Genomic DNA, 112949 nt, shown 5'->3' with positions numbered 1-112949 from the left:
CTCCCCGTACTCGACGACATCGGCCGTGCCCGTGAGCACGGTGAGCTGGTCGGCGGCTTCAAGTCGGTCGCCGAGTCGCTCGAGATGGTCGCCGCCAAGATGGGGCTCCAGCAGTTCGGCAAGGAGGGCGAGCCCTTCGACCCGACGATCCACGAGGCCCTGATGCACTCGTACGCGCCGGACGTCACCGAGACGACCTGCGTGTCGATCCTGCAGCCGGGCTACCGGATCGGCGAGCGCACCATCCGCCCCGCGCGGGTGGCCGTGGCCGAGCCGCAGCCAGGGGCCCAGCCGGCCAAGGGCGAGTCCGCCAAGGGTGGGGAATCGGCTGCGGCCGACGACAAGGAGAGCGGTGGCCCGGACGAGGGCTGACGTCAGTCGAGAGGAGGGACGTCGAGGATGAGCACGAAGGACTTCATCGAGAAGGACTACTACAAGGTCCTCGGCGTCCCCAAGGACGCCACCGACGCCGAGATCAAGAAGGCGTACCGCAAGCTCGCCCGTGAGAACCACCCCGACGCCAACAAGGGCAACCTCAAGGCGGAGGAGCGCTTCAAGGAGATCTCCGAGGCGAACGACGTCCTCGGTGACCCCAAGAAGCGCAAGGAGTACGACGAGGCGCGCGCCCTGTTCGGCAACGGCGGATTCCGTCCGGGGCCGGGCGGGCCGGGCGGCGGCAACTTCAACTTCGACCTGGGCGACCTCTTCGGAGGCGGCGCCCAGGGCGGTGGTACGGCGGGAGGAGCCGGCGGGTTCGGCGGCGGACTCGGGGACGTCTTCGGCGGCCTGTTCAACCGGGGCGGCGCGGGCACCGGCACGCGCACGCAGCCGCGCCGCGGCCAGGACATCGAGTCCGAGGTCACCCTCAGCTTCACCGAGGCGGTCGACGGGGCGACGGTGCCGCTGCGCATGTCGTCGCAGGCGCCCTGCAAGGCCTGTTCCGGCACCGGCGACAAGAACGGCACTCCGCGCGTGTGCCCGACCTGTGTCGGCACGGGCCAGGTCTCGCGCGGCGGCGGTGGCGGCTTCTCGCTCACCGACCCGTGCGTGGACTGCAAGGGCCGCGGCCTGATCGCGGAGACGCCCTGCGAGGTCTGCAAGGGCTCGGGCCGTGCGAAGTCCTCCCGGACGATGCAGGTCCGCATCCCGGCCGGCGTCTCGGACAACCAGCGCATCCGGCTGCGCGGCAAGGGCGCACCGGGCGAGCGGGGCGGCCCCGCGGGCGACCTGTACGTGGTCGTGCACGTGGACTCCCATCCGGTCTTCGGCCGCAAGGGCGACAACCTCACGGTCACGGTCCCGGTCAGTTACCCGGAGGCCGCGCTCGGCGGCGAGGTCAAGGTCCCCACGCTCGGCGGGCCTCCGGTCACGCTCAAGCTGCCCCCGGGCACGCCGAACGGGCGGACGATGCGGGCCCGCGGCAAGGGCGCTGTCCGCAAGGACGGCACCCGTGGCGATCTGCTCGTCACGGTGGAAGTCTCGGTCCCCACGGATCTGACCGACGCCGCGAAGGACGCCCTGGAGGCGTACCGGAAGGCGACTGCGGAGACCGATCCGCGGGCAGAACTGTTCCAGGCCGCGAAGGGAGCATGAGCATATGGACGGCCGTCGACGACAGAGTTCCTTTGTTGGCAGGGCCTACGAGCTGACCGACGAGACTCCGGTCTACGTCATCTCGGTGGCCGCCCAGCTCAGCGGGCTGCATCCGCAGACCCTGCGCCAGTACGACCGTCTCGGCCTGGTCTCCCCGGACCGCACGGCGGGCCGCGGCCGGCGCTACTCGGCCCGCGACATCGAACTGCTCCGCCAGGTGCAGCAGTTGTCGCAGGACGAGGGCATCAACCTCGCGGGCATCAAGCGCATCATCGAACTGGAGAACCAGGTCGCGGCGCTTCAGGCCCGGGTGGCGGAACTGTCCTCGGCGGTGGAGGGCGCGGCAGCGGCGATGCAGCAGCGCGAGGCCGCCGTCCATGCCTCGTACCGACGGGACCTGGTCCCGTACCAGGAGGTCCAGCAGGCGAGCGCGCTGGTGGTGTGGCGTCCCAAGCGGTCGTCCGAATAGCCCGGACAAGCGGGTGTGAAGCTGGTGTGGAAGGGGCCGGGAGGCGAGAACCTCCCGGCCCCTTTCGCGTGCGCAAGGGGCCCTCACGTGCGCGCACAGGCCGGGTCGTGGCTGGTGAAGACCGCGCGGAGGTCATGTGTTCGAACAGTGAGTTTGCTCACCGGGCGGCCCGGTGCGGGAGTGAGGCGGAGGCCGAGCCTCATGCGGCTACTGGGGTTACCCGAGGTACGCGCGGGTTCATCTCCGGAACACACGGACCCGATCACGAGTCGTTACGGATTCACCTCTTGACGCTGTGTATCCGGCGGAGTTGGCTTCCAGCCACCTCGGCCGCAACGACGCGGTCACTTCAGGGAGGTAGGGAAAGTGAATCCGCGTACGAAGCGCGCCGTCCTCGTCGGCATGGCGTCCGCCATGGCTGTGGCCCTCACCGGGTGCTCGAGCAGCTGGATCGAGCCGGACAACGACGCCGCGGGCAAGGCGTCCGCCCGGCAGAACCAGGACCTGAAGATCGGCGTCCTCATGCCGGAGAAGGAGACCGCAAGATACGAGAAGTTCGACTATCCGCACATCAAGAAGGAAGTCGAGGACCTGACCAGCGGCAAGGGCCGGGTCCTGTACGCCAACGCGGAACAGAACGCGAAACGCCAGGAGAGACAGGTCGACCAGATGATCGCCGACCGGGTCGACGTACTGATCCTGGACGCGGTCAACTCGAAGTCCATCGCGGGATCGGTCAAGAGGGCCAAGGACGCGGGCATCCCCGTCATCGCCTACGACCGCCTGGCCGAGGGCCCCGTCGACGGCTATGTGTCGTTCGACAGCGACCAGGTCGGCCATGTGCAGGGCATGGCGCTCCTCAAGGCGCTCGGTACCAAGGCGTCCAAGAACAGCCGGATCGTCATGATGAACGGCTCGGTCACCGACCCGAACGCCGCGCTCTACAAGGACGGCGCCCTGGCCGAGCTCAAGGACCAGGTGACGATCTCGAAGTCGTACGACACGGTCGACTGGAAGCCGGAGAACGCGCGGGCGAACATGGCGGCCGCCATCCAGGCCGTCGGCGCGCAGAACATCGCCGGTGTCTACTCCGCGAACGACGGCATGGCGGGCGGGGTCATCGCCGCCCTCAAAGCCGCGGGCGTCACCGACCTCCCGCCGGTGACCGGCCAGGACGCCGAACTCGCCGCCGTGCAGCGCATCGTGACGGGCGAGCAGTACATGACGGTCTACAAGCCGTACCCCGAGGAGGCGTCCACCGCCGCGCAGATGGCCGTCCTCATCGCGCAGCAGCGTGACATCGAGTTCAACGCGCTCACGAAGGACCGCGTCGACAGCCCGACCACCCCGGATGTCCCCTCGCTCCTCGTCCAGGTCGTCCCGCTGACGCGGAGCAGCATCAAGTCGACGGTGGTCAAGGACGGGATCTACAAGGTCGGGGACATCTGCACGGCGAAGTACGCGGCCGCGTGTGCGGCGGCCGGCTTGACGAAGTAGGGGCACTTCGGGCTGACCGGCACCCCGTCGTGTGCGGCGTCGGGGCGAGAGCGTGAACTTCGGCGGGGTGTTGGAACGCCCCTACCTCGCTGCTGAGCGGCAGGCAGCGAGGTAGGGATTCCGTGGCTTCCGGTCTGTTCGCGCTGTGCCAGAACGTGTTCTGGGTGTCATCCCAGGTGCCGCGTGCGCAGGATCGAGACTGCGTCAGTAACCGCTCTACCGACAGTTGGTGCCCGTCCCCTGACACAACCAGAATCGCTCGCCGTTCAATCAATCCCCCTGATGACGCTCTATGGCTTTCCGACGCGAGCGAAGATGTGCGAAGCGACGGATCGTTCCAGATCCACGGCTCGAGCAAGACCGGCGTGCCCAGTGCGCAGCTCCACCGGGGAAGATGAGCAGGGCACATCCAGCCGTCGCCAGACGGTGCACTCAGCGACGAGGCTGATTCTTTCTTGATCTCGGGGGCGATATTGCACCGCGAGAGCATGGACGTCCGAACGATCAGGTAGGTGACGCGGCGGAGGTACGCACTCTCGATGAAGTGCTTGAGCGGATGCTGCTGTTCGACAGCACGGTCGCCTTCATACCTGTCACCGTAGATCGTGTGCGCGGTGTGCCGCCTTCACCTTGCCGCCCCCTGCTGGTGGTCAGTGGTCCTGACTCAGGATTTCGGACTGCCCTATGAGATAGCCGAGTTGGGCGCGGCTTTCGCTGCCCAGCGTCGCCGCGAGTTTGGCGATGTGGACGCGGACCGTGCGGATGTTCATGCCGAGGCGCTCCGCGATGACGGCGTCTGTGTGGCCCTCGATGAGGAGTGCGGCGATGGTGCGCTGGCGGGAGGAGATGCCGTCCTTCGCCGGGGGCTGCTGGGCGGCTACGGGGAACATGGGTGTGGCCAGCCGCCACAGACGTTCGAAGGTCGTCACGAGGTAGGAGATGAGGGCGGGGTGGCGTATCTCCAGGGCCACGGTGCGGTCCGTGTTCGCCGGGATGAACGCGACGGTCCGGTCGAGCAGGACGAGGCGCTCGGTGACCTCGTCGAGGGTGCGGACCTCCACGTCACCCCGCAGCTGCTCGTAGTGGGCGATCGCGGCTGTGGAGTGGCGTGCGGTGTGCTGGTAGAGGGTGCGCATCCGGCAGCCGCGGGAGACGAGTTCCTGTTCCTGGCGAAGGACGGAGGCCAGCAGTGTGGGAGGGCGCTGGCCCGGCTGGATGGTCAGCAGTTCTCGCGAGGAGACGGCCATGGCGTCGCTGATGGCGTTGTTGATCCGCTGAAATCCCATGAGGACCGAGAGCACGGGGGTGCCGTGTACGGCCGCGCGCTGGGCGTCGAGCTCCATGAGCGGGGCGAACGTGTCGGCGAGTTTCGACTCGCGGCGGCGCTGGCCCGCGATCTCGTCCTCGATGGCACCCAGCAGGCCCGGCAGGGCAACCGCAGGGGAGACGGGACACAGCCACTGCGAGTCCTTCGGATCCGCGCGCAGGAGCCCGAAGTCGAGGAGGCACGGGACGGAGGCGGCGTCCTCCTCCTTGACGCGGCCCTCGCGCAGCGCCTGCGAGTACAGCGCCGTCCCGGCGGCACACAACTCCTCGGCTCCGTGTGTGTGGGCGTCGGCAGTCACGTGTGGCTCTCCTCGCTGGACATTCAGTGATCCTGGTCGAGGATGCCTGACTGGGCAATGAGGAAGCCGAGTTGCGCTCGGCTGCCGCTGCCGAGAGCCGCGGCCAGCTTGGCGATGTGCGCGCGGCAGGTGCGCACGTTCATGCCCAGGCGCCGGGCGATCGCCTCGTCCACGTGGCCTTCGATGAGCAGTTTGGCGATCGACCGCTGGACTCCGGTGATGCCGTCGGTCGGGGGTGCGTAGGGGGTCTCCTCCAGGAGCGGGACCGCGCGGCGCCACAGTTGCTCGAAGACTTTGGCCAGGTATTCGACGAGGCCCGGATGCCGGAGTTCCAGGGCGACCGGGTTCTCCCCCGGGACCGGTATGAACGCGACGGTCCGGTCGAAGATCATCAGCCGCTCTATGAGTTCTTCGAGGGTGCGTATCTCCACGTTGCCCTTGGCCATGTGCTCGGCGTACACGAGCGTTCCCTGACTGTGCCGGGCCGTGTGCTGGTAGAGCGTGCGCATGGTGATGCCGCGCGCGATGACCGCCTGGCCCCGCTCGAGTGCCTCCGTCAGGGAGTGCTCGCTGCGGCCGCCGCCGGGCTGGACCGTGAGTATCTCGGACTGGCACTCGGCGATGGCGAGTTCGATCGCCGAATTGATCCTTTTGATTCCTTCGAGCACGGTGACGGCGTGCGTGGTGGGCAGGTCCTGCGCACTGATGGCCATGAATGGCTCGAAGTAATCGGTCAGTTCGACCGCCAGGCTTCTCCGTTCCTGGATTTCGCGCTCGATGGGGTGCAGGCGCTGCGCCAGGGCCGCGGCAGGAGGAACCGGGCGGAGCCAGGTGGCGTCATCCGGGTCTGGGTGGAGAAGGGCGAAATCCATCAGGCAGGGAGCGGCTGTCACTTCGCTTCGGGCGATACGCCCGGAGCGCAGAGCGCTGGCGTACAGACGCCTGCCCTCGTCGCACAGTTCAGTCGTGGCATGAGGATGTGTCCGATGTGCGTTACTTGTGGCCATAGCTCCACCCCCCAGGGTCCTGAACGTGCAGGAACATGATGCATCGCTCCTGTGGTGTTTGGATGGCCGAATGAGCCATCGTCTAGTGAGTCGGGGGAGAGAAGCCATGGAAGTGAGGACGAAGCCCACTATGTGCAAGAGAATGCTTCGCTCGGTGATGGCTGTTGCCTTCTCCGCCGGTCTGGCTTTCGGTGTCTTCGGCACCCAGGACCTCTCCTGGAGTGGCACACCCACCACTCACGCGACTGCCGGCCAGAGCATCGCGCCTCCGGATCTTTCCTGGAGTGTCGCTCCACTGGACGCGGACGTATGAGCACTCCCCCCGACGACAGAACATTCCGCCGCGAGATGGCGACCGCCTACCGCTCCGGGTGGCATTTCATCGACCTCGCCACGGCGATTCCCCATCGCGGCGATTCGTTGATGGTCACCCTGTTCGGAGAGCCGATCGTCGTCGTGCGGGACGAGTTCGACGACGAGGAGATCCGGGCCTACCGGTGTCTTCGACGTCCTCGGGGTGCCCCGCAGCCCGTGCGGTGTGCCATCAGATACGGAATGGTCTTCGTCAACCTCGACCAGCGTGACCACCAGCTGGACGAGGAGGCGGGACCGGAAGTTCCGCGTCGCACCACCTCAGCCACCCCCCGCAGTGCCTGACGCGATTCCCCCGGCGTTGTAAATCGCGCAGGCGCTTCCCCCCTGCAGCGGCGCCACCGTGGACCTGAACACGGTGGCGCCGCTGCGGTTTTGTGCCGGGTGAGGCACTGGTGGGCCGGCGTCACCCGTCACCCGTCACCCGTTCCCCGTAGCCCGCGTCAGCGTGATCTCGATGGCCACCCGGTCCGGATTGGGCGCGGGCACGCGCTCGTAGCGCTCCGCGTACCGGCGTACTGCCTCCTCGATGCGGTCCGGCTCCGTGCGGACCACCGCGACGCCCTCCAGCGTCGCCCAGCGTCGGCCGTCGACCTGGCAGACCGCCGCCCGCGCCCCGCCCGCCGCCGTCGCCGCGAGCACGTGTGACACCTTCGCGCTCGACTTGTTCGCGATCACCCGCGCCAGGCCCGCCTCGGGGTCGTACGTGACGCCGACCGGCACCACGTGCGGGGTGCCGTCGGGGCGCAGGGTCGTCAGCGTGCACAGGTGCCGTTCCCGCCAGAAGCTGAGGAAGGCCGGATCGGGGTTCAGGGGGTCGTTGCGCTTGGCCATGCTCCGGAAGATATCCCCGTTCCAGGACATATCCCGCCTGGGGGTACTGGTCCACAGCCTTGAGTGGAAGCGACTCAACTTTGTGTATGCTGTCAGGGTCAGTGTGTGGAGAGGTAGACGCAAGGAGGAGAGTGGGCACGTGGACGCCGAGCTGACGAACCGGAGCCGGGACGCGATCAACGCGGCCACCAGCAGGGCCGTGTCCGCAGGACACGCGGATCTGACCCCGGCGCATCTGCTTCTGGCGCTTCTCGAGGGCCAGGAAAACGAGAACATCACGGACCTGCTGACGGCCGTCGAGGCCGATCAGGCCGCCGTGCGGTCCGGGGCCGAGCGGGTCCTCGGCGCGCTGCCCAGCGTGACCGGCTCGACCGTCGCGCCGCCCGCGCCCAACAGGGACCTGCTGGCGGTCATCGCCGACGCGGCGCAGCGCGCCAAGGAGCTCGGGGACGAGTACCTCTCCACCGAGCATCTGCTCATCGGCATCGCCGCGAAGGGCGGCGCTGTCGCTGACGTACTGACGGAGCAGGGGGCGAGCGCCAAGAAGCTCCTCGCCGCCTTCGAGAAGAGCAGGGGAGGGCGCCGGGTGACCACACCCGACCCCGAGGGCCAGTACAAGGCCCTGGAGAAGTTCGGCACCGATTTCACCGCCGCCGCGCGCGAGGGCAAGCTCGACCCCGTCATCGGGCGCGATCAGGAGATCCGGCGCGTGGTGCAGGTGCTGTCCCGCCGCACGAAGAACAACCCCGTCCTGATCGGTGAGCCCGGCGTCGGCAAGACCGCCGTCGTCGAGGGGCTCGCCCAGCGCATCGTGAAGGGGGACGTGCCGGAGTCGCTCAAGGACAAGCGGCTCGTCTCGCTCGACCTGGGCGCGATGGTCGCCGGCGCGAAGTACCGCGGCGAGTTCGAGGAGCGCCTCAAGACCGTCCTCTCCGAGATCAAGGAGAGCGACGGGCAGGTCATCACGTTCATCGACGAGCTGCACACCGTCGTCGGGGCCGGCGCGGGCGGCGACTCGTCCATGGACGCGGGCAACATGCTGAAGCCGATGCTCGCGCGCGGCGAGCTGCGCATGGTCGGCGCGACCACGCTCGACGAGTACCGCGAGCGGATCGAGAAGGACCCGGCCCTGGAGCGCCGCTTCCAGCAGGTGCTGGTCGCCGAGCCGACCGTCGAGGACTCGATCGCGATCCTGCGCGGCCTCAAGGGGCGGTACGAGGCCCACCACAAGGTCCAGATCGCGGACAGCGCGCTCGTCGCCGCCGCGTCGCTCTCCGACCGCTACATCACCTCCCGCTTCCTGCCGGACAAGGCCATCGACCTCGTGGACGAGGCCGCGTCCCGGCTGCGCATGGAGATCGACTCGTCGCCCGTCGAGATCGACGAGCTCCAGCGCGCCGTCGACCGGCTGAAGATGGAGGAGCTCGCGCTCTCCAAGGAGACGGATCCGGCCAGCAAGCAGCGCCTGGAGAAGCTGCGGCGCGACCTCGCCGACAAGGAGGAGGAGCTGCGCGGCCTCACCGCCCGCTGGGAGAAGGAGAAGCAGTCCCTCAACCGCGTCGGTGAGCTGAAGGAGAAGCTCGACGAGCTGCGCGGCCAGGCCGAACGCGCCCAGCGCGACGGCGACTTCGACACCGCCTCCAAGCTCCTCTACGGCGAGATCCCCACCCTGGAAAGGGACTTGGAGGCCGCCTCGGAGGAAGAGGAGGAGGCGTCCAAGGCCGACCTGATGGTCAAGGACGAGGTCGGCCCCGACGACATCGCGGATGTGGTGGCGGCCTGGACCGGCATTCCGGCCGGGCGGCTCCTGGAGGGCGAGACGCAGAAGCTGCTGCGGATGGAGGACGAGCTCGGCAAGCGCCTGATCGGGCAGGGCGAGGCCGTACGCGCGGTGTCCGACGCCGTGCGCCGCACGCGCGCCGGGATCGCCGACCCCGACCGGCCGACCGGCTCCTTCCTGTTCCTGGGCCCGACCGGCGTCGGCAAGACCGAGCTGGCCAAGGCGCTCGCCGACTTCCTGTTCGACGACGAACGGGCCATGATCCGCATCGACATGAGCGAGTACGGCGAGAAGCACTCCGTGGCGCGTCTCGTGGGCGCCCCTCCCGGCTACGTCGGGTACGAGGAGGGCGGCCAGCTCACGGAGGCGGTGCGCAGGCGCCCGTACAGCGTCGTCCTGCTCGACGAGGTGGAGAAGGCGCACCCGGAGGTCTTCGACGTCCTGCTCCAGGTGCTCGACGACGGCCGCCTCACGGACGGCCAGGGCCGCACGGTCGACTTCCGCAACACGATCCTCGTGCTCACCTCGAACCTCGGCAGTCAGTTCTTGAGCGGACACAGCCTCGTGGAGCCGACGACGAGCGAGGAGGAGAAGAAGCAGCAGGTCCTGGAGGTCGTACGGGCGTCCTTCAAGCCCGAGTTCCTCAACCGGCTCGACGACCTCGTCGTCTTCTCCGCGCTGAACAAGGAGGAGCTGGAGCGGATCGCGAAGCTCCAGATCGGCCGGCTCGCCAAGCGGCTCGCCGAGCGGCGGCTCACGCTCGACGTGTCCGACGCGGCGCTGGCCTGGCTCGCCGACGAGGGCAACGACCCCGCGTACGGCGCGCGGCCGCTGCGCCGCCTCGTGCAGACGGCGATCGGCGACCGGCTCGCGAAGGAGATCCTCTCCGGCGAGGTCACCGACGGCGACACGGTCCGCGTGGACGCCTTCGGCGACGGCCTGATCGTGGGCCGGGCCACCGGAAAGACGCTGTAACGCAAGGCGAACGCCGGCCCCGGACCGGTCCGGGGCCGGAACTCGGCCGATCCAACCGGTCGGGGGTTGTCACTTCCCGCCCGGCATGGGGGAGGATGGCGGAATCCGTACGAAGGGACCAAGCACGTGAGCATCGACCCGTCCTCGATTCCGAACTTCGGGGGACAGCCCGAGCAGCCGCAGGGCTCAGGACCGGCGGGCCCCGTCGTCCCCGATCAGGACCTCGTCAAGCAGCTCCTGGAGCAGATGGAGCTCAAGTACGTCCTCGACGAAGAGGGTGACCTCGCGGCTCCTTGGGAGGAGTTCCGCACGTACTTCATGTTCCGCGGCGAGGACGACCAGCAGGTCTTCTCGGTGCGGACGTTCTACGACCGCCCGCACGACCTCGAGACCAAGCCGGCGCTCCTCGAGACCATCGACGACTGGAACCGCCGCACGCTGTGGCCCAAGGTCTACAGCCACACCCACGACGACGGCACGGTCCGCCTCATCGGTGAGGCGCAGATGCTCATCGGCACGGGCGTCAGCCTGGAGCACTTCGTGTCGTCGACGGTCAGCTGGGTGCGCGCCGCCATCGAGTTCGACCGCTGGCTGGTCGAACAGCTCGGCCTGGAGCAGGCCGTGGACTCGGCCGCCGACGACGAGAAGCCGTCCGACGACGAGTAGGCAGTTTCCGTAACTGCCTACAGGGGCCTGTGCGCGAACGCGACCAGATACGTCCCGTACGTAAGTGAGAGCCCGGCCAGGGCGCCCACCACCAGGAGGGCGCTGAGCGGCCGGGCTCTCGCCGTTCGCGCCAGCGCCAGGGCCAGCGGCAGCAGCAGCGGGAACGCGGGCAGCAGGAAGCGCGGCTTGGACGGGAAGAAGCCGGAGCCGCCGAGCGCGATGAGCAGGAGTACGCCGCTGTAGACGACGAGCGGCAGCGGGGCCGTCCGCTCGGCGATGAGCAGCGCGAACAGCAGGACGGCGATGGCGACGAGCACGAAGGTCATGGGGTAGACCAAGGGGTCGCCCTTGAGCAGCAGATGCCGTACGACGCGCAGCGCGCCGACGCCGTAGTCGAAGCGCGAGCCCCAGTCCCGCTGCACGGCGAAGTAGCCGCCCAGCGGATCGCCCCTTTGGAAGCCGACCCACAGGACGTATCCGGTCCAGCCGAGCGGGGCGAGCGCGGCGCCTGTCCACAGCCTGTGGGAAACGTTTCTGCCGCGCTTGGTGATCACCTCGTACGCGGCCGTCACGAGCACCGCTGCGGCGACCGCGAACCCGTTGGGGCGGGAGATGCCGGCCAGCGAGGCGAGCGTGCCCGCCCAGATCCACCGCCCGGTCAGGACCGCGTACAGGGACCAGGCGGCGAAGGCGGTGAGCAGCGGCTCGGTGTACGCCATCGTGAGGATCACGGAGTGCGGCAGCAGCCCCCACAGCAGGACGAGGAGGACGGCGACGGGCCGGGAGTGCAGACGCACCCCGATCGCGTAGATCCCGGCCGCGGCGGCCAGGGACGCGGTCCAGGCGATGAGCATCCCCGTGGCGCCGCCGCTGAGCGGGAGCAGGGTCCCCAGTGCGCGGACCAGACCGGGGTAGAGCGGGAAGAACGCGAGGTCGTTGAAGATGATGCCGGGTCGGTAGGGGACGGAGCGGCCGTAGCCGTCCGCGGCGATCCTGAGGTACCAGAGCGAGTCCCAGGACCTGCCGAGCAGGACGCCTGTGCTCTTGCCGGTCAGCGAGGCGGTCACGGCCATCACGACGACTCCGGTGAGCCGGGCCGCCGCGAAGAGGCCGAGTGCGGTGAGCAGGGGGGCGGCGGCCCTGAGCCGGGCCGGGCCGGAACGTGGTCCGGGGCCGGGCTCCGCGACGGGGACGGTGGCGGGGGCCGGGGCGAGTTGCTGCTGGGTCACATCTCCGCACCCTGCTGGCACCTCGCGGGGCGCGCGAGCCGGGAGGGTCCGCACGGGTGCGGATGAGGGACGGTCGGCGCGGCTGCGTGACAACGGGGCGCGGGGAGGGTCCGTGCCGGTCCGTCAGGAACGCGTCCGGGCGGCGCGGAAGCCGGGTGCGGGGCCGAGATGGGGACCCGCACCTCTGGAGCACATCCCGGAGCACATCCCGGAACGCATCCCGGAACGCATCAATTCCCCCACGAGGCACGCCAGTTGAGCACCTGTCCAAGGGTGCGCCGCGGCACCGGATGCCGTCTCCCCCGGCCATGAATCGAACAATTCAAGCCTTGATGGCCACCGGAGCCCCTTTCGGCGCGGCTGACCACGGGCCACTATGGGAAGGAGGTGGGTCTGCGCCGCGGGGCCGCGAGCGGGAGCCGACAGGGGGAAGTTTGACGTGAGGACTTCTACGACTGACATCGAGACCGGTCTTGTCGATCTCAGCCGTTGGGGCCTTCAGGAGGCCATGGCACTGAGGGACCCACTGGTGACGGAGGCGCAGAACGCTCTGCTCGACCATCTGACGGAGGACGCCGTCGGGCAGGTCGTGGGCGGCGGCACCGAGAATCCGTACCTCAGCTCGGGACGGCGCGGCGGCACGGCCCCCCAGGAACCGCGGCACGAACACGGGCCGCCCGGACCCCGCGCCCGGATCCCCGCCGCCGCCCGGCCCGACGCGCCCGACGTACCCGCCCTGCCGTGCTGACGCGGCACCACGTGCCGGTTGCCGATCTGGAGGCCATCGCGACCGGGCGCATCACCGCGCCCACCGGGACCCGTATCGCGGCGGCCGAACGCAGCCGCCGCATGCTCATGCTGCGGGCCCTGGCCGCCGCCGAGCGCGAGGCGGGCGAGGGCGCGGGACCGCTGCCCCCGCTGGCGCACGCCTTCGACCTGCTGGCCCGCGCGGAGGCTCACCGGCCAGAAGCCGTGGCGAGTGTGCTCGGGCACCCGCCGGTCGGGGTCTGGGCGGTCCGCCTGCTCGGACGGCTGCGGGGCGGCGCCGGGTCCCGGCCCGGCGAGCCCCCCTTGTGGCGTGAGGCGGGCTACGCGCACGCGCTCGCCGCGGCGGCCGCGCTGCGGGCGGGACTTGCCGCACGCGTCCGCGTACCCGCGTCGGCGGGCAAGGTGGTCCTGCCGACGGTCGGGTACGCCGTCCTGGACGACGCCTTCGGTGACCACGACGTCGCCACGCTGGAGACGGACGGCCGCGGCGCAGCCCGTGTCACGCTGGGCCCGCACACTGTCGAACTGCCCGCCGCACTGCACCTGCCCGCCCCGGGCTGGCACCCGGCGCGCCTGCTGAGCTGGACCCCGCGCGAGCCGGGAACGGGTGTCCTGCTGGACGATGCCGACCCCTACCGCGACTTCCGGTCCCCCTGGCCGCCCCCGGCCCCGCTCACCGACGCGGAGTCGGACACCTGGCAGCGGCATCTGCACGACGCGGCACAACTGCTCGGGGCCCGGCACCCGGACGCGGCCCGCGCGGTGCCGCTCGTCCTGAACTCGCTCGTGCCGCTGCCGGGCATGCCCCGCTTCCGCTCCTCCAGCGCCTCCTACGCCGAGGCGTTCGGCAGCGTCCTCGTCTCGCTGCCGCGCGACGCCGTCGACTTCGCGGTCACCCTCGTCCACGAGTCGCGGCACTCCGTGCTCAACGGCCTCAGCCACCAGATCCAGCTCGTCGACCGGGCCGCGGGCGGACCCCGGGCGGACACGCTGCTCTACGCACCCTGGCGCACCGACCCGCGCCCCCCGTGGGGCCTGCTGCACGGCACGTACGCGTTCACCGGAGTCGCCGACTTCTGGCGCAGCGAACGGCACGCCCTGACCGGCCCCAAGGCCGCTCTCGCGCACTTCGAGTTCGCCGTGTGGCGCGACGCGGTGGCCATCGCCCTGCGCACGCTGGACGCCCAGCCCGGACTCACCCCGTGGGGCCGGGCCTTCGTCGACGGGATGGCGCGCCAGACCGCCCCGTGGGCCGACGACGACGTACCGGCCGAGGCCCTCGCCGCGGCGCGGACGGAGCTGGCCGATCTGCGGGCCACGTGGTGCAGCCACAACCTCGCGCCCGACCCGGCCGCCACCCGGCTGCTCGCCGACCACCGGCGTGGCGGCGGCCCGGCCGAAGAGGCGACCGCCCCGCCGTCCCGGCTGCGCACGGACCCGCCGCCGCGCCTGCCCGAACTCCGTTGTGAGCTACGGCGGTTGCATCTCGCCGACGCAGGAACGTTCACCCCGGACACCCGCTCACGGCTCTCCGGGGTCGAACGGTCCCCGGACCTGCTCGAAGCGGACATGTGCCTCCTGCGCGGCGGGCCGGCGGACGCGGCGCGGGCCGTCGACCGCTACCGCGCCGTCCTGGCCGCCGCCCCCGGGACCCGCCCGGCCTGGGTCGGCCTCGGTCTCGCCCTGGAGGCGTCCAGCGAGGGCGCCCCCGCCACGGCCCTGCTGCACCGCCCCGAGCTGGTGCGGGCACTCGCCCTGGACGAGCGGGCCCGCGGCACACAGGCGCCCGATCCGCTGGAGCTGGCCCGCTGGACCGCGCGGATCCCCGGGCTCACCCCGCGGCCCGCGACGGACGTGCCACAGCACTGACCCCGCCCCGGTCAGATCCGGGACGGGGTCATGCCGATACCAACGGCGTCACATCCACGACGTCACATCGACGGCGTCACATCAGCAGCGGGTCGATGTCGCAGTTCGCGGGCTTGCCGTCCGCGGCCGCGGTGGTCGCCGGGTGGTCCTCGCCCAGTGTGCGCCGGTAGCGCTCGGCCGTGTCGGCGTACAGCGCCTCCGCCTCGTCGTCCCGCTGCAGCTGCCGCAGCCCGAGCGAGAGGTTGAGGGCCGTGGCGAGGGTGATCGGGTGGTCCTCGCCGAGGAGGGTGCGGCACTGTCCGAGCGAAGTCGTGGCGAGCTCCACCGACGCCTGCATCTCGCCCAGCTCGAACAGGTCGGCGACGAGATTCGAGGTGCAGGCCAGGGTGTTGGGGTGCCCTTCGCCGAGCAGCTCGGTCAGCTGCTCCCGCGCGGGCACGTTGCTCGCGCGGGCCTCCTCGGTCCGCCCGGCCAGGCGCAGGCAGATCGCGTGGTTGATGCGCGCCGCAACGGTGTGCGGATGCCGTGCGCCGAGCAACGCCTCGAATCCCTCGTACCCCTCCTGCGCGAGTGCGAGCGCCTGGTCGAGGTCGCCGCTGTTCGCCACGTCGAGTGCGTGCGAGACCAGTGCGTTGACCGTCTGCGGGTACAGGTCGCCGTAGCGGGCGCGGAACATGGTGAGGGCCCGGCCGGAGAGGTCGAGGGCCAGTTCGTGTTCACCGGCGTGCCGCTCGGTCACCGACAGGATCCGGGCTGCGGACATCGTGTTCGGGTGGGTGTCGCCGAGGGTGTTGCGGAAGCGCTCCTCGACGTCCCGTGCCTGGTCGCGGGCCGCCAGGTACTCGCCGCCCTCCTGGAGGTCGAACGTCACCGACGCCATGGTCCCCAAGGTCGACGCCGCGTTCTCGCCGAGCTCCTCGGCCTTGCGGCTGTGTGTCATGCGGTCGAGTTCGAGAGCCGCCCGGAAGTGTCCGATGCACCGCAGGTTCAGCGCGTGCCGGTGGGCGGTGACGAGGGTGGCCGGGTCGTTGGGCCCGAAGAGGCGCACGCAGGTTTCGTAGGCTTGCTTGTCGAGTTCGAGCGCGGCCTGGAAGTCGCCGCGCAGCCGCAGGTCCCAGGCGAGCATGCTGGTGATGTCGATCGTCGACTCGTGCTCGGGGCCGAGCACCTCGGTCATGCCGGCCAGGGTGCGCTGGTCGAGCTCGTACGCCTCCGAGTAGCGGCCCAGGATGCGCAGCGCGTTCGTGTAGAGCTTGGCCGCGTTGAGCACGTGCTCCGCGGTGTCCCCGTCGGCCTCGCGCCAGGTGGTGTACGCCTCCCTGGCCAGGTCGAGGGAGCCCTGGTGGTCGCCCCAGGAGAACAGGTACTGGATCTCGTTCAGGACGAGCTGGCGTACCCAGGGGTCCTTCGACTCGACGGCCCTGCTGTTGAGGACGTGCGGCAGCAGGTCGCCGTACTGCTTCCACTGGTGGGACGCCGTGGGCTCGTCGGGGTCGTACTTGGCGAGCAGCCGGTGGGCGCCGCCGCGCATCTGCGACTTCAGCGGCTCCGACATCTGGGTGATGAGGACGCGCTGGACCAGTCGGTGCAGCTGGATGGTGTTGGTGTTGTGGTTGATGCGCGCCAGGGCGTACCGGTTGATCTCGCGGATGGCGCGGCCGAGCCGGATCGGGTCACTGAGTGCCGCGTTGAGCTCGGGGGGTACGGGGGCGTCGCGGACGCCGGTGAGCAGGCGCCGGGAGATCGGCTCGGGCGCGAAGAAGGCGCATACCTGGAGGAGTTGGAGGGCCGCCGGGTGGTTCTTGCGCAGCCGGTCGAGGGAGACGTTCCAGGCCGCGGCGACGGACAGCGGGTAGTCCACCGGCGGGTCGCTGAGCATCAGCTCGTTGGCCTGCTCCTCGAACATGCGCAGGTACTCGTCCGCGGGCATGCCCGTCTCGGCCAGCCATACGGCGGCCTGCTCGATGCCCAGCGGAAGGTCGCCCAGGGTCTCGGCGAGCCGGTCCGCGGTCGCGTCGTCCAGGTTCAGCGCTCTCGTCTGGAGCAGCGACCGGCTTTCCTCGCGGGTGAACACGTCGACCTCCAGGGGCCGCGCCGAGGACGACCACTGCGCGTTCCGTGAGGTGACGAGGATGCGGCCGGGTCCGTTGGTCGGGAAGAACTCCCTTACGGACTCGGGGTCTTCGGCGTTGTCGAAGATGAGGAGCCAGTTCTTGAACGGTTCGCCGACGCGCAGGGCCTCGATGACGGCCGGCACCGCGGTGTTCGCCTCGCCGCTGCCGACGCTCAGCCCGAGCCGGCTCGCCAGGTTGACGAGGGCCTGCCGGATCTGCTGCGTCTGTTCGGCGGGAATCCACCACACGACCTGGTACTCGTGCAGATGCCGGTACACGTACTCGACGGCGAGCTGGGACTTCCCGACACCGCCCATGCCCTGGAGCGCCTCGGGCAGCACCGCCGTGGTCCCTTCCTGGAGCCTGCGGTGCAGGTCCTCCAGGAGCTGGACGCGGCCGGTGAAGGCACGGTTTCGGGGAGGGACGTTGCCCCAGACGGGGGGCGGCTTCTGCAGCGCGTCACCCCTTGACCCGGCCTGGGTGGACTGCAAGCCGCTCACTTCTTCGACCCTTTCTTCGTTGCCGGTGTCCGGCGGGACGGCGGTGGGCTCGGCCCCACCGGCTAACTGACTGGGGTTGCCGGAGGGTGTGGCCACCGGAGGTGGAGGTTCGTCGAGGCGTGCCTCAAGCTCCCTGGCGGCGGTGGCGTGCGGTCCTGCCATGGCCGCGAAAGCGGGCAGAATAGACGAAATCCATGGCCGCAAACCTTCCATGGAGACACTTCCCGCGCGATGCGGCTCGCGCAGAAGGGCGACGCCTTCCCCGTACGCCGGTACGGCGACCGCCAAATGGTCCAAGGCGAGCAGCAGCGCGCGGGCCGTCTCACCGCGCGTCCCGTCGGAGAGCAGCTCCCGCCGTACCCCCTCGCCGAATTCGAGCTCGACGCCCGGCCCGGCGCTCTCGCCCGGCTCCGCCTGCGTACGTTGCAGCAGCCCGCTGAGGAGCAGCTCCGCCACGTGCCAGTTCCGCGCGCCGGGGATCAGCCCTTCCTGGAGCAGGCGCAGCACGTCGAGGTTGAGCGGGACGGCCGCGGAGAGGCGGGCCAGGTGGTAGGCGGTGGGGGAGAGCTGGGCCCGCACGGTCTTGACCTGGACGTCGGCGGGCGGCGCGGCTGCGGGCCTGGGCGCGACGGCGCTCCCGTCCCCGGGCGTCCGGTCCAGGACGCGCACCGTGTAACCGCCGGTGGTGTCGTGGGCGAGGAAGCGGGCGAGGCCGCCGAGCCCTTCGGGGGTCAGCGTCACCACCGGCAGCCGCACCCCGTCACCGGCGTCGGCTCCGTCGGCTTCGGCGGTGGGCATGACCAGGCCCACGGGCTCGGCCTTCCAGGTGCTGTTGGGGGACGCGGGCCGCGGACTGGTCAGCAGCAGGCTGCTGGTCTGCGTGCCCGCCCTCGCCCAGACGTGCTCCGGCAGCACGTGCACGATCGCGACGGGCATCGTGCGGGCCCATCGGGCGAGCCGGCGCCGGGCGCTGCCGTCGCCCCAGTGGTCGGCGTGCAGATCGGTGAGGACGAGGACCAGATGCCGGCCCTCGGTGTCGCTGACGGGCTCGCCGCCGTCCTCCTGCCAGCGCACGGTCCGCACGTCGCGGAAGGCGCCCGAGCAGTGCAGGGTCTCGGCGAGGCGCTGCGCGGTGTGCGACCACAGCCGCATCGAGTCGCCCGAGTCCACCAGGAGCGTCACGGTCAGCCAGCGTTCCCGGCCCGGCTCCAGCTGGGGCAGCCACATGCCGGTCTCGGCGTGCAGTTCGGCGGTCGCCTCCTCGTTGAGGAAGACCTGGCTCCGGGAGGCGATGCGCCGCTTCAGCGGCTTCAGCGCCTTCTCGATCTCCCGCGAGCGGTCGAGGGCGGAGCCGTTCCCGAGGCTCATGAGGAGCGAGTCCACGTGCCCGCCGGGATCCGGGACCTGCGCCGGCGGCCCGTTCACGGGCGCGGGCCGCTCTACGGGTTCCTCCGTGCGCTGCAGCTCGGGGGCGTCCACGTCCTCGGGGCGTGGGCGCTCAGCTTCCGCGCTTTCCGGGGCTGCCGCGGTTTCTGGGGTCTCGGGCGCTTCCGGCGCTTCGGGCAGCTCGACCGGCCGGCCGGGCCGTGGCCTGCCGCGCTGGGCGTCCTTCAGCCGCAGCCAGCGCTGCGCGGCGAGCCACAGGACCTCACCCGCCTCGTACCAATGCGGCTGCGGGGACGCCTCGGCCAGCGATGCGGCACCCGGCCCGATACCGTCACCCGCCACGCCGCCGTGGGAGGGCGACCGGTTCATCCAGTGCCGACCTCGTCGAGCCGTCGCCACAGCGCGTGCAACAGCGTGCTCATGGACCCCTGGTCGGGGCCCGCGGGCGTGGTGCGCAGGAACTCCGAGTTGAGGAGCTGGTCCGCGGCGAGCGAGCCGCCGGTCCGCGCGTGGTTGAGGAAGTCACGGATCATCGCCGTGCGCCCCTCGTCGGCCTGCGAGAGCTGCGCCGCCAGCATGGCGGCGAGCTGGCCCGCGTCGGGCGCGGGGAGGTCGAGATAGAGGCAGCGGCGCAGCAGGGCGGGCGGCAGGGTGCGCTCGCCGTTGCTCGTGATCACGACGACGGGGAACGCGGCGCAGCGCACCCATCCGTGGTGGATGACCGCCGTGCCGTCCGGGTCGTCCGTGTGGACCTCTGCGGCGGGGAGCCTGGAGCGCACGCGGGCCAGCTCGGGGATGCGGAACTCGCCCTCTTCGAAGACGCTCAGCAGATCGCCCGCGAGGTCCATGTCGGACTTGTCGAACTCGTCGATGAGCAGGACGCGCGGGGTCTCGCGAGGCAGCAACGCCGTTCCCAGCGGGCCCAGTTGGACGTAGTCCCCGAGGTTGTTCAGGCCGTCCGGGTCGGGTCCCGGATCGCCGGCGGCGCCGGGTTCGGAGCCGCGCAGGGCGCCGCGGGTGGCCGCTTCCTGCACTCTGCCGATGGCGTCGTAGGCGTAGAGGCCCTCTTTGAGGGTGCTGCGGCTGGTGATCGACCAGCGAAGGACGCGGCCGAGGGAGAGTTCACGGCTGATGCAGTGGGCGAGGCTCGACTTCCCGATGCCGGGAGGGCCCGCGACGATCAGTGGCCTGCGCAGGAAGAGCGCGGCGTTGACCAGGTCGAGTTCCTGCTCCGACGCGGTTCGCACGACGGGTCCGTCCGGCGGGCCGAGGCGGCGGGTGAACTCGTCCTCGTCGCCGGGCGGTGGACCGGCGATCAGGGGTGCGCCGGTGAAGCGGCGCCAGGGTGGGGGCGGGGGTAACCGGCGGGACACGGGCTCTTTGCCGCGGGGCCTCGCCGTGCCTCGGTAGATGCGCCATGCGCCGGGATCGGCCGCGGCGCCGTCGGCCTGTGCCGGAACGTGCGGATCCCTGTCGGCCATCGACCGTTCCCCCTCACCCTGGTTCGTGCCCGGTCGGTGCACGTCCGTACTTCCCAACCGCCCCGGCCCGAACACCTGGTTGGACCGCACCTCTTCAACCCGCTGATTCCGGTACTTCGGGAAGGCGGCTCGGATCGTCCCACAGCACAGCGATACGAGAGTCGATGGAACCCTCGCGCCCATCGTCGCGTGTTCCGGGAGAGAAGCGCAAGCGCGTGACCGTCTCCAACAAGTCGTCCCAGGCACCCGTTTCGGCGACCCTGTGGAGTTCCGCGTGCTCGCTGTCGCCGAGGGGTCCCTGGTGAGCCCAGAGCAGCACGGGCAGGCCCGCCTGGAGGCCGAGCGTCAGCTCGCTGAGCCCGTGTTCCTCGTCCGGGGACGACCCCAGAGTCATCAGCACAATGGCCTGATTGTGCTTCAACTTGGCGTAGAGCGCCTGCTGTTGGGATCCGGCGCCGGTTTCGCACCGGTGTACGCGCCCCGCGCCCCCGCTCCTCAGTACCTCCCAGCGCGCGTTCCACACCCGGTGGACCTGGCGCGCTTCCATCCGCTCCAGACTGCGTACGACGACCTTGTAGTCCATGCCCAGCGGAGGGCGGTACGGGGCCGACCGGCCGAGGCCGGGCTGCCGCGACCCGAAGGGGGTCGGCCGGGTCCAGTCCTCCACCGGAGTGTTCGCCATCGCGAGGGAGAGGATGAACTCCACGACGATGCCGCCGTCGTGGTGGCGCAGCCGCTCTTCCTCCCGGTCGACGAGGGTGGCGACCCAGTCGGGCACCTCCGTCAGGCGCAGCTCCCGGTCGTCCCGCTGACGCGGCTCCCAGGCGTTGCCGGTGTTCGTCCAGCAGGTGAGTGCGACACGGTCGGGTGACTCGGTCAACGGCTGGAGCCGGATCACCAGGAAGGCTTCCCGTCCGTAGTCTCTTCGCCAGCTCCCGGTGGTCGTGCGGACGGCGGCGAGCATGCGCTGCCCCTCGGGTCCCGCGTCGGCGAGGGAGCGGACGTGGCGGCTGAGCCAGACCCTGAGCGGGTCGCCGCGCTCCGGGCCCATCAGATACGCCAGTTCGTGCAGGAAGCGCACGCTCCTCGGTATCCCGTCCGGGGGAACGTTGCACTGCTCCAGGAGCTCGTACGCCTCGCGTGCTGTGCGGGTCGTCCTCGGCAGCGGTCCGAAGCCGTCCCCCGCCACGTGGTGGAACAGCTCGGCGAGATCCGGGACGGTGTCCCGGTCGAGCCCGCTCAGCAGCGGGTCGAGCGCGGCCCGCTGCGAGGGGTCGCCGGCCGGCGGCAGCGGCGACTCCACGAGGGCGGACGCCTGCAGCGAGGCCAGATCGTCGTCCGCCAGGTATCGGACGGCCTCCACCAGCCGCAGCCATCCCTGGGGCACAGTGCCGAACACCCGCACCATTTCGACGATGTGCGGCTTCTTGTCGCCGAACTCGCCTACGGACAGGCGCTGTCCGAGCCGGTGGAGCGCCCGGTCCACGCACATGCTGCGGCTGCGCCGGTCCTCCATGACGGACACCCGCATCAGCGCCTCCACGAGCTGCTCTTCGCTCGCGGGAAGGACCGGGTACGGGGACGGGCGCTCAGGCATGGCCGTCGCGGCGGTGCTGCCATCGGGTGGCACCCGCCGGATGTATGTCCGCAGTTGGTCGAGCCACTTCCACGTGTCCCCCTCACGCGCCCCGTGGCAGCGGTCGTACTGTCGCTGCCCGAGCCAGCAAGGGTATGCCGAAGAGCCGCGCGTGGGTACGGTCACAACCGTCCCATTTGGATCACGCGCGCATCGCGTCACCGCCCGGGAAGCGGGGACCCGACCGGCCTCAGGACGGTGTGTCCTCAGGCTTGGCAGGCCGCGGAGATCTGGTCGGCCAGACCTGTTGGTCAGCAGAGAAGGCCTGTTGGTGCTTCGACCGACACCTCGGCCCATACGGTCTTGCCCACCGGCCACCGAGGCGCTGACCCCCAGCGCACGGGCAGGACGTCCACCAGGAGCAGTCCTCGCCCGGACTCGCCCTCGGGTGACGGCGAGGCCGCGGCGGTGAGCGGCCGCTTCGCGGAGGCGGCGTCCGCGACCTCGACATGCCGGGAGGCCTGCTGAGCCGCGCGCTGGCCGGCTGGCGTGCGGCCCGGGATGTCACGGGCTGCCGGCGTCTGAGATGCCCTTCGCGAGATTGCCCAGGATGTCGAGGAGTTGGCGTCCGAAGGCGGTCGGTGCGATCAGCACGCCGAAGACCAGCACGATGGTCACGGTGAGCCATTGGTCGGATCTGCTGCGGGCCTGCACAGTACGACGGATGCGCAGGTAGATGATCACGGCCAGCAGGACCGCCACGTTGAGTGTCAGGATCATTGGATCGATCAACTCCCCTCTGGTCAGGACAGCGCGGTCGAGCGACGCGGTGGCGGGATGCGGTCGAGCAGGTCCCACAGAGGGCGTGAGCCTGCGGCCCACTCGCCGAGTGTGTTGCGGTCGACGAGGTGGATGCGGTGCTGCCTGCCCCAGGGGACGGCCTTGGAGGAGAAGCGTCCGTTGGTGAGCACGACCGCGATGTCCGCCCCGTGGATCTGCCGGGCGGTGCCGTTGACCTGTTGCAGCACCCCTACACCGACGGCAGAACCACGGTCTCCGTCACGCCGGTGCTTGCACTGGATCGCCCAGACGCGGCCGGCGGGATCGACGGCGCGTACATCGCAGGCGTTGTCGCCGGCGCCACCGAGCTGCTCGGCCGTGCAACCGTCCCGGCGCATCAAGTCCCGTACGGCGAACTCGAATGCGCGGTGATCCAGAGCGTCGATCTCGGCGATACGCAGTCGCAGAGCCCGAGCCCGTACGCGCGCCCACTCCGCCCGCTGCCTCACCTGCTGAAACCACCAACCGGCCACAACGGCAGCGATCACACCCGCGAGGGCGAGCACCCACCAGTGGACGAGCAGCCACCGCACAGCGGCGACCGCCAGGCTGACCGCCACGACGGCGGCCACGACAGCAGCCACCAACAGGGCGATGTGCTGGTCCTGTTGCTGGCCCTGCTTCCTGGATCGGCGTGCGGGACGGCGTCGGGCGGGACGACGGCGGGAGGTGCGACGCGGCCTCATGATGGAAATCCCCCTTTGGCCGGATGCCTCGGCGTTCCGTGCGCAAGTCATATGACAGCACGGGATGCTGACGCGGCGTAAGGAGGCGATTACTTGCGGCGATAGGGTTTCGGTCAGCGGGAACCACTGATCGGCCCACCTGCCGGACAGTCACCTGCATGTTCGGCGGCGGAACCGATCAGCTTTCAGCCGATTGGATGCGAAGCGGGCCTCAGGCCAGCTTCTTGAGGCGGGCGACCGCCTCTTCGAGTACCGGGATCTGCTTGCAGAACGCGAAGCGTACGAAGGGGGCGCCCGCGTCGCGGTGGTCGTAGAAGACCGCGTTCGGGATGGCGACGACGCCCGCGCGTTCGGGCAGTGCGCGGCAGAACGCGAAGCCGTCGCTCTCGCCGAGCGGGCGGATGTCGGTGGTGACGAAGTACGTGCCCGCGGGCCGGAACACCCCGAAACCGGCCGCCGCGAGGCCGTCCGCGAGGAGGTCGCGCTTGGCGCTCATGTCGGCGCGGAAGGCGTCGTAGTACGAGTCGGGCAGCGCGAGCGCCTCGGCGATCGCGTACTGGAAGGGGCCGGACGCGACATAGGTGAGGAACTGCTTGGCCGAGCGGACCGCGGTGACCAGCTCGGGGGACGCGGTCACCCAGCCGACCTTCCAGCCCGTGAACGAGAAAGTCTTGCCGGCGGACCCGATCGTCACCGTGCGCTCGCGCATGCCGGGGAGCGTGGCGAGCGGGATGTGCGCGGCGTCGCCGAACGTCAGGTGCTCGTACACCTCGTCCGTGATCACCAGGAGGTCGCGTTCGACGGCGAGGGCCGCGATCGCGGTGAGTTCCTCGCGGGTGAGGACGGTGCCGGTCGGGTTGTGCGGGGTGTTGATCAGCAGGAGGCGGGTGCGGTCGGTGACCGCGGCGCGCAGCTCGTCCAGGTCGAGGCGGAAGGCGCCGGCGTCGGGGCGCAGGGTGACGGGGACCCGGGTGCCGCCCGCCAGCGCGATGCTGGCCGCGTACGAGTCGTAGTACGGCTCCAGCGCGATGACCTCGTCGCCGGGTTCCACCAGGGCCAGCAGCGAGGCGGCGATGGCCTCGGTGGCGCCGGCCGTGACGAGGACCTCGCGGTCCGGGTCGAAGGCCAGGCCGTAGCGGCGCTCCTGGTGGGCGGCGATCGCGGTGCGCAGTTCGGGGACGCCGGGGCCCGGCGGGTACTGGTTGCCGCGGCCGTCGCGCAGCGCCCGTACGGCCGCCTCGCGGATCTCCTCGGGGCCGTCCGTGTCGGGGAAGCCCTGGCCGAGGTTGATCGAGCCGGTCGTCGTGGCCAGCGCGGACATCTCCGCGAAGATCGTGGTCCCGAACTCGGCGAGACGGCGGTTGAGCAGGGGGCGCGCGCTGGATGTCATGGCCGCCATCCTGCGCCGAACCTCCGGAGTTCCTCAACTTGCGTTCGGGGATTGGGCACGTGGGCCGGTACCCCACGCACCCCCTCTATGACCAAGGGGTGGGGTGTCGTCGCCTGTCGTTGTCCGAGATCCCCGATGGCATTGCGCTGATCGACATGGGTCTTCAACCACTCCATTCGAGGGAGTGGTGATGGGCCGGAAATGCGAATAGGAATATTTCCGTAATACTGTGCGCCGGTCGAATGATCTGCATCTTCCCCCCCTCTCGTTTGAGTCGGCGCAGGACTATTTCTGCGTAATATGCGGCGGCAGCAAAACTAAGGCTTCCCGGGCGATCGGTAGGGCCCGGTACGCCACGGCCCCCACAGGAATGGCCTCGATGAAACTGAAGATTCCCCAAGCAGATCATCGTCGTACTTTGTCCGGCTTGCTGGCCTCGGCCCTCGCCGTGACAGTTTCCGCTGCGATGGTTTTCCTGACGCCGACTGCGGCGTCGGCGATCGCCTTGCCCGTGCCTCTGGGCACAACCGCCAGCTACTCCGTTCTGGCGGGTCAGGGAGTTACCAACACTGGCAACTCGGTGCTCGGCCATGACCTCGGGACACACCCGAATCCGGCCATCACCGGATTCCCGCCCGGACAGGTGGGAGGTGCCGTGCACGCTGCGGACGCCAACGCCCTCCAGGCCAAGTCCGACCTGCTCGTGGCGTACAACAACGCCGCCGGTCAGGCGCAGAACTTCCCGCTTGCGGCGGGAATCGGCGGAGGCCCGGCGCTGCTTCCCGGCGTCTACCACGCCACCGCCGGTGTCGGCATCACCGGTGACCTGATCCTGGACGGCCAGGGCAGCTCCGACGCGGTCTGGGTATTCCAGATTCCGGAATCCCTGACGACCGCGACCTCCAGCCGCATTCTCCTCACCAACGGCGCTTCGGCGTGCAACGTGTTCTGGCAGATCGGCCAAGATGCGTCGCTCGGCGTCACCACCAGCTTCGTGGGCACCCTCATGGCCGGGAACTCGATCACCGCGAACCAGGGAACGAACGTCGAGGGCCGGCTGCTGGCCCAGGTAGGTTCTGTGACCCTCAACAACAACAAGATCTTCCTCGGCGGGTGCGCGGCTTCCACCACTGGTGGAACGACGACCGGAACCACCACCGGCACGACGACCGGAACCACCACGGGCACGACGACCGGAACCACCACGGGCACGACCACCGGTGGGGGGCTCCTCGGTGGCGGCCTAGTCAGTGGTGGCATCACCACCGGCGGACTCCTGGGCGGACCCCTGGTCACGTCCGGCGGCACCTCGGGCAACATCGCGGGCAACACGGCCGGTAACACTGAGGGCAACACGGCCGGAAACACCACCGGCGGGAACACTGAGGGCAACACGGCCGGAAACACCACCGGCGGCCCCGGCGGCGGGCACGGCCATGCGCCGGGCAGGCCGGACCACGGTGGTCACGGAAAGCCGGATCACGGTGGTCACGGAAAGCCGGACCAGGGTGGTCACGGAAAGCCGGATCACGGTGGTTACGGAAAGCCGGACCAGGGTGGTTACGGAAAGCCGGATCACGGTGGTTACGGAAAGCCGGACCAGGGTGGTTACGGAAAGCCGGACCAGGGTGGTTACGGAAAGCCGGACCACGGCGGCAAGGTCGACGACGAGCAGTACGCCCACCACGGCAAGCCGGACCACGGCAAGCAGCCTGACGAGAATTACGGCTACGACGACGTGCCCAAGGGCTACGAGGGCTAGGCAGCGCACTGCGCTCAGCCCGCTCACCAGATCACGGCGCGTGGCGGGATTCTCATCGAATCCGCCGCGCGCCGTCGGTGGCAGTAGGCGCGGAACGCGGAGCGAGCAGCTGAAATGAGGAAGACGGGGTGCGCGGTGTCGAACAGAATTGACTCAGCGGATGTGAAGGAAGTTCAGCACGCCGAATCAGGTCCGGTCACGCGGGAGTGTCCTGACGCCACGGCCGTGGCGCCCACTTTCTCGAAAAGTGCCCTTGTGCTGAGGGCCGGGCTGCGCACTGCCGTCGTCCTGTGCCTGGCGGCGAGTGTCGTCCACGTGGTTCTGGTGTTCCTTCATGTAGCACCGGCGAACACCCTGTCCAAGCGATACAGCCCGCAGATCAATGCATGGGTGTTCCCCTTCTTCGAACAGAATTGGCGGCTTTTCGCCCCGGACCCCGAATCCGTCAACCGGCAGATTCTGGTGAGAACCGCACACACCGAACGCGACGGACCGGTCCAGGTGAGCCCCTGGTTCGACCTGACCGCTGTGGACAGCTCCGCAGTCGAGCATCAAGCGTTCCCGAGCCACACGGCGCAGAACATGTTGCGCCGTGCCTGGGCCGGCTACGTCGACTCGCACGGAGGCGACGACAAGGCGCGCACGGAACGCGCACTGATGATGCAGAAGTACCTGAGCAACATCGCTGCGGACCGCGTCGCCGACCGCAGAGGCGGCACCTTCGACTTCATTCAGCTCCGCGTCGTCACACTGCCGATCGCCGCACCCGGCGCCGCGGTCGGCGATCGCCCGCCCAAGCCGGTCGAGAACCGGCTGCTGCCCTGGTGGAAGGTGACCCACCATGCAAAGTGAGACGCACAAGGCCGCGCCCTTCGGCGCCGAGCGGTGGCTCGCCGACCGGATCACCACCGCGTGGCACCTCCTGACCGGCCGGCCGGTGTCCCTGTACGCCGCGTCGGTGCTGCGTATCGGCTATGGGCTGCTCTACCTGATCTTTCTGCTGCGTGAGTTCCCGCACCGTGCCGAGATCTGGGGCCCGGACTCACCGTGGACGCCCGCCTTGGCACGCGAGCTCTTCGAGCAGACGGGGTGGAGGAGCATCCTGACCCTGTCCGACGGTCGCGCCTACTTCGAGTTCTGCTACGTGCTCGCCCTTGTCACGTCCGCGCTGTTCCTGTTGGGCTGGCGAACCCGGGTCATGTCCGTCCTCTTCGCCGTCGTGGTGTGCTCGTTCCATGCCCGCGCGATCTTCATGACGGACGGGGGCGACAATCTGGTCCTGCTGATGGCCATCTACCTCGTCCTCACCGCGTGCGGTCGGCGCTGGTCCCTGGACGCGCGCAGAGCCCGACTGAAGGCGCCTCGTGCGGACAGCGCGCCGGAACCAGCAGGGAGCCGCCTCGCGCGGCAACTCCGCGAATCCCGCACCACCTTGATCACCGTGGTGCACAACTGCGGCATGCTCGTCATCGCGGCGCAGGTTTGCCTTCTCTATGGATCAGCCGGCCTGTACAAGGTCCAGGGCCCTTCCTGGGGCGGCGGCACCGCTCTCCACTACGTCCTGAACCTCGAACTCTTCCGGCCCTGGCCCGCGCTCTCCCACTTCGTGGACGAACACACGCTTCTGATCGCGATCGCGGGCTATATGGCTGTGCTCCTGCAGGTGGCCTTCCCGTTCGTGCTCTTCGGCAGGCTCAAGTACCCCGTTCTCGTCATGCTGCTGGGCATGCACATCGGCATCGCGGTGCTCATGGGGCTGCCCCTCTTCTCCGGCGCGATGATCGTCGCGGACGCCGTATTCCTTCCCGACCGCTTCTACACCCTGCTGCCTCACCTCTGGCGGCGCGCCGCGCAGCGGAGGAACAGCCGGCGGTCGGTACCCGAACGAGCTGCGGGATCCGGAACGGTCCCCACGCAGGGCGGACCCGCCACACTCGGCTCGAAGCATCGAGCTGTACCCCCGGCGGACCGGAAAGACGCCACGCTGGCCGCCGGGCCCGCGTCCCCCCAAGTCCCCCCAGAAGGCAGCTGAGTCAGAAATCGAGCTGGACAGTCTCCGAAGGGCCCTGCGACAGTCGCGTACGCGCGCCTCTCCTCGTACGGCTTGCTGATCACGAGGATTGCCGAGCTGGGGACACCGAGTTCCGGTGCCCGCTCGCGATAGTGGAACGCTTCACCCTGCGGCATGCGATCCCTCGTCGTGGGGCTTGTGGCCCCCGTGAACACAAGCAGTGGAGCCATGCGGCGCTCGTACAGATCTACTGCCGCATCGGCCACACCCAAGTCGTGACTGCCCAAGCCGATGGCGACCGAGCAAGGTCGCAGGGTGTGGCCCGTCTGTTGGTAGTCCCACAGGCGCCGAGCGTCGATCCAGGCCTGTGTCGGCCCGATCGACCGCCGATCGCCCCTGGTTCTGCTTCCGGTGCAGGCCAGGGGCTTTCGCGTAATTGGAAACCTCTGGAGTTCCTCAACTCTGCTTTGACCGGATGCAGGCCCGGGAATGCCCGAATCACGCCCGACGGGGGCGTTCTCGGGGGAATGAGAGGCGGGTGAGGGCCGTGATCGTCGGAGCCATCATCTTTGGACTTGTGGTCGTGGGCATCGTCGTGGCTGTGTCGTCCGCGGGCGGCTCGGGCAAGGCGCGGAGCGGGAAGACGTCACTGAGCAAGGGCCGGTCGGGCAGCCGCCGGTCGGGCAGGTCCAGCAGCAGCTGGTGGGCCAGCGGTGGCGCCGGCGGTGTGGTGGGCGGGGCCTCCTGCTCGTCGGGCAGCTCCGGCGGACACCACGGGCACTCCTGCGGCGGGGGATCCTCGTGCGGGGGCGGCAGCTCCTGCGGCGGCGGGTCCTCCTGCGGCGGCGGGTCCTCCTGCGGTGGCGGGGGCGGGTGCGGCGGCGGAAGCTGACCGCGTCACCAGGACACGTACGGCCCACAGGGAGGCGGCTGACACGGGGCAGCCGGTCCGCGTGGGCCGTACGTATGCGCGGGCGGCGGATGGGCCGCGGGGCGCCATATGCGCCTGGAATGGTCCGTTGTGCGGGAACGGGACGCAAGTTGCTCGGAGAAGTTGAACAGTTGAGCTGTGGGGTCCCCGAAGGGGATGGAAACCCGGCGAAGTTGGGTAAAAAGGCTGTGGTGGCCCCACTGTTCATGATTCCCTCGTAACCGTCAAAGCGGCCCTCGTACGTTCTCGTGGGCACGTGCCGGCCCTCCCCTTCAGCGCCGGCCTCACCTCCTTTTGCGTGTTAGCGGAGCCGACCCATGCTCACGACCCTGAACACCGCCTACACCGACACGCGCGCGGACGACCTGGCCTGGGCCCTCGGCCGTGAGCCGTTGCCCGCGCTCGCCACGCTCGACATCGAACTTGCGGGTGCCCAGCTCCAGTTGAGGCTCCTCGGCGCCTCGCACCAGGTACTCCTGGCGGAGGAGCAGGGCAGCTGCTCCGAGACCGTCGCCTGTATTCCGGGCAGCAGCACCCCGCTGCCGCTCGGCGTCGCCAAGCGCGTCGGCGACTGGGAGTACGAATTCGCGGCACACGTCGAGACCCTCTCCGAGGGCTCGTTCGCGGGCCGCGCGCAGGAACTCATCGCGCTGGTGTCCGACCATCCCAACGGCCTCGTCGGGGTGTTCCCCGGCAGCCCGCACGCCTTCACCGCACTGCTCGCCCACCGGCAGGAGGGCCAGGTGCGCTGGCGCACCTGGCACGCCTATCCGCAGGAGGGTCAACTCGTCGTCACCCGGACCCGGGTGGGAGTGCGGATCCCCGCCGCGATGCTGTGACGCCGTGGCCCGCAATCCATGCGCGCACCGGCCCACTTACACACGTGTGGGTGACTGGACGGAGTTGCGCGGTGACGTAGCGTTCCCAACGTGATCGACCCGCGCACCTCCATCCCGTCCCGCGTCCCACGCGCCCGGAGCGAGGAGGGCAAGGCACCCCTTCCCGTGGCCCCTCTTCCCGTGAAGCAGGCGACGGGGCGGTTCCTCGTGCTCGCGGGCGTCTTCCTCTGCGCGGCCTGCGGACTCGTGTACGAACTCGAACTGGTGGCGCTCGCCTCGTACTTGATCGGCGACTCGGTCACCCAGGCGTCCGTCGTCCTGTCCGTGATGGTCTTCGCGATGGGCATCGGCTCGCTCGCGGCCAAGCGGCTGCGGCTGCGGGCCGCCGCCGGGTTCGGCGCGGTCGAGGCCGCCCTCGCGCTGGTCGGCGGGTGCAGTGCGATGGCGCTGTACGCCGTGTTCGCCTGGACCGGCGACTGGGGCGGATCCTGGGCGGGCGGCTCGCGCTACATGCTCGTCGGGTTCTCCCTCGCCATCGGGGTGCTCATCGGCGCCGAGGTGCCCCTGCTGATGGTGCTCATCCAGCGGATCAGACGGCAGGACGCGGGCGGTGCCGTCGCCGACCTGTTCGCCGCCGACTACGTGGGCGCGCTAGTCGGCGGGCTCGCCTTCCCCTTCCTGCTGCTGCCGATGCTCGGGCAGCTGACGGGCGCGCTGCTGACCGGCGCGGTCAACGCGCTCGCGGGCGGCGCCCTCGTACTCGGCCTGTTCCGCAGGGACCTGACGCGCCGGGGCCGCTGGACGCTGCTCGTGGCGAACGTCGTCGTGCTCGGCCTGCTGGCCTGTGCCGCGGCCCTCGTCGACGACTTCGAGCGCGCCGCCCGGCAGGCCATGTACGGCCACGACGTCCGCGTCGCCGTGCAGACCGGCGTACAGGAAGTCGTCCTCACCGGAGGGAAGCACGAGCCGCTCAATCTGTATCTCGACGGGCGCCTGCGCGTCAGCGGCCGGGACGAGCAGCGTTACCACGAGGCCCTGGTGCGGCCCGCGATGGCCGGACCGCACGCGCGCGTGCTCATCCTCGGCGGTGGTGACGGCCTCGCCGCCCGCGAGGTCCTGCGCTTCCCCGGGGTACGTCGGGTGGACATCGTCGAGATCGATCCGGGCGTCGTCCGCCTCGCCAGAAACGATCCGCCGCTCAGCGCGCTCAACGGGCACGTCTATCAGGACCCGCGCGTGCGGGCCGTGACCGAGGACGCCTTCCACTGGCTGCGCGGGCCCCACGCCCCGTACGACGTGGTGATCTCCGATCTGCCCGACCCGGGGATCACGGCCAGCACGAAGCTGTACTCGCAGGAGTTCTACGGCCTGGCGGCCCAGGTCCTCGCCCCGGACGGGCGGCTCGCCGTGCACGCCGGGTCGCTGTCGTCGCGGCCCCGCGTGTTCTGGACGGTCGACACGACGCTGCGCGCGGCGGGCCTGCGGACGGTGCCGTACTGGGTGGGCGCGGGCGCACCCCCGGCCCCGGCCGGGCGGCGGCACGGGGCGTGGGACCGGCTCACCGGGATCACCGACGGGCCCGACCGGACCCTCGACGGGACGCGGGCACCGAGCGACTGGGCTTTCGTGCTCGCGGGCCACCGGCCGCCGCCTCAGGGTGCGGTGCCGCGCGAGCAGGTACGGGCGGCGGAGCGATCGAGGATCACCGGGCTCGCGCCGTCGACCTTGGTGCATCCGCGGTACGCCGACTGAGGCGGTACCCCGAGTGAGGCGGTACGCCGACCGTGGTGGTACCCCGGCCGAGGCGCTACGCCCACCGACTACGTGCCGAACGCGGGACGGGTGGGGCCGGGCGTGGGTAGGCTCGGTCAGCATGGAGCATGAGGTGTTCGTTCCGGTTCCGGCGGAGTCGTTGAGGGGCGCGCTGGCAGCCCCGGAGTTGGTGGCGAGGGCGGTGCCCGGCCTTCAGCGGGAGGCCTCCGGCGACGGCGGCAGGCTGAAGCTCCGCATCGGCGGCCACACCATCACCTACCGCGGCTCCCTGCGCGTCACCGAGACGCAGACCGGGGCGTTCGCGGTCGAGGGCGACGGCGCCGAGGCGCGGGGCACGGGTTCCGTGAAGTTCGCGGTGACGGTGCGGGTCGCCGCGGTGCCCGGGGGCTCGAACGTCACGTTCGTGGCGTCGGGCAGCGGGGACGGCCGGGTCGCCGAACTCGACGACGACGCCGTGCAGTCCGCGGTCCGCCGCCTCCTGAGCCGGTTCGCGGAGGCACTCGGCACGGCGGCGGAGCCGGGGACGGACCCGGAGGCGGACGACGCGACCGGCCCGGAGAGCTCCGCCGATGCCGCCGCTGACGACGTGGACGACACAGGTGACGTCGACGAGGCCCACAGCTCCGTCTTCGAGACCGAGATCCCGCCGCCCGCGCTCGCCCCCTTCGCGGAGCTGGGACCCGAGGGTGCCGCGGCCGGCGAAGACATCGGGTTCGATGCCGACGTGCCGCCCGCCGAGGCCGCCCACGCCCGCCGGACGATGATCGGCCGCAGCGCCGAGGAGGTCGACCACGCGCCGCCGCGCGGCCGGTACGCGCCGGTGCCCGCGCCCGAGTCCACGACAGCCACCGCCACGCTGCGCTGGGCCGCGCCCGCCGCCGCCGTCGTGGTCGCTTCCGCGATCGTCGTCGGCCGGGTACTGCGCCGCCGGCGCTGATCGAAAAGTAAGGTCGGCCCGTGACTACCCAGGAAACGACGCTGACCGCGGGTGACGCGGAAGTGACCGTGCAGCCGGGCAACGGCTGCCGCGTGAGCAGCCTGCGGATCGGCGGCACCGAACTCCTCCGACAGGGGGAGCGGTACGGCTGCTTCCCGATGGTGCCGTGGTGCGGCCGCATCAGGGACGGCAGGTTCCGGGACGGCGGGCGGACGTACCAGATGCCCCTGAACTCGCCGCCGCACGCCATCCACGGCTTCGCCCGCGACGCCGAGTGGACGACCGCCCGCGTGAGCGCCGACGAGGCCGTCTTCACGTACGACCTCGCCGAGCCCTGGCCCTGGACCGGGCGCGTCACGCAGATGGTGCGCCTCGCCGAGGACTCCCTCACGCTGACGCTCGGCATCGAGACGTACGGCGACTCGTTCCCCGCGCAGGCCGGCTGGCACCCCTGGTTCAACCGGGTCCTCGACGGTTCCACCGACGGCGTGCACGCCGACTTCTCCCCGGCCTGGCAGGAGGAGCGCGGCGACGACCACCTCCCCACCGGCAAGCGCGTCGACCGCACGGACGGCCCTTGGGACGACTGCTTCGGCATGCCCGACGGCGTCGACGTGACCCTGACCTGGCCGCGCCGGCTCGAGGTCAGGATCACGAGCCGGGAGCAGTGGGTCGTCGTCTACGACGAGCAGGAGGCGGCCGTGTGCGTGGAGCCGCAGACCGGCCCGCCGGACGGCCTGAACACCCTGCCGCGCCTCGTCACCCCGGTGGACCCGCTGGAGGCGTCGGCCACCTGGACGTGGCGAACGCTCTGAGCCGGAGCCCAGGACCGGCCGTCTAAGCTCGTAGCCATGACGAACGACGTGCGCGACGCGCTTCTCCAGCAGATCAAGGACAAGGCCGTGGTGCACGGCAAGGTGACGCTCTCCTCCGGTCTTGAGGCGGACTACTACATCGACCTGCGCCGCATCACCCTCGACGGCGAGGCCGCCCCGCTGGTGGGCCAGGTGCTCCTCGATCTGACCGCCGACCTCGACTTCGACGCCGTCGGCGGCCTGACGATGGGCGCCGACCCGGTCGCCGGCGCCATGCTGCACGCGGCCGCGGCCCGGGGCGAGCGCCTCGACGCCTTCGTGGTCCGCAAGGCCGCCAAGGCGCACGGCATGCAGCGCCGCGTCGAGGGTCCGGACATCAAGGGCCGCCGCGTCCTCGTCGTCGAGGACACGTCCACCACCGGCGGCTCCCCGCTCGCCGCCGTCGAGGCCGTGCGCGAGGCCGGTGCCGAGGTCGTCGGCGTCGCCACGATCGTGGACCGCGCCACGGGTGCCGCCGAGAAGATCACCGAGGGCGCCGGGGTGCCGTACCTGTTCGCGTACGGCAAGGACGAGTTGGGCCTCGACTGAGGCAGGCCGGACGGGCCGGCCGATAACGGGCCGGACCCAGTACGCGACCAGTACTGGAGCTGTCCGGCAAGTCTGGAAAGATGGGGGCGACGATGACGTCGCCATCCGGGGCCGATCCAGACGAGAGGCCCCAGGTCAGGGTCTGACAGCACACACCCGCACATCCCAAGGAGCGGACACATGCCCATCGCAACTCCCGAGGTCTACGCCGAGATGCTGGACCGCGCGAAGGCCGGCAAGTTCGCCTATCCGGCCATCAACGTGACCTCCTCGCAGACCCTGAACGCTGCGCTGCGCGGCTTCGCGGAGGCCGAGAGCGACGGCATCATCCAGATCTCCACCGGCGGTGCGGAGTTCCTGGGCGGCCAGTACAACAAGGACATGGTGACGGGCGCGGTGGCGCTCGCCGAGTACGCGCACATCATCGCCGAGAAGTACGACGTCACCGTCGCGCTGCACACCGACCACTGCCCCAAGGGCAAGCTGGACGGCTATGTGCGCCCGCTGCTCGACATCTCCGCCGAGCGCGTCAAGGCCGGCCGCAACCCGCTGTTCCAGTCCCACATGTGGGACGGCTCCGCGGAGACCCTCGCCGACAACCTGGCCATCGGCCAGGAGCTGCTCGCGAAGGCCGCTGCCGCGAAGATCATCCTCGAGGTCGAGATCACCCCGACCGGCGGCGAGGAGGACGGCGTCAGCCACGAGATCAACGACGAGCTGTACACGACCGTCGACGACGCGATCCGCACCGCCGAGGCCCTGGGCCTGGGCGAGAAGGGCCGCTACCTGCTCGCCGCGTCCTTCGGCAACGTGCACGGCGTGTACAAGCCGGGCAACGTCGTCCTGCGTCCGGAGCTCCTCAAGGACCTCCAGGAGGGCGTCGGCGCCAAGTACGGCAAGACGGCCGGGTCGCAGCCCTTCGACTTCGTCTTCCACGGCGGCTCCGGCTCCACCGAGCAGGAGATCGCGACGGCGCTGGAGAACGGCGTCGTGAAGATGAACCTCGACACCGACACCCAGTACGCCTTCACGCGTCCGGTCGCGGACCACATGTTCCGTCACTACGACGGCGTCCTGAAGGTCGACGGCGAAGTCGGCGTCAAGTCGCAGTACGACCCGCGCACCTGGGGAAAGTCCGCCGAGGCGGGCATGGCCAAGCGCGTCTCCGAGGCCTGCGCGAACCTGCGCTCCACGGGCACGAAGCTCAAGTAAGGCACGTTCTCTCGTACGTCACCGGGCCCGGCATCCCTTTCGTGGGGTGCCGGGCTCCGGCGTACCCGCAGGGTCACGACCGAGGCGGGCGCGGACGTGCTGGTCCGGGCGCTGGGCAGGCTCGCGATCACCGGCATGGAACACACCGCCGGTCATGGCGCAGACTGGAACACATGAGCCTTCACGAGAACCTTCTCGGGGGACCGCCCCCGACCGAGCTGCCCGACGACCCGGAGCCGCGCGAGCTCCTGGCGAGCGGCACGGCGCCCGCCGATGTCGCCGCGAAGTATCCGAAGTCCTCCCTCGCCTGGGCGCGCCTCGCCGACGAGGCGTACGAGCGCGGCAGCGTCGTCGAGTCGTACGCGTACGCCCGCACCGGCTACCACCGCGGCCTCGACGCGCTGCGCCGCAGCGGCTGGAAGGGCCACGGCCCGGTGCCGTGGGAGCACGAGCCGAACCGCGGCTTCCTGCGCGCCCTGCACGCCCTCGCGCGCGCCGCGCAGTCCATCGGCGAGCAGGACGAGTACGAGCGCTGCGCGCAGTTCCTCAAGGACTCCTCGCCCGCCGCGGCCCAGACCCTGGGCTAGATTCCCGGCTTCGTACAAGGCCCGCCCGTGACGATGTGACCGGGCGGGCCTTGCCGTTTCGGGGGACGATTGCGGAGGATGCCGGTGGGGACCGGGGCCCCCGTGCCGGAATTCGGCAGGGGCGGACCGCTACCCGGAGTACGTTCAAGGAGACAGCGATGTCCCACGAGGCTCACGAGTCGAACGAGCCAGAGACGCCGTATCTCGACTTTGCGGGAACCACCCCTTACGAGGACTACGTCCAGGCCGACGTCCTCACCCACCTCCAGCACACCCGCTCCGACGACCCCGGAGAGATGGTCTTCCTGGTCACGACCCAGGTGATGGAGCTGTGGTTCACGGTCATCGTCCACGAGTGGGAGACCGCGTCGCGGGCCCTGCGCGGCGACGACGTGCCGACCGCGGTGGCCGCCCTGAAGCGCTCCGTGCGCGAGCTGGACGCGCTGAACGCGTCGTGGCGCCCGCTCAGCCAGCTGACCCCCGCGCAGTTCAACTCCTACCGGGCCGCCCTCGGCGAGGGCTCCGGCTTCCAGTCGGCGATGTACCGGCGCATGGAGTTCCTGCTCGGCGACAAGTCCGCCTCCATGCTGGTCCCGCACCGGGGCGCGCCCCGCGTGTACGCGGAGCTGGAGAAGGCCCTTGAGGAGCCGAGCCTGTACGACGAGGTGCTGCGGCTCCTCGCCCGCCGCGGGCACCCCGTCCCCGAGAGCGTGCTCAAGCGGAACGTGGCGCTGAAGTACGAGCCGTCGCCCGCGGTCGAGGCCGTGTGGACCGCCCTGTACGCCGGTGACGAGGGCGACGAGCTCGCCCGCCTCGGCGAGGCCCTCACCGACGTCGCCGAGCTGGTGTGGCGATGGCGCAACGACCACCTGGTGGCGACCCGCAGGGCCATGGGCGCCAAGACGGGCACGGGCGGCTCCGCGGGCGTGGCCTGGCTGGAGAAGCGCGCCCGGAACAACGTGTTCCCCGAGCTGTGGACAGCGAGGTCCCATGTCTGACGTGACTGCCCTTGGCGAGAAGGCGCTGGAGCTGGACGCCGCCGACGAGCTGGGCAAGCTGCGCGAGCGGTTCGTCCTGGACGACGCCGGTGACACCGTGTACCTCGACGGCAACTCGCTGGGCGCGCTCCCCGCGCACGTGCCGGGGCGCGTCGAGGACGTCGTGCGCCGACAGTGGGGCGAGCTGCGCATCCGTTCCTGGACCGAGTCGGGCTGGTGGACGGCGCCGGAGCGGATCGGCGACCGGATCGCGCCCCTCGTCGGTGCCGCCGAGGGGCAGATCGTCGTCGGCGACTCGACCAGCGTCAATGTCTTCAAGGCGCTGGTGGGCGCGGTGCGCCTGGCCGGTGAGGGGCGCGACGAGATCCTCGTCGACGCGACGACGTTCCCCACGGACGGGTACATCGCCGAGTCGGCCGCCCGGATGACGGGCTGCACGCTGCGCCCGCTGACCCCCGCGGAGGTCCCGGGCGCGCTCGGCGACCGTACGGCCGCGGTGCTCCTCAACCACGTCGACTACCGCACGGGCCGTCTGCACGACCTGCCCGCGCTGACCGCCGCGGTGCGCGCGGCGGGCGCCGTGTCCGTCTGGGACCTGTGCCACAGCGCGGGCGCCCTGCCGGTCGGGCTCGACGAGCACGGGGTCGACCTCGCGGTCGGCTGCACCTACAAGTACCTGAACGGCGGCCCCGGTTCACCCGCGTACCTGTATGTGCGCAGTGATCTGCAGAGCCGCTTCGACTCGCCGCTGCCGGGGTGGAACTCGCACGCCGAGCCGTTCGGGATGCGGCCCTCGTACGAGGCCGGGGACGGGGCGGTGCGGGGCAGGGTCGGCACCCCCGACATCCTGTCCATGCTCGCCCTGGAGGCGGCGCTCGACGTCTGGGACGGGGTGTCGGTCGACGCGGTGCGCGCCAAGTCGCTCGCGCTGAGCGACTTCTTCCTGGAGTGCGTCGAGGCGTACGTGCCCGCGGGCCGGGTCGAGTCCGTGACGCCCGCGGCGCACGCCGAGCGCGGCAGCCAGGTGGCGCTGCGCGCCGACGACGCCGGGGCCGTCATGGAGCGGCTGATCGCGGCGGGTGTGGTCGGTGACTTCCGCGCCCCGGACGTGCTGCGGTTCGGCTTCACCCCGCTGTATCTCGGGTTCGCCGAGGTGGAGCGGGCCGCGCGGATCCTCGCGGATCAGCTGGCGGCCGCGGAGGCGTAGGAACGCCTGAGGTGGTGTAGGAACGCCTCAGGCGGTGTAGACGCCCGCTTCCGCCGCCGCGACGGCGGCGTCGGCGGCCTGGTCCGCGTCGGCTTCGGTCGGCGCGGATCCGGCCGTCAGGAGCTGGTAGTAGAGAGGTGCGGACACGGCCCGTACGACGGCCGCCGCATCCGTGCCGTCCCTCAACTCGCCGCGCCGCACGGCCTGTTCCACGCACGGCGCCCACTCGGCGACCCGTACCCCGTAGAAGCGGCGCAGGGCAGCCGACGTCTTGTCGTCGCAGGTGGCGGCGGCGATGACGGCCCGGAACAGGGCGCCCTGGCGAGGGTCGGCCAACGCGCGCCGCACCAGTCGGGCGTTGGCCCGCAGGTCGCCGCGCAGGGTCCCGGTGTCGGTGCGCGGCAGCGACTGCTCGGCCATGTCGGCGAGCAGATCGGCGACGAGCCCCGTGACCGACCCCCAGCGCCGGTACACCGTCGTCTTGCCGACCTCCGCGCGCCGTGCGACGTCCGCCAGGTCGAGATGGGCGAAGCCCTGTTCGGCGAGCACGTCACCGGCGGCGTCGAGGACGGCGGCGCGGACCCGTGCCGTGCGCCCGCCGGGACGGACGGTGCCGGGCTCTGCCTGCACGGCGCCGGGTTCCGTCCGTGTGGTGCCGGGCTCTGCTTGTTCGGGCATACGGCCCAGGGTAACGGCACAAGGGAACCGTTTATGCGGTTACGGTGTGTGTCCGCCCACGTCACCGGCCTGGTAGCGTCCGCATACTTTCCCATTCCGCTACTTTCCAATTCCGCCGTGACGCTGAGAGGTTGGAGCATGCCGGACGACGACGCCGCCCGCGACGAGGCCGAAGAGGCATCGGCCTTCTCGCACCCCGTGGTCCCGCCCGACGTCACCGCCGCGTACGGGGATCACCCGGACCAGGTCGTCGACTTCTACGCGCCCCGCGACGGGGCGGACTCCGCGCCCCTGGTGGTGCTCCTGCACGGCGGCGCGTGGCGCGCCCCCTACGACCGGCAGCACCTCACGCCGTTCGCCGACTTCCTGGCGCGGCGCGGCTTCGCGGTCGCCAACATCGAGTACCGGCGCGGCAGTTCACTGCCCCAGCAGGGCGGCACCGGTCCGGTGGCCGGACGCTGGCCGGAGACGTTCGACGACATCGCCGCCGCCCTCGACGCCCTCCCCGGCCTCGTACGGGCCGTGCTGCCGCAGGGCGACCCGCGGCGCACCGTCGTCGTGGGGCACTCGGCGGGCGGGCAGCTCGCGCTGTGGGCCGCGGCGCGGCATCTGCTGCCCGAGGACGCGCCCTGGCGCACCGCCGCCCCCGCACCGTTGCGCGGCGTCGTCGCGCTCGCCCCGATCGCCGACTTCGGGACGGCCCGCGACCTCGACGTCTGCTCCGGCGCGCCCGCCCAATTCCTGGGCGGCGAAGCCGTGTTCGACGAGCGTCTGCCGTACGCCGACCCGGCCGCGCTGCTGCCCACGGGCATCGCGACGGCCCTGGTGCAGGGGCGCACGGACACGACGGTGCCCTTCGCGGTCGCCGAGGCGTACGCGGACGCGGCGGCGAAGGCGGGCGAGGTCGTGGGGCTCACGCTCCTGGAGGGCGTCGGCCACTTCCCCCTGATCGACCCGGCCGCCGACGCGTGCGCCGTGGTGGCGGAGGAGATCGCCCAGCTGGCGTGGTGACGCCCGGCCCGGGCGGGAGCGTGTAGTACCTGCGACGGAGGGCCCAGGACCCTCCTCGCGTGGGACGCGGCCGGAGCCGGCCGCCGCATACCGTGCTGTACGTGACCGAGACCCAGACCCAGACCCAGACGATGCCGGCGGGGGCCAAGAGCCGCAGCCCCGAGTACCGTCTCGCCGCCGGCGCGCTGAGCGGCCTGCGGCAGGACCTGTTCAAGGATCCCTTCGCCTACCGCCCGCTGCCGCCGTGGTCCCCGGACGGCCCGCTGCTGCGGCGGCTGCCGGAGCGCGTGCGCCGCTACGCGGTGTGGACGCCGCACGCGGTGGTCGTGGGCGCCGCCCTGTTCACGGTGATGCTCTCGCTCACCGTCGGGGAGTCGATGGGCGGCGGCCTCCTCCACGCGGTGGCCGGCTTCGTCCCTGCGGTCGCCGTGGCGATGACCCTGCTCAGGCCGGTCGGGGCGTGGTGGATATCCCTCGTGTCGACGCCGTTCGTCGCGGTGCTCGGCGGGGAGGGGTTCGGCGCTCCGTGGGCGCCCGCCGGGTTCTTCGCGCACATCGTCGTGATGACGGTGGTCGCCGCCAGGACCCGGCCGCGCACGGCGGCCTGGATGTGGGCGGGGACGGCCGCCTTCGGCTTCTTCGCGTCGGTCCTCTGGTACTCCATGGACTCGGACACCGGGCCGATGCTCGTCATCTCCGCGCTCGCACTGCTCGTCACCACGACGGTGCACGTCAGGCGCGAGGCGAAGGTGGAGATGACCGCGCAGCGCCAGGTCACGGCCGTGGAGCGGGACAAGCGCACGCTCCTGGAGGAGCGCACGAACATCGCCCGCGAGCTGCACGACGTGGTCGCGCACCACATGTCGGTCGTCGCGATCCAGGCGGAGGCCGCGCCGTACCGCGTGGAGAACCCGCCGCCCGAGCTGGAGCAGGCCTTCGTCACGATCCGCGAGAACGCGGTGGCGGCGCTCACCGAGCTGCGCCGGGTCCTGGGCGTCGTACGGGCCGAGGATTACGAGGCGCCCGACGCCCCGCAGCCCACGCTCGCCGACCTCGGCCGGCTCCTGGAGAACGTCCGGGAGGCCGGGCTCCGGGTCGGGCAGACGGTCACCGGCGCGGTGCGCGACCTGCCGCAGGGCGTCGAGCTGTCGGCGTACCGCATCGTGCAGGAGGCGCTGAGCAACGCGCTGCGGCACGCGCCCGGCGCCGAGGCGCGCGTCGAGGTGTCGTACGTCCTCGGGGGGCTCGGCCTGCGCGTCGTGAACGGCCCGCCGACCGGCCTGGTCAAGCCCTCGCCGGGCGCGGGCCACGGCATCACGGGCATGCGGGAGCGCATCGCGATGCTGAGCGGCGAGATGACGGCTGGCCCGACGGCTGACGGCGGCTACGAGGTGGCGGCGTTCGTGCCGGTGGCGACACCGGAGCCGGAGCCCGCGCCGCAGCCGACGACGGCGACGGCGACGGACCAGTCGGGGGACCCCGCATGACCATCCGCGTAGTGATCGCCGACGACCAGATGATGGTCCGCGAGGGCTTCTCGGTCCTGCTCAACGCGATGCCCGGCATCGAGGTCGTCGGCGAGGCGGTCAACGGCCGCGAGGCGATCGCCCGGGTCCGTGAACTCTCCCCGGACGTCGTCCTCATGGACATCCGCATGCCGGAGCTGAACGGCATCGAGGCCACCCGCGAGATCGCCGCCATGGACGGCGCCGCGAAGGTGCTCGTCCTGACCACCTTCGACCTCGACGAGTACGTCTACCAGGCGCTGCGCGCCGGTGCCTCCGGCTTCCTCCTCAAGGACGCCTCGGCCCGCCAACTGGCCGACGGGGTAAGGGTGGTGGCCGAGGGCGAGGCGCTCCTCGCCCCCTCGGTCACCCGCCGCCTGATCACGGAGTTCTCCAAGCTCGCCGAGACCCCGAAGCTGCCCGCGGTGGCGAACCCGGGGGCGTTCGGCGAGCTGACGGAGCGCGAGACGGAGGTGCTGGTGCTGATCGCCCAGGGCCTGTCGAACGCGGAGATCGCCGGACGGCTCGTGGTCGCCGAATCCACCATCAAGACCCACGTCAGCAGGGTCCTCGTCAAGCTGGGCCTGCGGGACCGCACCCAGGCCGCGGTCTTCGCGTACGAGGCGCGGCTGGTCAGGCCCGCGTAAGCCGTCGGCGTACAGGCGTGAGCAGTCGGCGTGCAGAGGGGGGCGTCAGCTCAGGGGGCCGAGGTCGAGCGTCTCCCGGTGTGCGTGCCACCTCTTCATCAGGCCCTTCAGCTCGCTGTCCAGGAACGCCATGAACGCCGCCGTCTCCGCGAGGCGCAGGCCCGCGGGGCTGTCCGGCCCCAGTGATTCCACCCCGTCGCGCAGGACCTTCTCCCAGCGCGCCAGGAGCTGGTCGCGGCGGGTGAAGGTCTCGAACCACAGGTCGTTGTGCAGCCGGTAGCGGTCGCGGCGCGAGCCGGGCTCCCGCTCGCGTCCGACCATGCCCGCCTGTGTCAGATAGCGCACCGCGCCGGACACCGCCGCCGGGCTGATCTGCAGCCGCTGGGAGAGCTCGGCGGAGGTCAGTGCGCTCTCGTCGGAGGCGAGCAGCGAGGCGAAGACGCGGGAGGCCATCCGCTGCATCCCGGCCTCGGTCATCTCCGCGGCGAACCGCTCCACGAAGCGTGACACCGCCGCCTCGCCGCCGTCCTGGCTCGCCCCGGTGCCGCTGTCGCCGTCCTTCGTCGCGCTCATGTCCCGATCATCTCCCCTGGGTGATGTGCAGCCTCAAGTTTATACGCTTCCTTAACTTCACAAGTTTGTGAAAGTAGCGTACGTTCTGAAACATGACGAAGGCAATGACCGTCTCCGGACTGCACAAGTCGTTCGGCAAGACGCACGCTCTGGACGGCCTCGACCTGGACGTCGAGGCCGGCGAGGTGCACGGCTTCCTCGGCCCCAACGGTGCCGGGAAGTCCACCGCCATCCGCGTCCTGCTCGGCCTGCTGCGCGCCGACTCCGGCGCGGTGCAGCTGCTCGGTGGCGACCCCTGGGCCGATGCCGTCGCCCTGCACCGCAAGGTCGCGTACGTGCCGGGCGACGTCACGCTGTGGCGCAACCTCAGCGGCGGCGAGGTCATCGACCTCTACGGACGGCTGCGCGGGGGACTCGACAAGGCGCGCCGGGCGGACCTGATCGAGCGGTTCGAGCTCGACCCGGCCAAGAAGGGCCGCACCTACTCCAAGGGCAACCGGCAGAAGGTCGCGCTGGTCGCCGCCTTCGCGTCCGACGTCGACGTCCTCATCCTCGACGAGCCGACCTCCGGCCTCGACCCGCTGATGGAGGGGGTCTTCCAGGCGTACGTCAAGGAGGCCGCCCGCGAGCGGGGCCAGACCGTGCTGCTGTCGTCGCACATCCTCAGCGAGGTCGAGTCGCTCTGCGACCGGATCAGCATCATCCGCAAGGGCCGTACCGTCGAGACCGGCTCCCTCGGCGAGCTGCGGCACCTGACGCGCACCAGCGTCACCGCCGAACTGGCCTCCGCGCCCGACGGACTCGGCCGACTCCCCGGCGTGCACGACCTCGACGTCCAGGGCCTGCGCGTCAAGCTCCAGGTCGACAGCGACAAGCTCGACGCGGTGCTCCGCTCGCTCACGGGGTCCGGCGTGCGGTCGCTCACCAGCACCCCGCCCACGCTGGAGGAGTTGTTCCTGCGGCACTATCAGGACGACGGGGTTGACGGTGCGGACGGGACCGGCGCCCGCGCCGCCGAAGGGGCGATGTCGCGATGACCGCCGCCGTGGCCGGCGCGCGCTTCGCCCCCCGCGCCGCCGGAGCGCGTCAACTCGCGGGAACGGGAACCCTGTTGAGGCTCGCGCTGCGCCGCGACCGCGTCATGATCCCCGTCTGGGTCGCCGTCATCCTCATGATGGTCCTGTCGATGCCGGGCTCGCTGAAGAGCGTCTACAGCACCGCCGTCGAGCGCGCCGACCTCGCGCAGTCGATGGCCACGAACAGCTCGATGCGCGCCCTGTACGGGCCGGTCTTCGCCGACTCGATCGGCGGACTCACCGCGTGGCGCATCGGGGTCTACGGGGGGCTGTTCGCGGCCATCATGAGCCTGCTCATCGTCGTACGGCACACCCGTGACGAGGAGGAGAGCGGGCGGCAGGAGCTCGTGTCCTCGGCGATGGTGGGGCGGCGCGCCCCGCTGACCGCCGCCCTGCTCGCGGCGCTCGTCGCCGACGCGGCCACCGCCCTGCTCGTCGCGGGCGGCCTCGCCTCCCAAGGCGGCGGCGGGGCACTGGCGTTGGGGCTCGCGATCGCGGGGACCGGCATGGTGTTCGCCACCATGGCGGCGATCGTCGCGCAGCTCACGGAGAGCGCGCGCCTCGCCAAGGGCCTCACGTCGGCGGTGCTCGGCCTCGCGTTCGTCCTGCGCGCGGCCGGGGACTCGGGGACGGCGGCCGGTTCGTCGGCACTGACCTGGCTGTCGCCGCTCGGCTGGCTGGAGAACACGCGGGCGTTCGCGGACGAGCGCTGGTGGGTGCTGCTCCTGTCCGTGGCGGGGGTGGCCGCGCAGGGTGTGGTCGCGTACGGGCTCGCGGGGCGGCGTGACATCGGGATGAGCTTCCTGCCGAGCCGCCCCGGACCCGCCGAGGGCCGGCTCGGCACGGCGGGCGCACTCGCCTGGAGGCTCCAGCGCGGCAGCGTGTTCGGGTGGAGCGCCGGCTTCCTCGTCACCGGCATCGCGTTCGGCGGGATGACGCAGGGCGCGACCGATCTCGTCGGCGACAACCAGAAGACGCGCGACATCATCGAGCGGATGGGCGGCCAGTCCGGCGTCACGGACGCGTTCCTCGCCACGATGGTCGGCATGCTCGGGATGGTCGCCGCGCTCTACATCGTCTCGTCGGTCCTCCGCCTCAGCGGCGAGGAGACCTCGCAGCGCGCCGAGCCGGTCCTCGCGGCGGCGGTCGGCCGGCTGCGGTGGGCGGCGGGCCATCTGGTCATCGCGTTCGGCGGGTCCGCACTGATCATGGTGCTCGGCGGGCTCGGCCTCGGGGTCGGCTACGGCAGGAGCTTCGGCCCCGTCCTGGGCGCCTGCCTCACGCAGCTCGCCGCGATCTGGGTCATCGGGGGCCTCGCGGTGCTGCTGTTCGGGGTCTTCCCGAGGGCGGCGGTGGCGGCCTGGGCCGTCGCGGGCGTCGCCCTCCTGATCGGCTGGATCGGCCCGGCGTTCGACCTCCCGCAGCCGGTCATGAACCTCTCCCCGTTCGGCCACCTGCCGAAGCTGCCGGGCGGCGAGATGGCGTGGACCCCGGTCCTGACCCTGACGGCGATCGCGGTGGTCTTCGTCGCAGCGGGCCTGACGGGCCTGCGCCGCCGCGACCTGTCGAACTGACCGGCCCCGTCACCGGGGCCGACCGACCGCGTCACCGGGGCTGACCGACCCCGTCACTTGGGCAGGGTCAGCCCCCACGCACCCGCCCGCACCGTCCACGTGCGGGTGCGTACGGGGCCGCCGACCACCTGGTCCGCGCGGTAGCGGAAGTCCGGGCCCGACACCGTCACCGTCTGGGCGAGGACCCGCAGGGGTCCCGCCTCCGCGCCCACCGAGGACGGCCTGACCTCGACGCTGGCCCGGCCCGCCGTGTCCGGGACCACGCTCACGCCCTCGACCGGCCGGTCCAGATCGACCAGCGTCACCCCGTCCGCCTCGACCCGCAGCCGCTGCGGCCCCGGCGCGGGCGCGGTCGCGCGCGGCGGGCGCGCCGCGAGCGTGCGGACGAGGGACTGGCAGGTGCGCAGCCAGTGGTGCGCGGGATCGGAGCCCAGTGCCGGCGCCGGGTGCGCCACCGGCGGGATCCGCAGATGCCCGAGCACCACCCCGTCGGAGTCGTCGACGAGCAGATCGAGCCGCCGCTCGACGCCCTCCAGGGCCGCCCGCGCCGCCGCCACCGCCCCGGCCGGCACACCCAGGGAGTGCGCCAGCGAGACGCTCGCGCCGACCGGCACGAGCGAGAGAGCGGCCCCGGCAAGGTCGCGCTCGCGGTGCAGCAGCGCCACCGCGCGCAGCAGCGCCCGGTCGTCCCCGATCACCACCGGCCGTCGGGAACCCCTTCTGACCAGCGCCTTCGCGAATTCCTCCGGCCCGTCCGGCAGACACACCTTCACGGTCGCACCGGCGCCGAGCACGTCCTTCGCGATGCGTACCGACTCGCCGTCCGCACGTCGGGCGACCGGATCGACGACCACCAGTAGCTGGTCAAAAGCCGCCACCTCGGTCCTGCCTCGCTTCCTCGGGTAGCATCTTGGTGCAAGAGCCCCTTGCGCTATTGCGCCAGGGGCTTCGTCTATTCCGGGGCACACCAAGGCACACCCATACAGGCGGCTACGGCCCCTGACCTTGGTCTTGCCCCGCCCGGAAGGGGTGTACGCCTGTGCCCGCACTTGTGCTGCTCGGTGCTCAGTGGGGTGACGAAGGCAAGGGAAAGGCCACCGACCTGCTCGGTGGATCCGTGGACTATGTGGTGCGCTACCAGGGCGGCAACAACGCCGGTCACACGGTCGTCGTAGGCGACCAGAAGTATGCGCTCCACCTCCTCCCTTCCGGGATCCTCTCGCCGGAGTGCACGCCGGTCATCGGAAACGGTGTCGTCGTCGATCCGTCGGTCCTGCTCTCCGAGCTGAGTGGACTGAACGAGCGCGGCGTCGACACGTCGAAGCTGCTGCTCAGCGGCAACGCGCACATCATCACGCCGTACAACGTGACCGTCGACAAGGTGACGGAACGCTTCCTCGGCAAGCGCAAGATCGGCACCACCGGCCGCGGCATCGGCCCGACGTACGCGGACAAGATCAACCGCGTCGGCATCCGCGTCCAGGACCTCTACGACGAGTCGATCCTCACCCAGAAGGTCGAAGCGGCGCTCGAGGGCAAGAACCAGCTCCTCACCAAGGTCTTCAACCGGCGCGCCATCGAGGCGGAGCAGGTTGTCGAGGAGCTGCTCGGCTACGCGGAGCAGATCAAGGGCTACGTCGCCGACACCACCCTGATCCTGAACAAGGCGCTCGACGACGACAAGGTCGTCCTCTTCGAGGGCGGCCAGGGCACGCTGCTCGACATCGACCACGGCACGTATCCCTTCGTGACGTCGTCGAACCCGACCGCGGGCGGCGCCTGCACGGGTGCGGGCGTCGGCCCGACGAAGATCAGCCGCGTCATCGGCATCCTCAAGGCGTACACGACCCGGGTCGGCGCGGGCCCGTTCCCGACCGAGCTGTTCGACGAGGACGGCGAGGCGCTGCGCCGCATCGGCGGCGAGCGCGGTGTCACCACCGGCCGTGACCGCCGCTGCGGCTGGTTCGACGCGGTCATCGCCCGCTACGCGACCCGTGTGAACGGCCTGACGGACTTCTTCCTCACCAAGCTGGACGTGCTCACGGGCTGGGAGCAGATCCCGGTCTGCGTCGCCTACGAGATCGACGGCAAGCGCGTCGAGGAGCTCCCGTACTCCCAGACCGACTTCCACCACGCGAAGCCGGTCTACGAGTACCTGCCGGGCTGGTCCGAGGACATCACCAAGGCCAAGACCTTCGCCGACCTGCCGAAGAACGCGCAGGCGTACGTGAAGGCCCTGGAGGAGATGTCGGGCGCCCCGATCTCCGCGATCGGCGTCGGCCCCGGCCGCACCGAGACCATCGAGATCAACTCGTTCCTGTAGGCCGCGCGCCCCGGAACATCAGGCGCCCCTGCCCGGCTCGAAGGAGCCGGGCAGGGGCGCCTGCGTGTGTGCGGGTCCCGGCGGCTCAGCCGCGGCAGGCCGCGTAGCCGTCGGGGGAGGTGCAGGACAGGTGGCCGGCGCGGGCGATGACGCGGTCGGCGGCGCCCTGGGTGAGGAAGTCGAGGAAGCTGTCGGCCAGGGAGCCGTCCTGGGGGTTGCCGATCGTGTACGCGTGCTCGACGGCGTGGAAGGGGTAGCCCTTCGTGATGTTCTCGCCGGAGGGGCCGAGGCCGTTCAGCTCCAGGGTGTGGGAGCCCTTGCGCGGGGTGCCCTCGGGCGGGGCCGCGTAGCCGATCGTGCCGTCGACCTTCGCGACCCGGTCGAGGAGGTCGGGCGTGTTGTGCTCCTCGCAGCGCAGCACCTTCGAGGTGGGCAGCAGGTCCTTGGTGCGGCAGTCGCTCGACGACGTCGAGAAGGAGTCGGGGCGGCCGAGGACGCGGGCCTCGAAGGCGCCGCGCGTGCCGGAGCTGCCGGTCCTGCGGACGGTGCGCACGGGCAGGTTGGGGCCGCCCACGTCCCGCCAGTTGGTGATGTCGCCGAGATAGAGCCGGCGGACCTGGGAGACGGTCAGGTTGGTGAGCGGCTTGCCGTGGACGACCACGGCGTCGCTGACGATCAGGGCGAACGCCATCGCGGCGACCTTCTCGCTGTGCAGCTTGCCCTCGGGGTCGCTCTCGGAGGTCGGGCCGTCGGAGAAGGCGATGACACCGGAGTGCTCGCCCGCCGAGTCCGAGGGGTCGGACTCCAGGAGCTGGCGGACGCCGGTGCCGCTCGAACTGGTCGCGACGGTGATCGTCGCGTCGTCGCAGTCGCGCGTGTACGCGTCGCGCAGCGCCTCCATCGCGGGCCGGAACGCGGACGACCCGGTGAGGGTGAGCGAACCCGAGGCGCAGCCGCGGGGCTGCGGGACCGGGTCCGGCAGTGTGGCGAGGACCAGCAGGATCGCCATGCCGGTGCCGAGGATCCCGACGGTCCAGCGGCCGAGCGCGCTGAACAGGGGCGGCTTGTCGTCGGGGTGGGCGCCCTGGTTGGGGTGGACGGTGCCGTCGTTGAGCCGGCCCTCGACGCCGACCTCGGTGCCCGCGTCGCCGCCGCGGAGCATCACGAGGAGCTTGTAGTAGTCGCCGCTGTTGAGGGCGACGGGCGGCAGGAGGAGGCTGTTCCCGCCCGGCTCGTGGACGGGCCGCGCGTCGAGCCTTATCTGCCGGGCGGTGTTCGAGGTGAGGGCGGGCTGCACCGGGTACGCGTCGGTGATGCGGCGCCCGGTGAACGTCACGGTCAGGCCCGCGGGCTGCGAGATGTAGTCGCCGTCGGTGATCGTCGCCGCGCCGTCGTTCTCGATCCGCAGGAGGACCAGGGTGGTGTCCTCGGTGATGTTGCGGCGCGGGATCAGCCCGTCCGGGCCCGGCAGGTCCTCCGATATGGCGCGGCTGAGCGGGATGTCCATCTGGATGCGGTGGCCGATCCGCTTGCTGTGCTGCTTGCGCCGCTCGACGTACCACAGCGCCAGGGACGCGGCGATGGACAGCACCGTCGTGGCGATGGCGACGAGGTTCTGTGCGTCCTTGAGCCAGCCCATGGTGTGAACTCCCCCCGGAACCTGATGGTGGAGTCACCGTAGGGGCTCGTGCGGCGGCACGGCGGACGGCGGCCGAGGTGTCGACCGCTGTTCGCCGTGCGTTCAGCCGCGGGGGGTGTGGGTCGTGCGGGTCACCCCTTGCTGTACGTCAGCTCGTCGCCGTTGTTCATGGTGCGGCGCAGCTCGCCCGACGGGAGCACCTCGACCGTGCTCGGCTTGCCCGGACTGCATGAACCGGAGGGGCCCGAGACGACGTCGGTGGCGCCGATGCGCAGCGTCCCTCCGGAGGCCGACACCAGCGTGCCCTGGAACACGCAGTGGTACGTGCCGCCGCCCTTGAGCGGGCCGTCCGCCGTCATCGACAGGACCGTGTCCCCGGGGCTGCCCTGCTGGATCCGCAGACTGCGCGTGTTGTGGCCCGTGGCGTTGTCGATGGCGGCGCTCCACGCGCCGAGGAACTCGGTCGGCACGTCCCCGCCCGCGGGCGGTTCGGAGGACTGGGGCGGCTGCGACGTCCCCGGGTCCTGCGAACCGGGCCCGCTCGTCGACGGTCCCTGGCTCGTGGACCCGTCCGACGTCGGCTGCTTGGAGTCCTCGTTCTGGGCCGCCGGCTTGCCGTCGTCCCTCATCAGCGCGTACACCGATCCGCCCGCGCCGAGCGCCACGACGAGCGCCACCACGATCAGCGCCGCCGAGGAGCGCCCGCTGCGCCGCGGCTCCGGCTGCGGCGCGCCGATGGGGACGACGCCGCCCGGACCGTACGGGGGCGTGGCGCCGGGACCGTAGGGCGGCGTCCCGTTCCAGCCGCCCTGCTGCGGGTAGCCGTAGACGGGCGCCTGGGGCTGCTGGTGCGGATACCCGTACGCGGCCGAGGCGGGCGGGGCCGCCGGCGGGAGCGCGGGGGCGGGCGGGCCCGAGGGGGAGACCATCGTCGGGAGGTGGTTGACAGGGGCGGCGCCGGGCTTGCCGGGCGGCGGAGGGGACGCCTCGTCGCCCCCGCGGCCCTCGTCGCCCCCGGCGCCGGTTTCGGCGGGCGCGGGCTTCTCCTTGGCGAGGCTGGGCGGCTGCTTCCCGGAGGCCGCCCCGGCCGCGCCGGTCGCACCGTCTGGGTCTTCTGTGTCGAGCAACTGCACGGCGTGCCGCCCCAGTTGGGCCACCAGGGCCCCCGGCAGCCACGGGTCGCGCGTGCGTCCGCCGTCGCCGAGCGTGTCCTCGGCGCCGGTCCGCTCCAGGAGCTGGTCCAGGGTCGGGCGTGCCGCGGGGTCCTTGCGCAGACAGTCCCGTACGAGTTCCTGGAGGCCCTCCGGGAGCTCGTCGAGGTCGGGCTCCTCCTGGGCGATACGGAACATCAGGGCGTGCACCCCGCTGTTGGCCGTGCCGAACGGCAGCGCGCCCGTCGCCGCGTAGGAGAGGACCGAGCCCAGGCAGAACACGTCGCAGGCCGGTGTGATCCGGTCGCCGCGCACCTGCTCGGGGGCCATGAATCCGGGCGAGCCCACCAGTGCGCCGGTCCTCGTGAGGCCGCCGTCCGTCACGGTCTCCAGGGCGCGGGCGATGCCGAAGTCGATGACGCGGGGTCCGTCGATCGTCACCAGGACGTTCGACGGCTTCAGGTCGCGGTGGATGAGGCCCGCGGTGTGGATGTCCTTCAGCGCGTGCGTGAGGCCCGCCGCGAGGATCCGGACGGAGCGCTCGGGCAGCGCGCCGTAGTCGTGCGAGACGACCGTCTGGAGCGAGGGCCCCGCCACGTAACCCGTGGCCACCCAGGGGATGTCTGCCTCGGTGTCCGCGTCGAGGACCGGCGCCGTCCACGCCCCGCCGACCTGTCGCGCGGCCTGCACCTCCAGCCGGAACCGGTTCCTGAACTCCTCCTGCTCGGCGAGCTCCTGGCGCACCAGCTTGACCGCGACCGTGCGCCCGCGGTCCGAGCGCGCCAGGAACACCTGGCCCATCCCGCCCGCCCCGAGCCGCGCCAGCAGCCGGTACGCACCGATGCGCTGCGGATCTCCCGCCCCCAGCTTCTCCATGTCGCGCCACCCTCCCCCATGTGTGACCAACATCCCGAGAATAGTGGGCGGTTGTGACACTGGGGGTGGGGCGGCGTCTACGGTTCCGTAACAGGGTCCGCCTTCTCGTGGAAAATTGTTTCCGCCAACCGGAACGATCTCGCGATCCGGTACGTACTACTCCACGACGCCGCACCACTTCACGACGCCCCACGACGACCACGTCACGACGTACCACTTCACGTCTACGACCTCCCCCGACCGAGGAGACCGTGTGCTGAACAGGACGCCAGTCGCCGTCCGCGCCCTCGCGCGCGCCACGCTTGCCGCCCGCCCCGTCGGACTCGACGAGAGCGAAGCCGCGGCCCCGCTGCTGCGCCACCACGGCCACAGCTATCTCGTGCCCGTCGAGATCTTCCAGGACTTCGCCGCCCTGCTCACCGACCCCCGCAGGCCGGGCGGCCCCCACCGCGCCCTGTGCGTCGGCGGCCGCCGCTGGTTCGGATACCGCTCGACGCACTTCGACACCCCCGCCCTGCGTTCGTTCCACGACCACGCGCAGGAGCGCGCGCCCCGCTTCGGCGTCAGGGAGCGGCTCTACCAGGACAGCGGGAAGCGGCAGTTGGAGCTCAAGGTGCGCGGCGCGGACGGCGGGACGGTCAAGCACCGGACCCGCCTGGGCGAAGGCGACCACGCCCTCGACGACACCCGGCGCCACTTCGTCGCCGGGGTCCTGCGCGGCACGTACGGGATCGGGGCGCCGCAGGAGCTCGCCGCCCGCGTCGTCACCGAGTACCGGCGCGCGACGTTCGTCGCCGACGGGCAGCGGTTCACCTGCGACGCGGGCCTCGTCGTGCGCGACGCGCAGGAGGGGCGCGCGGTGCGGGCGGACGGCGGGTGTGTGCTGGTGGAGACCAAGGCGTGTGCGGCGGGGAAGGCGGGTGCAGCGGGGCGGCCGACGGACGCGGACCGGCTGCTTGCGCGGTTCGGGGTGGCGCCCGTGGCGTTCGGCAAATACTGCGGCGGGCTCGCCGCGCTGCGGCCCGAGCTGGCGGCCGGGCCGTGGCGGGAAGCGGTGCGGACGCTGTTCCCCGGGACGGTGCCTCCGGGCGAGGGCGACAGTGTGTCGCGTTAGCCGCCGTCCCACAGACAGGACGCCGATGGCCCTTCCACCATGCGGACATTTACCCTCGGGCCCATGACCCCTCAGCCGAATCCCCAGGTCGGCGCTGCCGTGAAGGCCGCGGACCGTGCGCACGTGTTCCACTCCTGGTCCGCACAGGAGCTCATCGACCCGCTCGCCGTCGCCGGCGCCGACGGTTCGTACTTCTGGGACTACGACGGCAACCGCTACCTCGACTTCACCTCCGGCCTCGTCTTCACGAACATCGGGTACCAGCACCCGAAGGTCGTCGCCGCGATCCAGGAGCAGGCCGCCTCCCTCACGACCTTCGCGCCGGCGTTCGCCGTGGAGGCCCGCTCGGAGGCCGCACGCCTCATCGCCGAGCGGACCCCCGGCGACCTGGACAAGATCTTCTTCACCAACGGCGGCGCCGAGGCGGTGGAGAACGCCACCCGCATGGCCCGGCTGCACACGGGCCGCCACAAGGTGCTCTCCGCCTACCGCTCGTACCACGGCGCCACCTCCACCGCGATCAACCTGACCGGCGACCCGCGCCGCTGGCCGAGCGACCAGGGCTCGGCGGGCGTCGTCCACTTCTGGGCGCCGTTCCTGTACCGCTCCCCGTTCTACTCGGAGACCGAGCAGCAGGAGTGCGAGCGCGCGCTCCAGCACCTCGAGGACACCATCGTCTTCGAGGGCGCCGCCACCATCGCCGCGATCATCCTGGAGACCGTGCCCGGCACCGCCGGCATCATGACGCCGCCGCCCGGCTACCTCCAGGGCGTGCGCGAGCTGTGCGACCGGCACGGCATCGTGTTCATCCTCGACGAGGTCATGGCGGGCTTCGGCCGCACCGGCAAGTGGTTCGCCGCCGACCACTACGACGTCGTGCCCGACCTGATGACCTTCGCCAAGGGCGTGAACTCGGGCTACGTCCCGCTCGGCGGCGTCGCCATCTCCGGCGCCATCGCCGACACGTTCGGCAAGCGCCCCTACCCGGGCGGCCTCACCTACTCCGGGCACCCGCTGGCCTGCGCCGCCGCCGTCGCCACCATCAACGTCATGGAGGAGGAGCGCGTCGTCGAGAACGCCGCCCACCTCGGCGAGACGCTGATCGGCCCGGCGCTGCGCGAGCTGGCCGAGCGTCACCCGTCGGTGGGCGAGGTCCGTGGCCTCGGCATGTTCTGGGCCCTGGAGCTGGTGAAGGACAAGGCCACCCGCGAGCCGCTGACCCCGTACAACGCGGCGGGTGCGGCGAACGCGCCCATGGCGGCCTTCGGCGCCGCCGCCAAGAAGAACGGCCTGTGGCCCTTCATCAACATGAACCGCACCCACGTGGTCCCGCCGTGCAACGTCACGGAGGCCGAGGCCAAGGAGGGCCTCGCCGCGCTCGACGAGGCACTGACCGTGGCGGACGGCTACACCGCGTAGGGAAAGGGACACTCCGTGTCACTCCCCGTAGTGCGTAGGCTGACCAGCTGACCAGGACAGCCTCACCAGCTGACGACGCACTACGGGGGAGGGGACACCCACGTGCCCGGAACCGACGGCGGCGCTGCCGTCCAGCGCAGCACGCTGCGCCAGCAGATCGCCGACGCCCTGCGCGACGAGATCCTCGCGGGGCGGCTCGAACCGGGCCAGGAGTTCACGGTCAAGGAGATCGCCGAGCAGTACGGCGTCTCCGCGACCCCGGTCCGCGAGGCCCTGGTCGACCTGTCCGGGCAGGGCCTCCTGGACTCCGCGCAGCACCGCGGCTTCGCCGTCCACGAATACTCCCTCGCCGACTACCGCGGCATGATCGAGGCCCGCAGCCTCGTCACCGACGGCATCTTCCGCGGCCTCGTCGCCGACCCCGACGCGCACCACGCCACCCCCGCCGCCCTCGCCGGGGTCCGCCGCCGCGGCGAGGAGGCCGCCCGCGCGGCCACGGCCGGCGACCTGAACGTGCTGATCGGCTACGACCTGCGGTTCTGGCGCGAGCTCAGCGCCCTGTTCGGGAACCCGTACCTCTCCGACTTCTTCCACCGGCTGCGCGTCCAGTCGTGGATGTGCGCGGTCCCGCACCTGCGCCGCGTGGACGATCTCAGGGGCCACCTCTGGTCCGGGCACTGCGGCCTGGTCGACGCGCTCGCGGAACGGGACGCCCGCGCCGCGCAGGACATCGTCACCGCGTACAACGCGGACTCCCTCGCCCTCGTCGAGCGGCTGGCCGCGCGGTGAGTACGGAGCGGGCGGACCGCCCTGTCGTCGCGCGCGCGGGCGTCGTGGACCTCACCGTCGTCGTCCCCGCGTACAACGAGGAGCGCCGGCTCGGCCCCACGCTGGACGCGGTCACCGCGTATCTGAACAACAACAGCGGGGACGGCGGGGACGGCGGGAACCGGTGGGGTGACTGGGAGGTCGTCGTCGTCGACGACGGCTCCACCGACCGCACCCGCGAGATCGCGGAGCGCGCGGCGGCCGCCGCCCAGGAGGGCCCCGGCCGCACCCCCCGCATCCGGCTCGTCCGCAGCCCCCGCAACCGCGGCAAGGGCCACGCCCTGCGCCAGGGCGTCCTCGCCTCCCGTGGCCGCCGCGTCCTGGTCACCGACGCAGACCTCGCCGCGCCCATCGAGGAGCTGGAAGCCCTCGACAAGGCGCTCGGCGAGGGGCACGCGGCGGCGATCGGCTCCCGGGCCAGGCCCGGCGCGACGATCGCCCGCCGCCAGCACCGGCTGCGCGAACTCCTCGGCCGCACCGGCAACTTCCTGATACGCGCGACGACCGTCCCCGGCATCAGGGACACCCAGTGCGGCTTCAAGCTCTTCGACGGCGACCGGGCCCGCGCCGCGTTCGCCGCGGCACACCTGGACGGCTGGGGCATCGACGTAGAGATACTGATGTACTTCCGCCGCGCCGGCTGGCCGGTCGCCGAGGTACCCGTGCGGTGGTCGCACCAGGCGGGCTCGAAGGTCCGCCCCTTCGACTACCTGCGCGTCCTGGCCGACCTGGTGAAGCTCAGGGCGCGGGCGGTGCCGAAGGGCCACCTCCTCGTGGCGGCCCTCTTCCTCGTCCTGTCCGTCGCCCTGTACTCGGGCCGCTGGGCGGCGCCCGCCCACCGCTACCTCCCCGACTCCCTTCAGGACCAGAACCAGTGGGAGTGGTTCTTCGCGGTGACGGCGGACAGCGTCCGCCACCTCCACAACCCCCTCTTCACGACGTTCCAGGGCTTCCCGGACGGCGTGAACCTGATGGCCAACACCGCGATGCTGGGCCTGTCCGTCCCGCTCGCCCCCGTGACCTGGCTCTTCGGCCCCGCCGTCGCCCTGAACGTGGCGATGACGGGCGGCCTGGCCGCCACCGCGTTCGCCTGGTACCGGCTGATCCTGAAACGGCTCGTGCGGACCCGGTGGGCCGCCGCGACCGGCGCGCTCCTCGCCGCGTTCGCGCCCCCGATGATCAGCCACGCGCACGCGCACCCGAACTTCGTCGTCCTCTTCATGATCCCGCTGATCATCGAGCGGGCGCTGCGGCTGTGCGAGGGCAAGCGCGTGGTGCACGACGGCGTCGTCCTCGGCCTCTTCGCGACGTACCAGATCTTCCTCGGCGAGGAACCGCTCCTGCTCGCCGTGATCGGCATGGTGCTCTTCGCGCTCGCCTACGCCCTGGCGCGCAGGGACGTGGCGAAGGCGGCCTGGCGCCCGCTCCTGCGCGGGCTCGGGGTCGCCGCCGCGGTCGCGCTCCCGCTCATCGCCTTCCCCCTGTACTGGCAGTTCCTCGGCCCGCAGAGCTACAAGAGCGTGCTGCACGGCGACAACGCGGGCAACAGCCCCCTCGCCCTCCTCTCCTTCGCCGAGCGCTCCCTCGCCGGCTCCCGCGAGCGCGCCGCCGCGCTCGCCCTCAACCCGACCGAGCAGAACGCCTTCTACGGCTGGCCGCTCGTCGCGCTCGCCTTCGCGATCGTCGTACGGCTGTGGCGCGGCGCGGCCGTCAAGGCGCTCGCCTTCACGGCGGTCGCGGCGGCCTTCCTCTCCCTCGGCCCGAAGTTCCGCATCCCGCTGACCGACATCGTGCTGCCGGGCCCCTGGGCGCTCCTCGCCCACCAGCCCCTGTTCGAGTCGGTCATCGAGTCGCGGGTCGCGATGGTGTGCGCGCCCGCGCTCGGGATGCTGCTCGCCCTCGCGCTGGACCGCCTTGCCGCGGTGCGGGTGCCGTACCGGCTGCTCGGGCTCGCGGCGGTCGCCGCGGCGCTCGTGCCGATCGTCCCGGCGCCGCTCAGGGCGGTCGACCGGGCCGACGTCCCGGCGTTCGTCGCCGACGGCACCTGGAAGCGGTACGTCGGCCCCGGCGAGAGCCTCGTGCCGGTGCCGCTGCCCGACCCGGGCAACGCGGAGGCCCTGCACTGGCAGACCGAGGCCGGCCTCGGCTTCCGCCTCCCCGGCGGCTACTTCAACGGCCCGTACGGCCCCGACCACGTCGGCATCTACGGCGCCTCGCCCCGCTGGACCTCCAACCTGCTGCGCGACATCCGCTACTCGGGCCGCGCCCCCGAGATCACCGACGCGTGGCGCGCCCAGGCCCGCCGCGACTTCGCGTACTGGCACGCCGGCGTCCTCGTGCTCGCCCCGCAGGCGAACGACGGGGTGCTGCGGGCGACGGTCGACCAGCTGGTCGGCAGGGCCGGAACGTGGACCGGAGGCGTATGGATCTGGGATCTGAGCAATGTGCAGAGGGGGAGCTGAACCGGCTCCCCGCGCATTACGCTGCCTTTCCGCCTTTCATTACGGCCTTCACCACCGGAGGAGTCGCCTTGGCCTGTGACCTGTGGCTGGTCCCGCTCGTCGACGTGCTGTGCCACAGCCCCGACAACCCCTTCGCCGAGGAACTCGCGCTCTACGACAAGGCGTTGCACGAGGCAGGGCTGCCGCCGGTGCCGGTCTACTCGTACATGCCGGGACTCTCCGGTGACGTGGCCCCCGTCGCCGGCTTCGACTACGACGCGCTGCACTTCCTGCGCCGCGCGTACCTCCTCCAGATGTGCGGCCTCGCCGTCACCCCGGTCGACGACCTGGGCGGCGACTACGAGCAGCTCCTGGAGATGTTCGAGACGACGGCCCAGCAGTCGCACCTGGTCTGGCACTACGACCACGCGGGCGCGTACGTCCCCGTGGACTTCCCGAGCCCGCTGTCCAACGACGAACTCCTCGCCGGCGGCGGCCCCCTCGGCTCCTCCCACGCGCTCCTGCGGGAACTGGAGTACGTGGCCAGATCGATCGGCATAGACCCGGCCAACCCGCCGGCGACCCCGGTCCCGCCGGAGGGCCCCACGGCCCTGGAGGAACCGGCGGCCCCGGCCCCCCTCGACCACAGCCCCTTCGCCCGCGAACGCCACGTCTGGCTCGGCCTGCACGCGGCCGCGACCCGGAGCCTGGCCCAAGGCTCGATGATCATCTTCAGCTGAACCCGGAGGTTCTGCGCCCCGAAGGGACGCGGGGGACGGCACGACCAGCCACGACGCACGGACGGTCGACCACGGGCAGCTCGCCCCCGGCCGTCCGGCCCCCGAGCCGCGCGGAGCGCTCAGCGCGGCTCGGGCGGGCGCTGGCGGGGCATGTTCGGGCGGGCGCCCGGGGGGAGCGGGAAACGGCCCGGCGGCGGCTCCACGGGGCGGGTTCCCGGGGCGACGGAGGACTGCATCACCAGCGGCGCGGGACCCGAGCGGAACTCCACCATCCAGTCCGCCGTCTCCGCCCGCACCAGCTCCGTCACGTCGTCCGTGAAGCGCCGCAGCACCGACAGACACCGCTCGGCGGCCTCACTGGCCGTGCCCTCCGTCGGGCCGAGCACCTCCCGCACGCTCTCCGACGCCCAGTCGAACTGGAGCGCCTGGAGCCGCCGCTGCACCGCCTGGGCCGTGGCCACGTCCCTTATCCAGCCCGACGTGAGCCCGAAGTGCCGGTCGCAGGCCACGCACGCCACCGCGAGCAGCAGCGCCAGATACCCCCAGGGCGCGACGCCGCCGAGGGCCCCGGTCAGATCGAGCAGCGGCAGCGCCGCCCCCGACAGGGCGCCGACGACCGCGCCGCCGCGCAGCGCCCGCGCCCCGCGCCGCTTCCACACCCGGTCGGCGAGGTACCAGCACGCCGTGTCGAGCGCACCGCGCTCCACCCACCGGTAGAGCTCGTCGAGCCGCTCGGCGGGCTCGCCCCAGTCACCGACGGGGAAGGTCCGCCCGGTCAGGTCGCCCGGCCGCACCGCTTCACCCGTGCCGTCACTGCGCTCGCCCCGCGCGCCCCGCTCCTCCTGCGGCGGTCCCTCGGGCTGCATATCCGGCTGGCTCACCCGGCACTCCCTACGACTGGTCCTGGTCACGGATGGGGCGTAGACCGACCGGCAAATGGGGGGCGGCGTCGCGGGGGTGGGTGCGCACATCTGCGGCGTTGTCGTCAATCACCATGGCTCCGCCATGCCTCAATCCTCCGCCTTGCAGCCGCACGCACCCAGCCCCGCTCCTTCGCCCACCCCCCATTTGCCGGTCGGTCTCATGTGCAGAGCATCTTCCTACCGCCCAACGGGTGGCCAAGGACCCGTTTTCGCAGGATTTCCGCCCGGAAGTAGGTCTTGATCAGGTATAGGCAGGGTGCCCGACTCACTCGAAAGAGTGCAGCGAAAGGTGCCGGAGCGGGCGACACCCCGACCACGTAGGCTCGTTCCAGGGCGGAGACCCCGCCCGTGGTCGCAGGTCGAAACAGGACGCAACAGGAGCTGATCGTGATTCCCGGTGGTGGCCAGCCCAACATGCAGCAGCTGCTGCAGCAGGCCCAGAAGATGCAGCAGGACCTCGCCAAGGCTCAGGAAGAGCTGGGGCGGACCGAGGTCGAGGGCCAGGCCGGCGGCGGTCTCGTCAAGGCGACGGTGACCGGCTCCGGCGAGCTGCGCGGCCTGGTGATCGACCCGAAGGCCGTTGACCCGGAAGACACCGAAACCCTCGCAGACCTGGTCGTCGCGGCGGTCCAGGCGGCGAACGAGAACGCGCAGACGCTCCAGCAGCAGAAGCTCGGCCCGCTGGCCCAGGGCCTGGGCGGCGGAGGCATCCCGGGGCTTCCCTTCTAAGGAAGCCGCAGCGCAACTAACGTACGTACTACTCAGCGGCTGGCATGCTCAGCGGCACAGCACCACCAAGCAGAAGTCGGAAGGCACTCCGTGTACGAAGGCGTGGTCCAGGACCTCATCGACGAGCTCGGCAGGCTGCCGGGCGTCGGTCCCAAGAGCGCGCAGCGGATCGCCTTCCACATCCTCCAGGCGGAGCCGACGGACGTACGGCGTCTCGCGCAGGCCCTGATGGAGGTCAAGGCGAAGGTCCGCTTCTGCGCGACCTGCGGCAATGTGGCGCAGGAGGAGCTGTGCAACATCTGCCGCGACCCGCGCCGCGACCTGACGGTGATCTGCGTCGTCGAGGAGCCCAAGGACGTCGTCGCGGTCGAGCGGACCCGCGAGTTCCGCGGCAAGTACCACGTGCTCGGCGGGGCGATCAGCCCCATCGAGGGGGTCGGCCCGGACGACCTGCGGATAAGGGAACTCCTCGCCCGTCTCGCCGACGGCACGGTCACCGAGCTGATCCTGGCCACGGACCCGAACCTGGAGGGCGAGGCCACGGCGACGTACCTCGCCCGCATGATCAAGCCGATGGGCCTCAAGGTCACCCGCCTGGCCAGCGGGCTCCCGGTGGGGGGCGACCTGGAATACGCGGACGAGGTCACGCTCGGCCGCGCCTTCGAGGGGAGACGACTCCTAGATGTCTGACGCCACACTGAACGCCGTCAAGGACGATCCGGACGACTTCGCGGTCCAGATCTCGGACCAGATCGAGTCCTTCCTCGTCGCGGTCGCCGAAGTGGGCAAGGGCGACGAGCCGGACTCGGCCGTCCCCTTCCTGCTCCTCGAGGTCTCCCAGCTGCTCCTCGCGGGCGGCCGGCTCGGCGCACACGAGGACATCGTCCCCGACGAGCGCTACGAGCCCGATCTCGGCCCCGAGCCGGACGTCGACGACCTGCGCCAGAAGCTCGCCCGGCTCCTGGAGCCGATCGACGTGTACTCCGAGGTCTTCGACCCGTACGAGCCCCGCAAGGCCCCGGTCGCCTGCCGGATCTCGGACGACCTGGCCGACGTCATGGCCGATCTGCGCCACGGCATGGCCCACTACCGCGCGGGCCGCACCACCGAGGCGCTGTGGTGGTGGCAGTTCTCCTACTTCTCGAACTGGGGCTCCACGGCCTCCGGCGCCCTGCGCGCGCTCCAGTCCCTGGTCGCGCACGTCCGCCTCAACCAGCCGCTGGACGACCTCGACGGCCTCGACACCGACGAGGACCTCGCCGAGGACGCCCTCGCCGAGGCCGCGGGCAAGGTCATGGCGGAGGAGATCGCGGGTCCGCTGGGGCTGCGTACGGTGAAATGACCTGTCCGGTGAAGTGACCCACCCCACTTTTCCGGTTGCCGGGCCGGGGCGGGGGCATGCGCCTGTCCGAGCGGCCGGAGCGTGAAGCCCTCACCGGGTTCCTATGCCCGGTGATCACTTCCTGGGCGGGACATCTCAGGATGTGGTATTCCATGGGCCGATTTCGGCCGCTCGTTAGACTGAGCCGACCGAGACAAACTGAGCGAGGAGCGCACGTGGGCCTTGTCGTGCAGAAGTACGGAGGCTCCTCCGTAGCCGATGCCGAAGGCATCAAGCGGGTCGCCAAGCGAATCGTCGACGCCAAGAAGAACGGCAACCAGGTGGTTGTCGTGGTGTCCGCGATGGGCGACACGACGGATGAGTTGATCGATCTCGCCGGGCAGGTATCCCCGATCCCTGCCGGGCGCGAATTCGACATGCTGCTGACCGCCGGAGAGCGGATCTCCATGGCCCTGCTGGCCATGGCGATCAAAAACCTGGGCCACGAGGCCCAGTCCTTCACGGGCAGTCAGGCCGGCGTCATCACCGACTCGGTCCACAACAAAGCCCGGATCATCGATGTGACCCCGGGGCGGATCAGGACGGCGCTCGACGAGGGCAACATCGCCATCGTCGCCGGATTCCAGGGCGTCAGCCAGGACAAGAAGGACATCACCACGCTCGGCCGTGGCGGGTCCGACACGACCGCCGTCGCCCTCGCCGCGGCCCTCGACGCCGAGGTGTGCGAGATCTACACGGACGTCGACGGTGTCTTCACCGCCGACCCGCGCGTCGTGAAGAAGGCGCGGAAGATCGACTGGATCTCCTTCGAGGACATGCTGGAGCTCGCCAGCTCCGGGTCCAAGGTGCTGCTCCACCGCTGTGTGGAGTACGCGCGCCGGTACAACATCCCGATCCACGTCCGCTCGTCCTTCTCGGGACTGCAGGGCACCTGGGTCAGCAACGAACCGCACTTTGATCAAGGGGACCAGAAGGTGGAGCAGGCCATCATCTCGGGTGTCGCTCACGACACCTCCGAGGCGAAGATCACCGTCGTCGGCGTCCCGGACAAGCCCGGGGAGGCCGCGAACATTTTCCGGGCCATCGCGGACTCCCAGGTCAACATCGACATGATCGTGCAGAACGTGTCGGCGGCCTCGACCGGCCTCACGGACATCTCGTTCACCCTCCCGAAGACCGAGGGCCGCAAGGCCATCGACGCCCTGGAGAAGACGAAGAGCGCGGTCGGCTTCGAGTCCCTGCGTTACGACGACCAGATCGCCAAGATCTCCCTCGTGGGCGCCGGTATGAAGACGAACCCGGGTGTCACGGCCGGGTTCTTCGAGGCGCTCAGCGACGCGGGCGTGAACATCGAGCTCATCTCGACGTCCGAGATCCGCATCTCGGTCGTCACGCGCGCCGACGATGTGAACGAGGCCGTGCGCGCCGTGCACACCGCCTTCGGCCTCGACTCGGACTCCGACGAGGCCGTGGTCTACGGAGGCACCGGCCGCTGATGGCTCAGACCGGCAGGCCGACGCTCGCGGTCGTGGGAGCGACCGGGGCCGTCGGCACGGTCATGCTCCAGATCCTTTCGCAGCACGCGGACATCTGGGGCGAGATCCGCCTGATCGCCTCCTCGCGCTCGGCCGGCCGCAAGCTGGCCGTGCGCGGGGAGGAGGTCGAGGTCGTGGCCCTCTGTGAGGAGGCCTTCGACGGCGTCGACGTCGCGATGTTCGACGTACCCGACGAGATCTCCGCGCAGTGGGCGCCCGTCGCCGCCTCCAAGGGGGTGATCGTCGTGGACAACTCGGCCGCCTTCCGCATGGACCCGGACGTGCCGCTCGTCGTGCCCGAGGTCAATCCGCACGCCGCGCGCGTGCGGCCGCGCGGCATCGTCGCGAACCCCAACTGCACGACCCTGTCGATGATCGTCGCCATCGGCGCCCTGCACGCCGAGTTCGGCCTGCGCGAGATGGTCGTCTCCAGCTACCAGGCCGTCAGCGGGGCCGGCCGCGCCGGCATCGACACGCTGCGCCAGCAGATGTCGCTGGTGGCCGGCACGGAGCTCGGAACCAACCCCGGCGACGTGCGCCGCGCGGTCGGCGACAACACCGGCCCCTTCCCCGAGCCCGTGGCGCTCAACGTCGTGCCGTGGGCGGGGTCCCTGCGCGAGGACGGCTGGTCCTCCGAGGAGATGAAGGTGCGGGACGAGTCCCGCAAGATCCTCGGCCTGCCGCACCTCAAGGTCGCGGTGACGTGCGTACGCGTCCCCGTCGTCACCACGCACTCCCTCACCGTCCACGCCCGCTTCCAGAGCGAGGTCACGGTCGACAAGGCACGCGAGATCCTCGCGACCGCGCCCGGTGTCGTGCTCTTCGACAACCCGGCCGCCGGTGAGTTCCCCACGCCCGCCGATGTGGTGGGCACCGACCCGACCTGGGTCGGCCGCGTCCGGCGCTCCCTCGACGATCCGGCCGGGCTCGAACTCTTCGTGTGCGGGGACAATCTGCGCAAGGGCGCGGCCCTGAACACCGCGCAGATCGCCGAGCTGGTGGCCCAGGAGTTCCCGCCCGCCACGTGAGTTCGGCCTCTTCGCCGTCCGGAAGTCGGACTCGGGCTCCTTTTATCCGGCGCGCTTTATAGGATCTGTGAAGGACCTGTGGGCGATCGGTGGTCTTTACCACTTGAACGCGAGGGTCCGCGCACCTGAAGATTCGTCAGAGATCCCTCCCCGTCCCGTGCAACCGCGCACGGGACGGGGAGCGTCTTTGCGATCGCCTTTCGGGGGCGCAGGGCCTAGGGGCGCCAGCGGAAACTGGGGCATAGGGGAAGAGCGGGTACGCATGAGGGCACTTGACGCAGCGTCATGGATGATGCCTGCCGCAAACAGGACGCCTGTCGCGTACAACCCTGACGGGGGGAAGCGTGTCCAACAGGCGTGGCAGAGGTACTCGAATTCACAGCGGTTCAGGCGCGGGGCGCAGCCCTTCGCCCGCCCCGGCGTCCCCGGATGTCCGGTTCGTCCGGCGGCATGCCGGTGATCGCCCCCATGCCAGCAGCGCGGCCTGCCCGCATACCCGCTCAGCGCGAAGGCGCTGAGGAGACGATGGCAGCAGGCACCACGGTCGACCATCTCACCGAGACCTATCGCGCCCACTACCGGTCGCTCCTCGGTCTCGCCGCCCTGCTCCTGGACGACACGGCCTCCTGCGAGGACGTCGTGCAGGAGGCGTTCATCAGGGTCCACTCCGCGCGCAAGAGAGTGCGCGAACCCGAGAAGACGCTCGCGTACCTGCGGCAGACGGTCGTGAACCTCTCGCGCTCCGCCCTGCGCCGCCGCATCCTCGGCCTGAAGCTTCTGACGAAGCCGATGCCCGACATGGCGAGCGCGGAGGAGGGCGCCTACGACCTCCTCGAGCGTGACGAGCTGAAGAAGGCGCTGCGCGGGCTGCAGCGCCGCCAGCGCGAGGTCCTCGTCCTGCGCTACTTCGCGGACATGACCGAAGCACAGGTGGCGGAGGCGCTGGGCATCTCCCTCGGGTCCGTGAAGGCGTACGGATCCCGGGGCATAGCGGCGCTCCGCGTCGCCATGGAGGCCCCCGCATGAGCAGCGACAAGCACCGCAACGATCGTGATGAGCAGAACAGGCGTGTGGGATCCGGGGATGGAACTGTGAATCACGGCCCCGGCCGGAACGACGGCCTTTTCGGCGGTCCCGAGGATCCCTTCGGCCGCCCGGACTCCGCCGGCGGCCCGGACTCTCCCGGCCCCCTGGACTCTTGTGACCCCCTGGACTCCCTCGGCGGTGACGAGCTGGCGCTGCGGCGCCTGTTGCACGAGGCCGTGGAGGAGATCGAGCCGAAGAGCGGGACGCTGGAGCATCTGCGCCGCGCCGTGCCCGCCCGTCGGGCCCGCAAGCGGCAGGCCGTCGTCGGCATGGCGGCCGCGGCCCTGTTCATCGGCACGGCGATCCCCGCACTCGTCCATGTGACGAGCCAGAGCGGGTCGAACGACCGGCCGTCCATCGCCGGGAACAGCGAGGCGTCGCACGGCGGCACGGGCTCCGGGAAGGGGCCCGACGGCGGCGAGAACGGCACGGGGAGCCCTTCGGGCAAGTCCAAGTCCAAGGACAAGGGCGGCAAGAAGGACAAGCCCGGCGACAAGGGCAAGGGTGCGGGTGGTGGTGCCACCGGCGGCCCTGATCCCGCGAGCACGGCGGCCGCGAGCTCGCCGGTCTGCGCGGCGACCGACCTCGGCGGCGCCTCGGCGAACGTCGGCGCGGCCGAGGCGGGCGGCACGGTCTACGGCTCGTTCCGCGTCACGAACGTCTCCCAGGCGAACTGCTCGGTCGACGCCCCCGGTGCCGTCTCCGTCGTCGCCCAGGGCGCGGCCGACCCGGCCAAGGTCAACGTCGTCGACCACACGGCGGGCGACGCCGCAACCGGGCTGCCCGACCCGTCGACGGAGCCCAGTCAGCTGATCCTCGAACCGGGGATGTCCTACGAGGTCCGCTTCGCCTGGGTCCCGTCCGCGACCTGCCCGACCACGGGAGGCGGGGGCGACCCGTCGCCGAGCCCGACCCCGTCGGGCGGCACCACGGGCGACGCCACGGGCTCGAACCCGGACCAGAGCGGCCTGTCCACGCAGCTGGTGGCGGAGGGCTCCACGGCCGACGGCAGCGTCGCGGTCTCCCACACAGCGGAAGCGGGCAGCCCGTCCTCCAGCACGACCATCCCCAACGCGTGCGCGGGAACGGTGTATCGCACCGGGGTTCTGCCGGCCTCCTAGGGCGGGGCGATCGGGGTGACGGGCGTCGCGCCTGGAGGTGAGCGCCCCGCCCCCACCCGTCCCCGCCCGTGCGGGGAGGTGCCGGACTAGCCTCGCGCCGTCTCAGGGCTCGCGGACTCGGGCGAGTCCTGCGGGCTCACTGTGGCCGGCCCGTCCGATGCGTCCGGCGCGCTCTCGGTGCCGGGTGCATCCGATTCCGTGAGCCCCAGCGACGCGTCCCGCGCGAACTCCGCCTCGCGGCGCAGCAGGCGGAACCACATGAAGACCACGAAGCCCGCGAAGACGAACCACTCGCCGGTGTAGCCCAGGTTCTGGAACGCCTTCAGGTCGAGCCCGCTGCCCTCTGGAGCCGTAGCCGGTACCGCCGTCATCCCGGAGTCCGCCTTGTCGAGCGTGACCCACGCGTCGTAGACGTCGTACGGGACGAGGTTCACCAGGGACGCGGCGCTGATCGCGCCGAGCTGCCCGGCCGGCAGGCCCCCGGCGGCGGGCGCCCCGCCCGAGCCGGGGCTCTCGGAGGCCTGGAGCGCACCGGTGACGGTGACCTCGCCCCGGGGCGCGGCGGGAGCCTTCGCGGCGCTCGCCGTGCCGGGCACCCAGCCACGTACGACGGGCAGCGCCCTGCCGTCGCCCCCGTCCGTGCGCAGCAGCGTCACCACGTAGAAGCCGGTCCTGCCGTCGAGTTCACGGTCGGGGACGAGGAGCTGCTTGCCGTAGTGCCCGGTCGCGGTGGCCCGCTTGCCGGACGTCGTCTGGTCCACGGGCAGCAGGGAGCCGAGCGGCCGGGGCGCGGCCTTCTCGTTCGCCGTCGACTGCGCCGAGGCGTCCTTGTGGCCCTGCACCCGGTCCTCGAAGCGGCCGAGCTGCCAGGAGCCCATGAAGACGCAGAAGGGGATGGCGAGCACGACGAACACGTTGATCCCCCACCACCGGGGGGTCAGGAGGAACCGGTACACCCTCCCCACGGTACGGCTCCCGCGCGGGGACCCCGGCCGCGGGGTGGGCCCGGGTCCCCGAGGCGGGAGCGCCGCCGGGTCCGTCAGCTCAGATGCCGCGCCGCGAAGTCCAGCTCCAGCCGCACCTGCTTGATCCGCTCCTCCACGACGAGCGAACCGTGCCCCGCGTCGTACCGGTACACCTCGTGCGTCGCGCCGCGTGCCGCGAGCCGGTCCACGTAGTTGTCGATCTGGCGGATCGGGCACCGCGGGTCGTTGACCCCGGCCGAGACGTAGACCGGGGCCTTCACCTCGTCCACGTACGTCAGCGGGGACGAGGCGGTGAAGCGGTCGGGGACCTCTTCCGGGGTGCCGCCGAACAGCGTGCGGTCCAGCGCCTTGAGGGCCTCCATCTCGTCGTGGTACGCCGTGACGTAGTCCGCGACGGGCACGGCGGCGAGGCCCACCGCCCAGGCGTCCGGCTGGGTGCCGACGCCGAGGAGGGTGAGGTATCCGCCCCACGAGCCGCCCGCGAGAACGAGCCGGTCGGGGTCGGCGAGCCCGGACGACACGGCCCACTCGCGGACCGCCGAGACGTCCTCCAGCTCGATGAGGCCGACGCGGTGCTTGAGCGCGTCCGTCCACTCGCGCCCGTATCCGGTCGAGCCCCGGTAGTTGACGCGGACCACCGCGTACCCGTGGTCCACCCAGGCCGCGGGGCCGGCCGCGAACGAGTCGCTGTCGTGCCAGGTCGGCCCCCCGTGCACCTCGAAGACCGTGGGGAGCGGCCCAGTCGTCCCCGCCGGCTTCTGGACGAGGGCGTGGATGCGGCCGCCGGGCCCCTCGACCCACACGTCCTCCACCGGCACGGACGCCGGCGCCTTGAGCCCGGGCGGATCGAGGACCACACCGCCCGACGTGGACCGGACGACCGACGGCTCGGCCGCCGAGGACCACAGGTACTCCACGCTGCCGTCGGGCCGCGCGGTCGCCCCCGACACCGTGCCCGGCGGCGTCTCGACGCGGGTCAGTGCGCCCGAGCCGACCTCGTAACGCCACAGGTCGCTGCGGGCCTCGAAGCTGTGCGCGACCAGGAGCGCAGAGCCGTCCGGATACCACTCGGCGGAGACGTCGCCGGGCAGGTCGAGCGCGAGGTCGGTCTCCTCGCCCGACGCCACGTCCCACACCATCGGCTCCCAGCGCCCGCGCCGCTGATGCCCGACCAGGAGCCGGGTGTCCCCGTCGACCGGAGCGAAGCCGAGGACCTCCAGGCCCAGCTCCTGCGAGCCGCCCTTGGTGTCGTCGAGCTCGGCGACCGTCGTCCCGTCGGGCCGCACCACACGCAGCGCCGAGTGCATGGCGTCCCCGTGCTCCGTGTGCTCGATGGCGATGAGGGTGCCGTCGTGCGAGAGGTCGCCGACGCCGGCCGACTCGCGGTGCCGGTAGATCTCCTGGGGCGCGCCGCCGCCGCGGACGACATGGATCGTCGTGCCGTCCTCGTCCGTGGAGCGGCCCACGACCGCCGTCGAGCCGTCCCTCCCGATGGCCAGGCCCGCCGGGTACGAGGCCTCGAGCCCGTCCACCGCGGGGACGTCGTCGCCCCCGCCGAAGGGCTGACGCAGCCACACCCCGAACTCGTCACCGTCCTTGTCGCTGAACCACCAGATCCACTCGCCGTCGGGGGACAGGACGCCGTCCGTCGTCCCGTTCGGCCGGTCCGTCGCTCTGCGCTGCTCGCCCGTCGCCCGGTCCCACGCGTACAGCTCGTACGTCCCCGTCGCGTTCGACACGAACAGGGAGCGGTCCGGCGCGTCCTCGGCCCAGTCGGGCAGGGACACCCGCGGCGCGCGGAAGCGCTTCTCCCAGTCCGGCATGGATCCGCCGCCCGCGCCCCGAGGGGCCCCGTTGCTCTCAGTCATGGCCCCATAGTGCCTCCACCGGCCGACAATCCGCCGACGAGGTTCCCCAGCCTGTGGACAACTCCGGCCTGTGGATGACTTCCCGGTCACACGGGCGGCTCGGCGGGGGCCGGGCCGAGGGTGGTGGTGCCGGGCGCGGCGCGGTGCCCGAGGCCCGTGCGGTACGTGTCGAGGGCGGCGTCGATACGGCCCGTACGGCGGTAGAGGTCGCCGAGCAGGCGGCACAGGTCGGCCAGGTCGCCCGCGGCGCCCGCGCGTTCGAGCAGGCTCAGCGCGGTGACGTAGTGCTCCTCCGCGGCCTCGGCCGCCGCCGTGTCCTCCGGGTCGCCCGCGGCCCCCGACTCCTCCGCGATGATGCCGAGCAGCCGGTGCGCGCCCGCCGCGTGGACGGCGCCGCGCTCCGGATTCAGGTCGCCCAGCAGGGCCCGCAGCAGCGCGGCCGCCTCGTCGCTGCTGCCCCTGCGGCGCAGCACGTCGGCGAGCTCGACCTCGACCTGCGTGGTGTAGAGCACCGCCCGCTTGGCCGACAGCATGTCGCGCGCGGTCCTCAACTCCCGCTCCGCATCGGCGAGCCGGCCGCCCTGGGCGTGCACATAGCCGCGCATCCAGTGGCAGTGGGCGAGTTCGGTGCGGATCTGGAGCCGCTGGTACAGCTCGGCGGCCTTGCTCAGGGAGGCGTCGGCCTCCGCGGCGCGGCCCTCGGCGAGGAGCGTACGGGCCACCGAACGGTGCATCTTGGCGACGAGCACGGGGTCCCCCGCCTGCGGCGCCAGCGAGAGCGCCAGCTCGGCGGCCTGCGCCGCGCGCGCGTGGGCCCCCATGTCCATGTAGGGGGCGATGGTCGCCGTGTAGAGCAGCAGCAGGGCGTCCGGGTCGTGCAGGCCGCTGGTGTTCAGCTCGTCGAGCGCGGACTCCAGGAGGTAGCAGGCGTACCGCAGCTCTCCGGAGAGGTAGTGCGCGACGGCACGCGCGCGTACGGCGGGGGCGCGCTGCGGAAGCGGCGCTCCGGCCGCGACGAGCAGTGCCTCGGCGGCTTCGAAGTGCCGGTGGGCGTCGGGGAGTTCACCGGTCTCCAGGGAACACTCGCCGAGGCCGAGTTCGGCGGCGGCCTGTTCGGACCTGAGGCCGTGCCGCTCGGCCTCGGTCCGCAGCTCCTCGTAGAGGACGGCGGCCTCCTCCGCCGCGCCCGTGGTGAGCCCGCGCTGGGCCTCGGTGAGGCGCAGGCGCAGCCGGGTGGCGAGGTGGGCGGGCTGCCCCGTAGTGAGCTCCTCGTAGGTCACGCCGAGCCGCTCGGCGACGTGCCGCAGGGCGGCCTCGGACGGGCGGACCCGGCCCGCTTCGAGGGTGGAGATGTACGCGGGCGTGTAGGCGGGTTCGGCCACCTGACGCTGGGTCAGGCCGCGTTCCGTGCGCAGGCGCAGGACGCGGCGGCCGATGGGTTCGTCGGCCGGGTCGACGTCCGGTGCGAGGCCGGGTTCCCCGTCCGGTACGGGGTCGGGGTCGCCCGCTTCCGGGGTGCTGTCGTGCGTCATCGTGCGGCGCGCCGCCCTTCCTGTCCCGCTCCGTGGTTCCGTTCCGCTCGCTCCCGCAACTGTCGCTCGCCGCAGGGCACTTGAGTCTCACCTCTTGTCAGCCCTCACGCCACCCCCTAAGTTGATCGATCGATTAAGTCTGATTAACCCAGCACTTACGTCTCCTACTTGAGTACCCGAGGTCCTCGTGCCGATACCCAAGTCCTCGCGCCGCCCCCTGCCCGCAGCGCTCCTCGCCGGCGTGCTCGCGGCCGCCGCCCTCGGTGGCGCGGGCCTCGCCTCCGGCCACGCCGACGCCGCCGAAGCCTCGGGCGGGCCCGACGCCGGGACCCGTACGGTCGAGTTCTTCGCCGACTCCCACGGGGAGGGCCGGCACGTCCGCGTTCCCGCCGCCGTACCGGCGGAGATCCGCAGGGAGAAGGGCGCGCCCGCGGCATCCGCGCCGGACGGCGAGGTCACCCCGCTGCAGAAGACCGGCCCCTCCGAGGGCCGCCTCGACCTCGTGATCATGGGCGACGGCTACACGGCGGACCAGCAGGAGGACTTCAAGCAGGACGCCGAGTCCAAGCTCGCGTCGATCTTCGCGATCGAGCCGTACAAGAGCTACAAGGGCCTCTTCAACTTCTGGCTCGTCAACACGGTCTCGAACGAATCGGGCGTCTCCGGAGACCCCACCCAGGACGTCGTCAAGGACACCGCGCTCAGTAGTTACTTCTTCTGCGACGACGTCGAGCGGCTGCTGTGCATCGACGAGAAGAAGGTCGACTCGTACGCGCAGCAGGCCCCGGACTCCGACATCGTCTTCGTCGTCTCGAACGCCACGAAGTACGGCGGCGCCGGTTACAGCGGCATCCAGTCGACGGCCGGCCACACCGGCATCGCCACGATGTCCTCCGACAACGACCGCTCGTACCTGATCGGCGCCCATGAACTGGGCCACTCCATAGGCCTGCTGGCCGACGAGTACCAGTACGACGGCTACGGCAGGTACCCCGGCGCGGAGCCCGTCGAGCCCAACACCAGCATCCTGACGGCGGACGGCATGTCCGGCGCCAAGGCCAAGTGGTACCGCTGGCTCGGCGAGAGCGACCCGGCGGGCGGGACCGTGGGCACGTACGAGGGCGGCGGCTACTACGAGTACGGGATCTACCGCCCCACCCAGAACTCGATCATGCGCGCGCTGGACACCGAACAGTTCAACCTCGTCGGCCGCGAGGCGATGATCGCCGGCTTCTACCGCGACGCCGACGTGCTCACGGCCCGCACCCCCACCGCCCGCACCCTGCGCCCCCAGGACCGCATCCGCGTGGACCTGGCGCCGCTGGCCAAGGGCCTGTCCGACGTGCGCGTGCACTGGTACGTCGACGGGGTCGAGGTGCGCCGCGCCGCCGCCGAGCACACCGTCACCGGCAAGGAGCTCGGCGCGCGCAAGGGCACGCACACCATCACCGCGACCGCCGTCGACAACAGCGCGTCGCTGCGGGACCCGGCGGCGATCCGGGCGGCGTCCAACAGCGTCAGCTGGACGGTGAAGACGGGCAAGTGACTGGACGGTGAAGACGGGTAAGTGACAGGCCCGCGCGCGAGGGGGCCCGGTTTTCAGCGGCCGGTCTCTCCCTGGGCGACCTCCACGCCCGCGTGCAGGTCGTGGGCCGCGTCGGCCACCGCACCGGCCGAGAGTGCCGCGCACACCAGCAGCGCGCCGGCGAGCGCGCGGCGCAGCGCCCTGCGCGGCCGGGCCGCCGCGGGGCTCGTGGTCAGCAGGGCCGAGACGCGGCGCGGCACCGGACCCGCCGTGACGGCGAGCGCCGTACGGGGCCGTGACCCGGCCCCCGGGACGCGGGCCGCGGCGAGGGCGGCCCGGCCGATCGCGCGTGCGGTGAGCGCCCGGTCGCCCGTCGCGGTGGCGGCGGACTCGTCGGCCCAGCGCTCCAGCGCGAAGGCGAGCGGTTCGCGCAGACCGCGCAGCATCGGGTGCAGGGTGACGGCCAGTTCGGCCGCCGCGAGGAACAGATGGTGGCGGCCCGCCAGATGTGCGCGCTCGTGCGCGAAGAGCACCTCGCGCTCGCGCGCATCGAGGGACCGCAGCATCCCCGTCGTCACGACGATCCGGCCGGGGCGCCCCGGAAGGGCGTAGGCGTACGGGAGTTCGTCCGGCCGGACGGAGAGTTCGTCGGCGGTGGCGGACCCGGCGCGGGCCGCCCGCATCTCGCGCCGCTGCCGCAGCCCCGTACGGACCAGCGCGAACGCGCCCGCCGCCAGCGCGAGAGCGGCGAGGACCGACGCGGGCACGAGCACCGGGGAGCCGTCGCCGAGGAGCGGAGGCGAGAGATGCGCGAAGGCGGCCACGGGAGGAAGCCGCAGCGCCCCGGCCGACGCGAGCAGGCCGAGCGCGGCCGTACTGGCCCCGGCGAGGACGACGGAGAAGCCCGCCAGCGTCCAGGCCGCCGCGCGGGGCGGCAGCCACTCGGCGGAGCGCCGCGCCGCGGGCACGGCGAGCAGCGGCATGAGCAGCGGGATCCAGACGGCGAAGATCATCGGCCGGTCCCTCCGCGGTCTTCTGCACCGGCGTCGGCAGCGCCCTCGCCTCCGCTGTCGAGCAGCGTGCGCAGCATCTGCTCGTCCTCGGTGCTCAGCTCGGAGACGAAGCGGGCCAGGACCGTGCCGCGGTCCTCGTCCTTGTCGAGCTCGGCGTGCATACGGCGCGCCGTGAGCCCGTGCGAGTCCTGTGCCGGCCGGTACGCGTAGCCGCGGCCCACCCGGTCACGGGTGACCGTCCCCTTGGCGTGGAGCCGGGTCAGGATCGTGGTCACGGTGGTGCGGGCGAGACCGTCGGCGAGCGCCCGCTGCACCTCGCCGGGGGTGAGCGGCGTCTCGGCGGCCCAGAGCGCGGCGAGGACGCTCGCCTCGAGCTCGCCCGCGGGACGCCGTTCCTGCTCCTCGTGCATGGGAACGATCCTCCGCTCTTCTTCGTCTACAGTTGAGTAGACCGTCTACACGACTGTAGTCGCATGCTCGGCACGCCCGCCTGTGGGCGCCGTCCAGCCCATTGTGCGACGACTGGCTCAGCCCATTATGAGACGACTGAGAGGAGCGGCCCCATGGCCGTAGACCCCCTGGCCGCCGCGCAAGCGGTGAACGTGCTGGACGCGGGTTCGCTCCTGTCCGCCTTCGGCGCCCTCGGCGTGGCCGTCGTCCTGTTCGCGGAGACCGGACTGCTCGTCGGGTTCTTCCTGCCGGGCGACTCGCTGCTCTTCACGGCCGGGCTGCTCTGCGCGGGCGGCTCGCACGGGCCCGTCCACCTCTCGCTGCCGCAGGTCCTGGCCGCCGCCGTCGTGGGCGCGCTGACCGGGGCGCAGGCGGGTTACTGGATCGGCCGGCGCGGCGGCCGCGCGCTCCTCGCCCGCAGCAGAGCCAAGCGGCTGCACGAGGGGGCGGCCCGCGCGGAGGAGCTCCTGGAGCGGTACGGACACGCGAAGGCGATCGTCCTGGCCCGCTTCGTCCCCGTCGTCCGTACGGTGCTCAACCCGCTGGCCGGAGCGCTCGGGGTGCCGGCGCGGGTCTTCACGGTGTGGCAGGTCGCCGGCGGCCTCGTCTGGACCGTCGGCCTGGTCCTCGCGGGCTACGCACTCGGCTCCTCCGTGCCGAACGTCGACCGGTACCTCCTGCCGATCGTCGCCCTCGTCGTCATCGTCTCGCTGGTCCCGCTGGCCCTGGAGGTGCTGCGCTCCCGCTCCCGGTCACGTGAGCGCCGCGCCGCGGAGGAGGGCACGTCATGACCGCACCTCTCGCGTTCAGCGGCGCGTCCGTGGACGGCGGTCTCTACACCTGGGTGACCGACCTGGCGCACAGCACCCCGCACGCGGTGAACGCCATCGTGTCCGCCTGGTCGGACTACGGGCTCGCGCTCTTCGCCGTACTGATGACCGTGGCCTGGTGGCGCGCGAGAGGCGAGGGCGGCGTCCGGATGGCCCGGGTCCTCGCGTCCCCGGTCGTCGTCGTGGTCGCCTACGCCGTGAACTCCGTACTCAAGTCGGTCGTCGACGAACAGCGCCCGTGCCGCACGCTCCACACGGTCACGGTGGAGGCGTGCCCGGCGCTCGGGGACTGGTCGTTCCCCAGCAACCACGCGGTGATCGCCGCCGCGGCGGCCGTCACCCTGCTGCTCGCCGACCGCCGCGTCGGCCTGATCGCGGTCCCGGCGGCGGTCCTCATGGGCGCCTCCCGGGTGTGGATCGGCGCGCACTACCCGCACGACGTCGCGGTGGGCCTGGCCGTCGGCGCCACCCTGGCCCTCCTGCTCAGCCCGCTCGCGACCCGGGCCACCCCACTGGTGAACCGCCTGCGGACGACCCGCCTCCGGCCCCTGGTGTCGACGCAGTGACGGGGCGGGGGCCGGAGACGACGACAGGGCGGCGCCCCATGCCCGTAGACCTGCCCGAGGACCGGAATCCCGCGGACCGGAATCCCGAGGACTGGAACACGGCGGACGCCGCCCCGCTGATGCCGCTCCGGCGGAGCTACTCGACTACTCCCCGGCGACCTCGATCCGCCCGTTGCTGTCCGCGGCAGAAGCGGATCCGGCCGCGGGCGCGGGCGCAGGCATCTGCCCCTTCGCCGAGGCCCCGGCACCCGTCGCCCCCGAAGTAAGCCCCTTCAGGAGCGACGCCAGATCGACTCCCGTGGTGGAGCTGAGGAGTTCGACGCCCTGCGCGACGTTGTCGGCGACCGTGCGCGACAGCTGGCTCGCGCCGTCCGTCGAGATCACCGTCATCTTGTCCACGGCGCTCAGCGGCTCGGACGCCTTCGCGACGACGCTCGGCAGCACCTCGACGACCATCTGGAGCACCGCCGCGTCGCCGTACCGCGCGAACGCGTCGGCCTTCTTGTGCATGGCCGCCGCCTCGGCGGCACCCTTCGCGCCGATCGCGGCCGCCTCTGCCTCACCCTCGAGACGCACGGCTTCGGCGAGCGCCGCACGGTGCGCCTTCTCGCCCTCACCGGTCAGCCGCGACCGCTCCGCGTCGGCCTCCGCCTGCTTGACCAGACCGATGCGGCGAGCCTCCGCCTCCTGCTCGGCCTGGTAGCGCGCGGCGTCGGCCGGCTTACGGACCTGGGTGTCCAGCTCACGGTCGGTCAGGGCCGCCTGGCGCTGGGCGACCTTCTCCTGCTCGGCGAGCACCTCCTGCCGGCGCGCGGCCTCGGCCAGCGGACCGGCGGCCCCGGCACGCGCCGCGGCCTCGTCGGTCTCGGCCTTGATCTCGGCCTGCTTCAGGTAGAAGGTCCGCTGCGCGATGGCGATCTCTTCCTCCGCCTTCAGCCGGGCCTGCTCGGCGGCGCGCCGCGCGACCGCCTCGGCGATGTCGGCCTCCTGCTTGGCGCGGGCGGCCTCGGGCCGGCCGAGGTCCTCCAGGTACGAGCCCTCGGTGGTGATGTCCTGGATCTGGAAGGCGTCGAGGACGAGGCCCTGCCCGGAGAGGCTGGCCTCCGCCTCCTCGGCGACCTGCCCGGCGAACGCGGCCCGGTCACGAATGATGTCCTCGACCGACATCCGCCCGACGATGGAGCGCAGGGCGCCCGAGAGCACCTCCTGCGTGAAGCCGACGATGCCGCCCTGCTGGGCGAGGAAGCGCTGGGCCGCGGCCCGGATCGAGTCCTCGGTGCCGCCGACCTTGACGATGGCGACGCCCTCGAGGTTGGCCTTCACGCCGCGCAGCGTGACCGCGCCGCGCACGGCGATCGGAATGTGCCGCGACGACAGGTCGAGGGTGAACTTCTGCTGGACGAACGGGACGACGAAGACGCCGCCGCCGACCACGACCTTCTGGCCGCTGTTGTCGGTGAACACCCGGCCGGTGTCCGGGTCGGTGGCCTTCTTGCCGCGCCGCCCGGTGACGATGAACGCCTCGCTGGGCCCGGCCACCTTGTAGCGGGTCACGACGACGAGTGCGAGCAGTACGACGAGTACGACGACTCCGATGACGGAGATGAGCACTGGACTCATGGTGATTCCCCCCTCCTGCCCCCTGGGGGACGGCGGATCGATTACGTATGGACTGGCCCCGGCGGGCTGCGTGGGGATGGCGCCGGCCGGCACTGAGCGGACTGCGGACTGCGGACTGCGGAGGCGCTCAGCGCCGGACGGGCCGCACGGCGACCGACGTGGGCGAGAGCGACTCCTCGACCCAGATCTCGCTGCCCCGCGCCACGGCCGTCGCCCCCGCGCTCTTCGCCGCGAGCTTCACCGGCTGCCCGGCGAGCCGCAGCAGCACCTCGCCGTAGCCGTCGGCCGGGATCGCCGTGACGACGGAACCCGCCGTGCCGACGAGGTCGTCGCCGCGCGGGGCGGCCCCGTCCTGATCGCGCATCAGGGCCCGGCTCAGCCGCCAGGTCAGCCACCCGGCCGCGACCCCCGCGCCGGCGCCCACGGCGGTGGCCGGCCCGGCCCCGAGGCCGGTGGTGCCGAGCACGAGCGCGCCGCCGAAGCCGAGCATGGAGACGAACCCGGCGACGACGGGCAGAGAGAGCAGCCCGTCGAAGAGCCCGTCGAGGAACCCGACGCCGCCGAAGAGCCCTTCGAGTACGCCGTCGAAGACGAGAGCGAGCACCAGCAGGACGAGTCCCGCGATCCCGAGCCCCAGAAAAACCGTCACCGCATGCCCCCTTCCGGCCGTGCCTGTACCGGCCGCCCCCTTCGGTGATGGCCACATCCTGGCACCACGAACGAAGTTCATGCATTGCCATATCCCGGCAATCTTTACTGTTCATTGATGCCTGGTTTTGCCGCCCTTTACGAGGCCGTTGCGGGAACTTCCGCCACCCCACCGGCCGTTGGTCAAGCCGGGGTGACGTATGACCGAGGGGAAGGTCCGGGAAAGAACCTGGGGGAGAGGCAGGGCGTACGGCGTGCTGTCCGCCCTGCCCTACGCGGTCATGGCCCTGGTCGCGTTCGCGGACGTCGCGTCCGGCCCGGGTGGGGGCCTGCTGCCGCTCGCGTCGCTCGGCCCCGCCTTCGCCGGCCTCGTGGGCAGCTGGCGGCGCACGGCGTGGATCGGCGGCATCGCCATGGCCCTGTGCTCGCTCCTCGCGGTGGACGACGGGCAGTTGGGGGAGCGCCGGGGGTACACGGCGCTCCTGTGCGTACTCGGCGTGACCGCCACGGGGATCGCCGCCGCCGTGATGCGCGGCCGCAGGGACGCCGAGCTGGCGAGCGTGCGGTCGATAGCGGAGGTGGCCCAGCGCGTACTGCTGCGCCCGGTGCCCCGCAGCGCCGGCCCGCTGCGGGTGGCGGTGTCGTACACGTCGGCGGTGGCGGAGGCCCGGATCGGCGGCGATCTGTACGAAGTCGTGGCCTCGCCGGGCGGCGTACGCGTGATCATCGGGGACGTGCAGGGCAAGGGGCTCGACGCGGTCGAGACGGCGGCGCTGGTCCTCGGCGCGTTCCGCGAGGCCGCCCACGACGAGCCCGAACTGCTGGGCCTCAGCCGCCGCCTGGAGCGCGCCGTCGACCGGGACCTGCACGGCGAGAAGTTCGTGACCGCGCTGCTCGCCGAGGTCAGGGGCGGCGGCAGGGAGGTGACGTTCCTGAACTTCGGGCACCCGGCCCCCATGCTCGTACGCCCCGACGGCTCGGCCCGCTTCCCGCGCCCGCCGCAGTACGCGCTGCCACTCGGCCTCGGCGTGCACGGCGTGGAGGGGCCCGAGCCGTACACCGTCGGCTTCGCGCCCGGCGACCAGATCCTCCTGTACACCGACGGCGTCACGGAGGCGCGGGACCGGGCCGGAGACTTCTACCCGCTCGGTGACCGGGCCTCGCTCCTCAAGGACCCCGACCCGGAAGCCGCCCTCAAGACGCTGCGCGCCGACCTGGTCCACCATGCGGCGGGCCCTCTCCACGACGACGCGGCGATGCTCCTCCTGCGCCACCGCCACGAAGAGCCGTCCGGCGCCGCGCCACCATTCGCGCCCTCCGCCCCGTAGCAATTCGCGCCACGAATTACCGACGATTTTCAGCACAGGCAGCCGTGTGCAACAGAACTCGGCCGCCCTATTCAGTCGGAATCCCCATAAATCAGGGTCCGCCGGATGGATGTCGTTAAGGCCGTTACCTGGGCGCGGCGAGTCCGTTGAACCGGTATGCGGGCGCGATCTTGCGGCCGTATCTGTCCAGCAAAAGGGAGAACGTGATGTCTCGCATCGCGAAGGCCGCCGCTGTCGCGCTCGGCACCGGCGCCGTGGTGATCAGCGGTGCCGGCCTGGCCATGGCCGACGCCGGCGCCCAGGGTGAGGCTGCCGGCTCGCCCGGCGTCGTCTCGGGCAACGCCGTCCAGGTCCCGATCCACGTCCCGGTCAACGTCTGCGGCGACACCGTGAACGTCATCGCTCTGTTGAACCCGACCTTCGGGAGCGCCTGCGCCAACGGTGACGGCAACGACGGGGGCGACAACGGCGGCAACGGCGGCTACGGCGGCTGACACCCCGACAAAGGCCCCCGGCGCGGATGCGCGGGGGCCTTTTCTCATGAGTGACGCGGATTATGCGTACCGATACAAATGCCCGTGCTCGATCATCGAACTCGGCTTCACTTTCCAGGGCGGCATCGGCTCGTCAAGAGTCACGACACCGCCCGTCCCCGTCGTCCCTCCGGCCGGCAAATAGGGGTCCGAGTCCGGGTATTTCCGGTGCCAGCGGGACCAGAGCAGATCGACGAACGCGTGGTTGAGCCAGAAGACCGGATCGTTCACGGCGTCCGCGCCGAGCATGTGCCCGCCGACCCACCGGTGCACCCGGTTGTGGTTACGGAACTTGCCGTTTCCCACCCCGGACGTCCAGCCCTCGACCTTGTTGCGGAAGCCGCGCGAGGACGTCGAGTTCCACGGGCCCGAGTCGTACAGCGAATCGCCCATCGCCCAGGCGAGTTCGTCCTTGGTGGGCAGCTCGATCGGATCGCGGGGGCGGCCGAATTCCCTGGTCAGGTACTCGCCCTCCGTCACGCCTTCCTTGATGGGCCAGTGCCCGCTCCCGTAGGCGAACGGCCCTGTCATCACCTGCCGGTCGGAGCGGCGGCCGTTCCCGCCGAGGAACCCCTCGCCCCACAGCGACGACGTCGCGGAGCGGTCCACCGTCCAGTCCCAGTAGGGGACGGAGACCCCGGGATCCACCCGCTGCAGCGCCCGTTCGAACTCGAGCAGGAACTGGCGGTGCCAGGGCAGAAATGTCGGCGCCATGTGCGCGATCCGCTGCCCGCCGTCCCCGTCACCGACGTAGAACTCCACGTGCGTGCGCACGAATTCGTCGTACTGTCCCTTGCGTTTGACCGCGAGCAGCGCGGCCACGAACCGCTTTTTCTGCGCCGCCGTGAGCGCTCTCTGGTTCTGCCGCGTGTAGACCAACGCCGTCCCCCTCCTTCGTCTTTGGCTGTGCCGTGGCGCTCATCGCGTGGGCCGGCGCAACATCTGGTCGCCGAGCTCGTCCACGGCCCCCCTGGTCGCGGCCAAGGGGGTGGGATACGACTGGTAGTGGTCGACCATGCTCAGATAACTGCCGTCGGCGCGGCGCATCAGATGCAGCGGCCGGCCGTCGACCGTGATGTCCCAGCGCCCGGACTGCGGCTCGGAGTGCTGCCCGATGTGCGCCCGTGTCATCGAGCCCTGCCCCCGCGTCCCGCGGATGTGACGGCCGCGGTAGGTCTCCTCGAAGTCCCCGCCGGCCGCGTCCTTCAGGTCGTCGTGCGGCCCGCGGAAGGCCCGGCCGACGAGGGCGGCGGCCGGGACCACGGCAGCGGCGAGCGTGACCCCGATCAGCCGCCGCACCACGGTCCGGCGCGTCGCGAGCCCCCGGCCGGCGGGACCGAGGCCGACAGACGAGGTATCGGCTTCCACTGGCGTCTCCTCTTCCGGGCCTCAGGATCGGTTCGTGCGGGTCACGCGAGGTCGAACGCCGCTCCCGGCGCCGTCGTCAGGAGCGGCGTGACGAGCGCGGCCTCGGGCAGCGCCACGTCCGGGAGCCCGAACCGGTCGGCCGCCGGGCCGGTGAGGGGCGGGCTCACGGACGCTCCTGGAGTGGCCGTCCGTACGTCGGACCCCTCGGTGGTCATGGCCAGGTGATCGACCTTGTGGTCCCCCGTCACCTGGGACAGCGGCGCCTCGACACGCGTGTCGGGCAGCTCGCTGCTGAGCGGAACCGCCGGCAGCAGCGGCTCGGGAAGCATCCGCCCGGCGACGAACCGCGGGGCGTCGGGCCCGCCAGGCACCGGGATCGGCACCCCGGTCGACAGCTCGGGCGCCTTCACGTGCAGCGCGCTCTCCACACCGGTCAGCGGAACGGCTACGGGTACCTGCTCGCCCGCGGCGGCGGGAGCGGCGCCCGCGCCCGCGGCGGCGAGGCAGCCGGCCAGTACAGCGAGCGTCCCTCTGGCAGTTGACTTCATGTCGGACACGGATCCTTTCGGGCTACGCGGTACTTGTCACCGCAAAAGGAGTAACGACCCGGCGGGAGGCATCAACGCAAACTTCCCCCACTCGGCGCAATCGGCCGATGGGAGTATCAGCTGGTCCAGAAGTCCCACCAGCGGGTCAGGATCAGCATCCCGATGATCCCGACGTGCAGTACGGGCAGGACCCAGGTGAACTCGCCGAAGAAGGACCGCAGCCAGGACGGCGCCGGGAGGAACCCGTTCCGGACGTTGAACGAGGTCGCGTACCAGAACATGACGATCGTGGCGACCCACGCCAGAGAACACCACAGGCACAGTGAGTTGATCCGGTACAGCGACTGGAACTGCAGCCACGTGCAGAATCCGACCCCGAACAGGGTGCCCGCGTTGAACGTCAGCCAGTACCAGCGCGGGAACCTCGCCCGCCCCAGCAGGCTCATCCCCACGCAGATCACCACGGCGTAGGCCGCGAGCCCCAGCATCGGGTTCGGGAACCCGAACGCCGACGCCTGCGCGCTCTTCATGATGTTCCCGCAGGACACCACCGGGTTGAGGCTGCAGCCCGGTGTGAAGTTCGGGTCCTCCAGCAGCTTGAACTTGTCGATCGTGATGACCCACGCCGCGAGCAGCCCCGCCGCACCGGTGATCACCAGAAGCAACGCGAAGCCCAGGGAACGGGACTGCGGAGCGGTGTGCGGCGCCTCAACAGCGGTGCTGCTGTGCGGAGTTGAGCCGGACTGCCGCGGCATCCGGGCCGGGCGTCCCTCGGTGTTCGTGGTTCCCATGGGCCACTTCCCTCTCGTCAGACGCGCAGCTTGCGTACGGGGAGCAGGCAGTGGGCCGCGCCGGTCAGCGTTGCCTCGTCGCCTGCGAAGGAGGCGAGGTCCTCCTCGGCGACCGGACTGCCGGGCACCGCCGAGGTCCAGGGACGGGTGGTGAACACGAAGTACGCGTAACCGCGTTCGGCCGCTGCGGCGAGCCACTCGGGGGGTGCGACGCACTGGGCGTTGAGGTACGGCATGTTGACGACGGCCTGGCCGGCCTCGACGAGCAGCGAGACGGGGAAGCTGGGGTTGCCCGTGGCGTCCACGACCTTGCCGACCGGCAGGCTGTTGTCCTCCAGCAGGGCCCGTACCGCTGCGCTCGATGCCTCCTGCCCGCCGGCGCCGTCCCCCAGGGAGTAGGCCAGGAGGAAGGGCATGTCCCCTGCTTCGTCCGGGTGTTCGCCGCTCCACGCGATGACGGCGAGGGTGCCCAGGTCGATGGGGCGGAAGGCGCGGTTCTCAGTCGGCGTTGAAGTCACCACGGCAGCGTAGCCACGCTCGCCGGGCGCCTCCTCGACCTTTCACCCGCTTGGGGGAACGGCCCCCACCCGAACGAGAATTGGGGCCGCGCCGGACAGTCCGAGAGGCCGGTCCGGGGCCGCTCGGCGCGGTGGGACCAGCCTCTTGTCGGCCTGTGATGCCGCTTCGCGTGAAGGGGTGCGCGAAGCGGTTCGTCAGCCGTTCTGGCCGCTGTTGCCGAAGGCCGGGTTGAGACCGGCGATGCCGTTGACGGTGTTGCCCACGACGTTGACCGGGACGTCGACGGGCACCTGGACGACGTTGCCCGAACCGACGCCGGGGGAACCGGCCGCCGCGCCTTCCGCGTCGGCACCGCCATGGGCGAAGGCGCTGCCCGAAGCGGCGCCCGCGGCGAGACCGGCGGCGACCATGACCAGAGCAGCCTTCTTGGCAGTGTTCATCGATAACCTTCCCAATAGGGGTTTTTGGCAGCTTATGAACCTGTTTGTGCGGCGGGTGGCAGGAACACACCCGCACAGGTCGCTACTTGCCGAGGGGAAGGCCGCCGAGGAGTCCGGCCGGGGCGCCGGCGCCGGCGTCGTTCACGTTGTCCGCCGTGTCCTGCACCGTGTTGAGGACCGAACCGCTCTGCTCAGTGTCCAGCATGTTGGTGTGCAGCGGCTGGGCGTCGAGTACCGACTGGTGGCTCAGGGTGTCGATCGCGCCGTTGAGGCTCGTCGGCGTGAGGTCGGAGGCGAACGCGGGTGCGGCTGCACCGGCGATGACCATGGATCCGGCGACGACGGCGGCGGCCTTCAGGGACTTCATCATGTTCCTTCCTCGGGGTGACGATTTGTCACCAGCGACGGAATATCCAACGAGCGTCCCAGGCAACAGAAACTCTGAGGTCAGGGGATTTGCCGAACCCACTCGAATGAAGGGCCGTGGAGTTCTCATATGAGATTTGGGAAGAGGTGAATTGTCGGCGCAGGGCGCCCGATCAGGCACGGCGGGGACATGAAAAGCCCGCCGCGCCGGTGGGAGACCGGCGCGACGGGTGGGCGGGGCGCCCGCTTCGCCGCGGGCGCGCCCCGTCAGCTGCGCAGGGCGGGAGCCTTGGGGAGCACCGGAGTCTGCGGGAGCGTGGAGGTGGACGGGCGTGTCGCCGCCGACGGGAGGGCGGGGAGCGAGGGGAGTGCGGGCAGGCCGGGCAGCGTCGGCGCGGGCAGCCCGGTGCCGAGCAGCGTGGCCGCGAGCAGGTTCACCAGGGCGGTGATCACGCCCGTGGTCGCCGTGGCCACGCCCGCGACGTCACCCGCCGTGGACGCCTTGAGCAGCGCGTCGACGGCGGTCTGGAGCGCGGTCAGGGCGTCGCCCTTCACGTCCTTCTTCGCCTTCGCGTCGTCGGGGGTGGCCGACTTCGGCGTCGTGGTGGTTGCGGGGGCGGTGGCCTTGGCGGCGTCGATCGCCGCCTTGATCGCGTCCGCGTGCTTCTGTGCCGCCTCGGCGGACAGCTTTCCGTCGTCGGCCTTGAGGACCTCGGTGAGCAGGTCCGTGACCGGGGTCAGGACGGAACCCAGGCTGCCGAGCGCTCCTACCTGGCCCAGCAGCGCATCCGCTCCGGGAACCGGTGCGCGCAGTGCCTCGACGCTGCTGGAGCTTCCCGGGTCGCTTTCGGCGGCTATCGCGGGGGCTGCCGTGCCGAGGATGATCGTCGCGCAAAGAGCGGTGGTAGCAATGCGCCGTACGGGCTGATGGGGCATGTTTGTTCCCTTTCGGTGGTGTGTGTCCGATCTTGTGACCACCGTGGGATGACGGGTCGCGCTGCGCAACAGATCGGTGACACGCCGTGCGCGATCACTCTTGCCTCTCGGCGTGTCGTGCCAGGTGAGGCGCCCGTTCGGGGTGTCTTCGCGACCTCCCCCCATACGGCGCAACGAACGCAAGAACGGCCGCCCCCGAAGGGGCGGCCGCGGAAGTGTCCGGGGGAACCGGATCAGTCGTTGGCGCAGTGCTCGCCGAACGCCGGGTTCAGCAGGCCGATCACGTCGACCGTGTTGCCGCAGAGGTTCACGGGGACGTGAACGGGAACCTGGGCGGTGTTGCCCGAGATCACGCCGGGGGAGTGGGCGGCGGCACCCTGCGCGCCACTGTCGGCGGCAGCGACGCCGGCGGTGCCGGCCAGGGCGGCGGCGGCAACGGTGGAAAAGACAAAGGCCTTCGCGGTACGCGACATGGGGGAAGTGCTCCTCGGTCGGTTGATGCATCTCCGGGGCAGTCGCCCGGCTCGTGGATCAACGCGCGCCACCCGTGCGGGGTTGCGCCCCCGATCGGGTGACTGCGTGGCGCGGACTTCACCTCTTTCACCATTCCGACACACATGTCGGGTTTCACAGATAAATGCTCATCTGTCGCTACAGTGACTCACCTCCCAGCCCGTCGAGGCGGGGCGCAGAAGTGTTTCCCATCCAATGTGACTTTCGCATCCTCATTCCGTGATTCAGAAGCTCTTTGTCCCTGAAAGGGAATCGGTCATGCGTCATCACCTGGGCTCGCTCATGCGCCGCACGGCGGTGGGCGTCATTTCTCTTTCCGCCGTTTCCGTGCTTTCCGCTGTTTCCGCGACCGGTGGCGCAGCGGCCGCGCCGCACGCCTGTGAGGCCCGTAGCGCGTTTCCCTCCTCCATGACCTAGGGAAACGCGCATGCAACTGACAGCGACACACCCTCGACCGCGTGTCCTGCACGTCACCCAGCCCGTCGACGGCGGAGTGGCCCGCGTCGTCCGTGACCTGACGGAGGTTCAGCTCGCGGCCGGTATGCGGATCAGCGTGGCCTGTCCGCCCGACGGGCCCCTGGCCGGATCGCTGCGACGCATCGGCTGCGACGTCCTGCCCTGGGAGGCGACCCGCTCGCCCGGACCCGGCATCGCGCGCGAAGTACGCGGACTGGCCCGGCTCGTGGCCCAGGTGCGACCTGCCCTCGTCCACGCGCACAGCGCCAAGGCCGGTCTCGCCGCCCGCCTCGCCGTCCGCGGCCGGGTCCCCACCGTGTTCCAGCCGCACGCCTGGTCCTTCGAGGCGGTCGACGGCGCCACCGCCCGGCTCGCGCTCGAGTGGGAGCGCCGGGGCGCGCGCTGGGCCTCGCGGGTCGTGTGCGTCAGTGAGGCGGAGCGCGCGACGGGCGAACGGGCCGGGATCACCGCGCGCTGGGACGTCATCCCCAACGGCGTGGACCTCACCCGGTTCGTGCCCGCCCCCGAACCGCGCGAGGCCACCGCCGATCCACTGGTGGTCTGCGTCGGGCGCATCTGCCGCCAGAAGGGCCAGGACGTCCTGGTGCGCGCCTGGCCCCTCGTACAGGAGAGGTTCCCGCGGGCGCGGCTCGTGCTGGTCGGGGACGGGCCCGACGCGGCGGCGCTGCGCCGGCAGGCCACCGCATCCGTGCGGTTCGTGGGGGCCGACGACCCCCTGCCCTGGTACCGGCAGGCCGACCTCGTGGTGCTGCCGTCCCGCTGGGAGGGCATGGCTCTCGCGCCGCTGGAGGCGATGGCCTGCGGGCGGCCCGTCGTCGTCACCGACGTGGACGGCGCCCGCGAGAGCCTGCCCGCCGGCATCCCGTCCGACTGCCTCGTCCCGCCGGACGACCCCGGCGCGCTCGCCCGCGCCCTGACCGCTCTGCTGCGCGACCCCCACCGGCTCGGCGCGCTCGGCGGCCTCGCCCTCCGGCACGCGCGCACCCACCACGACGTGCGGCGCACCGCCGACGCGGTCGCAGACGTGTACCGCGAACTACTGGGCGTGGAGCCCACCGAGTGCAGGGAGCCCATCAACACGTGACCGCGGAACGTACCGTTGCCTCCCCCGCGGGGCAGCCACGCGCCACTGGGCCGAGCACCCTCACCCCCTCGGTCATCCCGCCACGCGCCGAGGCGGGCGGCCGCCGGTCCCCGGCAGGCGCGCGCCCGGCCGAGCGGCGCCCCTCCCGTGTGTCGCTCCTGGCGGCGGACGGTACGGCCGCCGTGCTGAGCACGCTCGTGATCGCGCCGGTCCAGCGCCACCCCCTGCTCGTGATCGCGCTGGCCGCCGGTGTCGCGGCGGCGAACGCGCGCGCGGGCCTCTACCGCGGCGACGCGCCCCGTCTCCTGCTCGACGACTGGCCCGCGATCGGCTGCCGCATCGCGGTGATCTGGTGCGTCATGGCGGCCGGGCTCGCCGGGTTCCCGCGGCTCGACCCGGTGCCGGCCGACATGCTCGCGGCGGGCGCCGCCCTGCACTGCCTCCTCGCGGGTGCGGGCCGCGGCCTCGTCTACTGGCGGCGCCGCGAGGCCGCCGCGCGCCGCCCCTGCCCGACGCTCCTCATCGGCCCCGAGACCGTCGCCCGGCCGGTCGCCGCCGCCCTTCTGCGCCACCCGCGATCGGGCATCCGCCCGGTCGGCATCCTGGCGGACAAGGAGCCCGAACACCCGCCCGACCACGAAGGGGCAGACCTCCCCGTCCTCCCCGTCCTCGGCACGGCCGACGACCTGCGCCGCGCGATCATCCAGAACGGGGTGCGGCGGGCACTGCTTCTCGACGATTCGGCGCACTCGGCCGGCCCGGCGTCCGACCGGGCGGCCTGGCTGGCGGTGCTGGGTGAATACGGCTGCCGCGTCTGGGAGTTCGACCCGTCCCCGTCGCCGTACCCCGCCCGGCCCGGTGACGCGGCCCGGCACCTTGCCGGGTTCCGCTACCGGCCACGGCCGCCCGACCGCCGCCGCGGCAGTGCCGGCAAGCGCGCACTCGACCTCCTCGTCTCCGGCACCCTTCTCGTCCTGACCAGCCCGGTCCTGCTGGTGTGCGCCGTGTGGCTGCGCCTCGCGGAAGGGCCCGGCGTCGTCTTCCGGCAGGAGCGCGTCGGGAAGGACGGGAAGCCCTTCACGCTGCTGAAGTTCCGCACGCACCGCCCGAGCGACGCGATGGAGTCGGCCACCCGGTGGAGCGTCGCGGACGAGAAGCGGATGGCGTGGTTCTGCCGGTTCCTGCGGCGCACCTCCCTGGACGAGCTGCTCCAGTTGTGGAACGTGTTCCGCGGCGACATGAGCCTCGTCGGCCCGCGACCCGAACGCCCCTATTTCGTCCTGCAGTTCAGCCAGACCTACCCCGGATACGCCGAGCGGCACCGCATGCCGACCGGCATCACCGGCCTCGCCCAGATCCACGGCCTGCGCGGCGACACCTCCATCGAGGACCGCGCGCGCTTCGACAACGCGTACATCGACAGCTGGTCGCTGTGGCAGGACGTCAGCATCCTGGTGCGCACCGCGGCCGCGCTCGTACGCTCCACGGGGAGTTGACCGCGTGACTGCCTCTCCCGCGCCCGCGCCCGCGCCCGTTCCCTGTCCCGCTCCCGCGGATGCCGGTCTGCGCACGGCGCCAGGGCCCGCCGGTGCGCGGCCCGCCCCGGCCGCCGCGCTCGTCGCCGTCCTCGGCCGGTACGCGCCCGTGCTCCCCGTCGTCTTGATGGTCGCCGTACTCGGCCTCCCGCTGACGCCCGGCTCGGCGGGATCCGGGGGCGGCACTCTCGCCGACGCGGCCTCCGGCCTGGTCGTCGCCGTCTGCGTGGCCGTCACCCTGCGCCGCGCCGAGCGCCCCCTGACGCGTACCGCCGCGATCCTCCTCGGGATGCCCGTCGTCGGGATCGCCGTCGCCGCGGCGGGCGCCGACTCGCCGTCGACCGCGCTCGTCGGCATGGTCCGCTACTGCCAGATCTTCGTCCTCGTCCCCGTGTCCGTCCTGGTCCTGGTCCGCGACCGCCGCGACTTCCGGCTCCTCGCCAGGTCGTTCGTGGCGCTGGCCCTGTGGCAGGGCGGCATCGGCATCCACCAGTACCTGACCGGGACCGGCGCCTCGTACATGGGCGAGGACATCCGCGCCGTCGGCACCTTCGGCCCCACGGACGTCATGGGAATGGCGACGGTGGTGTCGTACGGGCTCGTGGCCGCCGTCGGCCTGGCCCTCGGCGCCCGCACCGCGGCCCGGCGCACACCCGCCCTGCTGTGCGCGCTCGCGCTTGTCCTGCCGCTCGCCCTCTCCTTCAGCCGGGGCGCGTGGATCGCGACCGTCGTGGCGTGCGTCGCGCAGGTGCTGCTCGCCGGGGTGCGGCGCGCCGTCCGCCTGTTCGCCGTGGCCGCCGCGGCCGCCGTCGTCCTGGTGGGCGGCTTCGGCGTCGGGACGCAGCTGCTCCAGGAGCGCATGAGCAGCATCACGCAGGTCGCCGACGCCCCCGACCAGTCCGTCACGGACCGGTACACGATGTGGGCCGCGGCGGTCGACATGTGGAGCGAGCACCCGGCGACGGGCGTCGGCCTCAAGGGCTTCCCCGCCCACCGCGACAGCCACGCCTCGCTCGCGCTGTCCTCGGGCAGCGACACGGCGGGCGCGGGCGCCGCGTTCAAGCGCCAGCCGCTGCTGTCCCCGCACAACATGTACCTGCTCGTGCTCAGCGAGCAGGGCCTGATCGGTCTGGTCGGCCTCGCGGGCGGCTGGGCCGCGCTGCTGCTGCTCGGCCTGCGCCGCCTCGGCCGCCGCGCGGGCAGCCGGCCCGGCCTGGACTGCGGCCTCGTCGCGTGCGGGCTGCTCGGCTGGCAGCTCGTGGACTTCGTGTACGCCGACATCGGCGGTCCGTCGACCGTACTGACCGCCCTCGTCATCGGCCTCGTCGCGTGGTGGGGCCTGGCGCCGCAGGCGCCCCCGAAGGAGGCGGCGACGCCGTGACCATCCCCACCGCGGACGGCGACACCCGTACGGCCGCGAGCCTGCCCGCCCAGCTCCGGGCCGAGCCGGCCGTCACCGAATCCCCCGGAGCGTCCGACAGCCGCCTCGCGCGCGCCGCCCTGCTCACGGCCGCCCTTTCGGCCGCCGGGTCGGTCCTGGGTCTCGGCCGCGACCAGTCCCTCGCCCACCTCTTCGGCGCGGGCAGCGAGACCGACGCGTTCCTGGTCGCGTGGACGGTCCCGGAGTTCGCCGCCACGCTCCTCATCGAGGACGGGCTCGCGTTCGTGCTCGTGCCCGCGTTCAGCGCGGCCGTCGCCCGCCGCGCACAGGCCGGCAGAACGGACCCCGTACGGTCCCTCGTCTCGTCGTCGCTGCCCCGCTTCGGCCTCGCGTTCCTGGCCGCGGCCGTGCTGCTCATCGCGGGCGCACCCTTCCTGGTCCACGTCCTGGCGCCCGGCCTTCCCGACCCCCGACTCGCCGTCGACTGCACCCGGTTGACGGCCACCTGCGTCCTGACCTTCGGCCTGACCGGGTACTGCAGCGCGGCGCTGCGGGCCCACGGCTGCTATATGCCACCGGCCGCGATCTATGTCGCGTACAACACCGGCATCATCGCGACGATGCTCGTGTGCGGGACGCGCTGGGGTGTGCGGTCGGCCGCGATGGGGGTGGCCGTGGGCGGCTGCCTGATGGTGGCGGTCCAACTGCCCGCTTTTCACGGGCGGTTGAATGCCGCGAAAGCCACCGAAAGGCTCGCGGACGAGGCCGGGCGCGAGGCCGGGGACAGGCCCGGGGGCGAGCCCGGGGACAGGTCCGGGGACGAGACCGCTGCCAAGGGGCGGGGGCGGGCCATGCACCTCGGGCTCATCGCCGCCGTTCTGGCCTTCGCCCTGTGCAAGCAGTCGCAGGTGTTCATCGAGCGCTTCCTCGCCTCGTCGCTCGCCGCGGGCTCCATCTCGCACCTGAACTACGCGCAGAAGGTGGCCCAGCTGCCGATGATGCTCTCCCTGATGCTGTGCACCGTCACGTTCCCCGTGGTGGCACAGGCCGTCGCGCGCGGCGACATCGCGGCGGCGCGCGCCCGCATCGAACGCGACCTCGGCCTCGCCGCCTGCGTGGTCCTCGTCGGCGCCGCCGCGATCTTCGCCTGCGCCCCGCAGATCATCCATGTCCTGTTCCAGCGCGGCGCGTTCACCGCCGCCGACACCGCCGCCACGGCCTCCGTCATGCGCGTGTACGCCCTCGGCCTCCTCGGCCACTCCATGGTGGGCGCCCTGGTCCGCTCGTACTTCTCGTCGGGCCGCCCCACCTGGTACCCGGTGGGCGCGATGGCCGTGGGCATGGCCGCCACCGCGGGCGTGGGCTCCTGGACGGTCGACCTGTGGGGCGTACGCGGCATCGCGGGCGCCAACGCCTTCGGGATCACCCTCACCGCCGTACTGCTCCTCGCCGCGATGGACCGGCGCAGCGTGCCGGTCGACGTCTCCAAGGTCCTGTCCGAGATGGGCAAGCCGCTGCTCGCCGCCGCGGGCGCGACCGTGGCGGGACTGATGGCCGCGGCCTCCTTCACGTCCCCGTTCGCGGCGGGCGGGGCCGGGTGTCTCGCCGTGACGGCCGTGTTCGTCGTCCTCCTGTGGGCGCTGAGGGCCGAGTCCCTCGCGCCCCTCGTTCCCGTTGTCCGCTCCGCGACCAGAAAGCTCCGGCATGCCCGTTGACGCAGGACGCACCGATGACACAGGACGCACCAATGACGCAGGACGTACCGGTCACACGGGACGCACCGATGACACAGGACGCACCAATGACGCAGGACGTACCGGTCACACGGGACGTACCGATGACACGGGACGTACCGATGACGCAGGCCGCACCGGGACAAGGGCCGTTCCGCGCCCCCGGCCGTGGTTCCCGGACCGCACCCGCCGGTTGTTCCCCGAGCCGCCGATGTGGGTCGCGATGTACCACTCCGTGGACGACTGCCGCGACGACCCGTACCGCGTCACCGTCTCCCCCGAACGCCTCCAGGAACAGCTCCGGTGGCTGCGCAGGCGCGGGCTGCGCGCGGTGGGTACGGCGGCGCTCCTGGAGGCCCGCGCGCTCGGCACGGCCCGCGGCCTGGTGGGGCTCACCTTCGACGACGGCTACTGCGACTTCGTCGACAACGCGCTGCCGCTGCTGCGCCACTACGACTGCGGCGCCACCCTGTTCGTCCTGCCGGGCCGCCTCGACGGCGTCAACGAGTGGGACCCCCTGGGCCCGCGCAAGCCGCTCCTGTCGGACCGCGGCATCCGGACCGCGGCGGCCGCGGGCATCGAGATCGGCTCGCACGGCCTGACCCACGTCGACCTCACCCGCGTCGACGACCGCGAACTGCGCGCGGAGACCGAGGACAGCCGAAGACGCCTGACGGAACTCACCGGACGCGAGGTCCCCGGCTTCTGCTACCCCTACGGCACCGTCGACCGCCGCGTCGCGGACGCCGTCCGCCGCGCCGGATACCGCTACGCCTGCGCCATCTCGCCGGGCGACCTCACCGGCGACTTCGCCCTGCCGCGCGTCCACGTCGGCCAGGAGGACGCGGCCTGGCGCCTCGAACTGAAACTGCGCCTGCACCGCCTGCGCCGCCGCACCTCCACCGCACCGGAGGCCCGTACATGAGGACCCTGCACGTCATCACCGGCCTCGGGACCGGGGGAGCCGAACAGCAACTGCGGCTCCTGCTGCGCCATCTGCCCGTCCACAGCGACGTGGTGACCCTGACCAATCCGGGCGCCGTGGCCCGCGGCCTGACCGCCGACGGCGTCCGCGTCGTGCACCTCGGCATGTCCGGCAACCGTGACCTGGGCGCCCTGCCCCGGCTCACCAGGCTGGTGCGCGAGGGCCGCTACGACCTCGTGCACACCCACCTGTACCGCGCCTGCGTCTACGGCCGCTTCGCCGCACGCCTCGCCGGGGTCCGCGCCGTCGTCGCCACCGAGCACTCGCTGGGGGAGCACGCGATGGAGGGGCGCCCGCTGTCCGCCGGGGTCCGCGCGCTCTACCTCGCGGGCGAGCGGGTGGGCCGGGCCACCCTGGCGGTCTCCCCGTCGGTGGCCGAGCGCCTGGCGCGGTGGGGGGTGCCCCGGCACCGTATCCACGTCGTGCCCAACGGCATCGACGTGGACCGCTTCGCCCACGACCCGGCGCTGCGCGACACCACCCGCCACGTGCTCGGCCTGCACCGGGACGACTTCGTCATCGGGGGAGTCGGCCGCCTCGTCCCCGGCAAGCGCTTCGACGTCGTCGTCCGGGCGCTGGCCCAACTGCCGGACTACGTAAGGCTGCTCCTCGTCGGAGACGGGCCCGAGGAGGAGCGGCTGCGCAGGCTCGCCCAGGAGCTGGGGGTCGCGCGGCGCGTCGTGTTCGCCGGGGAGCGCCCCTACGCGTCGCCGTCGGGCCGCGCCGGCGACCCCGATCTGCCGGCTCTCATGGGCGCGATGGACCTGCTCGCCTCCCCGTCGGACGACGAGGCGTTCGGCCTCGCCGTCGTGGAGGCACTCGCCTCCGGACTGCCCGTCCTCTACGTCAGCTGCCCCGCGGTCGAGGACCTGCCGCCGCAGCTGGAGGCCGCGGCCGTCCGCGTCTCCGGCGACCCGGAGTCATTCGCACAGCAGGCGCTGCGGATCGTGGCGGCCCGGCCCTCCGGCCGCGCCCCGTCCCCGGCGGCGCGCCACTACAGCATCGCCCGAAGCGTCGAACAGCACCTGCGGCTGTACGAGGCGGCCCTGGGCGGTTCGGATCCCAGAGTTCCGAGAGCTCCGAGAGCCTCCGAAAACGTCCGAGAGTTTTGAGAGTTACGAGAGTTTCGAGAGTGAGTAAGTGATGACCGATGCTCCTCACCGGCGGGTCAGCCCGGCCGGTCCCCCCGCCCGGACGGCCGCCCGCGTGAAGCGCCTCCCGCTGTGGTCGTTGATCGTGGCCGGGGTCGTCCTGGGCGGTCTGGCGGGCGGCCTGTACGGCGTCCTGAAGACGCCGCAGTTCTCCGCCACGAGCTATGTGATCGCGGTGCCGGACGAGAAGTCCGACCCGTCGATCGCGCTCGGCTTCGCCCAGGCCTACGGCCGTGTCGCCACCCAGATCGCGGTCCTCGGCGACGCCCAGGTGCGGGCGGGCGTACCCGTGAAGGTGCTCCAGGACAGCGTGCGGGCCGAGACCTCGCCGGACGCGCCGATGGTCGCGGTGTCGGCGACGTCCGCGAAGCCGCGCAAGGCCGCCGACATGGCCAACGCGGTGGCGCGGGCGCTGACCGCCGATGCCAACCACACGAAGGCCGGCACCAAGGTGAAGCTCCTGCAGTTCTCGCGCGCAGTGAAGCCCACGTCGCCGTCGTCGGCGTCCCCCGTGGTGACCGCGCTCGTGGGCGTCAGCGCGGGCGGCCTCCTCGGCGGGCTCGTGATGCTGGTCCGTCCCCGCCGTGAGCGGGCGGAGGCGACGGCGTCCGTCCCCGGGCCCGCGGTGGCCGTGGACCTGCCCGGGAGCGTCTGATGCGGCCCGGGGGCGGGGACCTGTCGGTCGAGGTCTGCACCGACAGCGTCCGGTTCGGCGGGCTGGGCCGGGAGTGGGAGGCGCTGTACCGCAGGTCCCGCACCGCCACCCCGTTCCAGAGCCACGCCTGGCTGCACTCGTGGTGGCTCTCGTACGGGACGGGCCGCGGCCTGTGCGTGGTCCTGGTCCGCGCGGGCGGCCGGCTCGTCGCTGCGGCCCCGCTGATGCGGCGGTGGCGGCCGCTGCCGGCGCTGGTGCCGCTCGGCGGGAGCATCTCCGACTTCTGCGACGTCCTCATCGACGGCGGTGATGACGGCGGTGATGACGGCGGTGATGACGAGGGCGCCGCGGCCCGCGCGCTCGGCGACGCGCTGTGGCGGCTCGCCCGCACCCACGTGATCGACTTCCGTGAGGCACGCCCGGGAAGCGCCGTCGAGCGCCTCTACGACCGGTGGCCGGGGCCCAGGTGCCGCCTCGACGACTCCCTCTGCCTGGAGCTGCCGTCCGTCCCGATGGACGACATCGTGGGCCGGCTGCCGGGCTCTCGCGCACAGCGCGCCCGCGCCAAGATCCGCAAGCTGGACTCCCTGGGGATCGAGCGCCATGTGGTGCCGCAGGACGAGGTCGACGACTCGGTCCGACGCCTGGTCGCACTGCACCAACTCCAGTGGGAGGGCCGCAAGGTGACCACGGAACACCTCAGGCCCCGCTTCTCCGAGCACCTCACCCGCTCGGTCGCACTCATGGCCAGGTCGGGCGACGCGGTCGTGACCGAGTTCCGTATCGACGACGCGGTCCTCGCCGCCGACCTGACCTTCGTGTCCCCGCGCCTGACCGGCGGATATCTGTACGGCGCCGATCCCGGCCTGCGCGCACGCAAGGCCGACCTCGCCACGATGCTGCTGCGCTCGTGCAGCGAGCACGCCCAGGAGCGGGTGTCCGGCGCCCTGAGCCTGCTGCGCGGCAACGAGCCGTACAAGCACCACTGGCGCCCTCACAGCGTCGTCAACCAGCGTTTCGTGCTGGCCCGTACCGGCTCGTCGGCCGGGCTCGCCCTCGCCGTCGGCGACGTGACGGCGCGCCGCCTGGGCAAGAAGGCACTGCACGGGTGGAGGGCCCGGGGTGGCGACACGTCGTGACGACCCCGCCGCCACCGGCCGGGACTCCGGCGCGTCAGGAGCGCCGCGACCACCAGTCGAACCGCAGGCACAGCTTCCCGCCGAGCCAGAACTCCACCCAGTCGCCGAGGTCGAGCGGCGCGCAGTTGGGCGGGATGGCCGGGGGCGTCACGGGAGGAGTGACCGGCGGTGTCACGGGTGGAGTGACCGGCGGCGTCTCGGGAGTCGTGGGCTGCGTCGGCTTCGGCACCGACGGCTCCAGGCGGCCGGAAAGCATCGAGCGGTAGACCAGCGCCGCCTGGGGGTTGTCGTGGCACTGCCACACACCGTGCGGGCAGTAGTCCGTGATCGTGTTGTAGAGGGGCTTGTAACGGTCGATCCACCCGAGCATGCGCCGCATGTACTCCGGGTTGTCCCCGTTACGGAACAGGCCCCATTCCGGGTACGAGATGGGCTTGTTGTGCGCCTTGGCGAAGTCGACGTGCTCCTGGAGCCCGTACGGCTCGGAGATCTGCTCGGAGAACGACTTGCCCTCGGGCTGGTCGTACGAGTCCATGCCGATGACGTCGACGACGTCGTCACCCGGGTAGCACTTGGTCCAGGGCACGGCGTCGAGGCCGCGGCTGGGCGTGAAGTCGAAGCGGAACTTCTGCCCCGGCACCGACCGCATCGTCGTGACGATCCGCTTCCAGTACGTCTTCCAGGCCTCGGGGTCGGGCCCGCACCGGTGCGTGTACGTCGTCCCGTTCATCTCCCAGCCGGGCACGATCACCGTGTCCGGGACCTTCAGGTCGACGAGGCGCTGGGCGAGGCGGCGGAAGTGCTCGTCGAAGTCACCGGCCGCGCCCTGCTGCAGGAGCGAGCGGACCTCCGCGTCACCGAGGTGCTCCTCGTTGCGCTCCAGCATCGGCACGTTGAGCACGAAGAGCCGGTCGTCCCGCCCGAGCCGCCACTTGGCCCAGTCCTCCAGGAACCCGGGAGCGCCCTCGATGTTGCTCCACCGGTCGCCCGGCAGGTAGGTGTGCCCGACGCGCAGCTCGGAGCCGCCGAGCCACTTGCTGAGCCGCCCCATGCGCTGCACGCCGCTCGGCCCGTAGTCCAGGTAGGCGCCGAACGCCGGCCACGTCGAGGTGTCTGCGGTGTCTGAGGTATCTGCGGTGTTCGAGGTGCCCGAGGCATCCGAGGGGTTCGCGATGCCTGCTGTGCCCGCCGTGCCCGCCTGGGCATCCGTCATGCCGTCAGTGGGGGTGGGCGTCGACGTCGGCGTGGACGCCGTGGGTGCCGTGGGTGCCATGGGTGCCATGGGTGCAGCGGGCACAGCAGGTGCAGGGGGCGGGACGGGTGCGGCGGCCCCGGCCGTTCCGGCGGAGACGGAACCGGACGCGATCACCGCTGACGCGAAGATCCCGGCCGTCATCAAGGGGATGCGCCGGCTCGTGGCCCTTCGGCGTTGTGGGGACATGCCTACTCCTCGTGCCGCACTTCTTTCCTTGCTGACACTCAGTCACACGAATGGGTAACGCGCGAACCGGGGACCGGCCCGCACGTCTCTTTCATCGCCCATTCGGGCTATCACCAGGAAAGGAATCCCCCCACGTGTTCGACACCAGCGTTCCCGCTGTGCTGCTGCGGATCGACCCCAACCCCTTCCACCACGGAACGCTCGGCGCCGTCCGGTCACTCGGCCGCACGGGAGTGGACGTCCATGTGGTGGCCGCCTCTGCGGGAAGTCCCGTACGGCGGTCCAGGTTCCTGAGCGGGGAGCATCCGCCGCCGGGTCCCGACGCCTCCTGGCGGAGATCGGCGCCACGCTCCGCCGGGTCTCGGCGAGCGTCGCAGGACCCGCCGTCCTCATTCCCCTGGACGACGCGGGAGCCATTGCGGTGAGCCGCCTGCGCGACGAACTCCTCACCCGCTACCTCCTGCCGGACCAGCCCGACGGCCTCACCGAACGGGTCGCCGACAAGGCCCAGCTGCCCGCGCTGTGCGAAGCCGCGGGCATCGCGCACCCGGCCACCGTCGTCCCGGACGGCGCGGAAGGCGCCCGCCGCGCCGTCCGGGACCTCGGTGCTCCCGTCGTCGCCAAATGGAGCCGACCCTGGCTCATCCCGCCGGACAGCGGGCTGCGCAGCACGCTCGTGGTGCACAGCGAGCAGGAGGCGGCAGCCCTGTACGAGAGGGCCGAGGAGGCCGGCAGCCGGCTGCTGCTCCAGACGTATCTGCCCGCCGGGGAAGGCCGCGACTGGTTCTTCCACGGGCACGTCGACCGCAGGGGCGTCGTGCGCGGCGGCGGCGCGGGCTGCAAGCACCGGTCCTGGCCGCGGGGCGCGGGCCTCACCACGGTCGGCCGCTGGACCGCCAACCCCGAGCTGGAAGCCCTGGTCGACCGGCTCGTCGCGGCGCTGGGCTACCGCGGCATCCTCGACGTCGACTTCCGCGTGGACGCGCGGACCGGCCGGTACTGCCTTCTCGACTTCAACCCGCGCCCGGGCGCCCAGTTCCGGCTGTTCGCCGACGGCTCGGGCCTGGACGTCGTGCGGGCCCTGCACCTCGACCTGACGTACCGGCAGCCGCCCGTGGCGCGGGCCGCTCCCGGGCGGACGTTCGTGGTCGAGAACTATGCGCCGGTGAGCGCCCAGCGCAGCCTCGCGCGGGCGGCACTTCCGTCGCTGCCCTCGCAGCGCGGCGCACGGATGCGCGGCGAACTCGCCTGGTACAGCGGCGACGACCCCATGCCGGGCATCGCCATGACGGGGCTGTGGTGCCGGCACGTGGCCGGCCGGCTCCTGCGCCCGGCGCCCGTGCCGCCCGCCCGCACCGAGGCCCCGCCCGCCGTCACCACCCTCGACGCGACACCTGTGAAGGACGAAGAGAAAGCGAGCTGCTGATGCACGACCTGCTGATTGTCGGAGCGGGCCCCTACGGTCTGTCCATCGCCGCCCACGCGGCTGCGGCCGGCCTCGACGTGCGGGTCTTCGGCGACCCCATGGCATCGTGGCGCGACCACATGCCCCGGGGCATGCTCCTGAAGTCGGAGCCCTGGGCGTCCCATCTCTCCGCGCCGGACGGTCGGTTCGGCCTGGACGCGTACTGCGCGCTCCAGGGCACCACGGTCCGGCACGGCGAGCCCGTCCCGGTCGAGACGTTCTCCGCGTACGGCCTCTGGTTCGCGAGGCGGGCCGTGCCGCCCGTGGACGAGCGGATGGTGGAGTCCGTGGACTCCTGCCCCGGCGGATTCGACCTGCGCACCCAGGACGGTGAACTCTTCCGCGCCCGCACGGTGGCCCTCGCCGTCGGCGTACTGCCCTTCGTGGAGATCCCGATGGCCCTGCGCGGCCTCGACCCCGCGTACGTGACCCACAGCAGCCACCACAGAGACCTGACGCGCTTCCGCGATCAGGACGTCACCGTCGTCGGAGCCGGGCAGGCGGCCCTGGAGACGGCGGCGCTCCTGTCCGAACAGGGCACGCGCGTAAGGATCGTGGCCCGCTCGCACGACCTGGCCTGGAACACGCTCCCGCCCCCGTGGGAGCGCCCCTGGTGGCAGAGTCTGCGCGCCCCGCACAGCGGCCTCGGCTGCGGCTGGCGCAACTGGTTCTACTCGGAAATGCCGGGCGCCTTCCGCCGGCTCCCCCACCGGACCCGCGCCCGCGTCTGCGCGACCGCGCTCGGCCCCGCGGGCGCCTGGTGGGTACGGGACCGGGTGACCGGCCGCTTCGACATCCACCTCGGCCAGGAGATCCGGCACGCGAAGCCGTGGGGCGGCAGGCTGCGGATCACGACCTCGGATTCCGGCGCGGGCTCCGGGGCGGACCTGCCGCCGTTCGAGACGGACCACGTCATCGCGGCGACCGGGTTCCGGGCGACCTACGGCCGCATGGGGATGCTCTCCCCCGCACTGCGGGCCGGCCTCGGCGCGGACCCGCACGCCGCGCCCCGCGTCGGGTCGGGCTTCGAGTCGCGCAAGCCGGGGCTCTTCCTCGCGGGACTGATGACCGCGGCGGACTTCGGCCCGTCGATGCGTTTCGTGCACGGCGCGTCGTACACCGCGCCGCATCTCGTGGACGGGGTCCTGCGGCGGCTGCGCGGCGTGCGCCCCCCGGGCGGCCTCACGCTGCCGGGCAGCAGGTCGGCGCACGACCCGCTGGCGGCGGCCGACCGCTGAACGGTCGGACAGGTGACCGGGGTTGCCGCGGGTGCGTTCGCGCCCGTGGCGTCCTTTGGAGTGAGGGTGCGGGCGAACGGGTGAATCGGTTCCGCAGAGGGGGCCGCCCGGTGGTGGACTGGCCTGGTTGTGAGACGGGCCCGGCTGCCTCCCCCGTCAGCCGTCGGCGACTACGCCGTGGGTGGGCAGCAAACGGTTGAACGGCCCTCTCCGCCGGCCGGGAAGAACATGAACGTCGGTTCTTCCCGGCCTGGCGTACGACGACGGCGACGGTGTTACCGGGCGGCGGCACGTCCCCGCCGGTAGAGGATCCCGCCGCCGATCAGCAGCCCCGCACTCGCCGCCGCGGCGGCCAGCAGATCCCGATCCGCCCCGGTCTGCGCCAACTGCGTCCGCCCGCCGGTGACGTGGGTGTGCTGCACGGGGGGCTGCGCGTCCGGCGGGGTCAGACGCTGCACCGCCGGCGGCTGCACCGGGGCCGGGGGCTCGACGGTACGCACGGTGGGCGGAGGCACCTGGGAGATCTCTTCGGGGGTGGCCACGTCGGAGGAACAGTGGTTGCCCATCACGGGATTGGCCGCGCCGATCACGTTCCCGGAGTTCCCGCACGCGTTCACGGGGGCGTGCACGGGAGCCTGCACGGAGTTGCCCGACAGGATGCCGGGGGACTGCTGCGCATCACTCTCGGCGTGCGCACCGCCCCCGGACATGCCGTCACCGCTGCCGTGCCCGTCGTCCGCCGTACCGCGGGCCGCTCCGCCGACGGCCCGGTCGGAGCCACCGGCGCCGGCCGGCTGTGAACTCCCCGTGTTCTTACAGGAGTTGCCGAATGCCGGATTAAGAACGGCGACGACGTCGACCGTGTTGCCGCACGCGTTCACCGGGACGTCCAGCGGGGCCTGGACGGTGTTGCCCGACAGAATGCCGGGGGAGCCCGCCGCCTGCCCGTCCGCGCCCGACGCGGCGAACGCGCTGGAGCCCGGCAGGGACAGAATGCTCGTCGCGGCCGCAGCCGCGACCATTCCCAAGTTCAGGGCCTGTCGCATCTAGTTCGTCTTCCTGCTCGCAGATGAAAGCCGGCCCTGGAGTACGAGACGCATCCAAGGCCGGCGGAGCCGCGGCCTGACGGCCGGGGCGCTGAATCAGTCGTCGTTGGCGCAGCCGTCGCCGAGCGCCGGGTTCAGCGCGCCGATCACGTCGACGGTGTTGCCGCACAGGTTGACCGGGACGTGGACCGGGATCTCCACCACGTTGCCGGAGAGGACACCCGGCGAACCGACCGCGGCACCCTCGGTACCGGCGTCGGCGAACGCCGGAGCGGCCATGCCCAGGGCCAGCACAGCGCCGGCGAGGATCGTTGCGCTCTTCTTGAGATTCACTCTCTTTACCCTTCTCGCGTCGTTCATGAATGAGGTCATCACCTCGGTGTGAAAACGAGCCGTGAGGCGGAAGGGAACTGAGCCGTCCGCGTTAAAGAAGCGCCCGGATCGACCGGAAGCACTCCTGAGGCAAAGAAAACCGGGCCGCCGCGCCTGCGAAGGCGGGCGGCCCGGGTTCCCGGGGCGGGTGGATCAGCCGTTGTGGGCGCCGTTCCCGGACAGGACCGGGATGTCGTCCACGACGTGCGACAGCGGCTCGTCGCCCTTGGCCTGGGTGGAGTTCTCCGCGCACTGCTGGTTCTGCGGGGCCGACAGGACGGAGACGTCCTGGACGGCGACCGGCACGAGCAGACCGAACAGCGGACCCACGTTGCCCTTGACCGGCAGACCGATGCAGGGCTTGTTCAGCGAGCCCTGGACCGCGCCGAGCTGCGGGCTCTGGGCACCGTCGGTGGTGGAGTTGCCGTACGCCTGCTGGGCGCCGTTGCCGCTCGCGGACGTCGTGCCGGTGTCGTCGCCGATGGCCAGCGCCTGGGGAGCGGCCGCAGCCGAGACGCCGACGACCGAAACGGCGACCGCGGCCGCTGCCATTGCCTTCTTAAGCATTTCCAGTTCCTTTTCGCACAGACGCCAGTTAACGCTGCCCGGACAACAGGGCTCCGGTCGAAATGGTTGCGGCACTTCACTCGGTCGGGCTGCACGTGCAGAGAACTATCGACCGATAGTCATTTATTCGGAAATGCCCGGGTGGACCCGTCAGAGTGAACCGGGACAACCATGTGCGTAAATCTGAGTTGGGCAGTGGGCTCCCGGGTCGGGGGCAACGAGAAGGGAATTCATCATGATGAAGAAGGTCATGGCGGCTGCCGCAGTCGCCGCCTCGGTCGCCGGTATCTCGGCGGTCGCAGCCCCCCAGGCCATGGCGATCGGCAACGACGGTGGCACCACGTCCTTCAGCGGCAACGGTGCGGAGCAGGCCTACGGCAACTCCGCCACGTACGGCAGCATGAGCCCGCAGATGGCGCTCATCCAGGGCTCGCTCAACAAGCCCTGCATCGGTCTGCCGGCCAAGGCCAACGTCGGTTCGCTGGTCGGCCTCGTGCCGGTCGCCGTCCAGGACGTCCCGATCCTGTCGGCCCCGCAGAACCAGCAGTGTGTCGAGAACTCCACGCAGGCCAAGGGTGACGAGCCGCTCTCGCACATCCTCGACAACATCCCGGTCCTGTCGGGCAACGGCGCGGCCAACAACTGAGCCGCGGCGTCATTCCGTTGGGTCGTCCACCTGTCCGGCGACCCAACGGCCCTGGCCGTCGCGGGGCCAGATGTCCCGGGTGACGATCTCGTCCCACTCCCGGTCGGGCAGCCCGGGAAGCGTTCTGCCCCGCTGCTTCCAGCTGTCGAGCAGCGCTCCGTAAAGGGGTTCGTCGATTCTGTATTCGGGCGACTCCCGGCTCTGCGGAATAAAGCATTTGGGCGGTCGGCGGTTCTTGTTCTGAGACACAGCACTTCGCCTTCCTCGGGGTGCTCTCCGACTTTCTGTTCCATCTTCCCCGGAAGCCGAAACAGTTCCCTTTAGGGCGAAAGAGTTACTTCCCGGCGGCGCGCGGGGCGGTCACCGTTCAAGCTATTCCGCTGGCATACGGTGCCGTCAGATCTGTCCCCTGCTGTGGAGCGAATCCGGTGATGAAACGCCCTTCACGAACCAGCCGTCGGAGAAATATCCGCCTGAGTACGGCAGCCCTGGCAGTGCTACTCACGACGGCTGCTTCCGTGGCGGGTAATTCCGTTTCCGCGCTGCCATACAAAATTCAGCGGGTCGATGCGTTCAGCGGCGCTGTGAACCGCCCTGCCGCGGGCCCCGGCACAAATATTCTGCTCATGGCGACGGACGGCCGGGACACCATCACGAGCCAGGAGAAGAAGAAGTTCCACGCGGGTGGAGTCGCCTGCAACTGCACCGACTCGCTGATGCTGATCCATGTCTCGCAGCGGCGTGACCGCGTCAGTGTGGTCAGCCTCCCCAGGGACTCGTTGGCGCAGATCCCCGCGGACCGGGACCCGGGCACCGGGGAGCAGTACCCCGCCCACCCCGCGAAGATCAACGCGGCCTTCCAGCAGGGCGGCCCCGCGCTCGCGGTCCGCACGGTGGAGGCCATGACGAACGTCAGGGTCGACCACTATCTGCAGATCGACTTCAGACGGTTCATCGACAGCGTGAACGCGGTCAAGGGGGTGGACGTCTGCACCTCCAGGCGGCTGTCCGACTCGGCCACCAAGCTCGACCTCCGGCCCGGTCGGCACCGCCTCGGGGGCGGTCAGGCCTTGCAGTACGTCCGCTCGCGCCATGTGGACGCAAGCGCCGACCTGGGGCGGATCCAGCGCCAGCACCGTTTCCTGATCAGCACCATGCACAGACTCGACACCCGCAAGGTTCTCGCCGATCCGGCCAGGGCGATCAGTCTGGCGCGGACGGTGCTCGGCGCCACGAAGGTCGACCAGGGGTTCACGCCGAAGGAGCTCGTCTCCCTCGCCACCGACCTGAGCCGGCTGCCCCCTGCGCAGTCCGAGTTCACCTCCGTGCCCATCACCGGGTTCAACCCGGTCATCGAAGGCATCGGCTCGACGCTGGAGTGGGACAAGGCGGCGGCGAAGAAGATGTTCGCCACGCTCAACAAGGACCGGTCCCTCACCCCGCGCAACTCCACGGCCAAGCCCTCCGACCCCCCGCGCATCGGGGTCAAGGAGACGGTGCGCGGGAACACGCTGGCCTGTTCCTGACGGTAAGTGCGCTGGGCCAATCGGGTTGCACCGCGAAACCGCATCAGCCCGGCCCAGTTGATGACCATGCGGCTCCGTGACCGGAGCCCGCCGATTGAAGGGATTCATCATGAAGAAGCTGTGGGCAACCGCGGCCATCGCTGCCTCCGTCGCTGGTATGTCGGCAGTCGCCGCCCCCCAGGCCCTCGCCATCGGGGACGACTCGGGCACCACGTCGAACAGCGGCAACGGCGCCCAGCAGGCGTTCGGCAACTCCGCGACGCACGGCGACATGAGCCCGCAGCTCGGGCTCGTCCAGGGCTCGCTGAACAAGCCCTGCGTCGGTCTGCCGGCCAAGGCCAACGTCGGTTCGCTGGTCGGCGCCGTGCCGATCGCCGTGCAGGACATCCCGATCCTGTCGGCGCCGCAGAACCAGCAGTGTGTCGAGAACTCCACCCAGGCGAAGGGTGACGAGCCGCTGTCGCACATCCTGGACGACATCCCGGTTCTGTCCGGCAACGGCGTCGGCAACGACTAGTAGCCGCGAAAGCGGGGGTAACCGGTGTCCGGTTGCCCCCGCTTTTCTGTGCCCGTTCTTTCTGTGCCCGTTCTTTCCGTGCCGGTTCTTCGCCGCTGTCCGGCTGCCGGCCGGCTTTCCTAGCTGACCGACGGCAGGAGACCTGTCACCGGGGCCACCAGGTCGGTGACCTGGTGCAGCTCGTTCAGGCCGCCGAGCTGCTCGTTCACCGTGGGGATCTCGGCCTTGTGCTCGGCCGGAACGGAGCTGGTGGTGATGTCGTCGAGGCTGATCGGCTTCATGCCGCCGAGGGGACCGACGGGAGCGGCCTCGGCCGCGGGCATGGCGAGAGCGGAGGCACCGGCGGCCAGAGCGACCGCGGCGAGAACACGTCGTGTGGAGATCATGCCTTCAGCAACGGCCGACGGGTGCTCGGGGAAACGGGCGTGAGGGCCCACCCACCCGAGAGGCGTACCGAAGTCGTACCGAAGTCGTACGGAACCGCCGTCCGCTTTGTGTGCCGGTTGTACTCGGTCAGAACTGAGTACCAGCGCTCTGGCCGGTCATTGCGTGAGCGCGAACGCTTGGCCCATGGACATGAATGAGCGACTGCCGAAGCGAACGTTCCATCTGCCGGCGACCATCGCGCTGGCCGGGATCGCGCTGGCGGCGTGGGCCGGCTGGCTGGGCTGGGACCAACAACGTGACGTGCACCCCGACGGCTCGACGACCGGCCCGTACGCGGCGTGGCAGGTGATAGGCCTCGTACTGACCCTGCTGGCACCGGTGTATTGGGCGGCGTCCCGGCGCTACGGCGCGGCCGCAGTGCTCGGCCCCACGGCCGGCCTCACGGTGGCCGCCTACTTCGACTGGTCCGACGACTCCAGCGGTCTCTTCGTGATCGGAGTGGGCCTTGTCATGGTGGGGAGCCTGGTCGTGACCGCGGCCCTTTCCGCCGTGATCGCTTCCCTGACGGGACGTGGCCCGCACGGCCGGGCGGTCGCCGCTGGGTAGCGCGCTGAACGTCGAGGGGAGCGCTATGAGTGCTGCCGGGGGGCGATCTCCGTGATCAGTTTCTGGACCAGGGACTCGATCTCGTCGCGGATGGGTCGTACGGCGGCGACGCCCTGACCGGCGGGGTCGTCGAGTTTCCAGTCGAGGTAGCGCTTCCCGGGGAAGACGGGGCAGGCGTCGCCGCAGCCCATGGTGATGACGACGTCGGATGCCCGGACGGCTTCGGTGGTGAGGATCTTGGGCGCCTCGGCGGAGATGTCGATGCCGGCCTCGCGCATGGCTTCCACGACAGCGGGGTTGACGGTGTCGGCGGGCGCGGATCCCGCGGAGCGGACTTCGACGCGGTCACCGGCGAGGTGGGTGAGCCAGGCGGCCGCCATCTGGGAACGCCCGGCGTTGTGGACGCAGACGAAGAGCACGGAGGGCTTGGGCTCAGACACGGGAGAGGCCTTCCTGGGCGGTGACGGGTTCGGTTGCCGTGGGGCCGGGCCGGGGGAAGTAGCGGCGGGCGGCCAGGGCGACGTGGACGAGGCCGATGAGGACGGGCACCTCGATCAGCGGACCGACGACGCCGGCGAGGGCCTGGCCGCTGGTGGCGCCGAAGGTGGCGATGGCGACGGCGATGGCGAGCTCGAAGTTGTTGCCGGCGGCGGTGAAGGCGAGTGTGGTGGCGCGCGGGTGATCGAGGCCGACTGCCTTGCCCAGGGCCATGGATCCGGTCCACATGACGGCGAAGTACACCAGCAGCGGCAGCGCGATGCGGGCGACGTCCAGCGGCTGGGAAGTGATCGCGTCGCCCTGGAGGGCGAAGAGCACCACGATGGTGAACAGCAGCCCGTACAGGGCGAACGGTCCGATGCGCGGGATCAGCTTCGCCTCGTACCAAGCGCGGCCCTTGGCCCTCTCGCCCAGCCGACGGGTCAGGAATCCGGCGAGCAGCGGGATGCCGAGGAAGATCAGGACGCTGCGGGCGATCTCCCACACGGACACGTCGAGCGCGGTCTGTTCCAGGCCGAGCACGCCGGGGAGCACGGAGAGGTAGAACCAGCCGAGCAGGCTGAACGCCAGTACCTGGAAAAGGGAGTTGAGGGCGACCAGGACGGCGGCGGCTTCGCGGTCGCCGCAGGCGAGGTCGTTCCAGATGACGACCATGGCGATGCAGCGGGCGAGGCCGACGATGATCAGGCCGGTGCGGTACGCGGGCAGGTCCGGCAGGAAGATCCAGGCGAGCGCGAACATCAGCGCCGGGCCGAGCACCCAGTTCAGGACCAGGGACGGAATGAGCAGGCGGCGGTCGCGGGTGACGGTGCCGAGACGGTCGTAACGGACCTTCGCGAGCACCGGGTACATCATCACGAGCAGGCCCAGCGCGATCGGCAGCGAGACGCCGGTGACGGTGACCTCGGCCAGGGCGTCGCCGAGGCCGGGAACGAGGCGGCCCATGCCGAGGCCCGCCGCCATCGCGGCGAGGATCCACACCGCCAGGTAGCGGTCCACGAAGGACAGCCGTCCTGCCGCTGGTGCCGTGGTGCTGTCGCTCACGAGGATGCCTCCGTGGCCGTTTCGGCCGCGGGCCGTTCGGGGCGTCCGGGCCGGGTGAGGATCCCGGCGAGCTTGTCCGTCATCTCCGGCAGGAGCCAGTAGTAGACCCAGGTCCCGCGCCGCTCGCAGTCGATGAGACCGGCCTGCCGCAGCAGCTTGAGGTGGTGGGAGATCGTCGGCTGGGAGAGGTTGAATGCCGGGGTCAGATCACAGACGCAGATCTCGCCGCCCTCGCGTGACGCGATCATCGACAGCAGTCGCAGCCGGACGGGGTCGCCAAGGGCCTTGAAGACTCTGGCCAGTTCGACGGCCTGCTCATCGCCCAGCGGAGCGGCCAGCAGCCCGGGGCAGCACCCGTCGTCCGCGTCGCCCCCGTCGTCCGCGCAGCCCTTCGCCTGGTCGAGCACCACGAGCTCTTGTTTCGACATTCCTCTATATTGACAGGCTTCGATTTAGGGCGCAAGGTTGTGGCGGAAGGCTGTATCGATAAGTATCAAAGCAACCCGAGGAGTCGGCGTCATGAGTGAGCAGCAGGCCGGTCTGCATCTGCGCGAGACGGTCCGTGAGCGGTACGCGGCAGCCGCCACCCAGGTCACCGAGGGCGGCACCGCGTGTTGCGGCCCGCAGGCGATCGAGATCGACGACAGCTTCGGCTCCACCCTCTACGCGGCCGACGAGCGCGACACCCTGCCGGCCGAGGCGGTCGCCGCCTCCCTGGGCTGCGGAAACCCCACCGCCGTCGCCGACCTCCACGAAGGGGAGGTCGTCCTCGACCTGGGTTCGGGGGGCGGGATCGACGTCCTGTTGTCCGCCCGCCGGGTCGGCCCGACCGGCAAGGCGTACGGGCTGGACATGACCGAGGAGATGCTCGCGCTCGCCCTCGCCAACCAGCGCAAGGCCGGGGCCACGAACGTCGAGTTCCTCAAGGGCACCATCGAGGCGATCCCGCTGCCCGCGAACACGGTCGACGTGGTCATCTCCAACTGCGTCATCAACCTGTCCACCGACAAACAGGCGGTCTTCGCCGAGATGTTCCGCGTCCTGACCCCCGGCGGCCGCATCGGTGTGTCCGACGTCGTCGCCGACGACACACTCACGTCTGCCCAGCGGGCCGAACGCGGCGACTACGTGGGCTGCATCGCCGGCGCGCTCTCGTTCGCCGAGTACCGCCAGGGGCTGGAGTCGGCCGGGTTCACCGGCATCGGCATCACCCCGACCCACGCGGTCGCCGACGGGATGCACGCGGCCATCGTCCGAGCCGCCAAGCCCGCCGCCAGAGCTTGAACAGGTCGCGCGACATGGGTCACCGGATCGGCTCGCACGAACTGCCCTGGCCGAGCTCGGCTCGTATACGCGTACACACCTCTTCGACGGCCGCCTCGCCCGGCACCCGGTTCGCCTCGAACATGGCCAACTGAAGCACCGGTCCATAGGCGTTGTATCTGGTCATGTCGGAACGGCACGCGGGCTGCACCACGAAGTGAAGGTGGCCGGGAACGGCGTCGGCGTGGGACCACAGACAGACATAGATCTGGTCCGGGTTCATGACGGCGGTCACCGCCGCGCTCGTCCGCTGCAGCAAGGGGCCGAGCTCCGCGGATTCGCTTCCGGTCAGGTCGGACACATGCAGGACGTGCCTGACCGGCATGACCGCCAGCGTGCCCAGCCCCAGCGGCCCCTTCGCATGCTGTACGACCCAACTCGCCGTCCGAAGAAGCGTTCCACCCGGGAGCGGCTCGTCCTCGTGGATGAAGCTGCACGCCATGCACTCGGCACCTGTCATCTGCCCGCCTTCCCAGCGGTTGTCGGGGCCTGCACTGTAGCCAGCGGTCCGCCGGCTTCTGCCATAGGAAATCCCTATGGCGCCTGCTGGCATTTCGTCTTTGCCTCTCGCTCTTTCCCGTACGTACCGTGAAACAGCTCGACGAGGCGCCCACCGCGATTTCTCCGGAGATTCGCGCTCTGCGCACCTCGATCCTTCTTCTGTCGAGCTGACAATTACGCGAATCGAGAGGGCCGGTGGCATGACCACGATCGAGAACGGACCGGGAACGCGGGAACTCGAGGGAAAGCGGGCCCTGGTCACGGGTGGTTCTCGCGGGATCGGAGCGGCCGTCGTCCGCCAGCTCCTGGACGCGGGCGCCGAAGTGCTCACGACCGCCAGGTCGGCGACGGCCACGGTGCCGGAGGGGGCCGCCTTCGTGGCGGCCGACGTGCGGACGCAGGCGGGCGCGCAGGCGCTCGCCGCGACGGCGCAGGAGGTACTCGGCGGGGTGGACGTCCTGGTCCACAACGCGGGTGGGGCACGACCGCACGAGGGCGTCTCGGCCATCCCCGACGAGGAGTGGCAGGACGCGCTGGACCTGAACTTCCTGGCGTCGGTGCGGCTGGACTCACTGCTGGTACCGGGGATGCGGGACCGGCGTTCGGGGGTGATCGTGCACGTCTCCTCGGCCGGGGTCCCCACCGTGGCGCCACCGTTCCTGCACTACACGGCGGCGAAGGCAGCGCTGGAGAACTACAGCCGGGGACTGGCCTCCGAGCTGGCCCCGTTCGGAATCCGGGTCAACACCGTGTCTCCCGGCCGAACCGCCACCCCTGGCGGCGAAGCGGCACGGGAGCAGTGGGCGGAGGTGTCTGCGCGCATGGACGAGGCGCCGGGCCGGACCAACGCCGAAGACACCGCGCCACTGGGGCGCGACGGTCAGCCCGACGACATCGCCCACGCGGTGCTGTTCCTCTTGTCCGACCGGGCGAGCTGGCTCACAGGGAGCAATATCGTCGTGGACGGCGGCGAATTCCCCAGGGGCTGACGCCGACGGAATCCCGGAACGGAACGCCATTTCCGGCAAAGGAATCAACGGCGCCGAACCGACCACCTTCCCGGCCGTCAGGAAAGGGGTGACCCGTCAGGAAACCGGTGACCCGTCAGAAACCGGTGAGAAGAAAGCGGGGTCGGACCAGGTCTCCTGACGCAGGAATTCGAGCAGGGCCGTCTCGGCCGGGCCCGCGCCGGGCCGGACCACGGCGATGACGGGCTGGGACACGACCGGGAACACCGGGCGCACGAGGTGCTCGTAACCGTGGGGCACCGCGGAGGCCGGGACGAGCGTCACCCCGAGGCCGTGGGCGGCCCAGCGCACGGCCGTCGCCGTCTGGGACACGCGGGCGGCCGTGGTCGGGGCCAGCGCGTTGCCCCGCAGCACGTTCAGCAGTACGCCGTCGAGCGCGCTGTCGCGGTCGAACCGCACCCAGGGCTCTCGCTCCAGCTCGCGCAACTCGACCCGGTCGGCGGCGAGCAGCCGGTGCCCGGTGGAAAGGACCACGACGAACTCCTCGTCGCCGAGGTGGTGGGCGTCGTCGGGGCTCCGCTCGCACGCCGCCATCAGGGCGAGGTTCAGCACGCCCCGTCGGCACAGCCGCTCCAGCTCGGCGGAGCTGGGCTCCTCGAAGACGGTGACCTCAAGCCGCGGGGAGCGGCGGCGCAGCGCGGCGAGGGCGCCCGGCAGCTGCCGCGTGCCGAAGCCCATCTGCACGGCGACCACCAGCTCGCCCACCAGGTCATCGGCACCGGCCCGCGCCGTCGCCCTAGCCCGCCGCGCCGCGTTCACCGCGACCTCCGCCTCCCGCAGGAACGCGCGGCCGACCACGGTGGGCACCAGTCCGGTCGGCGTGCGGGCGAACAGTTCCACGCCGAGTTCCCGCTCCAGGCCGCGGATCTGCTGGGACACCGACGGTTGAGCGACGCGCAGCAGCTCCGCCGCCGCCGTCACCGAGCCCTCCTCGGCAACGGCCAGGGCGTACTCGAACTGACGAAGACTCATCGGCTCCCATCTCCTCCCTGCGGTGATTCGACGCCTCGACACGCCTCGGTGCTTCGATACGCCTCGACGTCATCGCAAGTAACTCAGTGCGGCCGGGGGAGATTCCCGCAGGACCGGCGTGCCTGCGCGCCTCGTTGCACACCGAGGTGCCGTCCGCTGCGGAAGGCCCTTTACCGGGGGAGTCAAGTGGGTGATGCTGACCCGGCGTTGGAGGGCTGACCGACACGGTAGGGGCCGGTCGGTACGGAGGGGGAGGCCGCGGTGGTGCGCGTAGTGCTGCTTGGACCGGTTCAGGTGTACGCCGATGATGCGACGGCGATCGAGGTGGGTGGCGTCCGGCTGCGGATGCTCCTCGCCAGGCTCGCCCTCGAAGAGGGCCGGACGGTGTCCGTCGACTCGCTCGTCGACGGCCTGTGGGGAGATGAGCAGCCGCCCGCCGACGCGGCCAACGCGCTGCAGGCGCTGGTGTCCCGGCTGCGCCGGGCGCTGCGCGGGTCCGCGGCGGTGGAGTCCGCCTCCGGCGGCTACCGGCTCTCGGTGCGGGCCGAGGACGTCGACGTCCACCGCTTCGAGGATCTGGCCGCTCGGGGCAGACGGGAACTCGCAGGCGGGCGGGCCGGTGAGGCGGCCTCGCTGCTCGCAGCGGCGCTCGGGCTGTGGCAGGGCGCGGCACTCGCCGATGTCCTCGACGCCCCGTTCGCCGGGCCCGTGGCGACCCGGCTCGAGGATCTGCGGACCGCGGCGGCCGAGGACCGCTGCGACGCCGAGCTGCAGCTCGGGCGGTACGCGGAGGTGCTGGCCGACCTCGAAGCGGCCGGTGCCGAGCGGCCGTTGAGCGAGCGGGTCGCCGGGCTGCGGATGCGGGCACTGTCCGCGGCCGGCCGGCAGTCCGACGCCCTCGCGGTGTACGAGGCGATACGGGCGCGGCTCGACGGCGAACTCGGCGTCCTTCCGTCGGCCGAGCTGCGGGAGGTCCACCTGACCTTGCTGCGAGGTGAGCTGGAGACGCCGGTCGAGCGGGCCGGGGCCGCCCCGAGCCGCCTCCCGGCCAGGCTGACGAGCTTCGTCGGCCGTGGCGATGAACTGAGCCGCGTCGGCGGGCAGTTGGACCGCGGCCGACTCGTCACCATCGTCGGCCCCGGTGGTGCGGGCAAGACCCGGCTCTCCGTCGAAGCGGCCACCCGGGACCGCGCCCACGCACGTGGCCGGGTCTGGTTCGTACCGCTCGCCGGCGTGAGCGCACCGGACCAGCTGGCCGACGCGGTACTCGGAGCGCTCAGCTCCACCGACGGCCGCCTCTACGAAGCCGGCCAGGGGCAGCGGGCCACGCCGGTCGAGCGCATGGCCGGGCTCCTCGGCAGCGGCGACGCTCTGCTCCTGCTCGACAACTGCGAGCACCTCGTCGAAGCGGCCGCCGAACTCGCCGCGGAACTCCTCGACCAGCTCCCGGAGCTGCGGATCCTCACCACCAGCCGCGAGGCCCTCGCCATCACCGGCGAGTCCCTGTGCCACCTCGGCCCGCTCGACGTACCGATGGGATCACCGGAGCCCGACGAGGCCGCCCAGTCGCCCGCCGTCCGCCTCTTCGTCGACCGGGCCGCCGGAGTACGGCCGGACTTCACGCTCGACGCCTCGACCCTCGACGCCGTGGTCGAGGTCTGCCGACGGCTCGACGGGATGCCGCTCGCCCTCGAACTGGCCGCGGCCAAGCTCCGCTCGATGAGCGTCGAGCAGATCGCGCGCCGCCTCGACGACCGCTTCCGCCTCCTCGTCTCGGGCAGCCGTACCGCGCTCCCCCGCCAGCGCACCCTGCTCGCTCTCGTCGAGTGGAGCTGGGACCTGCTCGACGAACCCGAGCGGATCCTCGCCCGCAGGCTCTCGGTGTTCCCGGGCGGCGCGACGGTCCCCGCGCTCGAAGCGGTCTGCGCGGACCCGTCGCTCCCGGCCGCCGACATCCCGTACGTCCTGGACGTCCTGGTCGAGAAGTCGCTGGTCCACACCGTCGACGAGGGGGTGGGCGAGCCGCGCTACCGGATGCTCGAAACGGTGCGCGCGTACGCGGCGAGGCAGCTCGCCGAAGCCGAGCCCGGGAACGCCGTCACCCAGCGCTATGCCGGGTACTTCCTGGCCCTCGCGGAAGAACACGAACCCCGCCTGCGTACCCACGAACAGCTGCGCGCGATCGAGGTCTTCGACGCCGAGCACGACAACCTCGTCCTCGCGCTGCGCTCGGTCGTCGACGGCGGGGACGGGAACCTGGCCGCACGCTTCGCCGGAGCCCTGTCCTGGTACTGGGGGATCAGGGGGATGAGCACCCAGCTCGACACGTACCTGGCGGAGTCCGCCGGACCCGACCCCGTACAGGCCGCGAGCCGTGAACGTCCGTCTGCCGAGGGCGAGTCGGCGACGGCGCGTGAGTTCCACCCGGCCGCGCTGCTCCTGCGGATGTCCCGCGTCTCTTCCCCGTCCCCCGCGAGCGCGTCCGGACCGGACACAGCCGCGGACCAGGACCCCCTCGGATCGTCCGACCCCTGGGTCCGGGCCACCGCCCACCTGGCACGGGACTTCGCCCTCACCGAACAGGGCGACCTGGTCACCGGCGCCGAGTCCCGGCTGGAGGCCCTGCGCGGCTTCGAGCAGGTCGGCGACCGCTGGGGGCTGGTGATGAGCCTGCTCCCGATCGGCCGCGACCACTCCCTGCGCGGCGAGTACGCCCAGGCCATCGCCACGTTCGAACGGACCGTGGTCCTCAGCTCCGAACTCGGCACCGAGGACTACCTCTACCTCAGCAAGGCCAGACTCGCCCGCGAACGCCGGCGCAGCGGCGACCTGGAAGGCGCCTTCCGCGATCTGCACGCCGCGCACCGGCAGGCCCGCGAGCGCGGACACCTGCGCCTGGAGGCCAACATCCTCGTGGGCCTGGCCAATGTCCACCGCAGGGCCGGTGACCTGGCGCAGTCCGACGCGACCCTGGACCGCCTGGAGGCGTTGAGCGCCCGGCGCCCCTCCCTCGCGGGACTGGCCCGGGACCTGATCGTCAGCACCCGCATCGAGAACCGTCTCGCCGAGGGGGACGCCGCGGCGGCCAGGGCCCTGCTGCCGGAGGCGGCCGGCGCCCTGTTCGACCAGGGCGCGGGCGCGGCGCTCGCCTGGGTCGCCGAACTCCTCGGCGGACTGCGGACGTTGGAGGGCGCCCCCGAGGACGGCGCCAGATCGCTCGGGATGAGCCAGGTGATGCGCGGCGCCTTCGACCGGGGCGAGCCGGAGTGGCGCGAGGTGATCGACCGCATCGTGGCGACGCTGGGCGAGGAGGGCTTCAAGCAGGCGTACGAGGAGGGGGCCGCGTGCTCCCGTGAGGACGCGCTGCGCCGGCTGGAGGCGGAGACCCTGCGGGCGGTGGAGCGGGCCTGAGGGGGGCGGGTCTGAGAGGGCGGGCCTGAGGGGGCGGGCACGGCCACCCGGAAAGCCGGGCGGGGGGGCCCCCCCCTGGGGGGGGCGGCCCGCCCGGGGGGGGGGAGGACAAAGGGAACCGGGGGGGGGTGGGGGGGGGCGCGGCGCGCGCGGGCGGATGAAAGA

General features: G+C 71.6%; 104 protein-coding genes and 2 pseudogenes (1 of these 106 only partly in view). 62 read left to right on the top strand and 44 right to left on the bottom strand.

Annotated features, from left to right (window positions below; translation table 11 throughout):
- The 4 genes from grpE to AC07EJ_RS24630 all read left to right on the top strand — a co-directional run.
- On the top strand, window positions 1-372 hold the 3' portion of the coding sequence (grpE, locus tag AC07EJ_RS24645) for a nucleotide exchange factor GrpE (protein WP_478884936.1). 333 nt of this gene lie to the left of the window's left edge; only the last 372 of its 705 coding nucleotides appear in the window; the start codon falls outside the window, past its left edge; it ends in the stop codon at window positions 370-372.
- A 27-nt stretch (window positions 373-399) separates the two neighbouring features.
- A complete protein-coding gene (gene dnaJ / locus AC07EJ_RS24640; protein WP_389479183.1) occupies window positions 400-1593 on the top strand; it encodes a molecular chaperone DnaJ in 1194 nt (397 codons plus the stop codon).
- Window positions 1594-1597: 4 nt separating this feature from the next.
- Complete coding sequence (locus AC07EJ_RS24635; RefSeq protein WP_393589274.1) at window positions 1598-2062, top strand: heat shock protein transcriptional repressor HspR; 465 nt, start codon at window positions 1598-1600, stop codon at window positions 2060-2062.
- Between the two features lie 366 nt (window positions 2063-2428).
- Window positions 2429-3559: a substrate-binding domain-containing protein gene (locus AC07EJ_RS24630; protein ID WP_393589272.1), complete on the top strand. Its 1131-nt coding sequence runs from the start codon at window positions 2429-2431 to the stop codon at window positions 3557-3559.
- Window positions 3560-4209: 650 nt separating this feature from the next.
- On the opposite strand, the gene AC07EJ_RS24625 is transcribed toward AC07EJ_RS24630, so the two are convergent.
- Both AC07EJ_RS24625 and AC07EJ_RS24620 read right to left on the bottom strand, forming a co-directional pair.
- Window positions 4210-5184, bottom strand: a complete 975-nt coding sequence (locus AC07EJ_RS24625) for a helix-turn-helix transcriptional regulator (RefSeq protein ID WP_389479190.1) — start codon at window positions 5182-5184, stop codon at window positions 4210-4212.
- 23 nt (window positions 5185-5207) lie between these two features.
- The gene (locus tag AC07EJ_RS24620; protein WP_389479192.1) at window positions 5208-6191 is read right to left on the bottom strand and encodes a helix-turn-helix transcriptional regulator; all 984 of its coding nucleotides are present in this window, start codon (window positions 6189-6191) and stop codon (window positions 5208-5210) included.
- Between the two features lie 309 nt (window positions 6192-6500).
- Here AC07EJ_RS24620 and AC07EJ_RS24615 point away from each other — a divergent pair, with 309 nt between their 5' ends.
- Window positions 6501-6848, top strand: a complete 348-nt coding sequence (locus AC07EJ_RS24615; RefSeq protein ID WP_389479194.1) for a hypothetical protein — start codon at window positions 6501-6503, stop codon at window positions 6846-6848.
- Window positions 6849-6983: 135 nt separating this feature from the next.
- Here the strand turns inward: AC07EJ_RS24615 and AC07EJ_RS24610 are convergent, their stop codons facing one another.
- On the bottom strand, window positions 6984-7397 hold the full coding sequence (locus AC07EJ_RS24610) for a pyridoxamine 5'-phosphate oxidase family protein (RefSeq protein ID WP_389479196.1): 414 nt from the start codon (window positions 7395-7397) through the stop codon (window positions 6984-6986).
- Window positions 7398-7536: 139 nt separating this feature from the next.
- Here AC07EJ_RS24610 and clpB point away from each other — a divergent pair, with 139 nt between their 5' ends.
- A complete protein-coding gene (gene clpB, locus AC07EJ_RS24605) occupies window positions 7537-10152 on the top strand; it encodes an ATP-dependent chaperone ClpB (RefSeq protein ID WP_478884935.1) in 2616 nt (871 codons plus the stop codon).
- 126 nt (window positions 10153-10278) lie between these two features.
- Window positions 10279-10818, top strand: a complete 540-nt coding sequence (locus AC07EJ_RS24600; RefSeq protein WP_389479200.1) for a type III secretion system chaperone family protein — start codon at window positions 10279-10281, stop codon at window positions 10816-10818.
- A 17-nt stretch (window positions 10819-10835) separates the two neighbouring features.
- Here the strand turns inward: AC07EJ_RS24600 and AC07EJ_RS24595 are convergent, their stop codons facing one another.
- Window positions 10836-12047 carry a hypothetical protein gene (locus AC07EJ_RS24595; protein WP_478884934.1) on the bottom strand — a complete coding sequence of 404 codons (1212 nt, stop codon included), beginning with the start codon at window positions 12045-12047 and terminating at the stop codon, window positions 10836-10838.
- A gap of 508 nt (window positions 12048-12555) precedes the next feature.
- Here AC07EJ_RS24595 and AC07EJ_RS24590 point away from each other — a divergent pair.
- Together AC07EJ_RS24590 and AC07EJ_RS24585 are read left to right on the top strand one after the other, a co-directional pair.
- Window positions 12556-12795 carry a hypothetical protein gene (locus AC07EJ_RS24590; RefSeq protein ID WP_389479205.1) on the top strand — a complete coding sequence of 80 codons (240 nt, stop codon included), beginning with the start codon at window positions 12556-12558 and terminating at the stop codon, window positions 12793-12795.
- Window positions 12789-14684 carry an HEXXH motif domain-containing protein gene (locus tag AC07EJ_RS24585; protein WP_478884933.1) on the top strand — a complete coding sequence of 632 codons (1896 nt, stop codon included), beginning with the start codon at window positions 12789-12791 and terminating at the stop codon, window positions 14682-14684. Before AC07EJ_RS24590 ends, AC07EJ_RS24585 begins: the two co-directional genes overlap by 7 nt.
- A 76-nt stretch (window positions 14685-14760) precedes the next feature.
- On the opposite strand, the gene fxsT is transcribed toward AC07EJ_RS24585, so the two are convergent.
- From fxsT to AC07EJ_RS24555, 6 genes are all read right to left on the bottom strand, one after another.
- Window positions 14761-19053, bottom strand: coding sequence for an FxSxx-COOH system tetratricopeptide repeat protein (fxsT, locus tag AC07EJ_RS24580; RefSeq protein WP_389479210.1), 4293 nt, complete (start codon window positions 19051-19053; stop codon window positions 14761-14763).
- A complete protein-coding gene (locus tag AC07EJ_RS24575; RefSeq protein ID WP_389479212.1) occupies window positions 19050-20165 on the bottom strand; it encodes an AAA family ATPase in 1116 nt (371 codons plus the stop codon). Before AC07EJ_RS24575 ends, fxsT begins: the two co-directional genes overlap by 4 nt.
- 94 nt (window positions 20166-20259) lie before the next feature.
- Complete coding sequence (locus AC07EJ_RS24570; RefSeq protein ID WP_478884932.1) at window positions 20260-21762, bottom strand: VMAP-C domain-containing protein; 1503 nt, start codon at window positions 21760-21762, stop codon at window positions 20260-20262.
- Between the two features lie 543 nt (window positions 21763-22305).
- On the bottom strand, window positions 22306-22521 hold the full coding sequence (locus tag AC07EJ_RS24565) for a hypothetical protein (RefSeq protein ID WP_389479216.1): 216 nt from the start codon (window positions 22519-22521) through the stop codon (window positions 22306-22308).
- A gap of 23 nt (window positions 22522-22544) precedes the next feature.
- Window positions 22545-23267, bottom strand: coding sequence for a restriction endonuclease (locus AC07EJ_RS24560; protein ID WP_389479218.1), 723 nt, complete (start codon window positions 23265-23267; stop codon window positions 22545-22547).
- Window positions 23268-23478: 211 nt separating this feature from the next.
- Window positions 23479-24666, bottom strand: a complete 1188-nt coding sequence (locus AC07EJ_RS24555) for a pyridoxal phosphate-dependent aminotransferase (protein ID WP_478884931.1) — start codon at window positions 24664-24666, stop codon at window positions 23479-23481.
- A 457-nt stretch (window positions 24667-25123) separates the two neighbouring features.
- On the opposite strand from AC07EJ_RS24555, the gene AC07EJ_RS24550 reads away from it, so the two are divergent.
- From AC07EJ_RS24550 to AC07EJ_RS24540, 3 genes are all read left to right on the top strand, one after another.
- Window positions 25124-26419 carry an ice-binding family protein gene (locus tag AC07EJ_RS24550; protein WP_478884930.1) on the top strand — a complete coding sequence of 432 codons (1296 nt, stop codon included), beginning with the start codon at window positions 25124-25126 and terminating at the stop codon, window positions 26417-26419.
- Between the two features lie 114 nt (window positions 26420-26533).
- On the top strand, window positions 26534-27271 hold the full coding sequence (locus AC07EJ_RS24545) for a DUF5819 family protein (protein ID WP_478884929.1): 738 nt from the start codon (window positions 26534-26536) through the stop codon (window positions 27269-27271).
- Window positions 27261-28451 carry an HTTM domain-containing protein gene (locus AC07EJ_RS24540; protein WP_478884928.1) on the top strand — a complete coding sequence of 397 codons (1191 nt, stop codon included), beginning with the start codon at window positions 27261-27263 and terminating at the stop codon, window positions 28449-28451. The genes AC07EJ_RS24545 and AC07EJ_RS24540 overlap by 11 nt, the downstream gene beginning before the upstream one ends.
- A 41-nt stretch (window positions 28452-28492) precedes the next feature.
- Here AC07EJ_RS24540 and AC07EJ_RS24535 read toward each other — a convergent pair.
- A pseudogene (locus AC07EJ_RS24535) lies at window positions 28493-28810 on the bottom strand (YdcF family protein); the annotation flags it as partial.
- An 868-nt stretch (window positions 28811-29678) separates the two neighbouring features.
- On the opposite strand from AC07EJ_RS24535, the gene AC07EJ_RS24530 reads away from it, so the two are divergent.
- From AC07EJ_RS24530 to kynU, 9 genes are all read left to right on the top strand, one after another.
- The gene (locus AC07EJ_RS24530; RefSeq protein ID WP_389479228.1) at window positions 29679-30200 is read left to right on the top strand and encodes a DUF2617 family protein; all 522 of its coding nucleotides are present in this window, start codon (window positions 29679-29681) and stop codon (window positions 30198-30200) included.
- Between the two features lie 90 nt (window positions 30201-30290).
- Entirely contained in the window at window positions 30291-31952 is a 1662-nt protein-coding gene (locus AC07EJ_RS24525; protein WP_389479231.1) for a polyamine aminopropyltransferase, read from the top strand.
- 121 nt (window positions 31953-32073) lie between these two features.
- Window positions 32074-32910: an SRPBCC family protein gene (locus tag AC07EJ_RS24520; RefSeq protein WP_478884927.1), complete on the top strand. Its 837-nt coding sequence runs from the start codon at window positions 32074-32076 to the stop codon at window positions 32908-32910.
- Window positions 32911-32930: 20 nt separating this feature from the next.
- On the top strand, window positions 32931-33725 hold the full coding sequence (locus AC07EJ_RS24515) for an aldose epimerase family protein (RefSeq protein ID WP_389479236.1): 795 nt from the start codon (window positions 32931-32933) through the stop codon (window positions 33723-33725).
- A 36-nt stretch (window positions 33726-33761) separates the two neighbouring features.
- Window positions 33762-34313 carry an orotate phosphoribosyltransferase gene (gene pyrE, locus AC07EJ_RS24510; protein ID WP_266561964.1) on the top strand — a complete coding sequence of 184 codons (552 nt, stop codon included), beginning with the start codon at window positions 33762-33764 and terminating at the stop codon, window positions 34311-34313.
- 180 nt (window positions 34314-34493) lie between these two features.
- Complete coding sequence (gene fbaA, locus AC07EJ_RS24505) at window positions 34494-35525, top strand: class II fructose-bisphosphate aldolase (RefSeq protein WP_100596406.1); 1032 nt, start codon at window positions 34494-34496, stop codon at window positions 35523-35525.
- Window positions 35526-35698: 173 nt separating this feature from the next.
- The gene (locus tag AC07EJ_RS24500; protein WP_389479239.1) at window positions 35699-36112 is read left to right on the top strand and encodes a DUF3151 domain-containing protein; all 414 of its coding nucleotides are present in this window, start codon (window positions 35699-35701) and stop codon (window positions 36110-36112) included.
- A gap of 158 nt (window positions 36113-36270) precedes the next feature.
- Window positions 36271-37110 (top strand): tryptophan 2,3-dioxygenase family protein, encoded by an 840-nt coding sequence (locus AC07EJ_RS24495; protein WP_389479241.1) that lies wholly within the window; start codon window positions 36271-36273, stop codon window positions 37108-37110.
- Entirely contained in the window at window positions 37103-38317 is a 1215-nt protein-coding gene (gene kynU, locus AC07EJ_RS24490) for a kynureninase (RefSeq protein WP_389479243.1), read from the top strand. Before AC07EJ_RS24495 ends, kynU begins: the two co-directional genes overlap by 8 nt.
- A 27-nt stretch (window positions 38318-38344) precedes the next feature.
- Here kynU and AC07EJ_RS24485 read toward each other — a convergent pair whose 3' ends face one another.
- Window positions 38345-38995 (bottom strand): TetR/AcrR family transcriptional regulator, encoded by a 651-nt coding sequence (locus tag AC07EJ_RS24485; protein WP_389479246.1) that lies wholly within the window; start codon window positions 38993-38995, stop codon window positions 38345-38347.
- 138 nt (window positions 38996-39133) lie between these two features.
- On the opposite strand from AC07EJ_RS24485, the gene AC07EJ_RS24480 reads away from it, so the two are divergent.
- The 3 genes from AC07EJ_RS24480 to AC07EJ_RS24470 all read left to right on the top strand — a co-directional run bounded on the left by AC07EJ_RS24480 (window position 39134) and on the right by AC07EJ_RS24470 (window position 42158).
- Window positions 39134-40006: an alpha/beta hydrolase family protein gene (locus AC07EJ_RS24480; protein WP_478884926.1), complete on the top strand. Its 873-nt coding sequence runs from the start codon at window positions 39134-39136 to the stop codon at window positions 40004-40006.
- A gap of 101 nt (window positions 40007-40107) precedes the next feature.
- Complete coding sequence (locus tag AC07EJ_RS24475) at window positions 40108-41493, top strand: sensor histidine kinase (protein WP_389479249.1); 1386 nt, start codon at window positions 40108-40110, stop codon at window positions 41491-41493.
- A complete protein-coding gene (locus tag AC07EJ_RS24470; protein ID WP_478884925.1) occupies window positions 41490-42158 on the top strand; it encodes a response regulator transcription factor in 669 nt (222 codons plus the stop codon). Before AC07EJ_RS24475 ends, AC07EJ_RS24470 begins: the two co-directional genes overlap by 4 nt.
- A gap of 45 nt (window positions 42159-42203) precedes the next feature.
- Here AC07EJ_RS24470 and AC07EJ_RS24465 read toward each other — a convergent pair whose 3' ends face one another.
- Window positions 42204-42731 carry a GbsR/MarR family transcriptional regulator gene (locus tag AC07EJ_RS24465; RefSeq protein ID WP_389479254.1) on the bottom strand — a complete coding sequence of 176 codons (528 nt, stop codon included), beginning with the start codon at window positions 42729-42731 and terminating at the stop codon, window positions 42204-42206.
- Between the two features lie 92 nt (window positions 42732-42823).
- On the opposite strand from AC07EJ_RS24465, the gene AC07EJ_RS24460 reads away from it, so the two are divergent.
- Both AC07EJ_RS24460 and AC07EJ_RS24455 read left to right on the top strand, forming a co-directional pair.
- Entirely contained in the window at window positions 42824-43768 is a 945-nt protein-coding gene (locus tag AC07EJ_RS24460) for an ABC transporter ATP-binding protein (RefSeq protein ID WP_389479257.1), read from the top strand.
- Window positions 43765-45381, top strand: coding sequence for an ABC transporter permease (locus AC07EJ_RS24455; RefSeq protein ID WP_389479259.1), 1617 nt, complete (start codon window positions 43765-43767; stop codon window positions 45379-45381). The genes AC07EJ_RS24460 and AC07EJ_RS24455 overlap by 4 nt, the downstream gene beginning before the upstream one ends.
- A gap of 53 nt (window positions 45382-45434) precedes the next feature.
- Here AC07EJ_RS24455 and AC07EJ_RS24450 read toward each other — a convergent pair whose 3' ends face one another.
- The gene (locus AC07EJ_RS24450) at window positions 45435-46259 is read right to left on the bottom strand and encodes a diacylglycerol kinase (RefSeq protein WP_389479261.1); all 825 of its coding nucleotides are present in this window, start codon (window positions 46257-46259) and stop codon (window positions 45435-45437) included.
- 161 nt (window positions 46260-46420) lie between these two features.
- On the opposite strand from AC07EJ_RS24450, the gene AC07EJ_RS24445 reads away from it, so the two are divergent.
- Window positions 46421-47704, top strand: a complete 1284-nt coding sequence (locus tag AC07EJ_RS24445) for an adenylosuccinate synthase (protein WP_389479263.1) — start codon at window positions 46421-46423, stop codon at window positions 47702-47704.
- An 85-nt stretch (window positions 47705-47789) separates the two neighbouring features.
- On the opposite strand, the gene AC07EJ_RS24440 is transcribed toward AC07EJ_RS24445, so the two are convergent.
- Together AC07EJ_RS24440 and AC07EJ_RS24435 are read right to left on the bottom strand one after the other, a co-directional pair.
- Window positions 47790-49343, bottom strand: coding sequence for a substrate-binding domain-containing protein (locus AC07EJ_RS24440; RefSeq protein ID WP_478884924.1), 1554 nt, complete (start codon window positions 49341-49343; stop codon window positions 47790-47792).
- 131 nt (window positions 49344-49474) lie between these two features.
- Window positions 49475-51370 (bottom strand): serine/threonine-protein kinase, encoded by a 1896-nt coding sequence (locus AC07EJ_RS24435; RefSeq protein ID WP_478884923.1) that lies wholly within the window; start codon window positions 51368-51370, stop codon window positions 49475-49477.
- Window positions 51371-51623: 253 nt separating this feature from the next.
- Between AC07EJ_RS24435 and AC07EJ_RS24430 the strand changes: the two genes are divergently transcribed.
- The 5 genes from AC07EJ_RS24430 (at window position 51624) to AC07EJ_RS24410 (ending at window position 57912) form a co-directional block, all read left to right on the top strand.
- A complete protein-coding gene (locus AC07EJ_RS24430) occupies window positions 51624-52484 on the top strand; it encodes a VTC domain-containing protein (RefSeq protein ID WP_478884922.1) in 861 nt (286 codons plus the stop codon).
- A gap of 63 nt (window positions 52485-52547) precedes the next feature.
- A complete protein-coding gene (locus AC07EJ_RS24425) occupies window positions 52548-53903 on the top strand; it encodes an aspartate aminotransferase family protein (protein ID WP_362901195.1) in 1356 nt (451 codons plus the stop codon).
- Window positions 53904-54005: 102 nt separating this feature from the next.
- The gene (locus AC07EJ_RS24420; protein WP_389490477.1) at window positions 54006-54692 is read left to right on the top strand and encodes a GntR family transcriptional regulator; all 687 of its coding nucleotides are present in this window, start codon (window positions 54006-54008) and stop codon (window positions 54690-54692) included.
- Window positions 54689-57193, top strand: coding sequence for a glycosyltransferase (locus tag AC07EJ_RS24415; RefSeq protein WP_389490479.1), 2505 nt, complete (start codon window positions 54689-54691; stop codon window positions 57191-57193). The genes AC07EJ_RS24420 and AC07EJ_RS24415 overlap by 4 nt, the downstream gene beginning before the upstream one ends.
- A gap of 68 nt (window positions 57194-57261) precedes the next feature.
- Entirely contained in the window at window positions 57262-57912 is a 651-nt protein-coding gene (locus AC07EJ_RS24410) for a hypothetical protein (protein ID WP_362901190.1), read from the top strand.
- 119 nt (window positions 57913-58031) lie between these two features.
- Here AC07EJ_RS24410 and AC07EJ_RS24405 read toward each other — a convergent pair whose 3' ends face one another.
- Entirely contained in the window at window positions 58032-58793 is a 762-nt protein-coding gene (locus tag AC07EJ_RS24405) for an SLATT domain-containing protein (RefSeq protein ID WP_389490482.1), read from the bottom strand.
- Between the two features lie 429 nt (window positions 58794-59222).
- Between AC07EJ_RS24405 and AC07EJ_RS24400 the strand changes: the two genes are divergently transcribed.
- The 7 genes from AC07EJ_RS24400 to AC07EJ_RS24370 all read left to right on the top strand — a co-directional run bounded on the left by AC07EJ_RS24400 (window position 59223) and on the right by AC07EJ_RS24370 (window position 65676).
- Window positions 59223-59564 (top strand): YbaB/EbfC family nucleoid-associated protein, encoded by a 342-nt coding sequence (locus AC07EJ_RS24400; RefSeq protein WP_362901186.1) that lies wholly within the window; start codon window positions 59223-59225, stop codon window positions 59562-59564.
- Window positions 59565-59654: 90 nt separating this feature from the next.
- Entirely contained in the window at window positions 59655-60254 is a 600-nt protein-coding gene (recR, locus tag AC07EJ_RS24395; RefSeq protein ID WP_100596382.1) for a recombination mediator RecR, read from the top strand.
- Window positions 60247-60906, top strand: a complete 660-nt coding sequence (locus tag AC07EJ_RS24390) for a DUF5063 domain-containing protein (RefSeq protein ID WP_389490486.1) — start codon at window positions 60247-60249, stop codon at window positions 60904-60906. The genes recR and AC07EJ_RS24390 overlap by 8 nt, the downstream gene beginning before the upstream one ends.
- Window positions 60907-61121: 215 nt before the next feature.
- A complete protein-coding gene (locus AC07EJ_RS24385) occupies window positions 61122-62402 on the top strand; it encodes an aspartate kinase (RefSeq protein ID WP_266561917.1) in 1281 nt (426 codons plus the stop codon).
- Complete coding sequence (locus AC07EJ_RS24380) at window positions 62402-63469, top strand: aspartate-semialdehyde dehydrogenase (protein WP_389490488.1); 1068 nt, start codon at window positions 62402-62404, stop codon at window positions 63467-63469. The genes AC07EJ_RS24385 and AC07EJ_RS24380 overlap by 1 nt, the downstream gene beginning before the upstream one ends.
- A gap of 357 nt (window positions 63470-63826) precedes the next feature.
- Complete coding sequence (locus AC07EJ_RS24375; RefSeq protein WP_389490491.1) at window positions 63827-64495, top strand: SigE family RNA polymerase sigma factor; 669 nt, start codon at window positions 63827-63829, stop codon at window positions 64493-64495.
- Window positions 64496-64560: 65 nt separating this feature from the next.
- Window positions 64561-65676, top strand: coding sequence for a hypothetical protein (locus AC07EJ_RS24370; RefSeq protein ID WP_393587918.1), 1116 nt, complete (start codon window positions 64561-64563; stop codon window positions 65674-65676).
- 86 nt (window positions 65677-65762) lie between these two features.
- On the opposite strand, the gene AC07EJ_RS24365 is transcribed toward AC07EJ_RS24370, so the two are convergent.
- From AC07EJ_RS24365 to AC07EJ_RS24355, 3 genes are all read right to left on the bottom strand, one after another.
- Window positions 65763-66632 carry an SURF1 family protein gene (locus tag AC07EJ_RS24365; RefSeq protein WP_389490496.1) on the bottom strand — a complete coding sequence of 290 codons (870 nt, stop codon included), beginning with the start codon at window positions 66630-66632 and terminating at the stop codon, window positions 65763-65765.
- Between the two features lie 83 nt (window positions 66633-66715).
- A complete protein-coding gene (locus tag AC07EJ_RS24360) occupies window positions 66716-68530 on the bottom strand; it encodes a S9 family peptidase (protein WP_478884921.1) in 1815 nt (604 codons plus the stop codon).
- 86 nt (window positions 68531-68616) lie between these two features.
- Complete coding sequence (locus AC07EJ_RS24355; RefSeq protein ID WP_389490501.1) at window positions 68617-70062, bottom strand: helix-turn-helix domain-containing protein; 1446 nt, start codon at window positions 70060-70062, stop codon at window positions 68617-68619.
- 187 nt (window positions 70063-70249) lie between these two features.
- Between AC07EJ_RS24355 and AC07EJ_RS24350 the strand changes: the two genes are divergently transcribed.
- Window positions 70250-71608, top strand: a complete 1359-nt coding sequence (locus tag AC07EJ_RS24350; RefSeq protein ID WP_478884920.1) for a M64 family metallopeptidase — start codon at window positions 70250-70252, stop codon at window positions 71606-71608.
- 53 nt (window positions 71609-71661) lie between these two features.
- On the opposite strand, the gene AC07EJ_RS24345 is transcribed toward AC07EJ_RS24350, so the two are convergent.
- Complete coding sequence (locus tag AC07EJ_RS24345; protein WP_389490505.1) at window positions 71662-72600, bottom strand: M56 family metallopeptidase; 939 nt, start codon at window positions 72598-72600, stop codon at window positions 71662-71664.
- Window positions 72597-73010 (bottom strand): BlaI/MecI/CopY family transcriptional regulator, encoded by a 414-nt coding sequence (locus AC07EJ_RS24340; protein ID WP_389490508.1) that lies wholly within the window; start codon window positions 73008-73010, stop codon window positions 72597-72599. Before AC07EJ_RS24340 ends, AC07EJ_RS24345 begins: the two co-directional genes overlap by 4 nt.
- A gap of 153 nt (window positions 73011-73163) precedes the next feature.
- Between AC07EJ_RS24340 and AC07EJ_RS24335 the strand changes: the two genes are divergently transcribed.
- Both AC07EJ_RS24335 and AC07EJ_RS24330 read left to right on the top strand, forming a co-directional pair.
- Window positions 73164-73841 (top strand): DedA family protein, encoded by a 678-nt coding sequence (locus tag AC07EJ_RS24335; RefSeq protein ID WP_389490510.1) that lies wholly within the window; start codon window positions 73164-73166, stop codon window positions 73839-73841.
- Window positions 73838-74446, top strand: a complete 609-nt coding sequence (locus AC07EJ_RS24330; RefSeq protein WP_389490512.1) for a phosphatase PAP2 family protein — start codon at window positions 73838-73840, stop codon at window positions 74444-74446. The genes AC07EJ_RS24335 and AC07EJ_RS24330 overlap by 4 nt, the downstream gene beginning before the upstream one ends.
- Window positions 74447-74590: 144 nt before the next feature.
- Here AC07EJ_RS24330 and AC07EJ_RS24325 read toward each other — a convergent pair whose 3' ends face one another.
- Window positions 74591-76066 carry a flotillin family protein gene (locus tag AC07EJ_RS24325; RefSeq protein WP_389490514.1) on the bottom strand — a complete coding sequence of 492 codons (1476 nt, stop codon included), beginning with the start codon at window positions 76064-76066 and terminating at the stop codon, window positions 74591-74593.
- Between the two features lie 127 nt (window positions 76067-76193).
- Complete coding sequence (locus tag AC07EJ_RS24320) at window positions 76194-76715, bottom strand: hypothetical protein (RefSeq protein WP_478884919.1); 522 nt, start codon at window positions 76713-76715, stop codon at window positions 76194-76196.
- Between the two features lie 199 nt (window positions 76716-76914).
- Between AC07EJ_RS24320 and AC07EJ_RS24315 the strand changes: the two genes are divergently transcribed.
- On the top strand, window positions 76915-78042 hold the full coding sequence (locus tag AC07EJ_RS24315; RefSeq protein WP_478884918.1) for a PP2C family protein-serine/threonine phosphatase: 1128 nt from the start codon (window positions 76915-76917) through the stop codon (window positions 78040-78042).
- Window positions 78043-78248: 206 nt separating this feature from the next.
- A complete protein-coding gene (locus AC07EJ_RS24310; RefSeq protein WP_389490519.1) occupies window positions 78249-78536 on the top strand; it encodes a chaplin in 288 nt (95 codons plus the stop codon).
- Window positions 78537-78596: 60 nt separating this feature from the next.
- On the opposite strand, the gene AC07EJ_RS24305 is transcribed toward AC07EJ_RS24310, so the two are convergent.
- The 9 genes from AC07EJ_RS24305 to AC07EJ_RS24265 all read right to left on the bottom strand — a co-directional run bounded on the left by AC07EJ_RS24305 (window position 78597) and on the right by AC07EJ_RS24265 (window position 84016).
- Complete coding sequence (locus AC07EJ_RS24305) at window positions 78597-79454, bottom strand: tyrosinase family protein (protein ID WP_478884917.1); 858 nt, start codon at window positions 79452-79454, stop codon at window positions 78597-78599.
- Window positions 79455-79493: 39 nt separating this feature from the next.
- On the bottom strand, window positions 79494-79943 hold the full coding sequence (locus AC07EJ_RS24300; protein WP_478884916.1) for a tyrosinase family oxidase copper chaperone: 450 nt from the start codon (window positions 79941-79943) through the stop codon (window positions 79494-79496).
- Window positions 79944-79984: 41 nt separating this feature from the next.
- A complete protein-coding gene (locus AC07EJ_RS24295; RefSeq protein WP_389490527.1) occupies window positions 79985-80491 on the bottom strand; it encodes a hypothetical protein in 507 nt (168 codons plus the stop codon).
- A 116-nt stretch (window positions 80492-80607) separates the two neighbouring features.
- Window positions 80608-81246, bottom strand: a complete 639-nt coding sequence (locus AC07EJ_RS24290; protein WP_478884942.1) for a vitamin K epoxide reductase family protein — start codon at window positions 81244-81246, stop codon at window positions 80608-80610.
- Between the two features lie 53 nt (window positions 81247-81299).
- A complete protein-coding gene (locus AC07EJ_RS24285; RefSeq protein WP_389490742.1) occupies window positions 81300-81800 on the bottom strand; it encodes a DUF5949 family protein in 501 nt (166 codons plus the stop codon).
- A gap of 195 nt (window positions 81801-81995) precedes the next feature.
- A complete protein-coding gene (locus AC07EJ_RS24280) occupies window positions 81996-82241 on the bottom strand; it encodes a chaplin family protein (protein WP_389490739.1) in 246 nt (81 codons plus the stop codon).
- Between the two features lie 82 nt (window positions 82242-82323).
- Window positions 82324-82608 carry a hypothetical protein gene (locus AC07EJ_RS24275; RefSeq protein WP_389490752.1) on the bottom strand — a complete coding sequence of 95 codons (285 nt, stop codon included), beginning with the start codon at window positions 82606-82608 and terminating at the stop codon, window positions 82324-82326.
- 266 nt (window positions 82609-82874) lie between these two features.
- Window positions 82875-83543 carry a hypothetical protein gene (locus tag AC07EJ_RS24270; protein ID WP_478884915.1) on the bottom strand — a complete coding sequence of 223 codons (669 nt, stop codon included), beginning with the start codon at window positions 83541-83543 and terminating at the stop codon, window positions 82875-82877.
- Between the two features lie 233 nt (window positions 83544-83776).
- On the bottom strand, window positions 83777-84016 hold the full coding sequence (locus tag AC07EJ_RS24265; RefSeq protein ID WP_393587495.1) for a chaplin: 240 nt from the start codon (window positions 84014-84016) through the stop codon (window positions 83777-83779).
- 259 nt (window positions 84017-84275) lie between these two features.
- Here AC07EJ_RS24265 and AC07EJ_RS24260 point away from each other — a divergent pair, with 259 nt between their 5' ends.
- The 9 genes from AC07EJ_RS24260 (at window position 84276) to AC07EJ_RS24220 (ending at window position 94196) form a co-directional block, all read left to right on the top strand.
- Window positions 84276-84473 carry a hypothetical protein gene (locus tag AC07EJ_RS24260; protein ID WP_478884914.1) on the top strand — a complete coding sequence of 66 codons (198 nt, stop codon included), beginning with the start codon at window positions 84276-84278 and terminating at the stop codon, window positions 84471-84473.
- Window positions 84474-84483: 10 nt separating this feature from the next.
- Complete coding sequence (locus AC07EJ_RS24255; protein WP_389490728.1) at window positions 84484-85617, top strand: glycosyltransferase; 1134 nt, start codon at window positions 84484-84486, stop codon at window positions 85615-85617.
- Complete coding sequence (locus AC07EJ_RS24250; RefSeq protein WP_389490726.1) at window positions 85614-87113, top strand: exopolysaccharide biosynthesis polyprenyl glycosylphosphotransferase; 1500 nt, start codon at window positions 85614-85616, stop codon at window positions 87111-87113. The genes AC07EJ_RS24255 and AC07EJ_RS24250 overlap by 4 nt, the downstream gene beginning before the upstream one ends.
- Before the next feature lie 166 nt (window positions 87114-87279).
- On the top strand, window positions 87280-88533 hold the full coding sequence (locus tag AC07EJ_RS24245) for an O-antigen ligase family protein (RefSeq protein WP_389490750.1): 1254 nt from the start codon (window positions 87280-87282) through the stop codon (window positions 88531-88533).
- A complete protein-coding gene (gene murJ, locus AC07EJ_RS24240) occupies window positions 88530-90248 on the top strand; it encodes a murein biosynthesis integral membrane protein MurJ (RefSeq protein ID WP_389490723.1) in 1719 nt (572 codons plus the stop codon). Before AC07EJ_RS24245 ends, murJ begins: the two co-directional genes overlap by 4 nt.
- 241 nt (window positions 90249-90489) lie before the next feature.
- Entirely contained in the window at window positions 90490-91191 is a 702-nt protein-coding gene (locus AC07EJ_RS24235) for a polysaccharide deacetylase family protein (protein WP_389490720.1), read from the top strand.
- Window positions 91188-92363, top strand: a complete 1176-nt coding sequence (locus tag AC07EJ_RS24230; protein ID WP_393587500.1) for a glycosyltransferase — start codon at window positions 91188-91190, stop codon at window positions 92361-92363. The genes AC07EJ_RS24235 and AC07EJ_RS24230 overlap by 4 nt, the downstream gene beginning before the upstream one ends.
- 31 nt (window positions 92364-92394) lie before the next feature.
- Complete coding sequence (locus AC07EJ_RS24225) at window positions 92395-93057, top strand: YveK family protein (RefSeq protein ID WP_393587502.1); 663 nt, start codon at window positions 92395-92397, stop codon at window positions 93055-93057.
- Complete coding sequence (locus tag AC07EJ_RS24220; protein ID WP_389490710.1) at window positions 93057-94196, top strand: GNAT family N-acetyltransferase; 1140 nt, start codon at window positions 93057-93059, stop codon at window positions 94194-94196. Before AC07EJ_RS24225 ends, AC07EJ_RS24220 begins: the two co-directional genes overlap by 1 nt.
- Before the next feature lie 34 nt (window positions 94197-94230).
- On the opposite strand, the gene AC07EJ_RS24215 is transcribed toward AC07EJ_RS24220, so the two are convergent.
- Complete coding sequence (locus AC07EJ_RS24215) at window positions 94231-95637, bottom strand: glycoside hydrolase family 26 protein (RefSeq protein WP_478884913.1); 1407 nt, start codon at window positions 95635-95637, stop codon at window positions 94231-94233.
- A 134-nt stretch (window positions 95638-95771) separates the two neighbouring features.
- Here AC07EJ_RS24215 and AC07EJ_RS24210 point away from each other — a divergent pair.
- Window positions 95772-97063 (top strand): annotated as a pseudogene (locus AC07EJ_RS24210) (carboxylate--amine ligase).
- The gene (locus AC07EJ_RS24205; protein WP_389490702.1) at window positions 97063-98340 is read left to right on the top strand and encodes an NAD(P)-binding domain-containing protein; all 1278 of its coding nucleotides are present in this window, start codon (window positions 97063-97065) and stop codon (window positions 98338-98340) included. Before AC07EJ_RS24210 ends, AC07EJ_RS24205 begins: the two are co-directional and overlap by 1 nt.
- A 275-nt stretch (window positions 98341-98615) precedes the next feature.
- On the opposite strand, the gene AC07EJ_RS24200 is transcribed toward AC07EJ_RS24205, so the two are convergent.
- From AC07EJ_RS24200 to AC07EJ_RS24190, 3 genes are all read right to left on the bottom strand, one after another.
- Window positions 98616-99386, bottom strand: coding sequence for a chaplin (locus AC07EJ_RS24200; RefSeq protein WP_393587510.1), 771 nt, complete (start codon window positions 99384-99386; stop codon window positions 98616-98618).
- A gap of 96 nt (window positions 99387-99482) precedes the next feature.
- A complete protein-coding gene (locus AC07EJ_RS24195; RefSeq protein ID WP_393587568.1) occupies window positions 99483-99665 on the bottom strand; it encodes a chaplin in 183 nt (60 codons plus the stop codon).
- Between the two features lie 246 nt (window positions 99666-99911).
- Complete coding sequence (locus tag AC07EJ_RS24190; protein ID WP_389490696.1) at window positions 99912-100325, bottom strand: rodlin; 414 nt, start codon at window positions 100323-100325, stop codon at window positions 99912-99914.
- Window positions 100326-100560: 235 nt separating this feature from the next.
- On the opposite strand from AC07EJ_RS24190, the gene AC07EJ_RS24185 reads away from it, so the two are divergent.
- A complete protein-coding gene (locus AC07EJ_RS24185; protein WP_389490693.1) occupies window positions 100561-100971 on the top strand; it encodes a rodlin in 411 nt (136 codons plus the stop codon).
- Window positions 100972-100980: 9 nt separating this feature from the next.
- Here AC07EJ_RS24185 and AC07EJ_RS24180 read toward each other — a convergent pair whose 3' ends face one another.
- Window positions 100981-101220, bottom strand: coding sequence for a hypothetical protein (locus AC07EJ_RS24180; protein WP_389490690.1), 240 nt, complete (start codon window positions 101218-101220; stop codon window positions 100981-100983).
- 377 nt (window positions 101221-101597) lie between these two features.
- On the opposite strand from AC07EJ_RS24180, the gene AC07EJ_RS24175 reads away from it, so the two are divergent.
- Window positions 101598-102497 carry an LCP family protein gene (locus AC07EJ_RS24175; protein WP_389490687.1) on the top strand — a complete coding sequence of 300 codons (900 nt, stop codon included), beginning with the start codon at window positions 101598-101600 and terminating at the stop codon, window positions 102495-102497.
- A gap of 109 nt (window positions 102498-102606) precedes the next feature.
- The gene (locus AC07EJ_RS24170) at window positions 102607-103014 is read left to right on the top strand and encodes a rodlin (RefSeq protein WP_389490684.1); all 408 of its coding nucleotides are present in this window, start codon (window positions 102607-102609) and stop codon (window positions 103012-103014) included.
- Window positions 103015-103133: 119 nt separating this feature from the next.
- On the opposite strand, the gene AC07EJ_RS24165 is transcribed toward AC07EJ_RS24170, so the two are convergent.
- A complete protein-coding gene (locus AC07EJ_RS24165; protein WP_478884912.1) occupies window positions 103134-103400 on the bottom strand; it encodes a hypothetical protein in 267 nt (88 codons plus the stop codon).
- A gap of 190 nt (window positions 103401-103590) precedes the next feature.
- On the opposite strand from AC07EJ_RS24165, the gene AC07EJ_RS24160 reads away from it, so the two are divergent.
- Window positions 103591-104007 carry a hypothetical protein gene (locus AC07EJ_RS24160; protein ID WP_389490745.1) on the top strand — a complete coding sequence of 139 codons (417 nt, stop codon included), beginning with the start codon at window positions 103591-103593 and terminating at the stop codon, window positions 104005-104007.
- Window positions 104008-104030: 23 nt separating this feature from the next.
- Here AC07EJ_RS24160 and AC07EJ_RS24155 read toward each other — a convergent pair whose 3' ends face one another.
- From AC07EJ_RS24155 to AC07EJ_RS24145, 3 genes are read right to left on the bottom strand one after another with little or no spacing between them, the layout of a single operon-like run.
- On the bottom strand, window positions 104031-104447 hold the full coding sequence (locus AC07EJ_RS24155) for an arsenate reductase ArsC (RefSeq protein WP_389490679.1): 417 nt from the start codon (window positions 104445-104447) through the stop codon (window positions 104031-104033).
- The gene (arsB, locus tag AC07EJ_RS24150) at window positions 104440-105549 is read right to left on the bottom strand and encodes an ACR3 family arsenite efflux transporter (protein WP_389490677.1); all 1110 of its coding nucleotides are present in this window, start codon (window positions 105547-105549) and stop codon (window positions 104440-104442) included. Before arsB ends, AC07EJ_RS24155 begins: the two co-directional genes overlap by 8 nt.
- A complete protein-coding gene (locus tag AC07EJ_RS24145; RefSeq protein ID WP_478884911.1) occupies window positions 105546-105977 on the bottom strand; it encodes an ArsR/SmtB family transcription factor in 432 nt (143 codons plus the stop codon). The genes arsB and AC07EJ_RS24145 overlap by 4 nt, the downstream gene beginning before the upstream one ends.
- A 91-nt stretch (window positions 105978-106068) precedes the next feature.
- On the opposite strand from AC07EJ_RS24145, the gene arsM reads away from it, so the two are divergent.
- Entirely contained in the window at window positions 106069-106833 is a 765-nt protein-coding gene (arsM, locus tag AC07EJ_RS24140) for an arsenite methyltransferase (protein WP_389490672.1), read from the top strand.
- Window positions 106834-106852: 19 nt separating this feature from the next.
- Here arsM and AC07EJ_RS24135 read toward each other — a convergent pair whose 3' ends face one another.
- On the bottom strand, window positions 106853-107197 hold the full coding sequence (locus tag AC07EJ_RS24135) for an HIT family protein (protein WP_389490669.1): 345 nt from the start codon (window positions 107195-107197) through the stop codon (window positions 106853-106855).
- 376 nt (window positions 107198-107573) lie between these two features.
- Between AC07EJ_RS24135 and AC07EJ_RS24130 the strand changes: the two genes are divergently transcribed.
- Window positions 107574-108362 (top strand): SDR family oxidoreductase, encoded by a 789-nt coding sequence (locus tag AC07EJ_RS24130; protein ID WP_389490666.1) that lies wholly within the window; start codon window positions 107574-107576, stop codon window positions 108360-108362.
- 96 nt (window positions 108363-108458) lie between these two features.
- Here AC07EJ_RS24130 and AC07EJ_RS24125 read toward each other — a convergent pair whose 3' ends face one another.
- Complete coding sequence (locus AC07EJ_RS24125; RefSeq protein ID WP_389490663.1) at window positions 108459-109373, bottom strand: LysR family transcriptional regulator; 915 nt, start codon at window positions 109371-109373, stop codon at window positions 108459-108461.
- A gap of 294 nt (window positions 109374-109667) precedes the next feature.
- On the opposite strand from AC07EJ_RS24125, the gene AC07EJ_RS24120 reads away from it, so the two are divergent.
- The gene (locus tag AC07EJ_RS24120) at window positions 109668-112784 is read left to right on the top strand and encodes an AfsR/SARP family transcriptional regulator (protein WP_478884910.1); all 3117 of its coding nucleotides are present in this window, start codon (window positions 109668-109670) and stop codon (window positions 112782-112784) included.
- Window positions 112785-112949 lie beyond the last annotated feature (165 nt).

The organism is Streptomyces sp. NPDC045026 (assembly GCF_056432625.1).
The sequence above is the reverse complement of the archived record's forward strand: the minus strand, read 5'-3'. Positions and strand labels throughout refer to the sequence as shown.

Bases quoted from the DNA above. Each gene is read 5' to 3' on its own strand.
- AC07EJ_RS24530 (WP_389479228.1), top strand. From the start codon at position 29,679: ATGCTCACGACCCTGAACACCGCCTACACCGACACGCGCGCGGACGAC.
- AC07EJ_RS24290 (WP_478884942.1), bottom strand. From the start codon at position 81,246: ATGCCGCGGCAGTCCGGCTCAACTCCGCACAGCAGCACCGCTGTTGAG.
- AC07EJ_RS24520 (WP_478884927.1), top strand. From the start codon at position 32,074: ATGGAGCATGAGGTGTTCGTTCCGGTTCCGGCGGAGTCGTTGAGGGGC.
- AC07EJ_RS24570 (WP_478884932.1), bottom strand. From the start codon at position 21,762: ATGCCTGAGCGCCCGTCCCCGTACCCGGTCCTTCCCGCGAGCGAAGAG.
- AC07EJ_RS24620 (WP_389479192.1), bottom strand. From the start codon at position 6,191: ATGGCCACAAGTAACGCACATCGGACACATCCTCATGCCACGACTGAA.
- AC07EJ_RS24295 (WP_389490527.1), bottom strand. From the start codon at position 80,491: ATGAAGTCAACTGCCAGAGGGACGCTCGCTGTACTGGCCGGCTGCCTC.
- dnaJ (WP_389479183.1), top strand. From the start codon at position 400: ATGAGCACGAAGGACTTCATCGAGAAGGACTACTACAAGGTCCTCGGC.
- AC07EJ_RS24480 (WP_478884926.1), top strand. From the start codon at position 39,134: ATGCCGGACGACGACGCCGCCCGCGACGAGGCCGAAGAGGCATCGGCC.
- AC07EJ_RS24560 (WP_389479218.1), bottom strand. From the start codon at position 23,267: ATGAGGCCGCGTCGCACCTCCCGCCGTCGTCCCGCCCGACGCCGTCCC.
- pyrE (WP_266561964.1), top strand. From the start codon at position 33,762: ATGACGAACGACGTGCGCGACGCGCTTCTCCAGCAGATCAAGGACAAG.
- AC07EJ_RS24275 (WP_389490752.1), bottom strand. From the start codon at position 82,608: ATGAAGTCCCTGAAGGCCGCCGCCGTCGTCGCCGGATCCATGGTCATC.
- arsM (WP_389490672.1), top strand. From the start codon at position 106,069: ATGAGTGAGCAGCAGGCCGGTCTGCATCTGCGCGAGACGGTCCGTGAG.
- AC07EJ_RS24425 (WP_362901195.1), top strand. From the start codon at position 52,548: ATGACCCCTCAGCCGAATCCCCAGGTCGGCGCTGCCGTGAAGGCCGCG.
- AC07EJ_RS24195 (WP_393587568.1), bottom strand. From the start codon at position 99,665: ATGGCCGCTCCGGCGTTCGCCGACGCCGGTACCGAGGGTGCCGCGGTC.
- AC07EJ_RS24325 (WP_389490514.1), bottom strand. From the start codon at position 76,066: ATGAGTCCAGTGCTCATCTCCGTCATCGGAGTCGTCGTACTCGTCGTA.
- AC07EJ_RS24245 (WP_389490750.1), top strand. From the start codon at position 87,280: ATGGTCGCCGTACTCGGCCTCCCGCTGACGCCCGGCTCGGCGGGATCC.
- AC07EJ_RS24200 (WP_393587510.1), bottom strand. From the start codon at position 99,386: ATGCGACAGGCCCTGAACTTGGGAATGGTCGCGGCTGCGGCCGCGACG.
- fxsT (WP_389479210.1), bottom strand. From the start codon at position 19,053: ATGAACCGGTCGCCCTCCCACGGCGGCGTGGCGGGTGACGGTATCGGG.
- AC07EJ_RS24310 (WP_389490519.1), top strand. From the start codon at position 78,249: ATGTCTCGCATCGCGAAGGCCGCCGCTGTCGCGCTCGGCACCGGCGCC.
- AC07EJ_RS24540 (WP_478884928.1), top strand. From the start codon at position 27,261: ATGCAAAGTGAGACGCACAAGGCCGCGCCCTTCGGCGCCGAGCGGTGG.
- AC07EJ_RS24555 (WP_478884931.1), bottom strand. From the start codon at position 24,666: ATGGCGGCCATGACATCCAGCGCGCGCCCCCTGCTCAACCGCCGTCTC.
- AC07EJ_RS24610 (WP_389479196.1), bottom strand. From the start codon at position 7,397: ATGGCCAAGCGCAACGACCCCCTGAACCCCGATCCGGCCTTCCTCAGC.
- AC07EJ_RS24390 (WP_389490486.1), top strand. From the start codon at position 60,247: ATGTCTGACGCCACACTGAACGCCGTCAAGGACGATCCGGACGACTTC.
- AC07EJ_RS24345 (WP_389490505.1), bottom strand. From the start codon at position 72,600: ATGATCTTCGCCGTCTGGATCCCGCTGCTCATGCCGCTGCTCGCCGTG.
- AC07EJ_RS24330 (WP_389490512.1), top strand. From the start codon at position 73,838: ATGACCGCACCTCTCGCGTTCAGCGGCGCGTCCGTGGACGGCGGTCTC.
- AC07EJ_RS24340 (WP_389490508.1), bottom strand. From the start codon at position 73,010: ATGCACGAGGAGCAGGAACGGCGTCCCGCGGGCGAGCTCGAGGCGAGC.
- AC07EJ_RS24315 (WP_478884918.1), top strand. From the start codon at position 76,915: ATGACCGAGGGGAAGGTCCGGGAAAGAACCTGGGGGAGAGGCAGGGCG.
- AC07EJ_RS24635 (WP_393589274.1), top strand. From the start codon at position 1,598: ATGGACGGCCGTCGACGACAGAGTTCCTTTGTTGGCAGGGCCTACGAG.
- AC07EJ_RS24470 (WP_478884925.1), top strand. From the start codon at position 41,490: ATGACCATCCGCGTAGTGATCGCCGACGACCAGATGATGGTCCGCGAG.
- AC07EJ_RS24435 (WP_478884923.1), bottom strand. From the start codon at position 51,370: ATGGAGAAGCTGGGGGCGGGAGATCCGCAGCGCATCGGTGCGTACCGG.
- AC07EJ_RS24175 (WP_389490687.1), top strand. From the start codon at position 101,598: ATGGCGACGGACGGCCGGGACACCATCACGAGCCAGGAGAAGAAGAAG.
- AC07EJ_RS24495 (WP_389479241.1), top strand. From the start codon at position 36,271: ATGTCCCACGAGGCTCACGAGTCGAACGAGCCAGAGACGCCGTATCTC.
- AC07EJ_RS24590 (WP_389479205.1), top strand. From the start codon at position 12,556: ATGGCACTGAGGGACCCACTGGTGACGGAGGCGCAGAACGCTCTGCTC.
- AC07EJ_RS24455 (WP_389479259.1), top strand. From the start codon at position 43,765: ATGACCGCCGCCGTGGCCGGCGCGCGCTTCGCCCCCCGCGCCGCCGGA.
- AC07EJ_RS24460 (WP_389479257.1), top strand. From the start codon at position 42,824: ATGACGAAGGCAATGACCGTCTCCGGACTGCACAAGTCGTTCGGCAAG.
- fbaA (WP_100596406.1), top strand. From the start codon at position 34,494: ATGCCCATCGCAACTCCCGAGGTCTACGCCGAGATGCTGGACCGCGCG.
- AC07EJ_RS24185 (WP_389490693.1), top strand. From the start codon at position 100,561: ATGATGAAGAAGGTCATGGCGGCTGCCGCAGTCGCCGCCTCGGTCGCC.
- AC07EJ_RS24190 (WP_389490696.1), bottom strand. From the start codon at position 100,325: ATGCTTAAGAAGGCAATGGCAGCGGCCGCGGTCGCCGTTTCGGTCGTC.
- AC07EJ_RS24360 (WP_478884921.1), bottom strand. From the start codon at position 68,530: ATGACTGAGAGCAACGGGGCCCCTCGGGGCGCGGGCGGCGGATCCATG.
- AC07EJ_RS24220 (WP_389490710.1), top strand. From the start codon at position 93,057: ATGCGGCCCGGGGGCGGGGACCTGTCGGTCGAGGTCTGCACCGACAGC.
- AC07EJ_RS24465 (WP_389479254.1), bottom strand. From the start codon at position 42,731: ATGAGCGCGACGAAGGACGGCGACAGCGGCACCGGGGCGAGCCAGGAC.
- AC07EJ_RS24265 (WP_393587495.1), bottom strand. From the start codon at position 84,016: ATGTCGCGTACCGCGAAGGCCTTTGTCTTTTCCACCGTTGCCGCCGCC.
- AC07EJ_RS24615 (WP_389479194.1), top strand. From the start codon at position 6,501: ATGAGCACTCCCCCCGACGACAGAACATTCCGCCGCGAGATGGCGACC.
- AC07EJ_RS24165 (WP_478884912.1), bottom strand. From the start codon at position 103,400: ATGATCTCCACACGACGTGTTCTCGCCGCGGTCGCTCTGGCCGCCGGT.
- AC07EJ_RS24125 (WP_389490663.1), bottom strand. From the start codon at position 109,373: ATGAGTCTTCGTCAGTTCGAGTACGCCCTGGCCGTTGCCGAGGAGGGC.
- AC07EJ_RS24440 (WP_478884924.1), bottom strand. From the start codon at position 49,343: ATGGGCTGGCTCAAGGACGCACAGAACCTCGTCGCCATCGCCACGACG.
- AC07EJ_RS24270 (WP_478884915.1), bottom strand. From the start codon at position 83,543: ATGCCCCATCAGCCCGTACGGCGCATTGCTACCACCGCTCTTTGCGCG.
- AC07EJ_RS24160 (WP_389490745.1), top strand. From the start codon at position 103,591: ATGAATGAGCGACTGCCGAAGCGAACGTTCCATCTGCCGGCGACCATC.
- AC07EJ_RS24485 (WP_389479246.1), bottom strand. From the start codon at position 38,995: ATGCCCGAACAAGCAGAGCCCGGCACCACACGGACGGAACCCGGCGCC.
- AC07EJ_RS24500 (WP_389479239.1), top strand. From the start codon at position 35,699: ATGAGCCTTCACGAGAACCTTCTCGGGGGACCGCCCCCGACCGAGCTG.
- AC07EJ_RS24355 (WP_389490501.1), bottom strand. From the start codon at position 70,062: ATGACGCACGACAGCACCCCGGAAGCGGGCGACCCCGACCCCGTACCG.
- AC07EJ_RS24280 (WP_389490739.1), bottom strand. From the start codon at position 82,241: ATGAACACTGCCAAGAAGGCTGCTCTGGTCATGGTCGCCGCCGGTCTC.
- AC07EJ_RS24255 (WP_389490728.1), top strand. From the start codon at position 84,484: ATGCAACTGACAGCGACACACCCTCGACCGCGTGTCCTGCACGTCACC.
- AC07EJ_RS24550 (WP_478884930.1), top strand. From the start codon at position 25,124: ATGGTTTTCCTGACGCCGACTGCGGCGTCGGCGATCGCCTTGCCCGTG.
- AC07EJ_RS24215 (WP_478884913.1), bottom strand. From the start codon at position 95,637: ATGTCCCCACAACGCCGAAGGGCCACGAGCCGGCGCATCCCCTTGATG.
- AC07EJ_RS24205 (WP_389490702.1), top strand. From the start codon at position 97,063: ATGCACGACCTGCTGATTGTCGGAGCGGGCCCCTACGGTCTGTCCATC.
- AC07EJ_RS24225 (WP_393587502.1), top strand. From the start codon at position 92,395: ATGACCGATGCTCCTCACCGGCGGGTCAGCCCGGCCGGTCCCCCCGCC.
- AC07EJ_RS24545 (WP_478884929.1), top strand. From the start codon at position 26,534: ATGAGGAAGACGGGGTGCGCGGTGTCGAACAGAATTGACTCAGCGGAT.
- AC07EJ_RS24230 (WP_393587500.1), top strand. From the start codon at position 91,188: ATGAGGACCCTGCACGTCATCACCGGCCTCGGGACCGGGGGAGCCGAA.
- AC07EJ_RS24130 (WP_389490666.1), top strand. From the start codon at position 107,574: ATGACCACGATCGAGAACGGACCGGGAACGCGGGAACTCGAGGGAAAG.
- AC07EJ_RS24235 (WP_389490720.1), top strand. From the start codon at position 90,490: ATGTACCACTCCGTGGACGACTGCCGCGACGACCCGTACCGCGTCACC.
- AC07EJ_RS24170 (WP_389490684.1), top strand. From the start codon at position 102,607: ATGAAGAAGCTGTGGGCAACCGCGGCCATCGCTGCCTCCGTCGCTGGT.
- AC07EJ_RS24380 (WP_389490488.1), top strand. From the start codon at position 62,402: ATGGCTCAGACCGGCAGGCCGACGCTCGCGGTCGTGGGAGCGACCGGG.
- AC07EJ_RS24335 (WP_389490510.1), top strand. From the start codon at position 73,164: ATGGCCGTAGACCCCCTGGCCGCCGCGCAAGCGGTGAACGTGCTGGAC.
- kynU (WP_389479243.1), top strand. From the start codon at position 37,103: ATGTCTGACGTGACTGCCCTTGGCGAGAAGGCGCTGGAGCTGGACGCC.
- AC07EJ_RS24575 (WP_389479212.1), bottom strand. From the start codon at position 20,165: ATGGCCGACAGGGATCCGCACGTTCCGGCACAGGCCGACGGCGCCGCG.
- AC07EJ_RS24135 (WP_389490669.1), bottom strand. From the start codon at position 107,197: ATGCCGGTCAGGCACGTCCTGCATGTGTCCGACCTGACCGGAAGCGAA.
- AC07EJ_RS24565 (WP_389479216.1), bottom strand. From the start codon at position 22,521: ATGATCCTGACACTCAACGTGGCGGTCCTGCTGGCCGTGATCATCTAC.
- AC07EJ_RS24145 (WP_478884911.1), bottom strand. From the start codon at position 105,977: ATGTCGAAACAAGAGCTCGTGGTGCTCGACCAGGCGAAGGGCTGCGCG.